Annotated in this window: 94 protein-coding genes, 8 tRNA genes, 1 other RNA gene and 1 other annotated feature (1 of these 104 running past the window's edge); of the genes, 73 read left to right on the forward strand and 30 right to left on the reverse strand. The window is 30.4% G+C overall.

The window, feature by feature from the left end; all coding sequences use genetic code 11:
• The first annotated feature begins 35 nt into the window (after window positions 1-35).
• The 14 genes from JHL18_RS22680 (at window position 36) to addA (ending at window position 16,689) form a co-directional block, all read left to right on the forward strand.
• Window positions 36-111 (forward strand) — tRNA-Ala (locus tag JHL18_RS22680).
• 163 nt (window positions 112-274) lie between these two features.
• Window positions 275-775 (forward strand): HDIG domain-containing metalloprotein, encoded by a 501-nt coding sequence (locus JHL18_RS22685; protein ID WP_200273542.1) that lies wholly within the window; start codon window positions 275-277, stop codon window positions 773-775.
• A gap of 24 nt (window positions 776-799) precedes the next feature.
• A complete protein-coding gene (locus JHL18_RS22690; protein WP_200273544.1) occupies window positions 800-1,318 on the forward strand; it encodes a transcription repressor NadR in 519 nt (172 codons plus the stop codon).
• A gap of 44 nt (window positions 1,319-1,362) precedes the next feature.
• Complete coding sequence (locus tag JHL18_RS22695; RefSeq protein ID WP_200273546.1) at window positions 1,363-4,038, forward strand: UPF0182 family protein; 2,676 nt, start codon at window positions 1,363-1,365, stop codon at window positions 4,036-4,038.
• 82 nt (window positions 4,039-4,120) lie between these two features.
• Complete coding sequence (locus tag JHL18_RS22700) at window positions 4,121-5,515, forward strand: NAD(P)/FAD-dependent oxidoreductase (RefSeq protein ID WP_200273548.1); 1,395 nt, start codon at window positions 4,121-4,123, stop codon at window positions 5,513-5,515.
• Between the two features lie 13 nt (window positions 5,516-5,528).
• Window positions 5,529-5,762: a DUF1667 domain-containing protein gene (locus tag JHL18_RS22705; protein WP_200273550.1), complete on the forward strand. Its 234-nt coding sequence runs from the start codon at window positions 5,529-5,531 to the stop codon at window positions 5,760-5,762.
• A 72-nt stretch (window positions 5,763-5,834) separates the two neighbouring features.
• Window positions 5,835-6,037 (forward strand) — a binding site (T-box leader).
• Between the two features lie 485 nt (window positions 6,038-6,522).
• Window positions 6,523-6,613: transfer RNA gene (locus JHL18_RS22710), tRNA-Ser, on the forward strand.
• Between the two features lie 34 nt (window positions 6,614-6,647).
• A tRNA-Ser gene (locus tag JHL18_RS22715) sits at window positions 6,648-6,738 on the forward strand.
• Between the two features lie 380 nt (window positions 6,739-7,118).
• Window positions 7,119-7,209 (forward strand) — tRNA-Ser (locus JHL18_RS22720).
• Between the two features lie 34 nt (window positions 7,210-7,243).
• A tRNA-Ser gene (locus tag JHL18_RS22725) sits at window positions 7,244-7,334 on the forward strand.
• Window positions 7,335-7,496: 162 nt separating this feature from the next.
• Window positions 7,497-8,387, forward strand: a complete 891-nt coding sequence (locus tag JHL18_RS22730) for a metallophosphoesterase (protein ID WP_200273552.1) — start codon at window positions 7,497-7,499, stop codon at window positions 8,385-8,387.
• 105 nt (window positions 8,388-8,492) lie between these two features.
• On the forward strand, window positions 8,493-9,032 hold the full coding sequence (locus JHL18_RS22735; RefSeq protein WP_200273554.1) for a GNAT family N-acetyltransferase: 540 nt from the start codon (window positions 8,493-8,495) through the stop codon (window positions 9,030-9,032).
• A 371-nt stretch (window positions 9,033-9,403) separates the two neighbouring features.
• Complete coding sequence (gene addB / locus JHL18_RS22740) at window positions 9,404-12,865, forward strand: helicase-exonuclease AddAB subunit AddB (RefSeq protein WP_200273556.1); 3,462 nt, start codon at window positions 9,404-9,406, stop codon at window positions 12,863-12,865.
• The gene (addA, locus tag JHL18_RS22745) at window positions 12,865-16,689 is read left to right on the forward strand and encodes a helicase-exonuclease AddAB subunit AddA (RefSeq protein ID WP_200273558.1); all 3,825 of its coding nucleotides are present in this window, start codon (window positions 12,865-12,867) and stop codon (window positions 16,687-16,689) included. Before addB ends, addA begins: the two co-directional genes overlap by 1 nt.
• Before the next feature lie 253 nt (window positions 16,690-16,942).
• On the opposite strand, the gene JHL18_RS22750 is transcribed toward addA, so the two are convergent.
• Together JHL18_RS22750 and JHL18_RS22755 are read right to left on the reverse strand one after the other, a co-directional pair.
• Window positions 16,943-17,887 (reverse strand): AEC family transporter, encoded by a 945-nt coding sequence (locus JHL18_RS22750; RefSeq protein ID WP_200273560.1) that lies wholly within the window; start codon window positions 17,885-17,887, stop codon window positions 16,943-16,945.
• Window positions 17,888-17,915: 28 nt separating this feature from the next.
• Window positions 17,916-19,253, reverse strand: a complete 1,338-nt coding sequence (locus JHL18_RS22755) for a CCA tRNA nucleotidyltransferase (RefSeq protein ID WP_200273562.1) — start codon at window positions 19,251-19,253, stop codon at window positions 17,916-17,918.
• Window positions 19,254-19,569: 316 nt separating this feature from the next.
• Between JHL18_RS22755 and JHL18_RS22760 the strand changes: the two genes are divergently transcribed.
• Window positions 19,570-20,538 carry a 3'-5' exoribonuclease YhaM family protein gene (locus JHL18_RS22760; RefSeq protein WP_200273564.1) on the forward strand — a complete coding sequence of 323 codons (969 nt, stop codon included), beginning with the start codon at window positions 19,570-19,572 and terminating at the stop codon, window positions 20,536-20,538.
• 63 nt (window positions 20,539-20,601) lie between these two features.
• On the opposite strand, the gene JHL18_RS22765 is transcribed toward JHL18_RS22760, so the two are convergent.
• Window positions 20,602-21,915 (reverse strand): L,D-transpeptidase, encoded by a 1,314-nt coding sequence (locus tag JHL18_RS22765; RefSeq protein WP_200273566.1) that lies wholly within the window; start codon window positions 21,913-21,915, stop codon window positions 20,602-20,604.
• Between the two features lie 116 nt (window positions 21,916-22,031).
• Between JHL18_RS22765 and JHL18_RS22770 the strand changes: the two genes are divergently transcribed.
• The 5 genes from JHL18_RS22770 (at window position 22,032) to JHL18_RS22790 (ending at window position 27,039) form a co-directional block, all read left to right on the forward strand.
• Window positions 22,032-22,817: a DUF1189 domain-containing protein gene (locus tag JHL18_RS22770; protein WP_200273568.1), complete on the forward strand. Its 786-nt coding sequence runs from the start codon at window positions 22,032-22,034 to the stop codon at window positions 22,815-22,817.
• 75 nt (window positions 22,818-22,892) lie between these two features.
• Window positions 22,893-23,693 (forward strand): DUF1189 domain-containing protein, encoded by an 801-nt coding sequence (locus JHL18_RS22775; RefSeq protein WP_200273570.1) that lies wholly within the window; start codon window positions 22,893-22,895, stop codon window positions 23,691-23,693.
• 16 nt (window positions 23,694-23,709) lie between these two features.
• Window positions 23,710-24,933 carry a peptidase T gene (gene pepT / locus JHL18_RS22780; RefSeq protein WP_200273572.1) on the forward strand — a complete coding sequence of 408 codons (1,224 nt, stop codon included), beginning with the start codon at window positions 23,710-23,712 and terminating at the stop codon, window positions 24,931-24,933.
• Window positions 24,934-25,117: 184 nt separating this feature from the next.
• On the forward strand, window positions 25,118-26,446 hold the full coding sequence (gene glnA / locus JHL18_RS22785; protein ID WP_200273574.1) for a type I glutamate--ammonia ligase: 1,329 nt from the start codon (window positions 25,118-25,120) through the stop codon (window positions 26,444-26,446).
• A 20-nt stretch (window positions 26,447-26,466) separates the two neighbouring features.
• Window positions 26,467-27,039, forward strand: a complete 573-nt coding sequence (locus JHL18_RS22790) for an ANTAR domain-containing response regulator (RefSeq protein ID WP_200273576.1) — start codon at window positions 26,467-26,469, stop codon at window positions 27,037-27,039.
• 449 nt (window positions 27,040-27,488) lie between these two features.
• Here the strand turns inward: JHL18_RS22790 and JHL18_RS22795 are convergent, their stop codons facing one another.
• From JHL18_RS22795 to JHL18_RS22805, 3 genes are all read right to left on the reverse strand, one after another.
• The gene (locus JHL18_RS22795) at window positions 27,489-28,451 is read right to left on the reverse strand and encodes a sortase (protein WP_200273578.1); all 963 of its coding nucleotides are present in this window, start codon (window positions 28,449-28,451) and stop codon (window positions 27,489-27,491) included.
• Window positions 28,452-28,454: 3 nt separating this feature from the next.
• Complete coding sequence (locus tag JHL18_RS22800) at window positions 28,455-29,318, reverse strand: class C sortase (protein WP_243278124.1); 864 nt, start codon at window positions 29,316-29,318, stop codon at window positions 28,455-28,457.
• A 303-nt stretch (window positions 29,319-29,621) separates the two neighbouring features.
• A complete protein-coding gene (locus JHL18_RS22805; RefSeq protein WP_200273582.1) occupies window positions 29,622-31,112 on the reverse strand; it encodes a SpaH/EbpB family LPXTG-anchored major pilin in 1,491 nt (496 codons plus the stop codon).
• A 662-nt stretch (window positions 31,113-31,774) separates the two neighbouring features.
• Between JHL18_RS22805 and JHL18_RS22810 the strand changes: the two genes are divergently transcribed.
• On the forward strand, window positions 31,775-32,986 hold the full coding sequence (locus JHL18_RS22810; protein WP_200273584.1) for an exonuclease SbcCD subunit D: 1,212 nt from the start codon (window positions 31,775-31,777) through the stop codon (window positions 32,984-32,986).
• Window position 32,987: 1 nt separating this feature from the next.
• Window positions 32,988-36,128, forward strand: coding sequence for an AAA family ATPase (locus JHL18_RS22815; protein ID WP_200273586.1), 3,141 nt, complete (start codon window positions 32,988-32,990; stop codon window positions 36,126-36,128).
• A 90-nt stretch (window positions 36,129-36,218) separates the two neighbouring features.
• On the opposite strand, the gene JHL18_RS22820 is transcribed toward JHL18_RS22815, so the two are convergent.
• Window positions 36,219-37,094 (reverse strand): DegV family protein, encoded by an 876-nt coding sequence (locus tag JHL18_RS22820; RefSeq protein ID WP_200273588.1) that lies wholly within the window; start codon window positions 37,092-37,094, stop codon window positions 36,219-36,221.
• A 668-nt stretch (window positions 37,095-37,762) separates the two neighbouring features.
• On the opposite strand from JHL18_RS22820, the gene JHL18_RS22825 reads away from it, so the two are divergent.
• From JHL18_RS22825 to JHL18_RS22835, 3 genes are all read left to right on the forward strand, one after another.
• Window positions 37,763-39,022: an Nramp family divalent metal transporter gene (locus JHL18_RS22825; protein WP_200273590.1), complete on the forward strand. Its 1,260-nt coding sequence runs from the start codon at window positions 37,763-37,765 to the stop codon at window positions 39,020-39,022.
• 985 nt (window positions 39,023-40,007) lie between these two features.
• Window positions 40,008-40,976, forward strand: a complete 969-nt coding sequence (locus tag JHL18_RS26540) for a polysaccharide deacetylase family protein (RefSeq protein ID WP_200273592.1) — start codon at window positions 40,008-40,010, stop codon at window positions 40,974-40,976.
• A gap of 157 nt (window positions 40,977-41,133) precedes the next feature.
• Window positions 41,134-41,210, forward strand: a tRNA-Arg gene (locus JHL18_RS22835).
• A 280-nt stretch (window positions 41,211-41,490) separates the two neighbouring features.
• On the opposite strand, the gene JHL18_RS26110 is transcribed toward JHL18_RS22835, so the two are convergent.
• Entirely contained in the window at window positions 41,491-42,516 is a 1,026-nt protein-coding gene (locus JHL18_RS26110; RefSeq protein WP_243278125.1) for a carbohydrate binding domain-containing protein, read from the reverse strand.
• 844 nt (window positions 42,517-43,360) lie between these two features.
• Between JHL18_RS26110 and JHL18_RS22845 the strand changes: the two genes are divergently transcribed.
• A complete protein-coding gene (locus tag JHL18_RS22845) occupies window positions 43,361-43,750 on the forward strand; it encodes a MerR family transcriptional regulator (RefSeq protein ID WP_200273594.1) in 390 nt (129 codons plus the stop codon).
• A gap of 590 nt (window positions 43,751-44,340) precedes the next feature.
• Window positions 44,341-45,522, forward strand: coding sequence for a cation diffusion facilitator family transporter (locus JHL18_RS22850; protein WP_200273596.1), 1,182 nt, complete (start codon window positions 44,341-44,343; stop codon window positions 45,520-45,522).
• A gap of 90 nt (window positions 45,523-45,612) precedes the next feature.
• Here JHL18_RS22850 and JHL18_RS22855 read toward each other — a convergent pair whose 3' ends face one another.
• Window positions 45,613-46,410: a glycoside hydrolase family 16 protein gene (locus tag JHL18_RS22855; protein ID WP_200273598.1), complete on the reverse strand. Its 798-nt coding sequence runs from the start codon at window positions 46,408-46,410 to the stop codon at window positions 45,613-45,615.
• Between the two features lie 470 nt (window positions 46,411-46,880).
• Here JHL18_RS22855 and JHL18_RS22860 point away from each other — a divergent pair, with 470 nt between their 5' ends.
• A complete protein-coding gene (locus JHL18_RS22860) occupies window positions 46,881-49,181 on the forward strand; it encodes a glycosyltransferase family 39 protein (RefSeq protein ID WP_200273600.1) in 2,301 nt (766 codons plus the stop codon).
• A gap of 91 nt (window positions 49,182-49,272) precedes the next feature.
• Here JHL18_RS22860 and JHL18_RS22865 read toward each other — a convergent pair whose 3' ends face one another.
• Window positions 49,273-49,671, reverse strand: a complete 399-nt coding sequence (locus JHL18_RS22865) for a DUF1259 domain-containing protein (RefSeq protein ID WP_200273602.1) — start codon at window positions 49,669-49,671, stop codon at window positions 49,273-49,275.
• 281 nt (window positions 49,672-49,952) lie between these two features.
• On the opposite strand from JHL18_RS22865, the gene JHL18_RS22870 reads away from it, so the two are divergent.
• Window positions 49,953-51,518: an FAD-dependent oxidoreductase gene (locus JHL18_RS22870; protein WP_200273604.1), complete on the forward strand. Its 1,566-nt coding sequence runs from the start codon at window positions 49,953-49,955 to the stop codon at window positions 51,516-51,518.
• A gap of 128 nt (window positions 51,519-51,646) precedes the next feature.
• Here the strand turns inward: JHL18_RS22870 and JHL18_RS22875 are convergent, their stop codons facing one another.
• Window positions 51,647-52,381 (reverse strand): MBL fold metallo-hydrolase, encoded by a 735-nt coding sequence (locus JHL18_RS22875; protein ID WP_200273606.1) that lies wholly within the window; start codon window positions 52,379-52,381, stop codon window positions 51,647-51,649.
• Window positions 52,382-52,817: 436 nt separating this feature from the next.
• On the opposite strand from JHL18_RS22875, the gene JHL18_RS22880 reads away from it, so the two are divergent.
• From JHL18_RS22880 to crcB, 3 genes are all read left to right on the forward strand, one after another.
• Window positions 52,818-53,186 carry a VOC family protein gene (locus tag JHL18_RS22880; protein ID WP_200273608.1) on the forward strand — a complete coding sequence of 123 codons (369 nt, stop codon included), beginning with the start codon at window positions 52,818-52,820 and terminating at the stop codon, window positions 53,184-53,186.
• 130 nt (window positions 53,187-53,316) lie between these two features.
• Window positions 53,317-53,724, forward strand: a complete 408-nt coding sequence (locus tag JHL18_RS22885) for a bacteriohemerythrin (protein WP_200273610.1) — start codon at window positions 53,317-53,319, stop codon at window positions 53,722-53,724.
• 158 nt (window positions 53,725-53,882) lie between these two features.
• Window positions 53,883-54,257, forward strand: a complete 375-nt coding sequence (crcB, locus tag JHL18_RS22890; RefSeq protein ID WP_200273612.1) for a fluoride efflux transporter CrcB — start codon at window positions 53,883-53,885, stop codon at window positions 54,255-54,257.
• A gap of 81 nt (window positions 54,258-54,338) precedes the next feature.
• Here the strand turns inward: crcB and JHL18_RS22895 are convergent, their stop codons facing one another.
• Window positions 54,339-54,572 (reverse strand): DUF1292 domain-containing protein, encoded by a 234-nt coding sequence (locus JHL18_RS22895; protein ID WP_200273614.1) that lies wholly within the window; start codon window positions 54,570-54,572, stop codon window positions 54,339-54,341.
• Between the two features lie 371 nt (window positions 54,573-54,943).
• Between JHL18_RS22895 and JHL18_RS22900 the strand changes: the two genes are divergently transcribed.
• On the forward strand, window positions 54,944-55,228 hold the full coding sequence (locus tag JHL18_RS22900; protein WP_200273616.1) for a hypothetical protein: 285 nt from the start codon (window positions 54,944-54,946) through the stop codon (window positions 55,226-55,228).
• Between the two features lie 232 nt (window positions 55,229-55,460).
• A complete protein-coding gene (locus tag JHL18_RS26545; protein WP_200273618.1) occupies window positions 55,461-56,609 on the forward strand; it encodes a Card1-like endonuclease domain-containing protein in 1,149 nt (382 codons plus the stop codon).
• A 91-nt stretch (window positions 56,610-56,700) separates the two neighbouring features.
• On the opposite strand, the gene JHL18_RS22910 is transcribed toward JHL18_RS26545, so the two are convergent.
• On the reverse strand, window positions 56,701-57,588 hold the full coding sequence (locus JHL18_RS22910) for a phosphatidylserine decarboxylase (protein WP_200273620.1): 888 nt from the start codon (window positions 57,586-57,588) through the stop codon (window positions 56,701-56,703).
• A 353-nt stretch (window positions 57,589-57,941) separates the two neighbouring features.
• Between JHL18_RS22910 and JHL18_RS22915 the strand changes: the two genes are divergently transcribed.
• The 3 genes from JHL18_RS22915 to JHL18_RS22925 all read left to right on the forward strand — a co-directional run bounded on the left by JHL18_RS22915 (window position 57,942) and on the right by JHL18_RS22925 (window position 62,249).
• A complete protein-coding gene (locus tag JHL18_RS22915; protein ID WP_200273622.1) occupies window positions 57,942-58,517 on the forward strand; it encodes a TetR/AcrR family transcriptional regulator in 576 nt (191 codons plus the stop codon).
• Between the two features lie 318 nt (window positions 58,518-58,835).
• Window positions 58,836-62,036 (forward strand): YhgE/Pip domain-containing protein, encoded by a 3,201-nt coding sequence (locus JHL18_RS22920; protein WP_200273624.1) that lies wholly within the window; start codon window positions 58,836-58,838, stop codon window positions 62,034-62,036.
• Between the two features lie 138 nt (window positions 62,037-62,174).
• Window positions 62,175-62,249 (forward strand) — tRNA-Arg (locus JHL18_RS22925).
• A gap of 163 nt (window positions 62,250-62,412) precedes the next feature.
• Here JHL18_RS22925 and JHL18_RS22930 read toward each other — a convergent pair.
• From JHL18_RS22930 to JHL18_RS22945, 4 genes are all read right to left on the reverse strand, one after another.
• Window positions 62,413-62,736 carry a hypothetical protein gene (locus JHL18_RS22930; protein ID WP_200273626.1) on the reverse strand — a complete coding sequence of 108 codons (324 nt, stop codon included), beginning with the start codon at window positions 62,734-62,736 and terminating at the stop codon, window positions 62,413-62,415.
• 346 nt (window positions 62,737-63,082) lie between these two features.
• Window positions 63,083-63,793, reverse strand: coding sequence for a GntR family transcriptional regulator (locus JHL18_RS22935; protein ID WP_200273628.1), 711 nt, complete (start codon window positions 63,791-63,793; stop codon window positions 63,083-63,085).
• A 355-nt stretch (window positions 63,794-64,148) separates the two neighbouring features.
• Window positions 64,149-65,876, reverse strand: a complete 1,728-nt coding sequence (locus JHL18_RS22940) for an MFS transporter (RefSeq protein ID WP_200273630.1) — start codon at window positions 65,874-65,876, stop codon at window positions 64,149-64,151.
• 77 nt (window positions 65,877-65,953) lie between these two features.
• Window positions 65,954-66,484: a TetR/AcrR family transcriptional regulator gene (locus tag JHL18_RS22945; RefSeq protein WP_200273632.1), complete on the reverse strand. Its 531-nt coding sequence runs from the start codon at window positions 66,482-66,484 to the stop codon at window positions 65,954-65,956.
• Window positions 66,485-66,862: 378 nt separating this feature from the next.
• Here JHL18_RS22945 and JHL18_RS22950 point away from each other — a divergent pair, with 378 nt between their 5' ends.
• On the forward strand, window positions 66,863-67,909 hold the full coding sequence (locus JHL18_RS22950; protein WP_200273634.1) for a phosphodiester glycosidase family protein: 1,047 nt from the start codon (window positions 66,863-66,865) through the stop codon (window positions 67,907-67,909).
• A gap of 115 nt (window positions 67,910-68,024) precedes the next feature.
• Complete coding sequence (locus JHL18_RS22955; RefSeq protein ID WP_200273636.1) at window positions 68,025-69,278, forward strand: HlyC/CorC family transporter; 1,254 nt, start codon at window positions 68,025-68,027, stop codon at window positions 69,276-69,278.
• Between the two features lie 144 nt (window positions 69,279-69,422).
• Here the strand turns inward: JHL18_RS22955 and JHL18_RS22960 are convergent, their stop codons facing one another.
• From JHL18_RS22960 to JHL18_RS22975, 4 genes are all read right to left on the reverse strand, one after another.
• Window positions 69,423-70,097 (reverse strand): ABC transporter permease, encoded by a 675-nt coding sequence (locus JHL18_RS22960; RefSeq protein WP_200273638.1) that lies wholly within the window; start codon window positions 70,095-70,097, stop codon window positions 69,423-69,425.
• On the reverse strand, window positions 70,090-71,010 hold the full coding sequence (locus JHL18_RS22965; RefSeq protein WP_200273640.1) for an ATP-binding cassette domain-containing protein: 921 nt from the start codon (window positions 71,008-71,010) through the stop codon (window positions 70,090-70,092). The genes JHL18_RS22960 and JHL18_RS22965 overlap by 8 nt, the downstream gene beginning before the upstream one ends.
• A 186-nt stretch (window positions 71,011-71,196) precedes the next feature.
• Window positions 71,197-72,132: a sensor histidine kinase gene (locus JHL18_RS22970; RefSeq protein WP_200273642.1), complete on the reverse strand. Its 936-nt coding sequence runs from the start codon at window positions 72,130-72,132 to the stop codon at window positions 71,197-71,199.
• A 2-nt stretch (window positions 72,133-72,134) separates the two neighbouring features.
• A complete protein-coding gene (locus JHL18_RS22975) occupies window positions 72,135-72,824 on the reverse strand; it encodes a winged helix-turn-helix domain-containing protein (protein WP_200273750.1) in 690 nt (229 codons plus the stop codon).
• A 273-nt stretch (window positions 72,825-73,097) separates the two neighbouring features.
• On the opposite strand from JHL18_RS22975, the gene JHL18_RS22980 reads away from it, so the two are divergent.
• On the forward strand, window positions 73,098-73,538 hold the full coding sequence (locus JHL18_RS22980; RefSeq protein ID WP_200273644.1) for a nucleoside deaminase: 441 nt from the start codon (window positions 73,098-73,100) through the stop codon (window positions 73,536-73,538).
• Window positions 73,539-73,594: 56 nt separating this feature from the next.
• Here the strand turns inward: JHL18_RS22980 and JHL18_RS22985 are convergent, their stop codons facing one another.
• On the reverse strand, window positions 73,595-74,740 hold the full coding sequence (locus JHL18_RS22985) for an aminotransferase class V-fold PLP-dependent enzyme (RefSeq protein WP_200273646.1): 1,146 nt from the start codon (window positions 74,738-74,740) through the stop codon (window positions 73,595-73,597).
• A 416-nt stretch (window positions 74,741-75,156) separates the two neighbouring features.
• Here JHL18_RS22985 and JHL18_RS22990 point away from each other — a divergent pair, with 416 nt between their 5' ends.
• Window positions 75,157-75,657, forward strand: coding sequence for a hypothetical protein (locus JHL18_RS22990; RefSeq protein ID WP_200273648.1), 501 nt, complete (start codon window positions 75,157-75,159; stop codon window positions 75,655-75,657).
• 503 nt (window positions 75,658-76,160) lie between these two features.
• On the opposite strand, the gene JHL18_RS22995 is transcribed toward JHL18_RS22990, so the two are convergent.
• Window positions 76,161-77,699, reverse strand: coding sequence for a P-loop ATPase, Sll1717 family (locus JHL18_RS22995; RefSeq protein ID WP_200273650.1), 1,539 nt, complete (start codon window positions 77,697-77,699; stop codon window positions 76,161-76,163).
• Window positions 77,700-78,060: 361 nt separating this feature from the next.
• On the opposite strand from JHL18_RS22995, the gene JHL18_RS23000 reads away from it, so the two are divergent.
• The 6 genes from JHL18_RS23000 to galT all read left to right on the forward strand — a co-directional run bounded on the left by JHL18_RS23000 (window position 78,061) and on the right by galT (window position 84,394).
• Entirely contained in the window at window positions 78,061-78,825 is a 765-nt protein-coding gene (locus JHL18_RS23000; protein WP_200273652.1) for a transporter substrate-binding domain-containing protein, read from the forward strand.
• Between the two features lie 13 nt (window positions 78,826-78,838).
• Window positions 78,839-79,483, forward strand: coding sequence for an amino acid ABC transporter permease (locus tag JHL18_RS23005; protein ID WP_200273654.1), 645 nt, complete (start codon window positions 78,839-78,841; stop codon window positions 79,481-79,483).
• A gap of 1 nt (window position 79,484) precedes the next feature.
• Window positions 79,485-80,207: an amino acid ABC transporter ATP-binding protein gene (locus JHL18_RS23010; protein ID WP_200273656.1), complete on the forward strand. Its 723-nt coding sequence runs from the start codon at window positions 79,485-79,487 to the stop codon at window positions 80,205-80,207.
• Window positions 80,208-80,530: 323 nt separating this feature from the next.
• The gene (locus JHL18_RS23015; protein WP_200273658.1) at window positions 80,531-81,691 is read left to right on the forward strand and encodes a galactokinase; all 1,161 of its coding nucleotides are present in this window, start codon (window positions 80,531-80,533) and stop codon (window positions 81,689-81,691) included.
• A gap of 168 nt (window positions 81,692-81,859) precedes the next feature.
• Window positions 81,860-82,849, forward strand: coding sequence for a UDP-glucose 4-epimerase GalE (gene galE / locus JHL18_RS23020; protein WP_200273660.1), 990 nt, complete (start codon window positions 81,860-81,862; stop codon window positions 82,847-82,849).
• A 33-nt stretch (window positions 82,850-82,882) separates the two neighbouring features.
• Window positions 82,883-84,394: a UDP-glucose--hexose-1-phosphate uridylyltransferase gene (gene galT / locus JHL18_RS23025; protein WP_200273662.1), complete on the forward strand. Its 1,512-nt coding sequence runs from the start codon at window positions 82,883-82,885 to the stop codon at window positions 84,392-84,394.
• A gap of 240 nt (window positions 84,395-84,634) precedes the next feature.
• On the opposite strand, the gene JHL18_RS23030 is transcribed toward galT, so the two are convergent.
• Window positions 84,635-86,662: a M4 family metallopeptidase gene (locus tag JHL18_RS23030; RefSeq protein ID WP_200273664.1), complete on the reverse strand. Its 2,028-nt coding sequence runs from the start codon at window positions 86,660-86,662 to the stop codon at window positions 84,635-84,637.
• Between the two features lie 522 nt (window positions 86,663-87,184).
• Here JHL18_RS23030 and JHL18_RS23035 point away from each other — a divergent pair.
• From JHL18_RS23035 to ffs, 8 genes are all read left to right on the forward strand, one after another.
• Window positions 87,185-88,153 carry a CobW family GTP-binding protein gene (locus JHL18_RS23035; RefSeq protein ID WP_200273666.1) on the forward strand — a complete coding sequence of 323 codons (969 nt, stop codon included), beginning with the start codon at window positions 87,185-87,187 and terminating at the stop codon, window positions 88,151-88,153.
• Window positions 88,154-88,177: 24 nt separating this feature from the next.
• A complete protein-coding gene (locus tag JHL18_RS23040) occupies window positions 88,178-88,777 on the forward strand; it encodes a GTP-binding protein (RefSeq protein ID WP_200273668.1) in 600 nt (199 codons plus the stop codon).
• An 11-nt stretch (window positions 88,778-88,788) separates the two neighbouring features.
• Window positions 88,789-89,691, forward strand: coding sequence for a permease (locus JHL18_RS23045; protein WP_207753097.1), 903 nt, complete (start codon window positions 88,789-88,791; stop codon window positions 89,689-89,691).
• An 11-nt stretch (window positions 89,692-89,702) separates the two neighbouring features.
• Window positions 89,703-90,446: a TIGR03943 family putative permease subunit gene (locus tag JHL18_RS23050; protein WP_200273670.1), complete on the forward strand. Its 744-nt coding sequence runs from the start codon at window positions 89,703-89,705 to the stop codon at window positions 90,444-90,446.
• 101 nt (window positions 90,447-90,547) lie between these two features.
• Entirely contained in the window at window positions 90,548-91,021 is a 474-nt protein-coding gene (locus JHL18_RS23055; protein WP_200273672.1) for a hypothetical protein, read from the forward strand.
• A gap of 88 nt (window positions 91,022-91,109) precedes the next feature.
• Window positions 91,110-91,889: a prolipoprotein diacylglyceryl transferase gene (gene lgt, locus JHL18_RS23060; RefSeq protein ID WP_200273674.1), complete on the forward strand. Its 780-nt coding sequence runs from the start codon at window positions 91,110-91,112 to the stop codon at window positions 91,887-91,889.
• 149 nt (window positions 91,890-92,038) lie between these two features.
• A tRNA-Ser gene (locus JHL18_RS23065) sits at window positions 92,039-92,128 on the forward strand.
• Between the two features lie 3 nt (window positions 92,129-92,131).
• An RNA gene (gene ffs, locus JHL18_RS23070) (signal recognition particle sRNA large type) lies at window positions 92,132-92,395 on the forward strand.
• Window positions 92,396-92,518: 123 nt separating this feature from the next.
• Here the strand turns inward: ffs and JHL18_RS23075 are convergent.
• Genes JHL18_RS23075 through JHL18_RS23090 form a run of 4 tightly spaced genes read right to left on the reverse strand, consistent with a single transcriptional unit; the run spans window position 92,519 to window position 95,807 of the window.
• On the reverse strand, window positions 92,519-93,649 hold the full coding sequence (locus tag JHL18_RS23075; protein WP_200273676.1) for an ABC transporter permease: 1,131 nt from the start codon (window positions 93,647-93,649) through the stop codon (window positions 92,519-92,521).
• A gap of 2 nt (window positions 93,650-93,651) precedes the next feature.
• Entirely contained in the window at window positions 93,652-94,437 is a 786-nt protein-coding gene (locus JHL18_RS23080) for an ABC transporter ATP-binding protein (RefSeq protein ID WP_200273678.1), read from the reverse strand.
• Window positions 94,438-94,448: 11 nt separating this feature from the next.
• On the reverse strand, window positions 94,449-95,189 hold the full coding sequence (locus tag JHL18_RS23085) for an efflux RND transporter periplasmic adaptor subunit (RefSeq protein WP_200273680.1): 741 nt from the start codon (window positions 95,187-95,189) through the stop codon (window positions 94,449-94,451).
• Window positions 95,190-95,201: 12 nt separating this feature from the next.
• Entirely contained in the window at window positions 95,202-95,807 is a 606-nt protein-coding gene (locus tag JHL18_RS23090; RefSeq protein ID WP_200273682.1) for a TetR/AcrR family transcriptional regulator, read from the reverse strand.
• Between the two features lie 282 nt (window positions 95,808-96,089).
• Between JHL18_RS23090 and JHL18_RS23095 the strand changes: the two genes are divergently transcribed.
• The 3 genes from JHL18_RS23095 to JHL18_RS23105 all read left to right on the forward strand — a co-directional run bounded on the left by JHL18_RS23095 (window position 96,090) and on the right by JHL18_RS23105 (window position 98,846).
• A complete protein-coding gene (locus JHL18_RS23095; RefSeq protein ID WP_200273684.1) occupies window positions 96,090-96,713 on the forward strand; it encodes a DedA family protein in 624 nt (207 codons plus the stop codon).
• 36 nt (window positions 96,714-96,749) lie between these two features.
• Window positions 96,750-98,033 carry a helix-turn-helix transcriptional regulator gene (locus JHL18_RS23100; protein WP_200273686.1) on the forward strand — a complete coding sequence of 428 codons (1,284 nt, stop codon included), beginning with the start codon at window positions 96,750-96,752 and terminating at the stop codon, window positions 98,031-98,033.
• Between the two features lie 162 nt (window positions 98,034-98,195).
• Window positions 98,196-98,846 carry a superoxide dismutase gene (locus JHL18_RS23105; RefSeq protein ID WP_274600997.1) on the forward strand — a complete coding sequence of 217 codons (651 nt, stop codon included), beginning with the start codon at window positions 98,196-98,198 and terminating at the stop codon, window positions 98,844-98,846.
• A gap of 109 nt (window positions 98,847-98,955) precedes the next feature.
• On the opposite strand, the gene JHL18_RS23110 is transcribed toward JHL18_RS23105, so the two are convergent.
• A complete protein-coding gene (locus JHL18_RS23110; protein ID WP_200273688.1) occupies window positions 98,956-99,450 on the reverse strand; it encodes a dihydrofolate reductase in 495 nt (164 codons plus the stop codon).
• On the reverse strand, window positions 99,450-100,241 hold the full coding sequence (locus tag JHL18_RS23115) for a thymidylate synthase (RefSeq protein ID WP_200273690.1): 792 nt from the start codon (window positions 100,239-100,241) through the stop codon (window positions 99,450-99,452). The genes JHL18_RS23110 and JHL18_RS23115 overlap by 1 nt, the downstream gene beginning before the upstream one ends.
• 265 nt (window positions 100,242-100,506) lie before the next feature.
• Here JHL18_RS23115 and JHL18_RS23120 point away from each other — a divergent pair, with 265 nt between their 5' ends.
• The 15 genes from JHL18_RS23120 to JHL18_RS23190 form a co-directional block, all read left to right on the forward strand.
• The gene (locus tag JHL18_RS23120) at window positions 100,507-101,418 is read left to right on the forward strand and encodes a helix-turn-helix transcriptional regulator (protein WP_200273692.1); all 912 of its coding nucleotides are present in this window, start codon (window positions 100,507-100,509) and stop codon (window positions 101,416-101,418) included.
• A 139-nt stretch (window positions 101,419-101,557) separates the two neighbouring features.
• The gene (gene dnaX, locus JHL18_RS23125; protein ID WP_200273694.1) at window positions 101,558-103,201 is read left to right on the forward strand and encodes a DNA polymerase III subunit gamma/tau; all 1,644 of its coding nucleotides are present in this window, start codon (window positions 101,558-101,560) and stop codon (window positions 103,199-103,201) included.
• Window positions 103,202-103,364: 163 nt separating this feature from the next.
• Complete coding sequence (locus tag JHL18_RS23130) at window positions 103,365-103,709, forward strand: YbaB/EbfC family nucleoid-associated protein (protein WP_200273696.1); 345 nt, start codon at window positions 103,365-103,367, stop codon at window positions 103,707-103,709.
• A 91-nt stretch (window positions 103,710-103,800) separates the two neighbouring features.
• Complete coding sequence (gene recR / locus JHL18_RS23135) at window positions 103,801-104,397, forward strand: recombination mediator RecR (protein ID WP_183279661.1); 597 nt, start codon at window positions 103,801-103,803, stop codon at window positions 104,395-104,397.
• A 1,041-nt stretch (window positions 104,398-105,438) separates the two neighbouring features.
• Window positions 105,439-105,705 carry a DUF2508 family protein gene (locus JHL18_RS23140; RefSeq protein ID WP_200273698.1) on the forward strand — a complete coding sequence of 89 codons (267 nt, stop codon included), beginning with the start codon at window positions 105,439-105,441 and terminating at the stop codon, window positions 105,703-105,705.
• Window positions 105,706-105,766: 61 nt separating this feature from the next.
• The gene (locus JHL18_RS23145) at window positions 105,767-106,024 is read left to right on the forward strand and encodes a pro-sigmaK processing inhibitor BofA family protein (RefSeq protein WP_200273700.1); all 258 of its coding nucleotides are present in this window, start codon (window positions 105,767-105,769) and stop codon (window positions 106,022-106,024) included.
• A 549-nt stretch (window positions 106,025-106,573) separates the two neighbouring features.
• Entirely contained in the window at window positions 106,574-107,569 is a 996-nt protein-coding gene (locus tag JHL18_RS23150) for a hypothetical protein (protein ID WP_200273702.1), read from the forward strand.
• 189 nt (window positions 107,570-107,758) lie between these two features.
• Window positions 107,759-108,670, forward strand: a complete 912-nt coding sequence (locus tag JHL18_RS23155) for an ABC transporter ATP-binding protein (protein ID WP_200273704.1) — start codon at window positions 107,759-107,761, stop codon at window positions 108,668-108,670.
• A 1-nt stretch (window position 108,671) separates the two neighbouring features.
• Complete coding sequence (locus JHL18_RS23160; RefSeq protein WP_200273706.1) at window positions 108,672-109,898, forward strand: ABC transporter permease subunit; 1,227 nt, start codon at window positions 108,672-108,674, stop codon at window positions 109,896-109,898.
• A gap of 248 nt (window positions 109,899-110,146) precedes the next feature.
• Window positions 110,147-110,365: a hypothetical protein gene (locus JHL18_RS23165; protein WP_200273707.1), complete on the forward strand. Its 219-nt coding sequence runs from the start codon at window positions 110,147-110,149 to the stop codon at window positions 110,363-110,365.
• Between the two features lie 83 nt (window positions 110,366-110,448).
• Window positions 110,449-111,954, forward strand: coding sequence for a carboxypeptidase M32 (locus JHL18_RS23170; RefSeq protein WP_200273709.1), 1,506 nt, complete (start codon window positions 110,449-110,451; stop codon window positions 111,952-111,954).
• A 286-nt stretch (window positions 111,955-112,240) separates the two neighbouring features.
• Window positions 112,241-113,050 carry a CsxC family protein gene (locus JHL18_RS23175; protein WP_200273711.1) on the forward strand — a complete coding sequence of 270 codons (810 nt, stop codon included), beginning with the start codon at window positions 112,241-112,243 and terminating at the stop codon, window positions 113,048-113,050.
• 85 nt (window positions 113,051-113,135) lie between these two features.
• Window positions 113,136-114,005, forward strand: coding sequence for a hypothetical protein (locus JHL18_RS23180; RefSeq protein ID WP_200273713.1), 870 nt, complete (start codon window positions 113,136-113,138; stop codon window positions 114,003-114,005).
• Window positions 114,006-114,066: 61 nt separating this feature from the next.
• A complete protein-coding gene (locus tag JHL18_RS23185) occupies window positions 114,067-114,252 on the forward strand; it encodes a hypothetical protein (protein ID WP_200273715.1) in 186 nt (61 codons plus the stop codon).
• Window positions 114,253-114,518: 266 nt separating this feature from the next.
• Window positions 114,519-115,343, forward strand: the 5' portion of a protein-coding gene (locus JHL18_RS23190; protein WP_200273717.1) for a pyridoxal-phosphate-dependent aminotransferase family protein. 252 nt of this gene lie beyond the right edge of the window; only the first 825 of its 1,077 coding nucleotides appear in the window; it begins with the start codon at window positions 114,519-114,521; the stop codon falls past the right edge of the window.

Here is a 115,343-nt window from a genome sequence, read left to right on the forward strand (position 1 = left end):
TCCGGGGTTCGAGTCCCTGAAGGTCCACCATATTTGGGGGTATAGCTCAGTTGGGAGAGCACCTGCCTTGCACGCAGGGGGTCAAGAGTTCGAATCTCTTTATCTCCACCAAAGTAAACCATGAACATTAAGTTCATGGTTTTTTTGTATTTAAACTTAAAATTATATTAAGAAGAAAGACTTATTATATACATATAAAAATTGGCATATTATAATTATTACTGAAGAATACTCAGTAAAAGATGTAATATAAATTATATGATGGAGAAAAATTATGACTTTTTATAGAGTAAAACAATTTTGGTGGGCTATAATTTGTAATTTTAAGCGGTTAGATGAGGACTATATAAATAGGTACCTAGAAGATCATGAAAAGAGGCTTTTCGATAAACTAAAGAATAGTGATAAACACCATTGTGTAAGAGTATCAAGAGATTCATTAGAAATATATGAAGGCATAAAGGGGGATTTAGATCAATATCAATTGGCAAAGGCAGCTTTATTACATGATATTGGTAAGAGTGAGAGACCTTTAAATTTCATAGAAAAGTCTATTGTTGTCTTATTGGATAAGTTTACTAAAGGAAGAATAAGGAAATATAACAATATAAAAATATTAGATATATATTATAATCATCCTAAAAAGGGGGTTGAAATGCTTGAAAATTATGGTTATGATGACGAATTTCTTCAAGTCATAGGAAATCACCACGACAAAGGATATACTAATAATACAATGCTTAATATAGTAAAAGAAAGTGATAATAAAAATTAGTTGAATTGATATAGGAGGATTTATATGCTCACGGCTAAATTAAGGAAACAAATGATAATTAATAAATTGATAGATTGTTCAGAACCTCAAAAAGGATCTGCATTAGCAAAAGAATTAGGTGTTACAAGACAGGTAATTGTTAAAGATATAGCACTACTAAGAGCAGAAGGTAATAATATCATTGCTACCCCAGATGGTTATATAATTGAAAGGAATACAACTAATAGGATTAATAGAGTAATAGCTGTTAATCATCATATACATGAAATGGAGGATGAATTAGCAACTATTATAAGATATGGCGGTGTTATAGAGGATGTAGTTGTAGAGCATCCTTTATATGGTGAAATAAGAGCTATGCTTAAATTAAGAAATTTTAATGATCTTTCAAATTTTATAGATAAGTTTAATAACCTGAAAGCAGCTCCTTTATCATCATTAACTGGAGGTGTACATATACACACAATATCGACAGAAACAGAAGAGAACATGGTATTAATATTAAATGAACTTAAAAATAAAAAATACTTAATAACAGAATAATTATACCTAATTTATAAATTAAAATATTGGAGGCAAAGAAATTTATGAAAAAGATTTATTGGTTGTTAGCATCGGTTATTATAATAGTTATGCTAATGCTGTCCTTCTCAAACTTAATTGTAAATATACAGTGGTTTAAAGAGGTAGGGTACCTTACTGTATATTTCACTAAACTTATAGCGATATTAAAACTTATGGTACCTATATTTGCAGTTTGCTTTATTGTAGTACATTTTTATCTGAAATCTTTAACTAAAAGTTTGCTTACTCAACTTGATGTAAAGAAGAAAAAGTATATAAAGGTATTTAGTATTTTAGGAAACTTAATATTATCTCTTATAATATCTTATTATACTGCATCAACTTATTGGTATACAATTTTGCAATTCACTAATTCAGTTAGTTTCAATGATAAGGATCCTATATTTGGACATGATATATCATTTTATATATTTAAATTACCACTCATACAGTCATTATATAATGTGTTGTTATCATTAATAATAACTATAGTTGCTATTACAGTTGTATATTATCTAATAGTAAAGTTAAAAAGGAATGTTTCTGATAGAGTTAATTGGAGAACAAGTGGAAATGAAGTATTTAAGAGTTTTGCAGGTAAGCAATTTGCTATAATTTCAGCACTATTAATGTTTATGATATCAGGAGGTTATGTGTTAAAATCATATAGCTTATTGTATAGTGCTAGAGGTACTGTTTTTGGAGCGGGATATGCTGATATAAGGATAACCTTATTATTTTATAGAGCTATAGCTGTAGTTAGTTTAATATCATCAATAATAGTGTTTATTAGTATTCTAAGAGCTAAAATTAAGCCTATTATTACTGTTGCAGCTCTCATATTTGTAATGATTGTTTCTGAACCTATAGTGGCGTCTGTATTTCAGCAGTTTATTGTAAAATCAAATGAAATGGATTTTGAAAAGAAATATATAAGTAATAATATAAATGCTACTAGAAAGGCTTTCAATATAGATAAGATTAAGGAAAATGAATTTGAACCAAAACAGAATTTGAGTGATAAAGTTTTACAAAATAACACAGATATAATAGAAAATTTAAAGGTAAATTCTATAAGTCCTGTGTTAAACTTTTATAATCAAGTTCAAGTAATGAAAAATTATTATAAGTTTAATGACGGTGATACAGATAGATATGATATAAAAGGAAAGTATACTCAAGTATTTGTAGCTCCTAGAGAATTAGATTATAGCAATATAAACACCTGGCAGAATATGCACTTAAGGTATACCCATGGATACGGTATTGCTATGAGCAAGGTAAATTCAGTTACTTCTGAAGGACAGCCAGATTTTGTAATGAAAGATATACCAACAGAAAACTTAACTGATATAAAGTTAGATAATCCTAGAATTTATTTTGGAGAAGGCTCAAATGAATATGTTGTAGTGAATACTGATATAGACGAATTCGATTACCCAAAGGCTGGAGAAACACAAACCAATAGATATAACGGAAGTGCTGGAATTAAAATGAACTTTTTAAATAAGGTGTTATTTTCAGTTAACCAGGGTAATGTTAGAATTCTAATGTCTGGCGATATAAAAGGTGATAGTAAGATAATTCTTAATAGAAATATAATGGATAGAGTTAAGAAAATAGCTCCATTTCTAAGTTACGATAGCGACGCTTATAGTGTTATAAAGGATGGAAGGATATTTTGGGTAGTTGATGCTTATACTACCTCAAATAAGTATCCATATTCTCAGCCTTATAATGGGTTTAATTATATTCGTAATTCAGTAAAGGTTGTAATAGATGCGTATAATGGAGATACAAACTTTTATATTGTTGACAAGAATGATCCGATAGCTGCAAGTTATTCTAAGATATTTAAAGGGTTATTTAAGGATGGAGACACTCTTCCAAAAGAAATAAGAGATCATTTAAGATATCCAAACGATATATTTAATATTCAGTGCGGAGTACTTGGTAAATATCATGTTACTGATCCAACTGTATTTTTTACACAAGATGACTTATGGGAAGTTTCATCAAATATATTGAGTGTTGAAGGAAAAGAAGATGTAAATGAATCGCTATATCTTATGACTAGATTACCTGGAGAAAAAAATCTTGAGATGGTTATGTTTGAATACTTCAATATGAAAGGTAAACAAAACATGGTATCACTTTTAGGGGCTAGAATGGATGGAGATAACTATGGAAAATTAGTAATGTATAAATTCCCTCCACAAAAAACTATATTGAGTCCATCATTATTAAAAAATAAGATATTAGCAGATCCAGATATATCTAAGGAAATAAGTTTGTGGGAAGGAAAAGGTTCAAAAGTAGAATATGGAGATACAGTTATAATACCTATTAATGACTCATTATTCTATTTAGAAACATTATACTTAAAGGCTGATGTACAAAAGTCACTGCCAGAAGTAAGAAAGATAATTTTATCTGACGGAGAAAAAATAGTTGGAGATGAAACTGTAGAAAAAGCTTTGGGAAAATTATTTAATTATACAAATCAATCAAATAAACCAGTAGAAAATAATACAAATAATAATGTTGGAAGTGACAACAATAATATAAGCAAAGATGATATTACTAAGGCAAATGAGTTGTATCAAAAGGCTTTAGAGGCTCAGAAGGCAGGAGATTGGTCTGCTTATGGAGAATATATAAAGCAATTAGGGGATATTCTTAAGAACATGAAAAAGTAATATATGGTGTAAAGTAGATTTATTGATGAATTACTACAACAAGTAGTAATTCATCAATAACATAAGCACTTAGGAGGATAATATGGATTATGATGTTTTGATATTAGGCGGTGGGATAATAGGATGTGCCGTTGCCTATGAGTTATCAAAATACAATTTAAATATAGCAGTTATTGAAAAGGATTATGATGTAGCTGATGATATATCATTTGCTAATACAGCGGTAATATATGATGGATCAGAAACTAAAGATGATCTTATGAGTAGCCTTGAGCATATGGGAAATTCAATACTTGCTGAAATAACTAAGAAGTTTGATGTTCCATTTAAACGGATCGGATCATTGAGAATAGCAGATACTGATGAGTGTGTAAAGATTATTGAAGATATGTATAAGACTGCAAAGAGTAGAGGTATTGATAATATTTATCTAATAGATGATCAAGGGGTCTACGACATAGAACCAAATCTTAGGGTTGGATTTAAAAAAGCATTATACTCTGAAAACACTGCAGTAATATGTCCTTATGATTTAGCTATTGCATATGCAGAGGTTGCTTTTGATAATGGAGTTAACTTTAGATTAGAAGAGGTTGTACAAGATATTCAAAAAATGGCTAGGGGATTTAAGGTAACTACAAATAAGAATAAGTTTACTTGTAAAGTAGTTATCAATACAATTCCAGGAGATAATTATACAATTGATTTAAATAGAACAGTAATTAATGATAGTGAAGGTAAGATGCATTATTTAGTGTTAGATGAAACCTTTGAACATAACTTATCTAACTTAGTTATGAAGATTAATTCGGAAGATAAATTCATATTTCAGACACCGACATTAAGTGGGAGTACACTAGTTGGTATAAACTCAGAAAGATTGTTGGATTTTGATGAAATACTAAGAGAAGCATCTGAAATACTCCCATCTGTCACTAAAGATAATGTGAATAGTATATTTTATGAAGACTATAGAAAAGATGTAATGTTTATTGATGATGATCAATTAATGAAAGGTTATATAAAGGTTACTGGAGATCATTATGCTCATATAACTATTGCGCCTTCTATAGCTAAAATGATTTGTGAAACTATTGTAGATAATCTAAATTCAACATTAAAAAGAAACTTTGTAGATAAAAGAAGAGAATTTTATAGATTTAGAGATATGAGTAAAGAAGAAAGAAATGAAATTATATCATTAGATAAAAGATATGGGAAAATAGTATGTCTATGCAATCAAGTTTCAGAAGGCGAGATAATTGATTCAATAAGAAGACCTTTAGGTGCAAGAACTGTAGAAGGTGTTAAGAGAAGAACTGGAGCAACCTTTGGAAATTGTCAGGGTGCATACTGCATAGATAAAATAATAGATATAATAGCAAGAGAAACAGATAAAAAACTAACGGAAATAGTTGAAGACTCTAAAAATTCTAAGGTTCTTGTATCAAGGATAAAGGAATTTGAAGGTATTTAGTGGAGGATTTATTTTGGAAAATCAAGAGATATTTACTAGTGTAGTTAGAGTTAAGGGGTCGAGTAAATATAATTTAGTCTCAGTTAAGAGTAGTGAGCCTATAGATAAAAGTATATGGTTAGAACTATCGAAGGTTTTATCAAGAATATATGTTGGAGCACCGATGTATATGGGAGATATAGTATGTAAGAATATATTAAATACTGGAATAGATATAATAAGTACAACAAATATAACAAAAGATTAATAAATTTAATATTTATAGCAATAAATGTTGACAATATATCAATAGGTGGAATATAATAAATTAAATTATATAAATAAACTGCTGATAAGGCTAGTAATAATTATCAAATTTTTAGAGAGTCGATGGTTGGTGTAAATCGATATTTTGTAATTATGAATCCACCTTTGAGGGACTACGATGAGTAGTACGGGTATACCGTTATATAAATTGAGAGGATAAAAAGATTATATCTTTTTATCAACTAGGGTGGCAACGCGGAGCTTTTCGTCCCTATATGGGATGATAGCTCTTTTTTATTTTGTTTAAATATGCCCATGTGTTAAGTAAAGAGCTACTAAAGAGTATCACATACTAAAAATAGTTTGTATTAATTAAGAAAGTCAAAGCCCAAGATATTTCTTATAATCAATTTAGTTTTATATGTAGGTTACTTATATTCAAGTTAAAAATCAATTTATATAAATTTAAAATCACTAAGCCCAGTGTATTAAAAAACTATAAGTTGCTTTAAACATGAAAATGCTAGTAGCTCGTTACTATCAAATATATTATACAAGAAAGATACAGTTAAATGTAGAGTTATTTCGTATTTAGCTGTATCTTTCTTGTATGCTTTAAAAATTGTCAAAAATATGCTGTTAAATTAATTACTTTTGCAATGAAGATCACCTTTATAGAAATGTTTATAAAAATATTTAAATTAAGTTGTATTTTATGTTGACATAATATATATAGCTTGATATAATATCAAATGTAGCACGGAGAGATGGTCGAGTTGGTTTAAGGCACCGGTCTTGAAAACCGGCGTACGGGTGACCGTACCGTGGGTTCGAATCCCACTTTCTCCGCCATTTTTTTTATAAAAAATTAATTTGTAGGACACATGGAGAAATACTCAAGTGGCCGAAGAGGCGCCCCTGCTAAGGGCGTAGGTCGGGTAACCGGCGCGAGGGTTCAAATCCCTCTTTCTCCGCCAGAAGCATTTAGTTTTTACTAAATGTTTTTTTTATTACCTAAAAATCAGTGGTGGAAGCAAAACATAATGTAAAAGAGCTCGTTTTTTTGTAGGTAAGTATGAGAATTTTAGTTGGATAGAATATATATTTCAACGGGTTTAGAAGTTTTTTATGGGTATACAATAAAGAGACAAAACTTATAGATAATCAAATTTTATTATATTTTGGTACATAGATTTTATAAATTTGATTATACTATTATAATGTTGAGACAATATGATTAATAAAATTAAGTAATTGTGGTTCTACTAATATATTTCATAAAAAGTTCCAATAAAAATTCAAATACTATGTTGACATAATATTTCTTAGTTGATATAATAAAAATTGTCGTTGACATGGAGAGATGGTCGAGTTGGTTTAAGGCACCGGTCTTGAAAACCGGCGTACGGGTGACCGTACCGTGGGTTCGAATCCCACTTTCTCCGCCATTTAAATAAGTAAATGTTAATTTGTAGGGCATTTGGAGAAATACTCAAGTGGCCGAAGAGGCGCCCCTGCTAAGGGCGTAGGTCGGGTAACCGGCGCGAGGGTTCAAATCCCTCTTTCTCCGCCAGCAACACTCAGTTGAAAGACTGAGTGTTTTTTTGTTATATATAATAATACCTAAAGGTTATAAATAGTAAGTTATAAATTTTAGGTATTATTATTAAAGTATCCATTTCATTACTGAAGCATATAATGATAAAGCATAATAATATTACATGAAGATTTTAGTATGAAGAAAGATATATTAACAAAGATAATGATTAAGTCTCCAGAAGTTTACTTTGATAAAGACAGTAGAATTGCATTTATTAGTGATTGTCATAGAGGGGATGGGACTTATAAAGATGATCTTATGCCAAATGCTAATATATATATGACTGCATTAAACTATTACTATAGAAACAATTTTACTTATATTGAAATTGGAGACGGAGATGAATTGTGGAAAGTTAAAAATATAGAAGACATATATAATACTTATCCAGACATATTCAAGCTTCTTTTAAAGTTTAAGTATGACAATAGATTATATATGTTATATGGAAATCATGATGAGATAAAGGCTACTAAAAAGTTCAAGCATATGATAGATAGAATAGATAGGAATGAAGAAGAGAGTGATGTCTATAATCTATTTCATGATTTGCCAATATACGAAGGGTTAATATTAAATTATGAAAACTTAAAAAAGCTATTTGTAATACACGGTCACCAAGTTGATAAGATAAGTAATAATCTCGAACCATTTGCTTCATTTTTAGTTAGATATGTTTGGTCGTTTTTAGAAGGTCACTTAGGATTTAAAAATGGTACCAGTCCTGCAAGAAGTAATACTAAGAGAAAAAAAGTAGATAAAAAGCTTCAACAATGGGTAAAGTTAAACAACCAACCAATAGTAGCAGGCCACACGCATAGATCAAGACTACCTCAGCCTGATGAAATACCATATTTTAATGATGGATGTTGTATTCATCCATATTCAGTAAGTTCCATTGAAATAGAAAGAGGGAAGATATCTCTAATTAAGTGGAGTATAAAGTCTTTAGAAAATGGTGTTCTTACAGTTAGGAGAGAAATAATTGGGGGGCCAGAATCATTAGTTAATTATAAAATAATATAAGTGATTACAAAACTTTTTATAGACTAAACAAGTGTATATATTGAACCAAATATTTACAGGGTATATAATAAAAGAGTATCATTGCTTGCTTAAGAAGGTGTAAGTTTGTTAAAAGGAAAGAAGATATATTTAAGGTCAGTGGAAAAAAGAGATGTAAATATATTTTATAATTATTCTACTGATAAAGAGATTCGAAAGTTTGATGGTGGAAACATGATTCTCCCTTCAATAGAATCTGTTATGCAACATTTTGATGAGATAATGAATATATCTAGAAAAACATTAAGCATAATAAATGAAAAAGGGGTATTAGTAGGATATCTCACGTACAAAGAGTTTGAAGATACAAATAATATATACTCCATTGGAATTACTATTGGAAGTCAATTCTGGGGAAGAGGATATGGACAGGATTCTATAAAGGTTTTATTGGAATACCTATTCATGTATAGAGGGGCACAAAGAGTTGAACTAGAGGTTGTTGATTATAATACTAGAGCCATAAGTTGCTATGAAAAGTGTGGGTTTATAGTTGAAGGAAAGAAAAGAAAAAGATATTTTGCGCAAGGCCAATATCATGATACTTTAATAATGGGAATATTAAAAGAAGAATTTGATAATATAAAGAGCGATGATACAAAATAATATTAAAATATAAAGAAATTTATTAACATGGATAATGAAAATTATCCATGTTTTTGTCATAGATAGAATTAGTTAATTAAACTAAAAGTTTCATATATGGGTTATAATTATAATAGAACTTAGGTTTGGTATGTGTATTCATAGTGATAGTCTATTTATACTATTAAAGATACGCATAAATAATCAGGTTGACTATTAATGGTGTCTTTATTACGTAAATAGATCTTATTTTGGAACTGATATATTTGAAACAGTTTTAAATAAAATCTAGAGGTTACTATTAATAGTTAAGGTCGGAACTCTATATAAGTGTTATTGGTAACAAATATTATAGATAATTAAACTATATGGATAAAGTCAGGAGAAAATCTATGGGAATAAAGTTTATATACGGAAGAGCCGGTAGTGGTAAAAGTTATTATTGCATAGAACAAATTAAAAATAAAATTGAACAAGGAAAAGAAAATAAATTAATACTTTTAGTTCCAGAGCAAATTACATTTCAAACAGAAACAAGGTTGTTAAAGCATATTGGAGAAAAAAGTGTGCTTAAAGCTGAGGTATTAAGTTTTAAAAGAATGGCTCATAGAGTATTTAATTTTTGTGGAGGGATAACACATAAGCGCATGAATGAGGCTGGAAGGAATATGCTTATTTTTAAGGTGCTAGAAGAAGTTAGTGATAAACTAAGCGTATTTTATAGAGCTTCGAAACAGCAAGGGTTCATAGATATAGTTTCTAAAACTATAACAGAATTTAAGAAATATAATATTACCTCGGAAATATTGAGGGCTACAATGCAGGCTATAAGAGAAGATGATGATGAATTAAAAATGAAATTAAATGATTTATCAATTATATTTGATAAGTTTAATGAAGTTCTTCACAAGAATTACATAGACTCAGAAGACGAATTGAATATGTTATCGGGTAAACTTGATAATTGTAATATTTTTGATGGTTCAGATATATGGGTTGATGAATTTACTACTTTTACTCCTCAACAATTAAAGGTTCTTGGCAAGCTTATGCAAAAAGCAAATAACTTATATTTTGCTTTAACTTTAGATGAAACTCATGGTGTAGATGAAACTGATATATTTAATGTAATTAAGAATACAGAAAAGAAGCTTATGAGAATAGCAGCAGAAAATAGAATTCCTTATGACGGATATTTAGATTTAAATAGTAGAGAAAACTTTAGATTTAAGGAGAGCAGGGAATTAAATCATTTAGAAAAACACTTTTTTACATACCCGTTTATACCCTATAAGTGGTCTAACGGAGATATAAGAATATATAAGGCAAATAATAACTATGATGAAGTAGAAGTTGTAGCAAAAGACATATTAAGATTGGTAAGAGACGAAGGTTATAGGTATAAAGATATATCTGTAGTATGCAGAAACCTAGATGAATATGAAAAAATAACCTCAGTGATTTTTAATCAGTATGATATTCCATACTTTTTAGATAAAAAGAGAGATATAGTTAGCAATCCTCTTATAGTACTTATAACCTCAGTATTTGAAATATCGTCAAGAAACTGGTCTTATGAAAGTGTATTTAAGTATCTAAAGACAGGACTTACAGGCCTTAATAGTGATTATATAGATATTTTGGAGAATTATGTTTTATCCAATGGCATAAGAGGCAAGAAGTGGCTTGAAGATTGGTGGGAGTATCCTGTTGATAGATATCATTCAAATAAAGATGAGATATCGAATGAAGAAAAACAAAGATTAGCTCTTATTAATGATGTAAAAGATGAGGTTAGGCAGCCTTTAATAGACTTCTACACTAATATCAAAGGAAAACGTACGGTAAGAGATATTTGTATAGCTTTATATGACTTTATGACATCACTTGGTATTATTGAAAGAATGGAGAACTTATCTAGAATATTTGAAGAAAAGAATATTGGGGATAAAGCAAAGGAGTATGAGCAGGTAGTAGAGATAATTATGGAAGTATTAGATCAAGCTGTAGATGTAATGGGAGAAGAATTTATTGATCCTAATGATTTTATTAAGATACTTAATGTAGGTTTTGAAAAGTATGAGATTGGTCTCATTCCAGTTGCTTTAGATCAGGTTAATATAGGGGAGATATCAAGAATTAGAAGTAGAGAGTTAAAAGCCTTGTACATAGTAGGTACTAATGACGGTGTGTTTCCAGCTTCTAATAAGGATGAAGGTATACTTTCAGATACAGATAGAGAACTTTTAAGAAATCAAGGTGTAGAACTTGCATCAGATACTAAAACAAAAGCCTTTGAAGAGCAGTTTTTAATTTATTCAACCTTGACTATGTGTAGTAACTATCTGATGATAACTTATCCTTTAGCGGATTTTGAGGGGAAATCCTTAAGACCATCTATTATAATACCTAGACTTAAAAAGATATTTCCAAGGATTAAAGAAGAAAGTGATATCTTTAGAGAAAATAATGATGCTTTAGAAAAGGTAGTTGCACCTGTTCCAACCTTTAATGAGCTTATTGGTGCTTTAAGAAGAGATTTTGATAAAAAGGAAATTGAAGCATACTGGTCAGAAGTTTATTCCTGGTATAAGAGTAAACCTCAATGGAAGGAAAAAGCAGATAATATATTTAAAGGGCTAAAATATACTAATCAAGAACAGGATATATCTAGAGATAAGATAAAAAAGATATATGCTAGTAATGATAAACTTTTGTTTAATGTATCTAGAATAGAAAAATATGCTCAGTGTCCTTTTGCTTATTATGTTCAGTATGGATTAAAAGCAAAGGATAGAAAGGTATATGAGTTTACTCCACCTGACCTTGGAAGTTTTATGCATAATGTTCTAGATGAATTTACTAATTACGTAAGAGATAAGGAAATACAGTGGAGTGATCTAGATAGAGAAAGTTGTAAAGGTATAATCTCAGAAATAGTAGATAAGCAAGTTGGAGAAAGTTCTGCTTCTATATTAAATAGTTCAAAAAGATATAAGTATTTTACAGATAGATTTAAAAATATATTAACTAAGTCGGTTACGGTAATATCTGAACATATGAGAAGGAGTAATTTTGATATATTTAGAAATGAGTTTGAATTTGGTAGCTATAAAGATAGTGAACCAATAAAACTTAAGCTTATATCAGGTGATGAGGTTTATTTAACAGGTAGGATAGATAGAGTAGACACAGTTGAACTTGAAGGGGAAACTTATATTAGAATAATAGATTATAAGTCTGGAAGTAAAGAATTTGATCTTAATCAGCTTTATTATGGTCTCCAGATTCAGCTATTAGTTTATTTAGATGCATTGATTAAAAACTCAAAGTATTTTTTAGATAAGCAAGTAGTACCTGGTGCTATACTATATTTTAGGATTGATGATCCTATAATAAAGTCCAAAAGAGATCTAAGTGATGATGAAATAAAGGAACAGATTCTTAAGAAGCTAAAGATGGATGGACTTATGCTTAAGGACATAAAGTTAGTTAAAGCTATGGATAAAACTATGGAAACTTATTCTTTAATTATCCCGGCAGCTTTTAAGAAAGATGGAGATTTTACAAAGCAAAGTGCTGTGGTGACAGAAGAACAGTTTAACATATTAAGAAAATATGTTAATGAAAAAATGATAGAGCTATGTGAGGAAATGCTAAGTGGACGTATAAAGATAGAGCCATCAAAGGATGGTAGATTTACGTATTGTAATTTTTGTAATTACTCTTCAATATGTCAATTTGATATAAGTTTAAAAGACAATACTCATAAACTTATAAGAAAACATAGTGATGAAGAGTTATGGAAGGAAATATCAAGTACAGTAGAAGAGCATCAAAGGGGTGAAAGGTAATGGGAGAAACTAAATGGACTGCAGAACAACTTAGTGCTATAACAACCAGAAAACGAAATTTACTAGTGGCAGCTGCAGCAGGATCAGGTAAAACTGCAGTACTGGTTGAGAGAATAATAAGAATGATAACTGAAGGCGAAGAGCCTGTAGATATAGATAGTCTTTTAGTAGTTACCTTTACTTCAGCTGCAGCGGCAGAGATGAGAGAAAGAATAGGAGATGCTATATCGAAAGCTTTAGAACATTCTCCTAATTCAAAAGTTTTACAAAGGCAGTTAGCATTGCTCAATAGAGCAAATATAACTACTATGCACTCTTTTTGTTTAGATGTTATAAAAAATAATTTTCACCACATAGACCTAGATCCTAACTTTAGAATAGGTGATGATACAGAATGTACATTAATAAGAAACGAGGTAGTAAGTGAACTATTCGAAGACAGGTATGATCAAGATGATGATAGCTTTAAAAAACTAGTTGATTCATATGGTCAAGGAAAAGATGATAGTAAGCTCCAACAGATGGTTTTAGACCTGTATCAGTTTTCTATGAGCGAACCGTGGCCAGAAGCTTGGCTTAAAGAAAAGTGTGAAGATTTAAATATATGTAGTGAAGAAGAGCTTAATAATAGCCATTGGGCTAAGATATTAATTAATAATGTAGAAATAGAGTTAGAAACTTTTGAGAGGTTGCTAAATGGAGCTAAGGAACTTTGTGAAACAACAGAGGGGTTAGAACCATACTTGACTAATATTGATGATGATATAAATCAAATTGTAAGCATTAGGGAAGGAATTCCTGGTGGATTAAGCTCTGTGTATAACAAGATAGAAGGGTTAAGTTTCTCAAAACTGAAGTCTGTAAAGAAGAATCAAGTATCGGACGAAGAGGCCCAACAGAGGGTTAAGGATATAAGAGATGATGTTAAGAAAAAGCTAAATAAGATGAAAGAAGATATATTCTCCATATCACCCGAAGAAGCTGTTAAAGATTTTAAAATATTATATTTTCTTATAAATGAACTAGTAGGTCTAGTGTTAGAATTTGATAAAAGATATAAGGGTAAGAAGAGGGATAGAGGTATTTTAGATTTCAATGATCTGGAGCATTTATGTCTTAAGGTACTTACTGAACAAGGCGAAGCTGGACAAATAATTTCATCCTCAGTAGCTAAAGAATTTAAAAATAAGTTTAGTGAAGTATTGGTTGATGAGTACCAAGATACAAATAACATACAAGAAACTATAATAAGTATGGTTTCTAGAAAAGAAGAAGAAGATCCTAATGTATTTATGGTTGGTGATGTTAAACAAAGTATATATAGATTTAGACATGCAAAGCCAGAGTTATTTTTAAATAAATATAATAGCTATCCTACAGATGGAAGTCATGACATGAAGATAATGCTTTATAAGAACTTCAGAAGTAGAAAAGAAGTTATTGATGGAGTAAATTATATATTCAATATGCTTATGTCAAAATCAGTTGGAGAACTTGAGTATGATGAGAATGAGGCTTTGAATCTTGGTGCTGATTATAAAGATTTAGATATAGAAAATGTATATGATATAGAAGATGAAGTTAATACACAGGATATAGAGATAGCTGGAGATATAGAAGTACATATCTTAGATAAATCAGCTAAAAAAGAGGAAAGTGAAGAAACTGAAGTACTAGAAACTGACGTGCAAGAAGATACCCAAAACGAAGAAGCAGAAGAAGACCTAGATTCTATACAGATTGAAGCAAGAATAGTTGCTAAAAGGATACATGAACTAATGAATGCTTCTAATGGTAAGAAGTATTTGGTTTGGGATAGAGGATTAGATAAGTATAGAAGACTTAAATATAAAGACGTAGTAATACTTTTAAGAGCAACAAAGAACTGGTCAGAAGTCTTCGTGGATGAACTTGGACAAAGTGGGATACCTGTTTATGCTGATACTGGTACAGGATATTTTGATACTATTGAAATTAGAACAATAATGTCTCTTCTTCAAGTAATAGATAATCCTATGCAAGATATTCACATACTATCTGTTTTAAGATCACCTATATTTTTATTTTCCTCTGAAGAGTTAGGAGATTTAAGATTACTAGATAAAGAAAAGTATTTTTATGAAGTATTAAAAACTATAAGTGAAGGTAACTTAAATAGTGAAGCTTCTGATATTAATATAAGTGATGAACTTAAGAGAAAATGCACCTATTTTACTGAAAAGCTTAAGTTATGGAGAGAAAAAGCTCTTTATATGCCAATCGATGAGTTTATATGGTATTTATATATGGACACTTCATATTATGGGTATGCAGGGGCTATGCCTAATGGAGTGCAAAGACAGGCTAACTTAAGAATATTATTTCAAAGAGCTAAACAATATGAAAAGACAAGTTTTAAAGGTTTATTTAATTTCATAAACTTCATAAATAAGCTGAGAAAGTCTTCGGGAGATATGGGAAGTGCTAAGATACTTGGGGAGAACGAGGATGTAGTAAGGATTATGAGTATCCATAAGAGTAAGGGGTTAGAATTCCCGGTAGTATTCTTATCAGGATGCGGAAAACAATTTAATCTCATGGATTTAAATAAAGAAATATTATTCCATGATGAATTAGGTTTTGGCCCGGAATATATTGATGTGGATAGAAGAATAAGTTATACCTCTTTGCCAAAACATGCGATAAAGATGAGATTCAAACTTGAAGCTCTTTCTGAAGAGATGAGAGTACTATATGTTGCTTTCACAAGAGCAAAAGAAAAACTTATAATAACTGGAGCTGTTTCAAATCTTGAGAAAGTAACTAAACGATGGTGTTCTGCAGCTGCATTAAGTGATGATAAGATACTATCTTCAGAAGTTTTAAAGGGTAAGAGTTATATGGACTGGATAGGTATGGCTCTTGCTAAACATAAAAATGGTGAAGAGTTAAGGAAGAGTAGCAATACAATTGTGGATTATATTAAAAGTGACTTCTCTGCATGGGATATAAAATATTGGTCAAAGAATGATGTGATTGTGGATGAAAAATTAGAAGCTGTGGATGAAATTGAAGATGAATCACAGGAAAGAAGACTCTTTATATATAAAGATACTGGTGAAATAAATGAAGATATAGAGAGAAGATTAGACTTTCAATATAAGTTCAAGAGTTCTACCAGTATCACGGCAAATATATCAGTATCAGATTTAAAACGTGCATCTTATGAGGAAGATCAGAATGAGATAGAGACTATATATAAAGGCGATAGAATGATTAAACCTCAGTTCTTACAAGAAGAAAAAGGATTATCTGCCGCTGAACGAGGTACAATAGTACATTTTGTTATGCAGCATATAGAACTTGGAAAGGTAAGAAGCAGAGAAGAGGTTAAAGATCAACTTGAAGAAATGGTGCAAGGAGAATTTTTAACTAAAGAACAAGCTAAAGTAGTTAACGTAAGTAAGGTTTTTAAGTTTTTCCAAAGTGATATAGGAAAAAGAATTATTGAAGCGTATGAAAATGGTAGCATGCTTTATAGGGAGCTGCCTTTCTTTACAGAGATACCAGCATACCTTGTGGATAAATCTTTATCTAAGGAAGAAACAAAAGATGAACTAGTAAGACTGCAAGGAGTTGTTGACTGCTTCTTTGAGGAAGAGGATGGGTTGGTTTTAGTTGATTACAAGACTGATTATGTTGAGGAAGGTAATGAACAATCAATAAAGGATAGATATGAAGTGCAGCTAAGTTATTATTCTGATACTCTAGAAAAGATAACAGGAAAGAAAGTTAAAGAAAAATATCTTTACTTATTTGGCTTAGATAAAGAAGTTAAATACTAAATAAAGATGTACCAATTTAATCTGAAGAATATTTTCAACATATCTCTGGTTTGTGGAATAATACTTTGAAAATATAATTTAAAAATGAGATAGTATTTCTAAAGTATACAAAGATAAGAATATATAAGTTTGCACAATGTAAATTTATATATTCTTTTTTGTATGGAAAATATAGTGATTATATAGCGTTGAATATAAATTTCATTTATATTATTGCCTTCTAGGGCAAGGAGGAAAGTTCATAACAAATAATCTACAAAATATATCTAAATAAAAAAACATATATAGGGATGAAAACGAAGCTTGCTATAAGTGAGGTTGCATTTAATATTGAAGCAAATTTGTAATCTCCATCATATTCTCTGGCAACAATAGCAACTGTATTCATAACAGGCATAGCAGACATTACTATAAATACCTGTTTCATTAATAAAGGAAATGAAGTGAAGCTTAGAAGTACGAAAGCGGCTACAGGAGATATTATGAATCTTCCTATAAGGATAAAAATAGAATCTTTGTCCACTTTCATTTCACTATAGTTCATACTGGAGAGTATAGAACCTATAAATATTGTAGATAAAGGAGTTGTTAAGTTTCCTAGATACTTACAGCTATCTAAAATAAAGATAGGCAACTTAATTTGTAGAAGTATCAGTATAGCTGAAAATATAAAAGCTACTAAAGGAGCAGATATAATATTTCTTAAATTTTCTTTTGAAAAGAATTTATTATTAATATTTCTACCATCTTGTCTTATATCATAGGCAGCTATAGACCAAAAGAACAAGGTATTTATTATATAATATATTAATATATAAGGAAGAGCTTGTTCTCCAAAGATAGATATATTTACTGGCAGCCCTACAAATATAGTATTGGATAAACCAAATAAGGCCCTAAAAACTCCCTTTCTATTAATAGAAAGGCAAAAGGCCTTATATATGATAGATCCAACTAAATAAGTTAAAGTTATACATAAAAATGCAACTATATATCCACCTAGGGATCCTATGAATTGTTCTCTAGTAAAGCTACTATTTAAGTTGGCTATCATAAATGCAGGGAGTGATATATTAATTACTAATTTAGACATTAAGTTGTCTGCATTTTCATTGAACCATCCTTTTTTACCTAAGAAAAATCCAACTCCTATTAGAATTACAAGGGTAAGTACTCCGTTAAAGGCACTAATAATCATAATAAAATCTCCTCTGCAATTACTAAGATTACTTGTTATAAACTATATATTGTTTTGCTAAGTTAAGTAAAATTTCCCTAGTATTTAAGTTTGGATCTTTAAGAACCTTTTCTAATAGATGGCTTAATAAGTTACCTAGCTCTTTTCCAGGCTTTAAGTTTAGTTCATTAATTAAGTCATTTCCGTTTATAGCTAAGTCTTTTGAAGCTAGTGGTGCTTTTGAGTTTAAAATTTCTGTAATTCTACTCTCCATTTTATCAACATGTTCAAGGTATAAAAATGGAGGAGCAGAGGATAATATATCAGCTCTTTGAAGTTTAAATAAGTCATAAACTAAATCTTTACCAACTCTATTTATCATCCTCTTTAAAGCGACGTCTTTAGCGTTTACTAGTACATTCATATGTTCCTTTATTAATGTACATGACATGTTAGAAGTTGCATTATCCATTCTAAGACGTCTAAATATCTTTCTTGAAAGATGCTCGCCTTTATTATTATGTCCGTAAAAATGCCCAATGTTATTTTCATCTAGAGTAAAACATATTGGTTTTGCAATATCGTGAAATAAGGCGGCAAGTCTTAAATGAACTACTTTTGGCACCTTTTCTACAACTGAGAGTGTATGATTGAATATATCTTTATCATGATAAGGAGTATGCTGATCAAAGCCAATACAAGTATCTAGTTCGGGAATTATATGTTTAAGTATTTTTGTATCAGCTAAAAGCTTAAGGCCTATACTAGGGTTATCTGACATTATTATTTTAATAAACTCATCGCGTATTCTTTCAAAACTTATATTTTTTATAAGGTGGTTATTTTTTATAATTGATGAAAAAGTATTTTCTTCTATATCAAAACTAAGCTGAGAAGCGAATCTAATTGCTCTCATCATTCTTAAAGCATCTTCATTGAATCTCTTATCAGGATCTCCAACTGCTTTTATTAGTTTATTACTTATATCATCCTTACCACCAAAATAATCTATTAAGCCTAAGTTATTATTATAGGCCATTGCATTTATAGTAAAGTCTCTTCTAGATAAATCTTCTCTTATATCAGATACAAACTGAACTGACTCAGGTCTTCTATTATCTATATATTCGCCATCAATTCTATAAGTAGTTACTTCAAAGCTATTACCCTGAACAATAACGGTTATAGTTCCATGCTGTATTCCTGTAGGGATTGTTTTATCAAATAAACCTTGGATTTTCTCTGGAAGAGCGTTTGTAGTTATATCGTAATCATTAGGTGTAACACCTCTTATATTATCTCTAACACATCCACCAACAATAAAGGCTTCAAAACCATTTTCATAAAATCTATCTATTATGAACTGTACTTCCTTTGGTATATTCATACTAAGACCTCCTGTAAAATTTTATAAGACTATAAGAATTATTGGTTTACAAATTATTAAGAATAAACATTTTCTATATCAAAACTTGATTTATACTTAAGGTTTTATTTTTTTACTCTACTGCCAGAACCAAGAAGAGTTTAAGAAATAAATTTTGCAGTGAAGTGTTTCATCTTTAATATAGCCATTATATGCTAATTTAAGTATATAATATATTATAAGCATTTAAATAAAATATTTTACTTGTTTATGTTTATGATTAGTAAACTAAAGATATAATTATTAATAGTATATTGACGAAAGGATGTAAAGCGTATTGGGTATAGAGTTAAGAAAGATAAGTGAATTTGAACAAAATGAAAGAGTAGAAGGATTCTTTTTGATTAAGTCGGTAAGTTTAAAGACAGCAAATGCCAATGGTAAAAAGTACTTGGATTTTGCATTAGGAGATAGTACTGGTGAGATAGCAGGAAAGCTATGGGAAGTTAATAATGAAAATGAAAGTTTATTTAAGGAAAATACCATTGTTAAAATAAGAGGAATGGTGTCTGCTTGGCAAGGAAATCTTCAACTTAAGATTGAAAAGATAAGAAACATAGATCAAGGAGATAATGTAAATATTCAAGACTATGTTCAAAGTGCTCCATTTGATAGTGAATACATGTTTGACAAGGTAAAAGAATATATTGAAAGAATCAAGAATCAAGATATAAAGAATATTGTTGGATATTTATTTAACGATTCTAAAGATAAATTAATGTATTATCCAGCTGCGAAAAAGAATCATCATGCCATAAGAGGTGGATTACTTTATCATATAATGACAATGCTTAACGTAGCTGAAAACTTAAGCTCAATATATACATTTTTGAATAAGGATTTACTTTATGCTGGAGTAATACTTCATGATCTTGCAAAGATGAAAGAAATGAACTCTAATGAACTTGGCATAGTAGGTGAGTATAGTTTAGAGGGTACATTGCTTGGACATATAACGCAAGGTATAAAGGATGTTGAAGTTGTAGGGGAGAGGTTTAAAGCTGATAGAGAAGTGATAGTATTACTGCAACACATGATACTTTCACATCATTATGAGCCAGAGTATGGAAGCCCAGTAAAACCTATGATAGCAGAAGCTGAGATGCTCCATTATATAGATATAATTGATGCTAGAATGTATGATATAAGAAGAGTTACAGGTGAAACAGAAGAAAAACAATTCTCTGAGAGACTATGGTCACTTGAAAACAGAAGAATATATAATCATAACTTGGATAAACAATAAAGATAAACTAGATAATATTTAAAATGCTCTCTATCGAAATTGACAGGGAGCATTTCATTTTATCTAGTTTATTATTACTTTTGACCCTCTTGTGATATTATCATATATCCATTTAGCGTCTTCTACCTTAAGTCTTACACAGCCATGAGAAGCAGCTTTGCCTAATGTATAGTCTGTTATCTTTGTTTTTGTTTCGTTATAAGGTAATGAATGAAATAAATAGTTGCCATCAAATTGAACCCAGTACTTAGCCCCTTCTTTGTAATCAGTTGAATAGAACCAATCACCTTTCTCTTTTACAGTATATACACCTGAAGGAGTCTCACTTCCTTTTATTCCAGTGGAACAAGAATAATTTTTTAATAAACTCCAATCATTTTTTTTACCCTTAAAAACATAAGTTTTTTGAGCTGATAGGTTTACATAAACTAAATAAGATGTATCAGAAGTAAGATTAAGTGAGTTTATTGTATTTGAATTAATTGTCATTGCTGCAACAGAAGTTGTTTTTGTGGTAGAGTCTGTATTGCTATTCGAATTTGTAGTGCTCTTTGAAGAATCATTTGATGAATTGTTGTTTTTTGATTCATTAGAATTTGAGCTTGTATTCTTAGAGGAATCAGAAGTTAAATTCTTGCTTGTTGAATCTTTATTAAGAAAATTATTTTTTTCATCTTTATACTCATTAATTTTGCTTAATATATCTTTATCATTAGAATAAAATTTAGTGTTATCCTCTAATAAGGTAATAGCTTTAGAAAAATAATTTTCAGAAACTAGTTTCTCAGCTGAGCTTAGGGTTTCTTCTTTTATTGAGTTAATTACGTCTTTTTTATATTCCTCTGCTTTTAGAAAGTTATCATCAAAATTACTAACTTTGTCAAAAGCATTATAAGCTTCTACATAGTTTTTATCTTTATATAGCTTCATGCCTAATGAAAAATTATTAGCGGAGTCATTAAGGAGTGGAATGTTCTTTTTGGCTTCGCTTATCGTATCATTAACTATACCATATCTTTCTACTTCACTTAAAGCAGCTAGTGTAGCTTCATCTGATAAACTATTGTTCTTGTAATTAGACATTAGATCAGATATATATGTTGAGAAATAGTTTTTTAAATCAGTATATAATAATAGCTTTTTTGCAGGATTAAAGTTTCCTTTTGATACCATAAGAGAATTTGCTGTGGAATAATCCTTTTTATCGAAATTAATTTTAAAATCAGTAATTATATCATTATAAGCATAAAAAGAATAAGACATTGCTATGCAAAAAAAAGCTAATAAAAGCATGGTAATAGTTTTTGATAAAGAAAATTTCATTTTTTTCTTTTCCTGTTTTTTTTCTCTTTCTTCTTTTTCTTCTTTTTCCTTCAAACTTCATCCTCCTTACTATTTTAGTTAAATTATTTCCAACTTTACATGAATATAAACAACATTAAGTACTAAAAATTTTTTCAATGGCTAAAATACAAGAAGGAGGGATCAATCGTATGGATAAGAATGTACCTTTTTTAAGTAAGATATATAATTCAATAGCGAAACCTAAGTTTTATATAAAGTTTAATGAACTAAGTTTATCCAGTGCAATAATTTACCTATTTACAGTATCAATAATTTTTGGATTTATAAGCTATATAAGGCCTACATATAATTATTATAAGTTCATGGATACAATACATAATGAAGTAGTATATGAATTTCCAGAGTTTACTTTCAATAAAGGGATTTTGCAGGTAGATGGAAAACAACCTATATTACTAAAAAGAAATGATTATAATATAGTAATAGATACTACAGGGAGAACTGATTTGTCAAAAATAGAAAACTACAATAAAGCTGTATTGATACTTAAAGACAAAGCTTATATAAAGGATGGATCTGGCAGTATAGATGAGACTAGATATAGTATAATAAAGTTTTTAAAGTTTAATAAAACTGAATTTATTCAAACTATATATGATTTTAAGGCTGGAGCTTTCATTATGCTTATATCTGCACCAGTACTATTTTTTCTTTCAAATTTATTTATGGCTTTTATGGTGTCTGCTGTCGGTACGCTGATAAACTCAGTGCTTAAGGCTGGAATTAAATATAGAAACTTGTATAAGCTCAGCTCATATGCCGTTACAACAGCTGTAATTATAAGCTGCATAAGAAGAGTATTAGGAGTTAATATTATGTTTATAAATTATATTTATTTAATTATAAGTTCAATATATATGTTTTTAGCTATAAGAAATATATTAATAACTAATGCTAAAAATATAGAAGAGTAGGTTAGTCTGCTCTTCTTTTTAATTAATTATTATAGTATAATTGCTATATAATGGTATAAGGTGGAGGAGTAGTTAATGCAAAAAAAAGATAATTTTTTTAAAAAATTCTTAAAAGCTATAGTAGATGTAAAGTATTATATTAACTTCAACAGAGAAACTTTAGGAAGAGCTTTTCTATATCTTTTAATAATGTCGATACTTTTAGGCGGCATCAATAGTATAAAAACAGTTTACAGTGTTACAAAAGCAATAAGTTCTGCAGTAAGTGAATTGAATAATAATGATATAGACTTTAGATTAGAAGATGGAGTAATGAACATATCCTCAAGTCCATTTACTTACAAAGATAATGATACTTTAATTATTGTTGATACAACTAAAAACGCTAGTGAGTTTGATAAGTCTATAATCAAAGATAAGAGTCCCAATATGATGTATGTATTTAAAGATAAATTTATAATGAATCAACAGAATGGTCAAAATCAAGATGTAAAGTATTCAGATTTTGGGGCAATCACAGTAACTAAAGAAGGCGTTATTAATTTTATTGGAACCCTAAAATGGCTTTCAATATTGTTAGTGCCATTATTTATGATAGGAATGTTCATAGGACATATGTTCTCAGCTTTAGTAGTGGCTGTAATAGGTATACTTATAAATATAGTTATTAAAGCTAAAGTTGAATTCGGAAATTTATATAAGCTTGCAATTTATGCACTAACCTTGCCAACTGTGATAGATATCGTAAGAGGAGCCTTCAGTCTTCAAGTTCCTCATTTTTATAAGATATATATATTAGTTGCATTAATATATATAGGAATTGTATTGAAGACAATAAAAAATGATGAGATTAATATGGAATTATCCGAACTATAAGAAAAGAGGCGGTAATATGTCACAAGTAATAGATAGATTTTTAAGATATGTAAAAGTAGACACAAAGTCAGATACTACAACAGGTACTACACCAAGCAGTAAGGGACAATTAGAATTAGCTAAATTAATAGTAAGTGAATTAAAAGAGATAGGATTAGAGGATGTCGTGTTAAGTGATACTGGTTATATTTATGCGACTATACCTTCAAATATAGAAAAGCAAGTTCCAACCATAGGATTTGTAGCACATATGGATACATCTCCTGATATGACAGGTAAAGATGTTAAGCCTAAGTTTGTAGAAAATTATGATGGTGGAGATATAGTATTAAATGCTGAAAACAATATAATACTTTCACCAAAAGAATTTCCTGATTTATTAGAGTATAAAGGAAAGACTTTGATAACAACAGATGGAACTACCCTTCTAGGTGCTGATGATAAGGCTGGTCTTGCTGAGATAGTAACTGCAGCAGAATATCTTATAAATCATCCAGAGGTAAAGCATGGAAAGGTAAGAATAGGCTTCACCCCAGATGAGGAAATAGGTGAAGGTGCTGATCACTTTGATGTAGAACTTTTTGGAGCTGACCTTGCATACACAATGGATGGTGGAGCTATAGGCGAATTAGAATATGAAAACTTTAATGCAGCTGGAGCTAAGGTTACGATTAAAGGAAGAAATGTTCATCCAGGTAGTGCTAAAAATAAGATGATAAACTCAATGCTTATTGCAAATGAATTTATAAACTTGCTTCCATCTGATGAAGTTCCAGAAAAAACAGAAGGCTATGAAGGATTTATTCATCTTACAGATATCAAAGGTGAAGTTGAAGAAACTCACTTAGGATTTATAATAAGAGATTTCTTTAAAGATGGCTATGAATCTAAAAAGAATAAATTAAGACAGATAGAAAAATGTTTAAATGATAAGTATGGTCAAGGAACTATTAATGTAGAAATCAAAGATCAATATAAAAATATGAAAGAAAAAATAGAACCTGTTATGTATATAGTTGAAAATGCTATAAAGGCTATGGAAACTGCAGGTATAAAGCCAAATGTAAGACCTATAAGAGGTGGTACAGATGGTGCTAGATTATCCTTTATGGGACTTCCTACACCGAATATATTTGCTGGTGGTGAGAATTTCCACGGAAAGTATGAATATGCAGTAGTAGAATCAATAGAAAAAGCTGTTGAGGTTATTTTAAATCTAGTAGAGATATATTCAAAATAAATTCAATTACAGCTATTTACATTTTAATGTTAATAAATGTTGACAACTCTATTGGTACAGAATATTATTAGTAGTATGATATAACTAAGGAATAATACGATGAACAAAGGCGTTCTATATATGAGTCGATTAGACTCTATGTAGGCGTCTTTATTATTATCAAGGTTAAAGGAGAGAGATTTTTATGTCTTATTCAAAAGAAGATATAGTCAGGCTTGTTGAAGAAAATGATGTTAGATTTATTAGACTACAATTCACAGACATATTCGGTACTATGAAGAATGTAGCTATAACTTCTAGACAGCTAAGCAAAGCTCTTAACAATGAATGTTTCTTTGATGGGTCATCAATTGAAGGGTTTGTTAGGATGGAAGAAGCAGATATGTACTTAGCACCAGACTTGGACACCTTTGAATTAATGCCGTGGTCAACACCTGATGGAAATATAGCAAGACTTATTTGTGATGTTTACACAGGCGATGGAAAACCATTTGAAGGGGATCCAAGGTATATCCTAAAAAAGGTATTAAATGAAGCAAAGGAATTGGGGTATACCTTTAATGTAGGACCTGAATGTGAGTTTTTCTTGTTCCATACAAACGATGATGGTTCACCAACTACTAATACTCATGATAATGCAAGTTATTTTGATTTAGGACATATAGATCTTGGTGAAGAAGCTAGAAGAGATATGTGTATAGCCCTAGAACAAATGGGGTTTGAAATAGAAGCATCTCATCATGAAGTTGCAAGAGGCCAACATGAAATTGATTTTAAATATGACAATGCTTTAAAGACTGCTGACAATATAATGACTTTTAAGTCAGTAGTTAAAACTATAGCACAATCACATGGATTACATGCAACTTTTATGCCTAAGCCTATATTTGGCATAAACGGTTCAGGTATGCATATGAATATGTCATTATCAAAGGATGGAGTTAATGCGTTTTTTGATGAAAAGGATGATTTTGGTATAAGTGAAGATGCATATAGTTTCATAGCTGGTCTATTAAATCATATTAAAGGAATAGTTGCAGTTACTAATCCACTTGTTAATTCTTATAAAAGATTAGTTCCAGATTATGAAGCACCTATATATGTTTCATGGTCTCCTAAAAATAGAAGTCCTTTAGTTAGAATACCAATATCAAGAGGAAAATCAACTAGAGTTGAGCTTAGATGTCCAGATCCATCTTGTAATCCATATCTAGCACTTGCACTTTGTTTAGCAGCTGGGTTAGAAGGGATAAAGAAAAAGCTTACGCCACCAAGAAGCATCGAGGCTAATATATTTGCTATGACTGAGGAACAAAGAAAAGAGCAAGGTATAGATAGACTTCCTGATAATCTTTATGATGCAATTTTAGAATTTAGTAAAGATGGCTTAGTAAAAGATATTTTAGGGGAGCATGCCTTCCAGGTATATAAGGAAGCGAAAAACCTAGAGTGGGATGATTATAGAGCAAAGGTACATCAATGGGAGATAGATCAATATTTGAGTAAATTCTAGTAGTAAATGGGGGGAAGTGCATGCTTAACAGTTATAAGATTGTATTAGGAACAAGCACTTTAAAAGCAGGTGGACAGATAAAAAGCCTTCTCCTTCAAAAAGGTTTTAATGTTGATGGCATCTGCACTTCCGGAAGTATGCTCATAAGAAAGTCACGACTTACAAAGCCAGATATAGTTATAATAAATTATGAGCTTACAGATACAAATGGGGCAGAGGTTGCAAAGATTATTTCAGGGGAAGCAATAAGCAAAGTAATACTTCTATGTACTTCGCAGCAGTATAATATAATATCTAAATGGACATCACAATTGGGCATAGTATGCATGCAAAAGCCAATTAAACCTAGTGGCTTTTTACATACTATAAGTGATATATTAGATGAGATATCTAAAGAGAAACACGGAAAGGCTGAAGGAAGTACTAGACCAGTGGGGGATAAACTTATAATAGATAAAGCAAAACAACTATTAATGAAAAAAGAAAACATTGAGGAAAACGAAGCCTATAGACGAATTCAAAAAGAGAGCATGAATAGCAAAAGGCCTATGCTTGATGTTGCAAAGAGAATAATAAATTCCAATAAGGGATAAGCAATGGCGCTTGATTCATATACAGATGAATTTGAGCGTCATTTTTTATATAGAAGTTTGGGTATGTTTAAAATTAGATATTTTTAAATAATCTTATGTAAATAGAAAGATATATAGTATTTCATATGGATTATATTTTTAGGTTAAGAGGGCATTAATTATATAGATAAAAAAAGATAGATACACAGATAAATAAAGAAATAATAGTAGTTATAGTACTTAGTTAAATCATATAGCAGGTAGTATTGGTTAAGTTTTAGTAATGGGTGTATCTATAATATGTTTAAATTTCACTAATACTATAATCATATATTTAAAGACAATACAATAAATAGCCTCCAATTTAATATTATTTATAAATGACAAATTAAAAGGAAAAGAACTTGTATCTATATGTTTTTAGATTCAAGTTCTTTTCTTCTGCTTAACTAAGATATATAAACTCTTTGCTAATCTTTCTTTTTACTAACAAAAGTATATATAAAGACACAAACCAGTAGTAATGCGACGCCACTTGCAAATGTTTGAGGTTTTTCATACCAAGGTTTTATCTTTAACTCCACTTCAGTTAGGTAGGGATGTAAGCTTGAGTCTATTTTGTCTTCTATTTTTTCTTTAGTTCCTTGGGAGTACCTTTTAGCGAATACTAAAAGACGATCGTTTTTAGAAGTAATACTATAACAAGTAAGAAGAGTTATCATATCAACTCCATTAACTATACTCAAGTATTCTTGCTGATCAGGCAAGATTATTTTATTTCCCGTAACTTTATAGTAAAGGGTTTGCCAATGATTTGTGATTTCAATATCGTCCCCAGGCTCCAGCTCTGGTAAGTCAGTAAAAAATTTTTGTACCTGCCCAGTATGTGCTGCAATTACTGAGTTGGTGTTTTCTCCTCCAATAGGGATACTAGTTCCTTGAATCACAGCAGCACCTTTGCTGAGATGGTCATCTGTGGCTCCAAGATATAATGGAAGTGTCTGATGAATCTTATCTATTTTAATATAAGCAAAGACTGAAGCTTTATCCTCAGTTTTTATATTACCTTTAATAGAGACGCCTAGTTCTTTTCTGAAAGGATCTGAGGTATATGCCGATAGATTCCATAATCTCTTATTATATTCTTTGATATAGGCTTCATCTTTGTCTAGAAGTAGTTTCATTACAGGGTCAGACTGAATCTCTTCAAATTCTTTATCACTTATTTGTATTTTTTTGATTTTATTTTCATATTCTTCCTGATTATTTGAAGACTGATATGCTGTGTCTGGAGGAGATACTGGATTATTTGTACTCTTCATTATTTTGTAATTATAATAAGTATTAGAGAAAGTAGGATACATAAACACCATAATACCTAGAATAAAAAGAAAAGTATATTTCTTTTGACCTACAAATTTATTTGATTTCACTTTTTAGTCTATCCCCTTTTCTTTCTCAGAAAATACTACTTCAATGTTAGCTTGTGCTCTTAATCTCTTTCTAGTTTTTAAGTGTTTTAACAAGATGTACAGCAACAAAGCAATCAGCGTAGCCAAGGTGCCCCAAAATAAGTTTCTATACATATTATTTGTCTTGCTATCAGTAATTTCTTTCTCCATAACTGCTTCAACATAATCGATTCGATGCCCACGAACTAAAAGTCTATGAGAATTGATCATATATGGAGTACAAGTTAAAAGTGTGCAGTAATCATGCCCGGGAACAATAGAAAGGTCATTAAGTTCTGTTGGTTCAACTACTTTTATCTGATCTATCTCATAGGCTATAGTGCCGCCGATATTTTTTATATAGAATTTATCGCCTACCTCTAATTTATCTAAGTCAGTAAAAAGTTTAGCTGTGGGTAGTCCTCTATGTCCAGTTAGGACCGTATGTGTGTAGTTACCTCCTACTGGAAGAGAAGTTCCTTCCATGTGGCCAATGCCTTTTTGAAGTACTTTCTCTGATGTTCCTACATATATTGGGGCGTTCAGGGGGATTTTAGGAATAACAATGTGACCGATCTGTTCATTTACCTCAAGCATCTTAGCGTATTCTTCTACTCCTGCATGCATTTGTTCTTTTGTATATGGATCCTTTAATGTTTCAGAATTCTTAATACCTGACAAATAATCATTATATGCATGTGCACGGTCCATCTTATCCTTTACTACACTATCCTCGATTTTTGTAACAGCCGTATCAAAATCCTGATTAACTCTCCTAGCAGCTCTTTCATAGATTATGTTAGTGATAATTGGATAAGAGAATATTCCGAGTCCAACAATAAAAACCATAACAATAATTAGTGTTTTCCAGATGTTATGTTTAGAATTACTTGTAGATTTTTTTGAATTTTCGGTTGTTTTTCTATTTTTTTTCATTATTCTAGTCCTCTATTCTTCTATATAATTGGTCTCAGTAATTCATAAGCTTAAAATTTAATGCTCTTTTATTAGAAAGTATTTTAATGTAATGTCTTTGTAGTATTATTTAATAATTTAATATCGTTATAGCTTATATATACATCTTGTTTTTTGTTTATTGCTTAAAATAAAAGAGCGAGAATTATCCCGCCCTTTTGTTCAGTTCAAATAATATTAAGCCCGAGCTTTCCTCTTCAAGGCTACTAATGATGATCCCATAATTATAAGACCAGCAGCTAAGAATATGATTGTGCCGATTCCACCGGTTTGAGGAATGATTGGTCTCTTAACATTAATAACCTTTGTATTATCGCTAGTATTAGTCTTGCTTCCGTATGAATTTGCATCAATTGTGAAACTTAAATCATTCATCCTCACATATTTATCAGGTACATCTACTTCTTGCAATTGATAAGTAACTGCTGCTCCATTATCTCCATAAGCAAGTCCCGTAACTTCAAATATACCATTATTAGGATTGACATTAATCTTTGTCGCATCCTTTATATCATCTTTCCAGTTTATTTTACCTTGGGAATCCTTACTCATATACTTATTAGCGGTATTCTTCACAACAAAGCTTGCAGTGGATAATGCACTAATGTAAGTCTGAGTTGTATTATCTACCTTTACGAACTGACGTCCACCAGTATGAACTTCTGGTCTATTACTGTTAGGAACATCAGTGCATTTATCCCCTGTATATCCATTGTTGTATGTCAACGTAGCGTTATTATAGATATTAGTACCCATTAAGGCAGTGTTGTTTATTCTTGCGCCAAATTTGATTTCTAGATTTTTAGCTCCATTTAAATCAGTTCCTAATTTTTGCAATCCCTTAGTTGTAAAGTTTACAGTTAATTTGCCACCTGCAGTATTCTCAGCAGATGATGTCAAGGTATAATATCCGTCAGATGGTTTTAGGACTTCTGTGTTGTAGGTAACCACAACATTCCCTAGGTAGTCTAATGTTGATGACAATGTATCTTCCACTTTAAAGGCTTTGTAATCTTGAATTCCTAAAGGAACTTTTGGGTAAATAAGATAATTAAATGATTGCCCTATATCATAGCTGGCGTGATCTTGTCCTTTTGTTTCTACATCTTTATCTATTGTTGGAGTATCATTTACAATTACATTCTTAGGATAAATGTGTAACTCTGTAAGATATCCAGTACCAGCAACATTTAGTGCAGGAAGTTCCAGGATAAATGGAACACCACTTGCATCTACAAGAGTTGCTGGATGCTTAGTTTCTCTCACATAATAAAGTCCATTCTCAAATGTTCGTGGTTGGCCTGCTGTTACTATAACTTTATATTGAGAACAATTATCTACATAGGAGTCAGGTTTGTCTGCAAAATCACTTGCTGCATAAGGAGCTTTTAGCTTCCATGCTGTGAATTCTACTCCTGTATTATTTTCAACTGCATCTCCATTTGGTTGTAATTTAGATATTTGATCAGCTGATAGTTTTCCGCCGTTATGATCAGTTAACGTAAAAGCTTGTGTACCAACAATTTTATGAATGGTAACACTGGTACCAGAAGGTACACATTGTGTAGATGCCGTTTCAGATGTAGTTGCATGTACTGGTATTGCTGATGTTGCCAATAACATAAGGGTTGGCACTATAAGTCCTAATAATTTTTTAAATACTTTCATATTCTCTCTCCTTAAATTTATTCTCTTTATTTTATTAACTGCTGTTAATTACTTTTCATCTCAAGTGTTATGGTGGAAAGCGATAATGCTTGTCCACTTATGAACAATGGCGTTACCCGAATTTCTTCCTTTAGTAGAAGTTTATCTTGTATCGTTAAAACTTATTTACCTATAGGTTTTAATAATTAGCAGAATATTTTATTGTGTCATAGACTAAGAGGCTTATATTATCTGCATTTGATTAAACTGAATTAAGTAACGCAGAAATCATTTATATAGTATAGGTATTATTGATATACGAATTTTATTCTAATAATTTAAAAATCATATTAATTTTGAAAATAATAATATTTTTTGAATAAATACCTTAAATTGTATTAAAATTAATAAAATTGATAATAAATTATTGGGACTTAATGTACATAGTAGATTTGAAGAAAATTAGTCAATAGATTGACCTTTAGAGAATTAGCTTATACTTAAATATAACAATTAGACCTTTATTTACATAACAATACTTCAGCTACGTTAGAAGGAATAAGAAAATTCATATAGAAATTAAAGACTGATAAGCTATTAAGCTTTGGCTTGTATAGTGTTAAGATATGATAATAAAGCTTTGATATAATTTGATAATAGAAGATAACTTTGAGGTGGAATATATGAAATTTATACATACAGGAGATTGGCATATCGGCAAGATAGTAAATGAAATAAGCATGATAGAGGATCAAGAATTTGTTTTGGAACAGCTTGTAAAGATAATAGAGGAAGAAAAACCAGATGCGTTAGTTATAGCTGGAGATATATATGATAGATCAGTACCTTCAGTGGAAGCTGTATCTTTATTAGATAAAATTTTTTCTAGGATACTATTAGAACTTAATACTCCTATAATAGCTATAGCAGGAAATCATGATAGTGCAGAAAGAGTGTCATTTGCATCAGGAATTTTAACTAAAAACAGACTTTATATACAAGGTAATTTTAATGAGGGAATAAAAAAAGTAGAGCTTGAAGATAGCCATGGCAAGGTTAATTTCTTTTTGATACCTTATGCAGAGCCAGTAGTTATAAGGGAATTGTATAAGGATACAACTGTTAGAACTCATGAAGATGCTATGAAAAAGCTGATAGAAGAGATAAGAAAGCAAGTTAGTGGAAGAGAGAGAAATGTTATTGTTGCTCATGGGTATGTTTCTTTTATGGGTGACATAGAAGAAGTGGCAGTGGATGACTTAGGAGAAGAGAAACGAAAGAGAGCAGGGCTTGAAGTTTCTGATTCAGAAAGACCATTAAATATAGGCGGAACAGATCTTATAGGTGGTGAGGTATTTGATGGATTTACCTATACGGCTTTAGGACATCTTCATGGACCACAAAAGGTAGGGTCGGATAGGATAAGATATTCTGGATCCTTACTTAAATATTCATTCTCTGAAGCTCGTCAGAGAAAAGGAGTAACCTTAGTAGAGATAAATAATGATGGTGAAGTTAAGGTTGATATAAAGGACTTCAAACCTAGAAGAGATATGAGAACTATAAAGGGACCTCTAAAGGAATTAATAAATCCAGAGGTTTATAAAGATACAAATACTGAAGATTATATATTTGCTGTGCTTACAGATGAGGGGGAGTTAGTAGATCCTATATCTAAGCTTAGAGCAGTGTATCCAAATATAATGGGGCTTAGTAGAGAAAATTCAACTCAAAGAGAAGGAAGTAAAACCTCTGCATCCTTAGGATATAAAACTAAGGGTAAGGATGAACTTTTTAAGGAGTTCTATAAGGCAATTGCAGGTAAAGAAGTAGATGAAGATAAGTTTGACATAATGGCTGACATCATAAGGGATGTTGAAAGGGAGGTAAAGTAGTATGAGACCTATAAAATTAACTATATGTGCCTTTGGCCCTTATGCAGATGAGCAGACTATAGACTTTGAGGCATTAAAGGATAAAAATATATTTCTCATAACTGGCCCAACTGGAGCAGGAAAAACAACTATATTTGATGCTATAAGCTTTGCTCTTTATGGAGAAGCTTCTGGAAGCAGCAGAGATAAAGACAGTCTTAGAAGTGACTTTGCTTTAGATGATAATGTAACCTTTGTGGAATTAGAATTTGAACTTAGAGGTAAGATTTATAGGATAAAAAGATATCCTCAACAACTAAAAAGAAAGGCTAGGGGAGAAGGATATACATTAAAAGGTGCTGAAGCAGAATTTATTTTGCCTAATGGAAATGTAATAACTAAAGTAAATAATGTAGATGAAAAGATAAGTGAAGTACTTGGAATAAGTAAACAGCAATTTAAACAGATTGTGATGCTGCCACAAGGGGAGTTTAGAAAACTTTTAGAGGCTGAAAGTGTAGAGAGAGAGGCTATATTTAGAAAGATATTTGGTACAGAAGCTTTTCTAGAAATTCAAAATAGGTTAGATATTCAAAGAAAGAAGCTCTACGGAGAGATAATGAATGTAAGTAATGAAAGAAAAACTTACATAAAAAATATAGATTGTGGTGACGATGAAAGGCTTGTTACTTTAATAAATGCTGAAGATTTAAATATTACAGAGATATTATCTGAAAGTAAGATAAATATAGAACAGGATGAAAATAAAGCAGCTGAAGTAAGACTGCACTTAGAAGAAGCAATAAAAGAACAAGATAAACTACAGAAAGAGATATTTCAAGGTCAAGAGATAAACAAAAAACTTGATAATAATAAAACACTTAAAGAAATACTTAATATTGAATTAGAAAAAAAGGACTTATATATAAGTAAGGAATCATCACTTGTGTCAGCTAGAAGTGCAATTGAAGTTAGGCAGGTTGAACAAGTGCTTGAAGATAAGATAGTAGATAAAAGATCAAAAGATATTGTAATAAAGCAAAATATAGTGAACCTAGAGAACATTACGAAGGTAATGGAAGAAGCTAAGTTAAAACTTGAAAATGCAGCTAAAAGAGAAGAAGAGAAGAATAAACTTTTAAGTGATATATCAATTCTTAAAAGCTATGAAATAAAGGTTAAAGATTATGAAGGTAAAAAGAAGAACTTAATTGAACTAAATAATTCTATTAAGCTTAAAGATAAACTAAGATCTGATTTAAAGAAAAAATTGATTATTTTGAAGAATACTATAGAAGAAAAAAGTCTTTTAGTTAGACAACTTCAAAAAGAGCAGACTGAGTTATCTTCTAAAGAAATTGATTTAGCAAATAAAAAGATACAGATTGACGAACTTAGAAATCTTTATAAATATTATCAGGAATATAGTAAAGCATTTTCAATATATGCCACTGAAAAAAAGGATTATGCAAGCATAGAATCAAAGTTTAAGAAAGAAAAACAGGAATATGAGCATTTAGATGAACTATTTAAGAAAGGTCAAGCAGGCCTTTTATCTAAGGAACTTGTGCAAGGGATGTCTTGTCCTGTTTGCGGTTCAAAGGAACATCCAAGTCCTGCTACAGTAGTTAAAGAGGTTCCTACTGAAGGCGAACTTAAAATATTAAAAGAAAGCTTTGATAAGATAAATCAAGAATATCAAAATAAGCTTCAAAAGTTATCAGCCTTAAATGCTTCATTGGTAGAATTGGAGAAAAGATATAAGGAACAGGAAGAAAAACTTCAAGGAGTTTTAGCAGAAGAGTTCTTAAATCTAGATATAAATAGCAAACTTAAAAATATAGCTGAGGCTGGAAAAACTTTAGCATCTGAATATGACATTCTAAATAAGCAAGTAGAAAGGTTAAAAAACAATCTATCGCTAAAAGAAAAAATTGAGATTGAGATTGATAAGTTAAATAAAGAACATGAGATAGAAGCAAGTAATCAAGAGAAACTTGATGATGAATATACAGAGTTATTTGGTAAGGTAAAGGCTGAACAAGAACTGTTAACTAGTATTGAGAACGAAATACCAGAAAGTATAAGATCTTTAAATGCTCTTCAAAGTAGAATAAATAGTAATGAAAAGTTGATAGAAGACATTGTAAATGCATTGAATAAAGCACAACAGGACTTCAACAAAGCAACTACTAATAAAGCTTCTGCTGAAGCAGAGTTAAAAACTCAAGAGGATAATCTTAAAGAGATAGAAAATCAAATAATAGTAATAAAAGAAAGATTAAATGCTAAGATAATTGAATGCGGGTTTAGGGATTTTGATCACTATAAATCAGCTTTCTTGACTATGGAAGATATAAAGAGTTTAGAAAAGCAGCTCAAGGATTATAATGAGAATATTAAATCGTTACAAGATAGGTATGATGCCTCAGCAAAAGATATCGAAAATCTAAATTATATTAAATTATATGATATAAATAATGATTTAGCTGCGTTAAAAGATAGAGAAAAGTTAATTCGAGAAAGTGAGAAAAAGATATCTTTTAGAATTAATACTAATATCAAGGCATTGAATAAAATAGAAGAGCTTACTAATTTGATTAGTGATCAAGAAGAAAGGTATTCTAAGGTAGCAGAACTTGCTAGGGTTGTAAATGGCGATAATGCAGAAAGAGTAACCTTTGAAAGATATGTATTGGCTGCATATTTTGATGAAATAATAGAAGCAGCTAACTCAAGATTGTACAAAATGGCCGGTGGAAGGTTTATATTAAGAAGAAAAGAAGAAAAAGGTAAGGGAAGAAAGCAAGAAGGCCTAGAACTTGAGGTATTTGATAATTATACAGGTAAAGCAAGACATGTGAAGACTCTGTCTGGAGGAGAAGGTTTTAAAGCTTCCTTATGTTTAGCTTTAGGACTTGCAGATGTAATTCAAGCTTATGCTGGTGGAATAAATCTAGATACAATGTTTGTAGATGAAGGGTTTGGTACATTAGACCCAGAGTCTTTAGATAATGCTATACAGTGTTTAATTGATTTACAGCAAGGGGGAAGACTTGTTGGCATAATTTCACATGTGCCTGAATTAAAGGAAAGAATAGATGCTAGACTAGAAATTACTCCAGCACGAGAAGGAAGTAAGGCGAAGTTTAATTTCATCTAAGATATACAGAAAGACTAGCTAAAAGTAAGAGTATGCTTACAAATAGCTAGTCTTTTATGTCTTTTTAAGTTTTATGGATAAGTTAAAATTCTAAGGTTCTCTATGATCACCTAAGAAGAATAACGCAATTGTTCCAACTCCAGTATGGCTGCCTATTACAGTGCCTATATAATTGAAAACTACTTCTTTTACATTATATTTTTCTTTTATCATTTCAGCTAAGTTTTCAGCTCCATCTATATAATCGCTGTGAGATATAAATATAGTTTGATCTTCGGGATTTACAACATGTTGTTCAAACTTTTCGAAAAGCATTTTTATAGCTCTTTTACTTCCTTTAGCTTTTGAAAAATTCTTAAGCTCACCACTATCATTTACATAGAGAATAGGCTTTATATTTAGGAGACTTCCTATGGCAGCTGCTGTAGGAGATATTCTTCCACCTCTTTTTAAGTGATTAAGATCATCAACTGTAAATAAACTGCATAGGTTTAACTTGTTTTCTTCAAGCCATTGTACAACCTCTTCTTTTGATTTTCCTTGTTCTTTAAGTTTTGCAGCATAATATACTAAAAGGCCATGTCCCATAGAAGCTGCTTTTGTGTCAACTACAGATATATCTGCACTAGGATATTTTTCAAGTATTTCATTTCTGGCTATCAATCCGCTGTTAAAAGTACCACTTAGAGCAGATGAGAAACCGATGTATAATACAGGAATATCATCTTTAACGAATTTTTCAAATTGCTCATAAAATCTATAACTGTTTACCTGGCTAGTAGTAGGCATAGAACCGTTTCTTATATTATCATAGAACTCTTTATATGTAAGAGTTTTTCCAAAGTCCTCAACAAATTCTTGTCCGTTTAAGTTGCAAACTAGGCCTATATAATTAAGACTAAATTTATTTATGATTTCTGCTGATAGATCGCATCCAGAGTCAGTGAGTATAACGAAATCTTTCATATTAAAACCGCTCCTTTATAAAGGGTGAATCTCATAAAACCTTATATTTAGAGGTATGAAAATAATTTGAAAATAAAATATATGAATAAATTTAATAATATAAGGTAAGGATCTCATCCATATTTAATATTAATTTTAGTGTAAAAAATAAATCATTACAATGATTATTGGGAAAATATAACTGAGTCTCAATAGAAGGAGACATAAATTATATTGATTAATATACATTATACACAAAAATTAATTGGTTTTCTAAGAGTGAGTGGGAATTTTACTCTAATATTCTATTTATTAATAGTATGATTACAATTTGCATATTATATTGCATTTATTGATAACTATATTAAAAAAGTGTATTTGAGTATGATAATTAGTATAATCAATGAGATTTTTAAGTTTATATAGCACTGTTTTAAAATATGATATCATTAATATATGAATAACTGCATAATCAAATTTATATTTTCTGGATTTTCTCTCACAATTCAGAGAAGTTTTGAAAATAAATTTTGGAGTGAGGTGTTTCATATTTACATATAATTGCATATAAATAACAGTAAGACTTAAAAATTACAAATTTTAATACAATGTGGACTAAAAAGATAAAGTGTGATATTGTGTTATTATATAATAATTATTATTAGTTAGCGATTGTAAGGAGGGATTAGATGAGAATTTTAGATTTTTTTAAGAAAGAAGATAATAAGCCTAAGCATATGGCACTAGATTTTTTAAAATATATTGGACCAGGAATGTTAGTAACAGTGGGATTTATAGACCCAGGAAATTGGGCTTCAAATATAGCAGCAGGCTCTTCTTATGGATATAAGCTTTTATGGATGGTTACTTTATCTACGATTATGTTAATAGTACTTCAACATAATGCAGCTCATCTAGGTATAGTTACAGGACTTTGTATATCAGAAGCTATAAATAAGCATATAAGACCTTTATTAGCTAGAGCGATAACTAGTACAGCAGTACTTGCAGCAGTTGGAACAGCCATGGCAGAAATACTTGGTGCGTCTATAGCTTTGAATATGCTATTTCATATACCACTTAAGATTGGAGCTATTATATCAACCGTGGTGATATTGTGGATGTTGTTCTCCAATTCTTATAAGAAGATTGAGAAAATTATAATTGCATTTGTTTCTATAATAGGACTTGCTTTTATAATTGAAGTATATCTTGTAGATGTAAGCTGGGGAGAAGCTATAAAAGGATGGGTTACACCATCATTCCCAACAGGATCTCTTCCTATAATAATGAGTGTTCTTGGAGCAGTAGTAATGCCTCACAATTTATTTCTACATTCGGAAGTAATACAAAGCAGGCAGTGGAATCTTAAAGATAAATCTATAATGGAAAAACAATTGAAGTATGAATTTATGGATACATTGTTTTCAATGATAGTGGGATGGGCTATAAATAGTGCTATGATACTTGTTGCAGTATCATTCTTTGTGAATAATATACAAGTTACTGAGTTAGAACAGGCGCAATTGATGTTAAAACCATTACTAGGAAATGCTGCAGCTATTATATTTGCAATAGCATTACTTTTTGCAGGAATATCCTCAAGTGTAACAGCAGGGATGGCTGGAGCTTCTATATTTACAGGATTATTTGATGAACCATATAATATTCATGATAAGCATACAAAGGCAGGGATATTAGTAACTATAATTCCAGCGCTTATAATAATATTTTTTGTCTCAAATCCATTTAAAGGACTGGTATATTCACAAATGTTATTAAGTGTACAGCTACCAATAACAATATTTACTCAAATATACCTAACATCTTCAAAGAAGGTTATGGGAGAATATAAAAATACTAGATGGGAAAATATGGTTCTGTGGGTAATAGGTGCAATAGTTGCATTGTTAAATATAGCACTTTTAATAGATACAATAATTCATTAAAGTAAAAGGTTGTTTGTATTGAGAAGTTTTAAACTCATCTGCAGACAATCTTTTTTATCTATATATTGTCATTTAGATTTATGTGAATAAGAATAAATTACTAAATAATAAATCGAAACCTAAGAAGAGATTTAATATATGTAAATACATTTTAACTATATCACAATCTGTAGTTAACATCACTAATATAAAATTTTAAGTGTAGTAAGTTTGTATTATTAGTTACTGGTTTAAAGGGTATGCCAGAAGAATTACTTGAGAGTTTAGCTATAGATATACGTTAGTTAGGTGTAATATATAAGAATAATAAAAGTGACAGTAAGTATAAGACAGCTTGGGAATCGGAGTTTTTTTATTTATGCCTTCATATTGATGAGGTTGTTCGGTTTGAAAGATAAATGACTAAGACTCTTTTTAACAACCCAAAAGAGCTTAGATCAAAATTCAAGCTACACATACTCATCTTAAAATGCAATACTTCTAATTTAGAGAGACTATCAAACCCCTTCGCGAGATCCCTCTGGAGTTTTGATTTTATATTTTGAAGGTTAGAAGCAGTGAGTATATATGTTCCATGAAAGTCATACTACATTACAGAGAGTTGATAGTGCAAAATATTGATTCTCTAATTTTTTTTGTAAAATTCAATGAAAAATAAATGAGTGTTTATGCTTTGTAACTATATTATTATTTTTTATATGTATTTTTTCTGTGTTTACAGCTTCTGTAACTGTTATTATACCTTCTTTTTTAGTGTTTCCAGAAGACAAGATTATTTAGAATAAGGAATTGCAGCTTTAGGGGAAAAGGATTAATTTTATGTTCATGAATAGAAATGAAGAAAGTCTCATATTTATGTATAAGAATATTAGTGGATTTTTAAAAGCTATGATGCTAATAAATAAAGATTAAATCTTCAGCTTAGGTCGTTAATAATTCTAATTATTTTTCTTGTTTTAATGGTTATTTGGGGGGGGGATAATAAGTGAAGAAAAAACGAAAATCAAATAAAAGAAAAAGTAGGACAAGGCAAATAACCTTAATTTGCATAGTAATATTATCTTTACTATACACCTTTATATATAAGCAAAATAACTCACAGAATGTAGAGATTGTAAAAGTATCTACAGTGAGTCAACATCTAGATGCTAATAAGACTGATAATAATGTTGGTGGCAATGAAGTAAACGAGTCTCAAGAAATAGACAAAAGTAAGCCTGATAATATAGATGATGAAAGTATAAACCCAAGAGCAAATAGAAAGCAAATAGAAGTTGATAAGAATAGTTTTGATGCTGGAAAAATACAAGGTTTTCTATCTAAAAATATTAAGATAAACGATGGAAAGAAAATCGCGTTTTTAACCTTTGATGATGGACCTTCTACAACTGTAACACCTAAGGTTCTTGAGATATTAAAGAGAAATGATATAAAGGCAACTTTCTTTATAGTTGGAAAGCAAGTAGAAGAAAATCCAGGTGCTAAGAATCTACTACTGGAGATATATAAAGATGGACATGCTGTAGGTAATCACACATATTCTCATAACTACTCAAAGCTCTATCCAGCAGGGAAAGTTGATACAAATGCATTTATGGAAGAGATAATAAAAACAAGTGAAATAATGAGAGCTGTGTTGGGACAAGATTTTGATACAAAAGTGATAAGATTTCCGGGAGGTCACCCATCTTGGAAGGGAACTGAACAAATAGATAGCCAGTTAGAAGCTACTGGTTACAAGTATATAGACTGGAATGCACTTGTAGGTGATTCTGAAGGTGGTACGAGGACAAAAAATCAAATTATAAACAGATATAAACAAACATTTGTAGGCCAAGAGAAAGTTGTAATACTAATGCATGATACATATGGAAAAAACAGCACTGCTGAAGCATTACAATATATAATTGATGACCTAAAAGGTAAAGGGTATGAGTTTAAAACTTTGAAATAGAAATATACAAGATTGATAAGGGTGGAGAAGCAATATGAGCTTCTATATTTTTTACTGCAAAGGGAAGTATAAAATTACATGTTATTCAACAAAATAGGTTAGTATTGATTTATGTAATCCTTTGTGATAATATTATAGTGTTGTTTAAAAAGAATATGCGGCGGTAGCTCAGTTGGATAGAGTAGCTGGCTACGAACCAGTTGGTCGGGGGTTCGAATCCTCTCCGCCGCACCAGATATAAGGACCCTCCACATTCTGTGGAGGGTCTTTTTGTTTCAAATAATACAATTAATCTTAATTAAGTAAAATTAATTTTTTACACTTATATTTATTTTAGAATCTTGTTTAATTTATGAACTGACTGTTTTTAAAAAGATGGCTAAGGACATAAGTATAATCCTTATGAACTTCAAAAAACTAGGGCATAGCATTAACGGTTTTTTAACCGTAAACGCTATAGCCCTTTCATAATTTTATAAACATATTATATTGGTAGAATTATAAAGCAGTATTATTATTTAGATCCGCCATAGCTTTTGTAAGTAGCATAAACCGCATTGGCATATTGGTCAGCTAAGATTGGACGACCGTAAGAGTCTGTTGCACCTGGATACCAATTTGGTCCTCCGTTATAGTGTAGTAGACCGTTATATACTCCGCCAAATTGTATGATGTTTTCATTAAGAATTAGCCCACCCATACATACTTGGTCTTGAGGACTATTGTTATCGTAAGTACGTCCAAAGGTTGATGCAAACTTAGATGCGTAAGCGCTTCTTGTATTTGGTTCTACTTGCATCAATCCGTCACCAGCTGATGGGCTTCCTGATAAACCTGCTCCAAAGTTACTTTCTTTTTTAATAACTGCACATAATAGTAAAGCAAAGTCTCCACCTTTACCAAACTTTGTATCAACATTAGATGCATATCTCCATATATCACTTGGAACTTCTGCAGGTTTAGATACTGATGGATTAGTAGATGAACTTACAGCTTGTAAAGAAACATTATCAAAATATACTTCGTGAACTGGTAAAGTACCACTTACGTTACCTGTTCCAAATAAAACTATTGCAGAGCTATCATTTGTGTTCATTTTGAATTGATAACTATAAGTAGTCATTGTTCCTGTAGTATTAACATTAACATCAAAATACTCAGCATAAGTTTGACTATTTTCCACAACAACTTTAATAGCTCTATTTACAGAAGAGCGAGCTCTAAAGCTTAACTTATAAGTTTTTCCTGAAGTCAGAGAGAAAGTATTAGATTTTAATTGTGTTGCCCACCAAGTATTTCCTACAGTTCTTACATATTCTTTATATTCGCCATTTTTTACTGCGGTAGAAGTATCGGCTCCTTCTCCATACCATAAGGTCCAGCTTGTACTACCATTAGAAAAGTCACCATTTTGTACAAGATTTGATTCAGCAGCGGAAGCATTGCGACTATTAAAGCCGACGAATAAGGACATTGTAAGTAATGCGCTTATCATAAGTGATACTGGCTTAGAAAAGCTTTTGTTTCTTAATTTGATCATTTTTATTTCCTCCTTTTATAATCAAGTTGTAATATTTGATATAAAGCTAAGCATCTTTCTATTAAACATTACATCTTTTATTAACTTAAACATTTTTATTTATTACTTGAGTACCCCCTTTTTTGTTTAAAGTATTTCTTGGTTAAATTCTTTATTGAAAGTTTTATTCTATTTTTAAACTTTAATTTAAAAAGATATATATTATCTAAATATGTAGTAGGAATTAATATTTTATATGATATAATAGTCGAAATTCATGGTAATGTTTACAAGGAGTCATTAAGATAAGATTTATGCTAGTGGTTTTAAACACTTAATTAATGAAATAAAAACGTGGAAAAAGAGTTTGATATGAAAAGCATCATTTTCATATAGTTATCTGAGATGTGTCACTTATATGCTTTCTAGTGTCTTAATAAACATGTTGATAACACATTTATTATAAATATGTTTATTATCAATTATAACATATTTGTATTTTTAAGGTAAAGGAAAAATAAAAATATGTTTATTGAATTGTAAGTTATGTTTCATAGCCTCAGTTAACAATTGCAGTTTTGCCTTTTAAGTCTAAATCTCCTATAACTTCTTTTGCAGTTGAGCTAAATCCATAGCCTGAATGTATTGGCATTTGTGCAGTATTCATAATAAATTTCTCCTTTTATATAAAAAATTAATTTAGGTAAGGAAAAACAAATTCCTTAAGATGTATTTAGTATATTTTTTAGAGCGCGCTCTAAGTCAATGGTGATTTTTGTAAGGTTGATTTTTTATTATATTAACCTATATAATGTTAAGCATCTCAGCATATAATTAAAAAGCAAAATGTAAAGGGGAGTTTATCATGGGTTACTCCATAAAAGAGGTATCGGAGAAACTTAATATATCACAATATACCTTGAGATATTATGAAAAAGAAGGGTTAATACCATATGTACACCGTAATTATAGTGGAAGAAGAGTTTATTCAGATGATGATTTGATTTGGATTCAGCTTATAGGATGTATGAGAGCAACTGGAATGTCCATTGCATATATAAAAAACTATGTAGAACTAACTATTCAAGGAAAGGGAACCTTGTTAAAACGACGTGAAATTATACTTGAACAAAAAGAAATAATTGAGACAGAAATAAAAAGATATAATGATTTGTTAGAGGTTGTAAATATAAAACTACAGCGGTACGATCAATTAATTAAGGATGAGATTGAAGAGAATAATAGCGAAGAGTAGCTTGGGGGAAAAACTAAAGTATCACTTGAAGAGGTGAATATGTTTGAGATAGTTAAAAAATATATTTACTTTGGCATACCTAGTGTTATTGCAATAATAATATCTTATTTATTCATGTTATAAAGTTATATAGATAAACTACTTCATATTGAAATCTATCCAAATAAAGATTCGTAGAACCATCGAAATCTTTATTTGGAGTTTAATGACTGAAGTAGTTTATCAGTTCAGCGGAATATATAATCCAGCTCAATTTAATAAAACTAAGTGATACTTCTGTTAATTAATAATTGTAATAGGATTATTAAATATAGATTCTATTTGGAACTGGTTTATCTATAGCAACTAAAAATTTTCTTATTATATATTAAATAGGCCTCTGCTAGGGTTTAAGCAGAGGCTTAAAAGGTTTAATTGAACTATTGGGTTATCTATCTATATAGCTTGCTAAGAGGTTCATTTATGTTCATTAGTATGGTTTTTTATGGTATAATAGTTACGCATATTTTGCTTAGAAAAACATATTTTATTGAGTTAAGTGTAAAGAAACACAAGATATAACAATACAATAATAATGGGGGTGAGTCTTTATGAAGTTTATCTTTGATTTCTTAATTAAAAGATTTGTAAAGGACTATGAAAATGTTAATTCACAAAAGGTCAGACAATCCTATGGGTCACTTGGAGGAAAAGTAGGTATAATAATCAATTCTTCAATTCTTATTTTGGAACTTGTTATTGGAATTTTTCTTAATAGTATAGCTATTACAGCTGATGCATTTCATAATCTAACAGATGCATTATCTTCATTAATAACTATAATTAGCTTTAAGTTATCAAACCGTCCTGCAGATGATAAACATCCTTTTGGATATGGAAGAATAGAATATCTTACAGCACTTTTATTTGCAGCAGCTATTCTTGTAGTTGGAGTTGAGTTTATAAGAAGTTCAGTTTTACGTATACTTCATCCGGTAGAGGTGCCTTTTAATTTAATAAGCTTTATTTGTATGGCATGCTCATTGCCGCTTCAGATATTTCTTAATAGATTTACTAACTATATAGGTAATAAGATCAATTCATCAGCTTTAAAAGCTTCAGCTTTAGAATCTTTTACTGATATTCTGGTTTTATCAATGGTTACATTGTCACTACTAATAACTAGATTTACATCTTTCCCTATAGATGGATATGTAGGGGTGATAGTATCATTATTTATTCTTCATTCAGGGTTTGAGCTTGGAAAAGAAATGCTTAATACGATAATAGGAGCAGCACCTGAAAAAGAATTTGTAGATGATTTGATAAATAGTGTAGTGAGCTATAAACCTATTACAGGAGTTCATGACTTAGTTATCCATAATTATGGTCCAGGTAGGTATATAGCTTCTCTACATGCAGAAGTTCCTCATGACGTACCTATCATGGAGATTCATGATGTTATAGATAAGGTTGAGAAAGAGATAGGGCACAAAATGAATGTATATCTTTCAATACACATGGACCCAATCAAGATAGATAGTCCAGAGGTTATAAACCTAAAGAGGAAAGTCTTTGAACACATAAGTGAAATAGATGGTGTATTATCTATGCATGACTTTAGAGTTGTTGGAGATTGCGAAGAAAAAACACTTATATTCGATGTTGTGTTGGATAAGCCGTATTTTAGTGAAGAGAAGGAAAAAGAAGTTAAAGGTAAGATAGAGGAGTCTATAGAAAACCTATATCCATCATATAGAAGTATAATTAATTTTGATAGAGAGTTTTATTAAGAAAAAAAGTACTTAGAATGGTAAGCTTAAAAACAAAGGCTACCTTCTAGGTACTTTTTATTTTTGTTATTTTTGTTATTTAGTTAAAGATTATTGATATACTCTAACGTAATCAACAAGCATTTGTGCAGGGAAAGCAGTTGATGAATTTGGGTTACCTGGCCAAGTTCCGCCAACAGCTAAGTTTAATATGATAAAGAATGGTTTGTGGAACTCTTCAGTACCATTTATATTGTTAGCTATATTTGCTTCGTTGAATTGAACTCCATCAACAAACCATTTTATTGAGCTAGCATCCCATTGTATTGAATAAGTGTGATATTGAGTTACATCGATATTTCCTGATTGATTTCCATAGTATGCATGACCATTGGTATCCCAATGGATAGTACCGTGAATAACACTTTCAAGGTTTACATGTTCCATAATGTCTATTTCTCCACATTTAGGCCATCCGATACCAGATTGAGTTATATTTTGACCAAGCATCCAGAATGCAGGCCATAGACCTTGTCCTTGAGGTAGCTTCATTCTAGCTTCTATTCTTCCGTAAGTCCAGTTCTTAAGACCTTGAGTTTTTAATCTAGCTGAAGTATAAGCCGCTCCACCATAATTTTCTTTTCTAGCTTCTATAACTAAGTTTCCGTTTGATACCCTAGCATTCTCAGATCTGTTTGTATAATATTGAAGCTCGTTGTTTCCCCAACCGCCTGCACCTGTATCAAAGGCCCAGTTTGAGGTGTTAATAGAAGTTCCGTTAAATTCATCGCTCCAAACTAAGGTTGAAGCAGTAGCAGCTTTCGCTGTTGTTGTATTAGTACAAGGTATGAATGATGCTGTAAGCGCAAGTATAGCAGGTATAGCAAGAAATTTTCCTATTTTAGACATGGTAATCCCCCTAAATTTTTATTTTTTTATTAGATTAGCTTTGAAAATTTGATTTAATGATTAGTTTGTAGAGTACCCATTATTTATAAGGTTTTAGTAAAGGTTAAATCTCCCCTTTCTGCTAAGATTTTGAGAAAAGTATAAAAGATAAGTTGGATTGATTTGATAAAGTATAAAGTACTTTATATGATGAGTGATCAATATTAGATATATTGTTACGAATATTTAGAATAGAAATAGAATGTGTCTGAATATTTTGAATTTTATAAACTTATTATACCATAACTTGTTAATAAATCCATAGTTTAAACTAAAATTATTAAAAAATAATTACATAATCTAAGAATGTGTGAAGTCTAATCACACAAACTTCACATTTTTTTTTGATATTGGTTAGATTATTGGAAGATATACTTGAGCATATAGAACTGTGATATGAGATTTGCTATGAATTGTAGGGGGGATTAATGATGAAAAATATGAAAGCTACTAAAGAGAATATTGCTTTAGTTTTAATTACAATATTATCTGCAGTACTTAACTTTGGTAATTTAGGAATTGAAGGTACTGCGAATGCTTATTATGCAGCGGCTGCAAAAAGTATGACGATGAGTTTTAAAAACTTCTTCTTTGTATCTTTTGATCCAGCAGGATTTGTAAGTATAGATAAACCACCTTTAGGATTTTGGCTTCAGGCTATTTCAGCAAAGATTTTTGGCTTTAGTGGATGGAGTATAATACTTCCTCAGGCCTTAGCGGGAGTGGTATCTGTTGTAATAATATATCATTTGGTTAAGAGAGCTTTTGGAAGTGTTGCTGGTCTTATTTCAGCGTTAACTTTAGCTATAACACCGGTTTTCGTAGCAGTAAGTAGAAATAATTCAGTTGATAATACACTAGTTATGGTGCTTTTACTTGCATGCTGGGCATTAACGATTGCAGCGGAGAATGGTAAGCTTAAGTATCTTATACTAAGCATGGTTTTAGTAGGCGTAGGATTTAATGTAAAGATGCTACAAGCATATATGATAGCTCCTGCTTTATATATAACATATATTCTTTCAACTGCAACTTCAGTTAAGAATAGAATACTAAATTTAATAATAGGTACTTTTGTACTAATGACAGTTTCCTTATCATGGGCAGTTATTGTAGATCTAGTACCAGCTAGTAGCAGGCCATATGTTGATAGTAGTACAAACAACACGGTTATGGAACTTATAGTAGGACATAATGGATTAGAAAGAGTTAGCTTAAGTAGTAATAATAATGGTAATGGCGCCGCTGGAGCGCCTGGAGGAAATGGTCAACGTCCATCAAGACAGCAAGATGGAACTAGCTCTGCTTCTGACACAATACAAAATAATAAAAATACATCAAATAACACAAGCAGTAATACACAAGATGGAAATGATAAAATGGCTCCTGGAAGAGATGACCAAACTCCACCAAGTGGACATGGACAGTTTGATCCACCAGGTAACAGGCAAGGTAATGGTGTTCAAATGAGCGGAGGAAGTTTAGGACTTGCAGGCAGCTTTGGAGCTCAAACACCATCTAGTATTACAAGACTATTTTCAAAGAATATACTGTCAGACCAAATAGTTTGGTTCATACCACTTGCTATATTTGGATTTATAGCAGCAGCAATTAAAGAAAGGTTAAAGTTACGTTTAGACAATACTAAAAAACAGGCTTTAGTATTATGGGGAATGTGGTTCTTACCGGTATTTGTGTATTTTAGTTTTAATACAGGTACATTTCATTCATACTACTTAACAATGTTAGCTCCACCAACTGCGGCTTTAGCTGGAATTGGAATAACAATTATGTGGCAGCTTTATAAAGAAGGTGGATGGAAGTCATGGTTTTTCCCAGTTGCTTTAATATCTAATGGGTTAGTTCAAATGTTAATGTTATCTTACTTTGTTGACACATCAAATATTATAAAAATACTAGCAGTTTTAGTAATTATATTATGTTTAGGGTCATCTGTAATTCTGTTAATGTTAAACCTTATGAATATTGGTAAAAAAGGATTGGAAAATGAATCTAATAATAAAAGACATGGTATAACACTTAGATTTAAAAACATAATAGTAAGTTTAGCTGTAGTAGGACTTATGATAACGCCTTTTGTAGGATCAGCAGCAGCTTTAGTTTATCCTTTAAATAGTTCGTTCCCGGCAGCAGGTTTAGAGCTTTTATCAGGAAGTTCTACAGGTGAAGGCAATTTGGATGGAAGCATGGGGAATAGTAGAGATTCGGCATTAGTAAGTTTTCTAGAAAAAAATAAAACCGCTAATCAAAAGTACCTACTTGTTGTATCAAATGCTAATTCAGCATCAGATATAATAATAAGCACTGGAGATCCTGTAATGGCTATAGGAGGATTCCTTGGAAACGACAAGTCAATAACTTTAGATCAATTTAAACAATTAGTTGCTAAGGGTGAAGTAAGGTATGTTATGACTGGTGGAATGGGTGGAGGAAACTCATCAAGCAGTGAGATAATGAATTGGGTAAAGCAAAATGGTAAGTTGGTTTCCTCGAGTGAATACAGCGATTCTACTCAAGTAAATGTCACAGATAATGCAACTATATCCGACACATCAGCAAGTACTAAGGCTGTAGGTGATAATAATTCACCTAATAGTAATAATACATCGAATCAAGATGATCAATCAAAACAAAATGGTAGAGGGTTTGGGGGAAACTCAGGTTCATTATATGATTTAAAATCCTATACAGATAGCGTATCATCAAAATAAAATATATTTACTGGGAAATAAATAAAATACACCTCCAACAGAGATATTGCCTCTGTTGGAGGTGTTATCTTTTATAACTTGATATAGCTATTTATTTTCTTAAAACCTTTAGAGCATCTGCTACTTTTCTTGCAAAAGCTAGTGGATTATCTATAGATTCAAAGTGAATATACATAAGTCTTGGATCATCAAAAAGCCAATGATTATGAAGAGCTGTAATAGTAATTCCGTGATGTCTAAGAATACTAATAAAATCATTTATCTCTCTTTGTAGAATCACTGTTTCGCCTAAATTAAGAGCTCTACCTGGATTATCTACAGATTCAAAAGAAAACAATGCTGATAGAGCTAATGGAGAATGAGTTGGTCTACCTAATATTTCTGCGTGTATATCTCTCATGAAAGTTACAGCGCATACTCTATTATTACAGGTAAGAATTTCTGCACCAAGTATCTTGGCAAATTCACTGCAAACGTTACGTTTTTCCATAACTAATTAAATCCTCCTATATATTTAGAAATCAAATTATTTGTTTGTTAATGCTACATAGGAAGTTCTGATTTCCTATGTAATACAATAGGAGGCTATATAGTTTATAGTATGAACATATCATAGGAAATGTGTACAAACTATTGATTGAATTAAAAATAATTATAATCAAGGAATTAATAGGAAAATTTATGATTATGTACATAATAATTCATGTTGAGTGAAAAATAATAATTGTTTATTAAAAACATATTTTTAAAGTTACTTTTAGGAGGATATAAATGGAGAATATAAATGTTAACAATCTTGATGTATTTTCAAGTAATCATGAGCCATATTGGATAGCATCAACAAATAAAACTGATTATCCTAAGTTAGAAAATGATATAACAGTAGATGTAGCAATAATAGGAGGAGGTATTGTTGGGATAACTTCTGCCTTTCTTCTAAAAAGACAGGGACTTAAGGTTGCTATCTTAGAAGCTAACAGTATTGCGCATGGTACTACTGGACATACAACTGCAAAGATAACTTCTCAGCATGGATTAATCTACGATAAAATCACTAAGAATTTTGCAGAAGAAAAAGCAAGAAAGTACGCAGAAGCTAATGAATCAGCAATTCAGTTTATCTACAATCTAACTAAAGAGAAAAATATCGATTGTGATTTTCAGTGGAAGCCTTCTTACATATACACTCAATCAGATGAGTATATAGAAAAAATTCAAAATGAGGCAAAAGCAGCATCTAAGTTAGGTATAAAAGCAAACTATCTTGATACAGTGCCTTTACCTTTCAGTGTAAAGGCTGCTGTAAGATTTGATGATCAAGCACAATTTCATCCGTTAAAATATCTTCTTGCATTAGCTAATGATATACCTGGAGATGGAAGTAATATATTTGAACATACAAGAGTAGTTGATGTTGACGATAATGAAAAGTGTGTGGTAAAAACAGATGATGGTAAAAAAATTACTGCATCCAAGATTATAGTAGCATCACATTTTCCTTGCTATGATGGATTAGGCTTATATTTTGCAAGGATGCATGCAGAGAAATCATACATAATAGGGGTTAAGGCTAAGGACCCATTCCCAGAAGGTATGTTTATAAGTGCAGAAAAGCCGTTAAGATCTCTTCGTTCCCAAAAATATGAGGGTGGTGAGCTTGTACTTATAGGTGGAGAGCATCATAAAACTGGAAGTGAGAAAAAAACTAATGTTCATTATGAAAACTTAGGAAAGTTTGCAATGGAAAACTTTAATTTAGAAAGTATTTTATATAGATGGTCCACCCAAGATTGTGTAACTGTAGATAGTCTTCCATACGTTGGTTATATAAATTCAAGAACTTCAAATGTTCTAGTCGCTACAGGCTTTGGAAAATGGGGGATGACTAATGGTACTGTTTCAGCCATGATTTTAACGGATTTAATTACAAAAGGTGAAAATCAATGGGCATCAGTGTATAATCCATCAAGATTTGATATAAGCTCTGTCCCTAAACTTATATCGGAAAATTTAGATGTGGCCAAAAGTCTTATATCAGGTAAACTTTCACCAGTACCTCACGACATAGATATTAAGAATGGTGAGGCGGAGGTTATAGAGATAGATGGTCAAAAGATGGGGGCATATAGAGATGAAAACGGAGTACTGCATGTAGTTGATACAACATGTACACACTTAGGCTGCGAGCTGCAATGGAATGAGGCAGAGAAAACTTGGGATTGCCCTTGCCATGGTTCAAGATTTAATTATGATGGTGGAAATGTTGAAGGGCCTGCATTTAAAAGATTAAATTACCAAGGATATGGACCTAACAAACCAGATCCAAATATATTTTAATTAGATTTAATATAAATTATTTCAATCTGAAAGTTATTTTTACAAAATCTCTATAGCAATTGTCCAAAAGGGAAGCATATAGAAATAACCTATTAATAAAAAATATTATAGGTTATTTCTATACAGTATTATAGCTGCAATTCTTGACCTCTATACTTTATTTCTTTAACTTCTACAGGTAGTGATGCAACCTTTTCTTTAAACTTAGTTGTAGTTCCATAATCCTCACCAAAATGCATTGGTATAAATATTTTTGGAGAGAGTTCTTTTATGAAGTATTCTCCGCCAACACAATAATTGTGTTCAAGTCTTGGATCTACAGGGAATAAGGCTATATCTATAGCATTTCCTTTTATTTTTGATATCTCATCTTTAAACATTCTTTCAGCTTCTTTAATATCAGATTCTTCATCATCCCACCAGTACCACCAGTTTAAATCTCCTGAGTGAAATATGTTGGTGTCGTCGACCTTAACTAAAAAAGATACTCCAAGATCTGTTGAACCAAAGGCTTTGATTTCTGCACCTTGTATATTTAAGGTTTCATAAGCTGATATTATATTTATGTTTTTACTATTACTATTAGGTTGTATATCACTGCTTAAAATATAACTAATATCTGGTCTAACACCCTCCCATTCAAGAATAACTGGGTTGAAGTGATCTGCGTGGCTGTGAGAGGAAAATACTATTAGCTTCTTAGGGGTATTTAGGTCGTCTTCGCTTATAGAGCCAGTTGTTCTGTTTTTTATCTCACTATCGACAGTATCTTTAAAATAATCGAAGATTAGAAGATAGTTTTCAGTTTCTACTGAAAATCCGCTATTATAAAGATAATTTATTTTTACATTAAATTTGTTCATTTATATCACCCATTCCATTATTTTATTAAAAATCAGTTTACAATTATTACAAATTATAGACCTTATTATAAAATACTTCAATAATCATATTTTTTATTTTGTATATACAACTCTTTTAATGGTTATATAAATATTATTATACTTAAGTTGAGAATATATGACGGAAATAAAATTTCATGTATTTAATAAATATATTGAAATAAATAAGCATTATTTTCATATTATGATGTTCATTAAATATAAGTTTTATAATATAATTATAACCAAGAAAATAATTTTAAAGATGAGGGCTGTAAGTCTTATTATTGGTTAACCATTTGATTTAAACATGGTTTCTAAACGTTCATTATTGTTAAATATTGAATATTTATACTATAAGAAATGATAATTGATTAAAAGATATTTTTTTAAATATATATTTTAAGGAGGTTCAGAGATGAATTTTAGATTTGATCATAATAACATAAATGTTTTAGATCTTGAAAAGAGTTTGGCTTTTTATGAGAAAGCTTTAGGATTAAAAGAAGTTAGAAGAAAAGTTGCTGGGGATGGAAGCTTTATATTGGTTTATTTAGGTGACGGTGTATCAAAGCATACTTTGGAGCTTACTTGGCTTAAAGATTGGAAGGAGCCGTATAACCTAGGAGACAATGAGTTCCATCTTGCACTAAAAGTTGATGATTTTGATGCAGCTCATGCTCTTCATGAGGAGATGGGATGTATTTGTTTTGAAAATAAATCAATGGGGATATATTTTATTAATGACCCTGATGAATATTGGATTGAGATCATTCCTACAAGATAGTTACAAGACTTCAGGCTTAGTTCAGTAAACCTGAAGTCTTATTATATTACATAGAAATTAAACTATGATACAAGGGGAATACTTATTATTATAATTTAATTTTAGGTAAAACTTAAAAGGGGGAAGATTAATGTTTGAGCTTACAAAAGAGTATGAAACTGGAATAGATAAGATAGATAGAGAGCATAGAAGATTATTTGAACTTGCCGATGAGTGCTATAATCTTCTGAAAGATGATGCTTGCGATAACAAGTATGAAAAGGTAAGAAAGGTCATAAAAGAATTGAAAAATTATGCTAAGTTTCATTTTAGTGAGGAAGAAAAGCTAATGGAAAGTGTAAAACATAAGCAAATATTTACACATAAACTACAACATGATTATTTTATTGAGAAAATTGATGCTATAGATATTGATGATATAGAGTCCAATCAAGACCAGTATATAATTGATATATTAACATTTATAGTTGCTTGGATAAGACAACACATACTTAGTAAGGATGCTCAATATGTGAGGGATGTAATTAAAAATCCGTAATATATGAGATTTTAGGGGATTTATCTTAAAAATAAGATAATGTATATAAAAAATCCTTATTGTATTAAAAAGAATTATTGAGAAGCTTTTGTTTTTTGTTTAAGATAATATAGTACTTATTTTATTTACTAGATTATATTATTTTTAGAGGTGAGAATATGCAAAAAATATTATACGTAGGAATAGGTGGATTTATAGGAGCTTCCTTAAGATATATTATATCAATTCATTCTCCAAAGCTATTTGGTACTACATTACCTTATGGAACACTCATTGTAAATGTAGTGGGAGGAATACTTATAGGTTTTATAACACAACTCAGTATTAGTACACAAATGATTTCTCCGAATCTAAAATTATTCTTAACTACTGGTATAATGGGTGGCTTAACAACATTCTCTACCTTTAGTTATGAGACAATTAATTTGTTTTCTGAGGGTTCGTATATATTGGCTATGATTAATATATGTTTAAATCTTTTCTTAAGTCTTATTGGAGTAATACTAGGAAAAGGAATAGCGCAAAACATATAAAGTTATCATGTTATAAATATATGGTTTATAGAAAGCTTAGTTTATTAGCCCAGATTACTTTTAATCTGGGCTAATAAACTATTATAGATGAGCAGTTTGCTTTACTTGATTAATTATATCTTGGTTTTCTACTTCTTCTAAGGACTCATTCCAGTGTTTATCAAACTTTATCTTATATATTTCTACACTACTCTCATCATCAACAGGACACATAAGTACGTATTCAGCAGAATTGACTAAAACTTGGTCTAAGATTTTATAATCTATTTTGTTTCCGTTTTCATCTCTAAAACTCATTATTTTATGTTGAGCCATAATAAATATCTCCTTTCCATTTGATTTACTATTTTATTATTTACATAAATAAAAATTATATGAGAGTTGAAAAATAAAATAAGATAGTTATAAAAGATTTTTATGACTTAAATTTTAATATTTAGGGAATCCTTATATTGAAACTTTTAATAAATTGGTCAATAAATTTGAAAGGAGTTGAAAGACCGTTGATTTAGACTAATTTTTGCATAAAATTATGTCTCATGTAGGGTGGATACATCCGAAATTACGCCTACGGAGTGTTAGACCAGACGAATCTATATATTTATAAATATATAAATCGTGCACGATGATATAGGAAGTAAACATAAACTTGTATAAGGTTTGTTAGTTTACAAATAACGGGATATATGAATAGAAGTGTAGGAGTAAACCTTAATAAAGAATTTAGACATCTTATGAAGTATAAAAGATCACCTTTTCCAAAGGAAGATTTAGAATCAGCTTATATGGAATATGATCACTGTGAACAAAAAGAATATGATCATCACCATAATAACGATAAACAACATGAAATGTTTGAAGATTGGGGAATGAAGGAATGTATATATGCTAGTGTTGGATTAGTGGTTTCAGTAGCTTCTTTAGCTTATGTACTAACAAGACCTCATGGAAAAAAATTTAGCATGTTTTAATAAATAACCGAAAGTTAACTGCTATAGGGTTTATTCACTATAATAGTAGCTTATATAGACTAATAATTTTTATAATCAATAGTCTTATAACTACAATTAGTGATGAACCCTATAAATTTTATATTAATAGTATAGAACTAAATATGGGTTTCAGCCTCAATTAATAGGTGTGTATATAAGCATGATTGTATTCACAAGATATATAATAAAAAGATAATTTAGAGGTGATTAAGTGGAATTTAATACTTTAGTAAACTTATTAGACACCCATAACGAGGCTAATATAATAGCTACTGAGAGATTTAAACCTAAAGAAGTTATATATATATATAAGCAAGTTAAAGAGCAGCAGCTTCAATTAGATAGTTTGAAAAAATATTATAATAGTAAGTTTCAAAATATTAAATTTATTGGTGAACCAATAGAGAAGCTTGATGTTGAAACCATTAAGGGATTAGTTGATAAATATAAAGATAAAGGTTTATTAATAAACGTAACAAGAGGAGAAAGAATTTACTCACTAACCTTGCTCTATCTTGCACAAAAATATAATATAAAATGTATTTACTTAGATGTTGAAGACAAAAAACTCATTAGTTTTAATGATGATAGTATAGATATAACTGATGAAAATTTCTATGATTTAAATATAGAAGAGATTATTGAAAGTGCAGGAGGGTCTATAATAATAGATTCTACTGAAAGTAACAGCGAAGCAATAATTGATCAGATAACAGACTTAATATCAAATAATTTAGATGTGTGGGAACGCTTGAAATATAGGTTATATGACCCCAAGGTATTTATCCATAATCAATTGGATCCTATGACAATAAGGTTGGATATGAAGTATCTTACTAGAGAAGAAATGGATATATATAATTCTATGCTTCATTTATTGAAAAAAAACAATCAAATACAATATACTTCAGAGAAGCAGGACTATATCACAATAAAGTTTTTAAATAATAACATAAAAAGCTTTATTTTTAAAAGTGGTTCTTGGTTAGAAGCATACACAAAACGAGTAGTAGATAGCATAAGGCAGGTAGATGATGTTAAAAGTGGAATGTTATTTTTGTGGGACAGTGAAAAGAATAGAGTAAAAAATGAGTTAGATGTAGTTGCTATAAAGAATTCAACTCTAATATGCATATCCTGTAAAGATACATCAAAATATGATGAGGTTGCTCTTAATGAACTTAATGTATATGCACAGCAATTAGGCGGAGAAAATGTAGTGAAGATTCTAGTAGCAACAAAGATGCCCTTAAAACATTCTGTAGAAGAGAGAGCTAAGGAAATGAATATTGATTTAGTTATATATGATGGAAATAAAAATGTATTTGAAGAAAAGTTAAGAAATATAATACTAAAGTAGTTATTTATATACTAAAGGCCCCTTCTGATAATTAAGAAGAGGCCTTTAGTACTATGTTAACTTTTTATATAATTATTAAAAATTATATCATTTAAAGTTTTGTCCCAATGGTTTCTCCCATTGTTATCTTGGTTTCATATCCAAGGGAGGTTTGGTGGATAATATCTTGATGTATTTTAGCTACGCCTTTTTTAAAGAATAATATAGTAGTTGATCCGCCAAACTTAAAATAACCTTTTTCAGAACCTTTTTCAACTTTTTTATTAGGAGTGTAACTTTGAATTATAGTTCCAACACAAGTGGCACCAACTTCAATATGAAGTATATCGCCAAAATTTTCAGATTTAAATAATGACCATTCTCTTTTGTTCTGGCAGAAAAGTTTTGGAACTTTTTCTAAAGCTATTGGATTTACTGAGTAGTACTTACCATCTATCTTTTTAGTTTCACTACATGTTCCATAGTCGATAAAGTGGAATCTGTGATAATCGGTAGGACATAGACGAAGGAGTATACAAGTTCCACCTTCATATTCATTTGCTACATTATCATCACTTATCAGTTCTTTTAATGAGTAAGTAAGTCCTTTAACTTGAACTATATTATTTAAGTCTATATTTTCAAACACAGAAAGTCTTCCATCTCCAGGAGAAACTAAAGCATTCTTATCCATGTCTATAGGACGTGCTTCATCTGTTAATTTTCTATAGAAAAAGTCATTAAAGCTTGTAAACTCAGTTTGTTTTTTTATTGATAAATTAGTATCTATATTGAATTCCTCTATAAATTCATTTACTTTACCTTTACTCAAGGGTGAATCACAATAATAACCATATACCTTTGAAAAAAGTTTTCTTTTAATAAATAGTTCAGTTATACTCTTTCCAACAGGTGATTCATAACACCATTTTAAATAATTTAATCCAGCAACTTGCTCTTCTTCATAGGTTTTTGTTTTCCTATTGTATATTTTAATCATTGAGTACCTCACCTTTTTAAATATATAATTTTGTATTGAGATTTAATGTTTATAAGTTTAAGTAGCAGTTTATATATTTTTTGCAAAGTTTTTGATGCTGTTATTGTGCATGCAACAAACTTTGTTAAATATAATAAAGTTAGATTTATTGTCATCTAATTGTATCACATCCAATTTTTCGGTCAATAATTTGAATTATAATATTTGAAATAAATATTGTTAATCATAGCTAAGTATTGTATATTTAACTTAAATAAGCTTAAGATATCTTGAATTCATATTCAAATATTATTAGTTTACCTAATTTATATATTTTTATTGGCTGGTCAATAAAAATTACGGAGTGATTTAACATGAATAAAACCAAAAGAGCAATCTTTGAAGCTGCAATAAGTATCTTTTCAAAGGCTGGTTATAACGGTGCTACAATGGATGAAATAGCCTTAAAAGCAGGAGTGGCTAAAGGAACTTTGTATTATCATTTTAAGAGTAAGGAAGAGATATTTAATTTTATAATAACAGAAGGCATCAATCTTATGCATGATGAAATAAATCAGGTTAAGAATATGGATGATGATGCATTGGTTAAGTTGAAAGAGGTTTGTAAGATACAGCTTTCTTTTTTGTATAGAAATAAAGAGTTTTTTAAAGTTATAATGAGTCAATTATGGGGTCAAGAACTTAGACAATTAGAACTTAGAAACCAGATTCAACGATATATTTATGGTATAGAGGTATATATAAAAGAAGCAGCAGATACTGGTTTAATAAGAAAAGGTGATGTCTCTTTTATGGCTTATGCGTTTTTTGGAAGTTTAATATCTGCGGCCGTATATGAAATAATAAACATAGATAAGATAAATTTAGAAAGTATTATTGATAATCTAATAGATTATAACTTTAGAGGATTACAAACAAGTAAACTGTAAAATGATTTTTCAGAAGTCTATATTGGCTTTTAGAATAGAGGGTAAGAAATTATTTACCCTCTATTTTTTTGCGTTAAAGATTATTTATTGATTAGTAGGTTAGGGGCTTTATCTCTAGGAGTAGAGAGTATTAATTAACACAAGTATGTAAAAGGCGGAATAAAAGTAAGGATAATAGAGATAATTAAATATATTTTCAATAATTAGTTGATTTTATTACATAAAATGCCACAAACCGCTTTTGCAAAAGATAATTAAAAATAGTATAAATAAAACTGACCAGTCAGTACAAAAACTTATGAAAAGCGGGGTGAATGTATGAAATTTGCTAAAATTGCTTGGAAGGATATTTCTAGCATATTTAGAAACAGATTGATAAGAGTTTCTGTAATAGCAATTATCATAGTGCCTTTGTTATACAGCTTACTTTATCTAGCTGCATTTTGGGATCCTTATTCAAGATTGGATAAGCTTCCGGTAGCAGTAGTAAATCTAGATAAAGGTTCTGAAAATGATGGAAAGGCTGTAAATTATGGCAATGATATTGTAAAGGATCTGAAGGAAAACAAAGAAGTTGGGTGGCAGTTTACCACTTTACAAGAAGCTAAAGATGGATTAGAAGGAAGCAAATATTATTCAATGTTTGTGATTCCTGAGGATTTTTCTGGTAAAATAATCAGTTCAAAGGATCACAAGCCTGAATCACCAGAGATTAAGTTTGTGCCTAACGACAAAAAGAATTTTCTTGCTTCACAAATAGGAGGAAAAGTTGAACTAGCTATTCAGCAAAAAATTACATCAAATATATCAAAAGAATTTACTAAAGTTACTTTTGATAATATGTACGAACTAAAAGATGGAATGCAAGCAGCAGCAGATGGAAGTAAGAAACTTTATGATGGTATAGATACCTTAGGTAGTAATGTACCAACTATGGCAAATGGTGTTTCACAACTTAAAGATGGATCAAATAAGTTGAGTGATGGGTTAAGTCAACTAAAGGACAAGACATCAGCTATGCCAAGTGGAGTTTCACAGCTTTATAGTGGATCAAATCAAATAACAGGGGGATTAGGTCAGTTAAAGGCGTCAACAGGTATCCCTGCATTGCTTGATGGGTCTAATCAGATAACTAATGGTTTAGGAATGCTCAATGATAAAGCTAAACAAGGACAAGAAACAGTTATAAATTTAGGACTTAATAAGATTGATCCAAATAAGGTTTTAAATGTTGAAAACCTTCAAAAAATCAAATCAGTAATAGCTGCAGGTAAAAAGTTATCTGATGCAGATCTTTCAGTACTTAATTCTTTAAATGGTTCTAGTGTTAAGCTAGTAGAAAGTACAATGAGTGATATAAAGCAGTTAACTAGTGATGAAGGAATAAAGGTATTAATGAGTAAACCATCAATACAGCTAGTTTTATCACAGATGGACTTCTCAAAGCCTGAAAATCAACAGGCTTTAGCAACAAGAGTTCAAAACGTAGATAAATTAGTTAGTGATGCGAACTCTATACAAGCAGCTTTGCTAAAATTAAAGAATAATGAACCACAACTATTTACTCAATTGCAAAGTATGGATATAAATAATGAACTAAAAACAATGCCTGTAATAATAAGTTCATTAAATAATCTAAGCTCTGCAAGCAAACTAATTACAAAAAGCGATGTAGCACTTGTACAAGGAATATTAAATGACCCTACACAGTTAAGTAATCAGTTAGCTGCAATGGATAAAACCAAAAGTGATTTAAATGGTTTAATGAATCAGATAGGTAATATGCAAAGTAATGAGAGTCTAAATAATCAATTAAAAACCATAGCAGTTAAACTTGGAACTTCAAAGGCACAAGGAGAACAAAGTGTTCAATTATCTGCAGCAGAGAGAGATGCTATGCTTCAGTACATGAGTTCAGTAAGTAATTTGACTAATGGATTTGCACAGTACAAGCCAGAACTTGATGGAATGATGAAACAGCTAAACTCTTATGAGCAAATGGCTAAAGATAAGATGGCAGTTGTTCAAGCAAATCCACAATCGGCAAGGGCTCTAGGTAATTTGCTTACAAACTATGATGCAACAATGGGCTTGGTTAATTCTAAATTACCTCTACTAAATGCAGTTGGTGCAGCATTACAAAAGCCTGATAATGTTTCAGCATTATCAACTTTAATTAGTGGTATAAATAGCATACAAACAGATTTAGCAAAGAATCAAGATAACTTAGCTTTAATAAACGACTTAATTACAAGTACTAAGGACCCTAAGGTTCAAGCTTTACTTCCTAAGGTTGCAAAGATTAAGAGTGATATTGATTCTGCTAAGCCACTTATAGACAAACTAAGCACTCCTGAAACTTTGATGATGCTTGAAAAAGCACCAGAATTAGCAGGTCAAGTTAAGGGACTTCAACAAGATATAAAAAATAATGCTGATATTTTAGCAATAGCGGATAGAACCTTAACAGAAGGAAACCTTGAAACTGCTCAAAACTTATTAGCATCTATCCCAGAGCTAACAAATGGAGTTCAAAAGTTATATGATGGATCAACTAAAGTTACTGGAGGACTTAATACAGTAAATGGAGCAGTAAACCAGCTATATGATGGATCAACTCAAGTTGCTGGAGGATTAGGACAACTAAATGGATCAGTACCATCATTAATAAGTGGAGTAAATCAATTAAATGATGGAGCAAGTAAGTTAAATAGCGGACTTGGAGAGTTAAATGGAAAGATGCCTGAACTTAAAGATGGTGTTGTAAAACTTACAGATGGTTCAAAAGAATTGTCAGATAAACTATCTGATGGTTCAGATAAACTAAATAATAATCTAAAGAATTCAAGTGAAGAGATGGGAACTTTCATATCAGAGCCAGTTAAAGTTACTACAGAAGCTGTAAATACAGTTAAGGATTATGGTACTGGATTTACCCCTTACTTTATCCCATTATCATTATGGGTTGGTGCAATCATGATGTTCTTCGTAATATCACCAAAGGTTGCTGATGGAATGAATGCAGGTTCTGCTTCAAGAGTATTGGGTAAATACTTCTCATATACCTTCATAGGATTACTTCAAGCAGTATTAGTAAGTATAGTTGTTTTATTCTTAGGATTAAAACCAAATAATATTATAGCTTACTTTGGATTTAATATATTATTATCCTTTACTTTTATAGCGATAATACAAGCGCTGATATCTCTACTTGGAGATGCTGGAAGACTTCTAGCAATAGTGTTGCTTATATTTAACTTAACTACTTGTGCAGGTACCTTCCCACTAGAATTAGTACCTAAATTCTTCACAGTTTTAAATCCATATCTTCCATTTACTTATGCAATAGCAGGATTAAGAGAATCTATAGCAGGTTCAGACTTCTCAGTTATAGTAAGTAGTTCTTTATTCCTATTAGCATATCTAGTAGTATTTATAGTAATAGCTGTTGTATTTATAGACAGAGGAGAAAAATTTGTAAGACTTATAGAAGGTAAAAAGGAAGAATTAGCAGCATAGTTTTTATTGCACTATCAAGTAATATTAAACTGTTGGTGGAATTTATCCATCAACAGTTTTTCTTACAAAAATTTCATATCTTGACTTTAAGTTTATAAAGGTTTAAAATAGGAATGTATTTTTCATACAATTAAATATGTCCTCATAGTTAAATGGATAGAACAGTCCCCTCCTAAGGGACAGATGTAGGTTCGATTCCTACTGGGGATACCATGTATGATGAGAGAATGGCTTAACTGTTAAGGTTAAGCCGTTTTTATTAGTCTTTGAAAGATTAATTAAGATAATAACAAAAAACAGTAGTTAGATAATTTCTTACTACTGTTTTTATGTTATTATTAAAAAAATTACTCATATTTGAAAAACTTCTAAAATCTTAGTCTTTAGTACGTAACCTTGTGTGGACAACATTGGTACGATATGTTTTTCCTGTTTTCCATGTGGCACCGCAGTTAGCACATACTTGGTCATCTCTTAGAATAGTATAACTTATCATGCATTCATGCTCAGAATCATAATGTGACGATACGGAGCAACTTTCAACTACGTCGTCAACATCTATTGTTCTAGTAACTACTCTTGGGTTGTCACAACACCCTATTGGTTTAGCGTTTGCTACTGTTGCTGATTGTGAAGGAATTGATGCAAAGATTCCTAGAACCGCAATTGCTAAAGCTGTTTTTTTGAATTTGTTTTTCATATTATCACCCCTCGATACAAATATTAACATAATATACATTAATTATAAAACTATATTGTTGATGGTTTTTCTGCATATTAGCGTATTTGATAAAAATAGATGTAGTATACTTAGTTTTTCAAAAGATATCAAAAAATAATAATAAGTGTTAAAAAATACATATACAACACAATGTGAAGTCACAAGTAATATATTTTATTGTGTATTAACGTAGGTTCGCTTAAAGTCTTTTTGATTTTAATAATCATGCAAATTCCTTTGGTAAGATAAAAAAGGATAGCAAGCAAGATTTACTCTTGTTTGCTATCCTAATAGTAGTACTTTATTTATATGATGATTAAGATTTTTAGCGTACAATTACTGTTTCAAAAGCAAAACGATCATATCTGTGGATAGATATAGAATACTCAAATGCGCTGCCATTTTCAAAATAGGCAACTTGCTCTACTACGGCAACAGGATCATTAGGCTCTAACTGTAAGTGTTCCTGCTCTAATTCGTTAGATTTTCTAACCCTTATAGTTCTATGTGAACTTTGAACTTTTAATCCTAAATCATTTTCTATGTAAGAGTAAATAGAATCTAAAGCGTGTTGTTTTTTTAATCCTGGTATTAAACCTATAGGCATATAGGTGTTTTCCATAACGAAAGGATTGTTATCTAAGTATCTAACACGAAGTATGCTATAAACAAACTCTTCATTTTCTAAGTTAAGTTTTGATTTAATTTCTTCATTACTTGCTATAACTTCAAATTTTAGTAGTTCACTTGTAACTTTCCTAGTACTATATAGCGCAGTTAAGCCTCTAAACTGGTTTGAAACAAGTAGTTTATTCATGTCAGTGCTGCTTATACTCTTTACAAAGGTACCAGAGCCTCGTCTTTTTACTATCAATCCTTCTGATACTAGGATATCTAAAGCTTTTTTTACAGTCATCTTACTAGCATCATATTTTTCACAAAGGTCTTTTTCAAACGGCAATTGCTCATTTGCTTGCAGAGTGCCTTGAACTATTTGATTTCTTATATCATTTGCTATTTGCATATATTTAGTCATAGTGTTCTCCCAAATTCAAAAAATAGGTATATACTTATATTATAGCATTTTATACCTGCATAATATATAGTTGTTTAATAAAACTTAAAAAGACCTTAATTCTAGTATTTATAGTGGTTTGACTCTGTCGCTAACTAATTATATACAACATGAAGACTATACTTTTAGTTTGTATAAGTACACAATACATAGATATCAATAAGAATCTTAAATAAACTTAAAGTTGATTAAGAAAAAAACAAGCAAGTCTACTAAACTATTTATCTCTAAATATTTAGTAGACTTGCTTGTTTTATTTTAGCTAAGAAAGTCATTTTATCAAGAAAGAGTTTTTGATTTAATTTTATTACAGTTCTTAGTTAGAACTTGCAAGCTTGTTCTTCTTTGATAATAAAAGCGTGAATATCAATCCTAGTAGTGCTATTACAGCTGCACCAATGAATAATTTTGAAAACCCTTCATTTAAAGTACTTTGAAAGACATTTTCTATTGAAGACCTAAGTGATTCTATTTGAGAGAGATAATCTGATTTCCATTGAGAAACCAAGGTGTCTACAGTGACTCCTTTTGGAAGCTTAATGTTTTGTAATTGTTGCTTTAACATTGGGGAAAATTTATCTATCATTGAACTGCTAAATTGTTTTAATACATCAGTTATTGTTGTAACATCAGCATTTTGAAGAGCAGCTAGTTGATCAGGAGAAACAGCTGATGAGTTTCCTTGAGTCATAGAAACCGCGGTGCTGCTTCCTGGTATAGCTACCTTTGGAAGTATAGCCATTAATTTAGGCGATATATTTTTTCCAGCCTCAGAAATAAAGCCTATAAGTATATTAGGAGATATTGCAACACCTATAGATCTTATTAGAGATAGTGTGGATTGAGCTGATGCTGTTTCACTAGGATCAACATTTGTTTGCATTAGATAATTAAGTGGTGTTCCCATGCAGAATCCCATACCAAGCCCTATGAAAGCTAATCCAAATAGTAAAGAAACAAAAGATGGATTTTTGGCCACGATGAAAGCTAAGGTTGAAGTTCCTATAAATGTGGAAGCAAACCCCATACTAAGTACTAATTTAGGCGAATACTTATCTACAAGCCTTCCACCCAGTGGTGCTGAAACACCTGAGAATATAGCCATAAGAGTTACTAGATATCCCCCAGAACCAGTTTTTAACTTCAATGCATTTTCTCCAAACTGAGGCACAAATACTATTCCCATCATACCTGCTCCTGTTATAAAGGAAATCAAAAGCGTAAGAGCAATCTCTCTGTTTGTAAAGTATTTAAGATTTAATATAGGATCTAAAGATCTTTTTTCAACTATTATAAATATGGGAAGTAGGATTATAAATGTTAGCAAGTAAGGCCAAACTTTTGTTGAAGCTATACTGTTTTTAAAGTCATGAAATTGTAAGTTTGTAAGTGCATACATTAATGAGAGTATTAATACCGTTACTATAATACTGCCTAACACATCCATTTTTTTAGGCTCTTTTAATATACCTTCATCTTTTATGATTACTGCAGCTATTATTACTCCAATACATATTGGAACATTTATTAAGAATAATACGCCCCAGTTAGAATTGCCTACTAAGTTAAGTAGTGCAGAACCAACTGTTGGTCCTAATGTAGTTGATACGCCGTACATAGCGCCTACAAGTCCAAGAGCTGAACCTCTTTTTTCAATGGGAAAACTTTCGCCTATATAGGCAGTGGCTACTGGCATTATTCCTCCACCACCTAAGGCTTGAATAACTCTTGCTGCTAGTAGGAAGGAAAAGCTACCTGCATAATTAGAAATACCACAAAGCAGTGATCCTATTCCAAACAAAGTAATGCTTAAGGTGAAAACTTTCTTTTTGCCATACCTATCAGAAAATTTACCAGCTATAGGCATAGAAACTGCATATGCAAGCGTATATATAGTTACTATCCATATACTACTGCTAGAGGATATTGATAGCTGAGAAGCTATTACAGTTCTAGCTGGAGAAACAATACCAGTATCTAGAGCTCCAATAAAGACACCTAATAAGAAGATTATAAGTAGTAAGGTTCGATTATTTTTTGCCATGAAAAACTCCTTTCTGAACTATGTTCATTTAAAATTAAAATAAAATCATTTAGTTTAGTTTAACTAAATGATATAAATTACATCTTGATTGAGTAGTATATTTCATCGAAGGATATGTCCTTTTGTTTTACTGCAAAAGTCATAGAGTTTATTATAAGTTTAGCTAATTTTTTAGCATTTATTAAAGGTTTGATCTCTCCTTTTTCAGTTGCTATATTAATTGATTTTTCTAAAGCCTCATAAATTTGATCAAATATATATTGATGAGGGCATCCTTTAGAGCCATCTGCCGTCATCATCATAAAGGTATCTATATAAGTAGATAAAAATTTATCTATATCAGAATAAATGAGAAATAATTTATCTTTTATGTGGATATTTTTATAAATAAGTGAATTAGAAAGTTCAATTACTTTATCCCAGTCGTTAGTTATAATCTCGATAATTAAAGCGTCTTTATTAGAGAAGTAATTATAAAAGGTTCCTATACCTATATTGCAGGATTTAGCAATGTCTCTTATATTGAAATTATTATAACCACTATTAGTAAGAACTAATCTACCTTCTTCGATAAGTTTATCTTTTATATTAAGTAATATCTTAGGCATTTAAAGCCTCCTTTGTTTTATGAACGATGTTCACTAATAATATTATTATATTGCAAATACTTTAAAATGCAACCAGCAAATTAAAATTTATAAAGATTTAATTTCAAATAGTAAGAAAATAGTTTATATTTAATGTAAGTTAATGACATAAGAATTTTTATTCTTTATATCTTTTATAATTTAATTATATTCATTGATATATATGAGTGACACTTAGAACATAATGTTATTTAAAGAATAAAAAATACGAATGTGTCGCCTGCCAGATTTTCCTCATATACATTCGGAAAGGCAGATGCGCAAAAAAATCACTAAAGAAAGTCGTTTCAGTGATTTTTTCAATATATAAATTAAATTATTGTGAAGAGAGGGATAAGTATGAGAAAGACTCGTACGGAAAGAAGTAAGGATTTAAAGAAGAAAAGGATATTAAAAGTGGCAAAACACGGATTAGTTCTTTTTTCTGCTAATATTGTAATAGGACTAGCGTTATCAATACCCTTAGTTTACTACGGACCTTTTGTAAATATAAAAGAGTTTATAGTTACAACTGCAATGACAACTCTTAGACACCAATACATAGCAACACTCTTTCTAAGCAATGAAGAAATAAATAAAATAATGGATAAACAAAAAATAGAGGATGACGTCAATAGTGACATCTCTCAGATCGCAGTACAAACAATTGCACCAGCTATAAATGAGTTAAGTAGTGGACAAGAGCAAGATACTAAGGATCCTTACAATGGAATAAAGCTAATTGATATAAGCAATGATAGATATAAAGGATATGTATTAGTAGTTGATGACCCTAAGAGAATAACGGTGGCTTCTTCTAATAAACTTGGAAACAGTGGTATGAAGCTAGATGACATAATGAAAGAAGAAAAAGCTTTAGTTGGTATAAACGCAGGTGGGTTTGAAGATGAAAATGGTAAGGGTAACGGTGGAAAACCTCTAGGTGTAGTAGTACATGAAGGAAATGTAGTATACGGAAAAGAAGGAGTAGAATACTCCGTAATAGGTTTCAATAATGATGGTGTTCTAGTCCTTGGGAGATACACTTTAAATCAAATAAAACAGAGTAATATTAAAGAAGCTGTTTCTTTTTCACCCTTCTTAATAGTAAATGGTGAGCCTACAATAAAAAGTGGAAATGGTGGATGGGGAATTGCTCCTAGAACTGCTATTGGACAAAGAAAAGATGGGTCTGTAGTTATGATTGTCATAGATGGACGTCAAGTATCAAGTGTGGGAGCGACATTAAGAGATGTTCAAGATATATTGCTTCAATATGATGTTTATAATGCAGCTAATTTAGATGGGGGAGCATCCACTACGATGTACTACAAAGATAAAATAATAAATAAACCATCATCTCTAGCTGGTCCAAGAACTTTACCTACAGCCTTTATAGTTAAGTAAATATAAATTTTATTACGAAGTAATACATCTATAGGTATCCAATAATAAAATAATATCTAATATGATATAATAAGCTGTATGGAATTTTTTGTACTATATGGGAGTGTGATGATTTTTGAGCTCGAGCCTTACGTGGGACTTTATAATATTAGTGGTTTTATTAGTTCTTTCTAGTTTTTTTTCAGCAGCAGAGACTGCTTTGATGTCTTTAAGTAAGATAAGAATAAGGCATTTAGTAGAAGAAAACATAAAAGGGGCTAAGCTAGTGAAAAAGCTAACAGAGGAACCTAATAAACTCTTAGGAAGTATTTTAATTGGCAATAATGTTGTGAATATAGGAGCTTCTGCTCTTGCCACAACTGTCACTGCAAGACTTGTAAAAAGTGATTGGGGTGTTGCTATAGCTACTGCAGTGATGACTATTTTAATATTAATATTTGGTGAGATTACTCCAAAGTCATTAGCTAAGCAGAAGTCTGAAGCTGTATCATTACGTGTAATAGGACCTATAAGTTTAGTAGTTAGTATATTAAAACCCTTTGTATTTATATTTAATAAAATCTCTCTAATTTTTATAAAAATGCTAGGTGGAGAGACTACTATAAGTCAACAGTTCATAACGGAAGAAGAACTTAAAACAATTGTAAACGTAAGTGAGGAAGAAGGCGTACTAGAAATTGAAGAAAAGCAGATGATATACAATGTATTTGAATTTGGAGACCTTCAAGTAAAAGATGTAATGGTGCAAAGGATTGATATTATTGCAGCAAGTGTAGAAGTTACCTATGAAGAAATAATTCAAATAATAAAAGATGAACAGTTTTCTAGAATACCAGTGTATGGTGAGACTATAGATGATATATTAGGAGTTTTAAATGTTAAAGATTTGATTCTAGCGGAAGATGTAAAAAATAATTTTTTAGTTAAGGACTATATGAGAACTCCTCTTTATACCTTTGAATTTAAGAAGATAACTGAACTTTTTAGTGAAATGAAAAAAACAAGAAACCATATGGCTGTAGTTTTAGATGAATATGGCGGAACTGTTGGAATTGTAACTATAGAAGATTTAGTTGAAGAAATTGTTGGCGAGATTGAAGATGAATATGATGATGAGACTGATAAGCATATTGAAGTGGTAAAAGAGGATGAGTATATTGTAGACGGAAGCATGAGGATTAATGATCTAAATGAATTAATAGGAATAAAGATAGAATCAGAGGAGTTTGATTCTATTGGCGGATTTATAATAGGGCAGATAGGTAAGATGCCGGAAGAAAAAGAGGAAGTATCCTATATTAACACAAGATTTGTAGTTGAAGAAGTGGAAAGAAATAGAATAAAGAAAGTTAGAATATTTACATTATAAACAATTAATTAGTAAAAGGCTTATGAATATGTCAGTGGTAAAAAAAGACCATATATTTAAGGAAATAACCTTCCTTAAATATATGGTCTTTAATTTTTATATATGAACTATATAAGGTTTATAATAGGTTGCTTTGTTCATAAACTACACTACATCTTTAATGTTTAAGTGTCTTATTATAGGAAAAAGTAGAGCACTTGATATCATTACTATGGCAAGAGGTATTAGTGCATAAGGTGAAAGTTCTGTTATGTCGTTATTTGAAGTTGCATTTAATATTAGAATGCAAGATACAACCATGAGCGGAATAGATATTTTAACAGTTGAGAAAAATGAGTATACTATGGAAACGAATGAGTTAAATATTGAATAGAATACTGCTAATACTAATATTTTTATGATCATTTCCTTAGTAAAGCTATCAGTAAGGGCTGGATGTATATAATTTGCTATATTAGCAACAGATAAAAATATAACTGCACCTACTATAGAAATTATTAAGCAGTATAGGCTCATAACTAAAAGCTTAGAGAAGTATATCTTGGTTCTGCTTATTGGATAGGTGAACATTATATTTATTGTCTTAGTCCTATATTCTTCCATGAAAAGTTCTCCTGAAAGGATACAGGTAAATACATTTGTTATTAGACTTATCAAAGCAAAGGAAAGTAAGATTACAGCATTCCAGGAGGTAAGTTTTTCATCACTATAAAGTACTGGAAGAATAATTAATGAGGATAGAATTAACGTTACTAGTATTCCTATGAACTTAGATCTTCTTTTTAGTTTTAAAAGTTCTATTCTTATTAAATTAAGCATTTTTAGTACCTCCTATAAGTGAAATAAAGTGATCTTCTAAAGAATCCTTTCGAGTGGTCAATGATATCACTTCTACATCATTGCTGATTAAAACTTTATTTATAATGGAGCTATTATCTAGTCTTTCATATATTCTTATCTTATCTATACCATCAACTACGAAGTTATTAATATGAAGTTTTTCTGTAAGCAAGAAAGCAGCTTTTTTCACGTCATTTACTGTTATCTCGATAGAATGTTTGTTTTTAGATTGGATGGTTGCATAGTCAATTTCTTCAAGTAGTTTACCTTTATGGATTATTCCGATAGTATCAGCAAGTTGTTCAATCTCACTTAGGATATGGCTTGATATAAGTATAGTAATTCCATGTTTTTTTGAAAGTGTTATTAGTAAATCTCTTATATGCTTTATACCTATAGGATCTAGACCATTTATAGGTTCATCTAACATCAAAAATTCAGGTTTTGTAAGGATTGCTCTTGCAATGCCAAGTCTCTGCTTCATCCCTAATGAAAATTCTTTTACGAGCTTGCCTTCAAAGTTATCTAGCTTAACCATATCTAATGCGTTTTGGATACAATCTTTATCTTCATATCCCATTAAGGTCTTATGAATTTCTAGGTTTTCTCTTGCAGTAAGAGTCTCATAAAATGCAGGGGTTTCAATGACACTACCAATTCTTTTGAATACTTCAAATCTATTTAAGTTTATAGGTTCACCGAAGAATTCTATGGAACCTGAAGTTGGTTTCAAAAGATTTACTATTAATTTTATTGTAGTAGTTTTCCCAGAACCGTTTTCTCCAAGGAAACCATAAATCTCACCTTTTTTTATATTAATACTTAAGTTATCTACGATTGTTTTATTCTTAAATTCTTTTGTAAGGTTAAAGGTTCTTAATGCATATACCATTATTAAATCCTCCTAATATTTTTAAGTAATTTAGTTAATATCAAAATTTCTTTGTTATAGACATTTCTACTAAGCACTTAAATGCAAATTCTTTATTTAAAGCTTAATCTTTAATAACAGTATATTTAAAATACCTTTAAAATTTTTAAAATAAACCTTACAAATTTCTTAAATAAATTAATAAACTTATCTTGAATTTTTATTTAAGTAGAATTTAAAGGAAGTCTTCTTGTAAGGAGAGCTCTCTAAGAAAATCTCTCCATCCATCTTTTTTACTAAGGTTTTAACGATAGTCAGACCTAATCCGCTTCCAGAATAATCTTTGTTACGGGAATCTTCTATTGTATACAATCTTTGGAAGACCTTATCTTTCTCTAATGAGTTGATACCTTTACCATTATCCCACTCTTCGATCCATACTAAATTATCTTCTTCGTATAGTGAAACACCAATTGAGGTTCCCTCATAACCATATTTTAAAGAATTGCTTATAAGATTGTTTAATATTCTTCCTACAGCTTCTTTGTTAGCATAGCAGTAGATGTTTGTATCTGGTATGGTTATTTCCATGGAGAGATTTTTTTCAGTAATTATACTGTAAAAGTTTAAAACTATTTCTCGGAGAGTTTCCGATATATTTATTTTCTCTAAAACTATTTCGTTGTCGCCAGATTCGAGTTTAGCTAAGGAGAAAAACTTATTAATAAGTTCTATAACTTCATTAGTTTTAGTGCCGAGCTTTAGTAAGTAGTCGTTTTTACCACTATCTGAAATATTCTTGTTATAATTTATTTGATCAATATAGCCAAGCATTACAGTCAATGGTGTTCTTAAATCATGAGAAACATTTGACAGCATCTTTTTCATTGATTCTCTAGATTCATAATCACTGATTTGAAGCTTGTGAAATTCATTAATTAAATGATTTATAGATTGGCATAAATTCTTTACTTCTTTATTTGAAAAGTTTACTCTAATTCTAAGATTAGTATTATTAGATGAAATATCTTCACAGATTGAGGAAATGTATTTTATATCTTTTTTTATCTTTAAATCTTTTACAAATAATAATAGGATTATTATTAATAGTATAAGAATTATTAACAGCAAAAGCTCTATCATAGCTATATATCTCCTAACTTATAACCGATTCCCCAGATAGTCTTTATATATTTAGGGTCAGAGGGATTATCCTCTATTTTTTCCCTAACTCTTCTAATATGAACCATAACAGTATTTTCATCCTTCATGAAATCGTCATGCCAAATAGATGAGAACAGTTGAGTCTTTGTGAATACTCTCTTAGGGTTTTCTAATAGTAATTTTATGATTTCAAATTCTTTTGCAGTTAGATCTATAGGGATTCCATTCTTTATCAACTGATAGTTGTCTAAGTCCAGTGTAAGTTCACCTCTTTGGATTTTAGATTCTTTTGGAAGAGAATTTTTAAAGTAGCCAATTCGCCTAAGTGATGCATTTATTCTGGCATTTAACTCATTTAATGAAAAAGGTTTAGTGATGTAATCATCAGCGCCTAATTCCAATCCTAGTATTTTATCTAATTCACTGTCTTTAGCTGAGATTATAATAACAGGTATGGTACTACTTTCTCTTACTTTTTTCAACACTTCTTTTCCATTAAGTTTAGGCAGCATAATATCTAGTATTATTAAATCAAAGTTATTGCTGTGAAATTCCTGCAGTGCCGATTCACCATCTTTAACTGAAGTGATAGAAAAGCCTTCATGTCTCAGATGATCATATACTAATTGATTAATTTCAATATCATCTTCTACTAATAATAAGTTGTAAATAACAAGTCACTCCTAACTAAAGATGAAACACTTCAATCCGAAATCTATTTTCAAAACTCCTCTGGGTTCTGAGAGGAGAATTTGAAAATATAAATTTAATTATGAAGTGGTTCATCTATATATAATTCTATAAATAAGTTATTATTTGAAATAAGATATCGGATATATTTATTATAAGTTTAAACAAGTATTATCATAGTATTGCTAAAAAATCTGATATATACTATATTTTACAGCAATAATCATATTCTTTAAAGATAGGAATGATAATGTATGAATTTTATGGAGGAAGCTCTTAAAGAAGCTCTCATTGCTAAAAGTTTAGATGAGGTACCGGTAGGAGCTGTAGTTGTTAAGGATGGAGTTATAATAGGAAGAGGACATAATTTAAGAGAAACAAGGAAATCTCCTTTAGCCCATGCTGAGATAGTTGCTATTGAAGAGGCTTCTAAGCATCTTGGATCCTGGAGACTAAGTGGATGTGAAATGTTTGTGACCTTGGAGCCCTGTGTTATGTGTGCAGGAGCAATAATACAAAGCAGATTATCAAAACTACATATAGGAACCTTTGACCCAAATGGAGGGGCTTGCGGATCTGTTATAAATCTAACTCAAAATACAAATCTAAGCTTTTTTGTACAGGTTAATTGGTGCTATGATGAGAGATGTAGCTTAATAATCAGTGATTTTTTTAAGGAGAGAAGAAAGAAGTGACCTAGATAAATAGAGGGTTAGTAGCTATTCTATCTATCTAGGTCATTTAATATTAATTATTGATATTTAATTTTTCGCATAATATTATTAAGTTTATCTACAGTAAGAATAACATCTTCTAGTGTATTGAAGTAGTTAAAGCTTAATCTAAGAAGTCCATTAGGAAAAGTATTTATTAATTTATTATAAGAACAGTTAGAAAACAGGCCTACTCCGGTATAAACTCCGTCTTCTAAAAGTTTTTCATGAACAGTAATAGGGTTTAGAGAGTCTAGTTTTAATGATACTATGCAGCTTCTATCGATGTTATTAGGTTTGCCTATAATTTGAAGGGCGTCTATATTCAATAATTCATTTATAAGTAAAGAAGTCAATTCATCAGTTTTAAATTTAATATTATCTATACCAATATTAAGTAGGAATTTTAGTGCAAGATTTAAGCCATATATACCTATATAATTTAGAGTTCCAAGTTCAAGCTTTTCATTAACAGCACTCATACTATTAGGAGGAACTTGACTATTCACACTACTTAATGAAGACATATTATCAATAAGTTTATCACTTCCAATAAAACCGCCTATGCCTTCTGGACCGAGTAAATACTTATTTCCACTAAAGATTATTGCATCTGCATGAATTTCTTCATTGTCTATGTTAATAGTTCCAAGACTTTGAGATGCATCAACTATAAAAAACAAGTTGTATTTAGCACAAATGTCTCCAATTTGTCTTAGTGGTAGGATTGTCCCAGATACGTTGGAAACATGGGATAACACAACTGCTTTTGTATGCCTGTTAATTAATCTAGGGATTATTGTAGTGTCCAGTTCGCCTGATTCAGTACAAGGGATTTTTGAAATGTCTAGACCGTTATATATCATAGAGTTTATGGGTTTCATAATAACATCATTTTCAACAGATGAAACAATAACATGATCATTTTTATTGAGTATGCCATTAAGGATCATATTAATTGCAAGTGTGGAATTTGAGGTAAATACTACATTGCCGTCATTCTTAAAGTTTACCAATCTACATAAAAGGCCTCTTGTTTCCTCTATCATGGACTTAATTTCTTCTATATATCCTATAAAGTTTCTATTTGATTCTAGCATTCTAAAATATTTAAAGATATTTTCATATAGATTAGGCACTTTTGGGTAAGAAGCGAAGGCATTATTTAAATAAATCGTTCTCATTTCATACCTCCAAATTTTATAAAGCTACTTTCATATTAAATATATTATTGAATATGACGTTTTATGAGATATAGATATGTAGTACTGAATAAAATTTATTTATCAGGTAAAAGACCATTAACAATTAAAGTGTACAAACTGTATGGATATAAGTGGTATAATTAAAGGGGACTAGTTAAATTATAGATAAACTACTTCGTATTAGAATGTATCCTAGGAGTTTATCAGTTCAGCGGAATAGATAATCCAGTTCTAGCTAATAAAACTAAGAGATAATCCTACTAAACTATTAATGTAATAGGATTATGAAATATATATTTAATTTGGAACTAGTTTATCTATAGAAAAACATTTTTAAAAAGTAAGTTTAGATAAATTTATAATTATTCATTTAGGTATATGGAGGGAGAAGAGAAATGGAAAAGATAGAAATGTTAGTGGGTTATGATATGAATCTATTTGCCCAAAGGTTTGAAGAGAATTCTAATAAGGTTTCGGGTTTTATGTATAATTACTTTAAATCTACTATAGGGGATAAGGTAGCTGGAATGAACTTGGAAGAAAATGTTCTTTTTGCATGGTCATATTATTTCGTTCAAATCGCCAATGAAAATTCTGAAGTTGGAGAAAAGATAATGCAGGGGATGCTAGCTCATTTTGATTATTTGATTAATTCAAAAGATGAAGTTGAGATAAGAAGTGCAGATACCAATAAACCAGATGAAAACAGACCTAAATACCTTCTTTTAGATGAAAGTTTTTGTTCAATTTGGTTTAAGTCTAGTATATGTTCAATGTTATCATATATATATGGACAAGATAGCCTTGAAAAAGCACATAAATTTTTAGAAGAGAATTATTACAGTAAAAATGAGAGATATAGAAGTATGATGCTGAAAACTGAAGACGAAGCATAACTTCATAAAGTATTTAGTGATAAAGCTGCTATATTGATTTTAGGTATAGCAGCTTTAATTTTATACTCTGATAAATTATAATAAAGAAAAATATAGATAACTAAAGTTTAGTATAAGAAAAAAGCTACCATTACAAATATAAAATATTCATATTATTGTACTTTTTATAATATAAATGTAGAGTTGTGAGTTATAGAGTCCTTAGTAAAATTATTAGTTTACACATAATTAAAGTAAAAAAATGTAAATATATATTGAATAAGTTCATGGTTCAGTGATATAATTTAAATTGGTTTGAAGCTGAGCTTGAAGCATTTTCTAGAGTACAACGTAATAATTTTTAAAATTGGTAACAATATAAAATGTACGAGAGTATATTGTATATAGATAAAACACTGAAGGATAATAACAATTATCCTGGGACGAATGAGCCCGTTAAAATTGGGACGAAAGAGCCCGTGAAAAAGGCACCTGCCAAGGTGCCTTTTGTTATATGCGTTATTCTAGATACCGAAGTTTTTCCTCAAAGCATAATGAACTATAAATTTTTCTGAGAAATTAGGATTGGATGAACCTCCATCTCCATAACACCAAGTTATCTTATATTTAGGTTTTTTGATATTTCTACTTATGTTTTTTGTATTACCTATAACACCAAACTTATATAAAAAATTTAGGCAGTTATCTATGCTAGTTATGCTTGGATAATTGGTTGAATTTTCATTATAGAAATTCTTTATGGTGGCATAGTCAAAGGTTTGATATTTAAGATCTCTTATTATGTTTAGAGATTCTTGTACTACTTTTGGGCTATTATGAATAGATAATTCATTCTCTAATTCATTTAAAAACTTACTTGAATAGGTTGCCTTACAACTAGTAAAAAGTTGAGATCCAAAGTATTTTGCATTTGGATAGGTATTCTTTATAATGTTTAGATAATTTATTATATCTCTTGGTCGCCCGAAGCTATAATCCATAAGATAATCAGAGGCCTCTTGATGATTAATTTTTTCAGGAAACAGTCTTCTATAAAGACCTTCTTTGCTCATGTTGGAAAAGTCATTTACAGAAACAGAAATTTTAGATAATACCATATCCATTAAGGGATTTTCCCAAGGATCCTTATAATTATTTTTTGGCCAATTCAGGTTCACTTCTGAGTCAACAATAAGTCTATTAAGATTAGCTGAATATAAATGAAGCATATTTAGAATATCATCTCGAAGCAATATGAGTATACGACTATTGGAGGAATTAGTATTTACAAGCTTTAAGTTTATGTCATTGCTTACAGCAATTAATGAAAGTAATAAATCTATATATGAAAAATCATCTTGCATATTTCGTTGAAATTCATCTAAATCATCATATATCAATACTAAGTTATAATTTGGCAAGCATTTGTTTAGTAAACCATCTAATTTATTAAGTAGATTATAATACTTGTTTTTTTGAAAGTTTTTAGTTATGTTATAAGCTATTTCAGCAGAAGTATTTATTTCATTTAAGGCAGTAGGGATTTTCACTATTCCACCAAGTTTATTATTACTACTTTTACTATAGGAATTTACAGTAAAAATACTATCTGAATAAAGATTACAATAAAAACGTTTTAACCTATTATGATAAAACACTGTTTTTATATTTTGAGGGTTTGGTTTGCCGGACAATATTAATTTACATATCTCCAAAAGGATTGTCCATTTCCAAAACACTGAAAGTTCGCTTTTAGGAAGTATTGTTTCGTTTAGATCAATTAAGCTTTGGAGATTAAAATCATTTATTTTTCTAGTGGTGCATAGATATCCAGTGTTTGCATAGTTTTTTTCAATATATTTAGCTAATATTGTTTTTCCAGTGCCTTTTCGTCCTGAAATTATGAATTTGTTTTTATTTGATATTATCTCATCATAATTACTATTTATATAAAATAAGTCCAAAAAATTTTTTTCATTGGATTCACTTTCACCATTGGCGTAACCGATAAATATATCTTTAAGCTTAATATTATCATTAAAAAGAGTAATGTTTTTAGACAATAAAATCACCCACTAAGTTTTAATATAAATATTAATAATATTATAATACAATTTCAAAAAAATTCCAATGAATTGTTACTGACAAAATATTATGTTGTTACTATACTTTAATATATATATAAAATAAGAAAAACATTCTAAATAAATATATAAATATTTAAAGTAATTGGATTTATACATATATGAAAATATTGTTATAAGAAAAAATGAATAATTTGCTTGACCAACTTGCATTTTGTAAATATAATATTATTATGTTAAGTGAAAAATTATAAATTATTATAAAGAACAATGGCGTTCTTTGAGGGGTATACTATACCCTTTAAAGGGCGTCTTTTAAATTATTGAGGGGGAAAGAATAATGTTAAAAAAAGCATTAGCGCTGCTTACTGCAGTTACAATTTTAGGGGCTACTTTTGTAGGATGTTCAAAGAAGGATGAAGGAACAAATAAAAAATATGTCATAGCTACGGATGCTACATATGCACCATTTGAATACGAAAAGGACGGAAAATACATAGGGATAGACATGGATTTACTTGATGCAATTGCAAAGAGTGAAAACTTCCAATATGAATTAAAGCCAATGAACTTTAAAGGAATAATTCCTGGAATGACTTCAAATCAAATTGATGCAGCTATAGCTGGTATGAGTATAACTGATGAAAGAAAGAAGTCTTTAGATTTCTCAGAAGGATACTTTGATGCAGGTATATCAATAGTAGTTAAAGCTGAAAATGATAAAATAAAATCAGCAGACGATTTAAAAGGAAAGATATTTGCTGTTAAGAAGGGTACAGCTGGTTCTAAATTTGCAGAAGATAACAAAGACAAATATGGTGCTACTATAAGATACTTTGATGATTCTCCATCAATGTTCCAAGAAGTTATAAATGGAAACGCAGACGTTACTTTTGAAGATTATCCAGTTATAGCATATAAGATTTCAACTGATTCTACACCTACATTAAAAGTTGTTGGTGATAGATTAACTAAAGACCAATACGGATTTGCAGTAGTTAAGGGAAAGAACAAAGAATTACTTGATAAATTCAATACTGGATTAAAGAAGCTTAAAGAAAATGGCGAATATGATAAAATACTTTCAAAATATATTAAGAAGTAATAGGAGGTTCTAAATGGATAGTTTTTCTATAATTAAAGATAGCCTCCCAAGTTTATTAAGCGGATTAACGGTAACTATGAAGCTTACTGTTATATCTCTATTTTTTGCATCTATACTTGGATTAGTATTTGGACTATTAAACATATCTAAGAATAAGGTTCTAAAGTCAATTGCAGTTATTTACGTTGACATAATAAGAGGAACACCTCTTATTGTACAAGCGTTTTTTATTTACTTTGCTATTCCTAGTGCTATGGATATAAAAATTGGAGCTGAATTTGCTGGCTGTTTGGCATTAAGTCTAAATGCAGGTGCTTATATGGCAGAAATATTCAGAGCTGGTATACAGTCGCTGGATAAAGGTCAGATGGAAGCTGCAAGAAGTTTAGGTCTTCCGTACTCCAAGGCTATGACTAAGGTAATATTGCCGCAGGCCATAAAGAGAATGACTCCTGCGATAATAAATCAATTTATAATATCCTTAAAGGATACTTCAATATTATCAGTAATAGGTATAAGGGAACTTACACAAAGTGGTGAAATAGTAATTGCATCTAACTTTAAATCAACTGAGATATGGGGTACAGTAGCAGTAATGTATTTCGTAATTATAACATTGCTTTCAATCATCTCTAAGAGACTAGAAAGGAGCATGTAAAATGATAAAAGTTAATGGATTAAAGAAACATTTTGGAAAGCTGGAAGTATTGAAAGGTATTGATTTATATGTAAGTCAAGGTGAAGTGCTTTGCCTTATAGGTCCATCTGGATCTGGTAAGAGTACACTGCTTAGATGTTTAAACAGACTAGAAGATATAGATGGCGGAAGCGTACTTATAGACGGAGAAGCTATAAATGATTCAAGGATTGATATAAATAAAGTAAGAGAAAAGATAGGGATGGTTTTTCAATCATTTAACTTATTTCCTCACTTAAATGTAATTGATAATATTACATTGTCTCCAGTTGAATTAAAAAAGATGAGTAAGGCAGATGCTAAGAAGAAGGCTTTAGAACTTTTGGAGAAAGTAGGTCTTTCTAGTAAAGCAAATGAATATCCGGACAATTTATCTGGTGGACAGAAACAAAGAGTTGCTATAGCTAGAGCTTTAGCTATGAATCCAGAGATAATGCTTTTCGATGAACCTACATCTGCCCTAGATCCAGAAATGGTTGGGGAAGTATTGCAGGTTATGAAAGAGCTAGCTAATGAAGGAATGACTATGATAGTAGTAACTCATGAAATGGGGTTTGCTAGAGAAGTTGCTGATAGGGTTATCTTCATGGATGGTGGATATATTGTTGAACAAGGTGATCCTAAGGATATTTTCTCCAATCCTCAAAATGATAGAACTAAAGATTTCTTAAATAAGGTTTTATAAAATAAATTTAAATTTGTAATGTTTAAGATTTATATTTAAAGTGATTTAATACTGAAGTAAGCTTCAGGGTTAAATCACTTTTTTACTTTAAAGAAAGAAATAAAGTTTTTGAGTTAGCTAAACCTAGATATTTCAATTGTTTTAGAAGTTTTTTATAGGAATAAAATAAATAAACAAAATCAGTAAAAAACAAGTAAAAAAGTATTGAAGTTTTACTAAAAAAGATATACAATTTGATTATGATAACCTTTTCTGTTTAGTGTTTATAAAATAAAACTAATGCGAATTTATATATTTTTAAATTATTTTGGGAGGTATTTATAATGGTAGAAAGTTTAAAACATGACTTTAAAGCTATTTTTGAAACTGAAGGGGATGGAGTTTATTTTGCTCCAGGAAGAGTGAATCTTATTGGTGAGCATACTGATTACAATGGAGGTAATGTATTTCCTTGTGCATTAACTTTTGGTACCTATGCTGTTGCAAAGAAAAGAACAGATAAAAAAGTAAGAATGTACTCAAAAAACTTTGAGGACCTTGGAGTTATAGAGTTTGAATTAGATGAGTTAACTTATAAGAAAGAGCATGATTGGGTTAATTATCCTAAGGGTGTTCTATGGGCATTTAGTGAGAATGGATATAAGTTGGATGATGGAGTAGATGTACTTTTTTATGGAAATATACCTAACGGAGCAGGTTTGTCTTCATCAGCATCAATTGAGCTTGCTACTGCTGTAATATTAAAAGATTTATTTTCATTTGATCTAGATATGATAGAAATGGTGAAGTTAGGGAAGCAAGCTGAAAACAGCTTCATTGGAGTAAACTGTGGCATAATGGATCAATTTGCTATAGGAATGGGCAAAGAAGGTTGTGCTATTCTATTGGATACAAATACTCTAGAATATGATTATGCTAAGTTAGATATAGACGGTTCATCAATAGTAATTGCGAATACAAATAAGAGAAGAGGACTGGCTGATTCGAAATATAATGAGAGAAGAAGCCAATGTGAAGAAGCGCTAAAGGATTTACAAGTGGAACTAGATATAAAATCCCTAGGTGAACTTAAGGAAGAGAAATTCGAAACGTATAAACACCTAATTAAAGATGAAGTTAATGTAAGAAGAGCTAAGCATGCAGTCTATGAAAATCAAAGAACTTTAAGAGCTGTTGAGGCTTTAAACAATAAGGATATAGAGCTATTTGGGAAATTGATGAATGATTCACATATATCATTAAGAGATGATTATGAAGTTACTGGAATAGAGCTTGATACTTTAGTAGAACTTGCATGGGCGCAAAATGGAGTTATAGGATCAAGAATGACTGGAGCAGGTTTTGGTGGGTGTACAGTAAGTATAGTAAACAATGAAGCGGTAGAAGAGTTTATTAAAAATGTAGGCTCTAGTTATAAAGATAAGATAGGGTATGAAGCAACTTTTTATGTAGCTCAAATAGGTGATGGTGCTAGAAAGTTGTAAGCGCAACTGTTAAACTATTATAGAAGTAGTAAAAATTTAACTACAGATGTACCATTTCGAACCGACATATATTTTTAAAACTCTCACGGGTTCTGGTGAGAGAATTTAAAAATAATAAATTTTATTACGAAGGTGGTACATCAGTATAATATGTAGGAGATGATTGTTGTGAGTATTTTAGTATGTGGCGGAGCAGGTTATATAGGATCTCATTGTGTTTATGAGCTTATTGAAAGAGGGGAAGAAGTTGTAGTTGTAGATAATCTCCAAACTGGACATAAAGAGGCTTTACATCCAGAAGCAAAGTTCTATGAGGGGGATATAAGAGAGTACGATTTCCTTGATAAGGTTTTTAAGGATAACAAAATAGAAGGAGTAATTCACTTTGCAGCTAACTCACTTGTTGGTGAAAGTATGCAATTACCGTTAAAGTATTACAATAATAATGTTCATGGTACTGAGGTATTACTTCAAGCAATGGTTGATAATAATATAAAAAAGATAGTGTTTTCATCTACTGCAGCAGTTTATGGTGAGCCAGAAAGAGTTCCTATAACTGAAACAGATAAGACAGAACCTACTAACACTTATGGTGAGACAAAACTTGCTATGGAAAAGATGATGAAGTGGGCTGACAAGGCACATGGCTTAAGATATATAGCTCTTAGATATTTTAATGTTGCAGGAGCTCATCCAAATGGATTAATAGGGGAAGCTCATAATCCTGAAACTCATTTAATTCCACTTATATTGCAAGTTCCTTTAAATAAGAGAGAAAAGATAAGTATTTATGGCGAGGATTATGACACTAAGGATGGAACATGTATAAGAGACTATATACATGTAAAAGATCTTATTGATGCACATATATTAGCCTTTAATAAATTAAGAGATGGATGGCAAAGTGATGTTTTTAATTTAGGAAATGGCAGTGGTTTTACTGTTAAAGAAATGATAGATGCAGCTAGAAAGGTTACATCACATGCAATACCAGCAGAAGTATGTCCAAGAAGGGCTGGAGATCCAGCTGTTCTTATAGCATCAAGTGAGAAAGCTAAAAATATCTTAGGTTGGGAGCCTAAATATAATAATGTAGAAGAGATAATAGCGGCTGCTTGGAAGTTCCATGAAAGTCATGTAAATGGATTTGAGGAATAAAGGGCTACTTTAAATTATAGGGGATATGAAGAAATGGATATAAATATTTCAAAAGAAATAGAAAAACTATTAGAATATGCTATAAATAAGGAATTAATAGATCCACTAGATAGGATATATACCAGAAATAGGTTGATGGAAGTATTGCAGTTGCAAGAACTTGAGTGTATTGAAGCAGGCGAAGAATTTGAAGAGTTAGAGCCTATATTAGATAACATACTCGCTTGGGCGTTGGACAATGATATCCTAAATGATAGTGGGTTTGTTTCTAGGGATTTATTTGATACTAAGATCATGGGATGCCTTATAGGTAGACCTTCTGAGGTAATACAAAAATTCTATTCTTTATATGATTCAGATAAGAAAAAAGCTACTAAGTTTTTTTATAACTTGAGTATAGATTCTAATTACGTAAGGATGAATAGAATCAAAAAGAACTTGAATTGGAAGGTAAATACTGAATATGGAGATATAGACATAACCATAAATTTATCTAAACCAGAGAAAGATCCTAAGGAAATAGCAAAAGCTAAAAGTATTCCATCAAGCTTATATCCCAAATGTCTTTTATGTAAAGAAAATGAAGGCTATGAAGGAACATTGAATCATCCGGCTAGACAAAATCACAGAATAGTTCCATTAGAGCTTAATAAAGAAACTTGGTATCTGCAATACTCACCGTATATTTATTATAATGAGCATTGTATTGTATTAAAAGATAAGCATGAGGAAATGAAGTTAACAAAGAGTACATTTTTAAGATTACTACAATTTGTTGAAAAATTCCCTCACTACTTTATAGGCTCTAATGCAGACCTACCTATCGTAGGAGGATCCATCTTGACACATGACCATTTTCAAGGTGGAAACTATGAGTTTGCAATGGCTGCAGCTCCTATTGAAAAAAGTTATATCGTTAAAGGCTTTGAGGAAATATCAATAGGAAGAGTAAAGTGGCCTATGAGTGTTATTAGGTTGCAAGCTAATAGCGTAGAGAAGCTTATGGAGTTTTCTGATTATATCTTTACTAAGTGGAAAAGTTATTCTGATGAGTCGGTAGACATCATTGCATTTACAGAAAATGTGCCTCATAACACAATAACTCCTATTGCTAGAAGACGAGGAGAGTTATTTGAGATTGATTTAGTTCTTAGAAATAATAGGACTTCTAAGGAACACCCATTTGGAATCTTTCATCCACACCAAGAACTTCATCATATAAAGAAGGAAAATATAGGTCTTATAGAAGTGATGGGACTCGCAGTACTTCCACCTAGACTGAAAGGTGAGCTGAAGGAATTAGAGGAATATTTAGTTGATAAACATAAAATACAAAGTATTAAAGAAGATTCTAATATATTTAAGCATAAAAAGTGGGCAGAGGATATAGTTTGCAAATATAATAATATAGACGAGTCTAATGTTTATGAAATAATTAAACAAGAGGTTGGATTAAAGTTTATAAAGGTTCTTGAACATGCAGGTGTATTTAAGAGAAATGAAACAGGTATAAAGGCTTTTGATGACTTTATAATGAGTTTATAGTATAGGGTTCCATTACGAAAACTTAAGTTATGCATGTTCGAAAAACTCGGCTTCTGGTGAGAAAATTTGGGAATATAAATTTTATTACGAAGTAATATATCTATCAAAGAGAAAATACAAGTTATTTGCCTAACTAATTCTTGCACTCATATAAAGAAGCGCAAGTAGGCAAAAAAGCCGCTAATGAAAATACATTAGCGGTTTTTTACTGTTAAGAGACCTTTTTATTATATTTACAACTTAAAAAGTAGCTTTTAAATTGTATTTAGTAGCAGTGCTATAAGCACTGTTATATCCAAAGACTAGTACATAGTATGTGCCGGAAGTGGATGGTGTGTAGCTTATACTTTCAGAAGTTGTAGAGCCATTAGTTGATTTGGCAACTAATGTACCACTGCTATTATATAGATATAAGTCATAATCCTTTGGTAAGTTAGTTAAACTTATGCTTATAGCCTTTCCGCCAGTAGCGCTTAACTTATAGTAATCTTTATCAGTAGATGTGCCTATATATGAACTATAAGTTGTACCAGAAGTGATAGCATAAGCTTGACTTGTAGAATCATTTGGTTCATATGGATCGCTTACAGATGTAGCACCTATTCCAACAGTAGTAAATGCATTATTTACTGCTGTTACTTCTGCACTAGAAGCACCATATAAGTCTGTTGCAGCTTTTACTAGAGCATTTCTAGCGCCAAGGAAGTCTGTTGATGCAGTCATATAGGTGGTTAATCCTCTGTAGTATATCTTAGAGGTTTTTTCACAACCAAGAGACTGAGCCACAAGGTATGCTGCTTTATTAGTTATACCACTGTTGGTATGAACTCCGCCGTAATCGCTAGTAGTATGAACATAATTACTATAGGTAGCTGGTTGACCATACAATGTAGGGTTAGCTAAGCTTCTTAATGCATCACCAGGAGTTCCTGGAGTATAAACATCATCTCCAACTACCCAATCTGATGAATTAAACTGCCATGTTCCACCACCTTTAACATTATATCTGTCATAAGTTTGTATTAATACTCCCATCACGTCAGACATTGACTCGTTTAAAGCACCTGGTTCATCTTGATAATTAAGATTAGCTGAGTATTCAGTTACTCCATGAGTTAGTTCGTGACCGACAACGTCTAAATCTCCACTAAGATATGTGAAGGTAGTACCATCGCCATCACCATAAACCATTTGAGTGCCATCCCAGTAAGCATTATTATAAGCATTGTCATAATGAGCTGTTGAGATTATTGACATACCGTTATTATCTATACTATTTCTTCCAAGAAGGTTTTTATAGAAGTCATAAACAACTCCTGCAAAGTAATGAGCACTTACAGATGCTTTAAAGGCTGTTGTGTTAAAAGTAGAAGATGTATTTGATACTATAGTACCAGGCTGTACTTGTTTGTTGTTTGCGGTATAAGTCTTTATTTGACCAGTCATTGGTTTAGTAGTATCAATCATTTGATAAGATGATCCAGAAAGATATAAGTTTAATGGCTTAGAGCTTCCATCTACTGCAGTTCCTGTTCCAGTAGTAGCTCCATCAAATCTTATCTTACTTTGCTTATCAATTACACTTCCTGAGTTTGTGTCAACAAATACATCCCAGTTGGCTATCTCAGGATTTGTATAGTAGATATTAACTTTATATGTGTCATAAGCTTTTCCCTCTAATACTATTACTTGTTTTTCTACAGTTGGTTCTTTCTTTAAAGTATCAAATTTGAATTGTTTTTTTGCAATATCTATAGCTTGTTTATCTGTAATAGTGCTGTTAGCTAATGTTTTTGGAGCTTCTATATCATTAGCAACTGAACCAGATATGTTAGATACAACACCATCTTTATTAAATTGAACTAAGATTTCTGCTCCTCTCACTGGTGTGCCATTCATTAATTGAACAGCTTTTACATTGGTAAAACCGAGTTCATCTTTTTTTAGAGAAAGAATCTTAAAGTTGTTAGAATTACCTTTTACAGAAAGTAAGTCTTTATTCTCTTCAAGGAAGGTTAAAGCAGACTTCTCATCAATATTCTGCTTTTCTGAAAGTTTTCCAGAAACAAAGACTTGAAGCTTTCCATTCTTTTCATTGCTTTTATGAAGATCAGTTTTTATCTTTCCTTCACTTAATTTTGAAAGCTTGTCCATTATTTCTGCTTTTTTATCATTAGTATTAATACTTGGTTCTAACGCTTTAGCTTGTACTGCGTATGTGGTAACTACTGATAAAGCTATTAGAGATGATATGATTTTTTTCTTCATTTTAGTTCCCCCTTTTTATATGTTTGTTTATAACCCTAAATAAATGCCCCTTAAACCAGAATTATTGCCCCAAAATTCTTGGCCAGAGAATATTTAAACCACAGTAATGCAATGGTTTAAGTTAACAGATTAAAGAGTTTAATTTATATTATATCTTTCAAACAAATATATAAAGTTCCATTTTAATGAGAAATTGGTTAAAAAATGAAAATATCTTTATGGATTTAGCAAAAGCTTTATTTATCTTATGTTTACAAAAAGTAATTATATTTGTTAACATTATGATGTGCAAAACAGAAAACAAGAGATTTATATAAATAATTAGGTTACATAATGTTTTTGTATAAACTTTAGATTTAATAATATATGTAATTTAAAATCCATTAGATTAGTATAAATAATTACATAAGATGAATATAATTATTAAGGTAATAAAATGGTAATTATAGATATATAAATTTTAAGCTTAATTTATATTTAAGCCTTCTATTTCCTAAGAAATATATAAGGGGGACATTATAAATGAAGATTGACATAATTTCAGGCTTCTTAGGGTCAGGTAAGACTACTTTGATAAAAAAACTCATTAGCGAACAGTTATATAAGGAAAAAGTAGTAATTATAGAAAATGAATATGGTGAAGTGGGTATAGATGGTGCTTTACTTTGTGAAAATGATATAAAAGTAAAAGAACTTGTATCCGGTTGTATATGTTGTAGTATAGCTGATGATTTTGTTAAAAGTATTGGTAGCATATTAAAAGAATACAATCCGGATAGATTAATTATAGAACCATCAGGTGTAGCTAAGTTATCAAAAGTGGTTTCGCTTATTAGGACATGTAGTGCCTTAGCTAATAAGAAAATAAATATCCAGGCTGTGGTAGTTGATATAAAAAACTTTGATATGTATATAACTAACTTCGGAGAGTTTTATACAAATCAAATAGTTAATGCGAGAACTGTAATACTTAGTAGAACCCAAAATACTAGTGATCAGGAATTTACTCATGTAGTGATGGCGATAAGAAAGATAAATCCACGATGTTCTATAATAACAACTCCGTGGGAGCGATTATCTTCTCAAAGAATACTCACTGTTTGTGAACAAAGATTAGAAGATTTAATGAGAGACTCTAATCAGGCAAGAAAAACTTTAAATATTACTCATGTCATAAGAGATTCTAGAATATCTACAAATAGTGATGCAAAGGATGTATTTGAAGTTTGGTCTAAAGAAATTACAGATAGATTTACAGTTGATGAAATTAAAATTGTATTAGAAAAATTGAAGGATGAAAGAGTTGTTGGACTTATTATAAGGGCTAAAGGAATTGTTGAATTGACTGATGAGAATTGGATTCAATTTGATTACATTAATGACTATATAAATATAAATTATATAAAAGCTAAAGATTCAAGAAGGATATCTGTAATAGGTATAGATCTAAATAGACCAATGATAGAAGAACTATTTTCTTCTCATCTATAAAATCAATCGTTTTAGGAGGGAATAATGCTAAAGAAAATTGAAGTAGAACTTATTACTGGTTTTTTGAGTGCTGGAAAAACATCGTTTCTCCAGTCCTTTATAGATATATCAAAAAAAGAGGGAACTGAAATACTAATAATACAATGTGAAAACGGCAGAGCCCAACTGTCTGATGAATTATTAAACAAGAAAAAGGTTGTACTAAGGAAATATAAAAATAATCAAGATCTAGATTATAAAAGTCTTTTAAATAATATAAACTTTCACGCACCAAAGAGAATTGTAATTGAATGTAATGGAGTTTGTAATCTAGATGAATTTTTAAGTTTCTTAAATTCAGAAAGTTTAAGAAAAAGGATAAAGGTTACAGGGATAATCACAGTAGTTGATTGTATGACAATGAATATGTTTTTAAAGAACATGTCATCTCTTATACTTCCAAATCTTAGAGCTGCTGATTTAATAGTATTAAATAATTGTGATTCTGTAGGATTAAAGAAAACAGAAGAATTAGAACAGATATTAAAAGATATAAATCTTCATGCACATATATTGAGATGTCATAGCTCCATTAATCTTGATGAAGATGTAAGAAACTGCTCTATAATTAAAAAATTTGTTTAAAGAGGATTAAAATGAATAATATTATTGGAATAGTTCAATATTTTTCGCTTATTTTTGCTAGCATATTTTTAGAAGCATTGCCATTCATAATAATAGGTGCACTAGTATCTGCCTTTATACAAACATTCTTAGATGAACAGCTTATAAAAAAAGTAATACCTAAGAATAAAATATTGGGTGGAGTAATAGCTGCTTTAGTAGGAATGATATTTCCAGTATGTGAATGTGCAACAGTACCAATTGGAAGAGGTTTAATAAAAAAAGGAGTGCCGTTAAATGTTGCTGTAACATATATGCTTGCAACTCCTATAATAAATCCTGTTGTTTTGATGTCTACTTATTATGCCTTTAATGGGAGTATAAAAGTATTACTTTATAGAGCTGGATTTGGTCTTATAATAGCAATTGCAGTGGGATATATAATAGACATATTAAACGGCGATTCAAATGTTCTATCTGAAAGAGGTTTTTTTGTAGAAGATAAATGTAATTGCGGATGTAGTGGATATCAAAGCAATAAATCAAAGTTGTTAACCATTCTAAATCATTCATCCAAAGAATTATATGATATAGGAAAGTACTTCATAATTGGTGCTGCATTAGCTGCATTATGTCAAGTACTCATCCCGAGGGACAAGCTAACTATGGTTGGACAAAATATCCCCCTATCTATAATAGTAATGATGCTTTTTGCATTTTTATCATCATTATGTTCAGAAGCTGATGCATTCGTTGCAAGTACATTTTTAGGTAGTTTTAGCTTAGGAGCAGTTATGTCATTTTTGATTCTTGGTCCAATGATAGATTTAAAAAATACAGTAATGCTATTTTCAACATTTAAGAAAAGTTTTGTATTTAAGCTGCTATTCTGCATATTTTCACTTTGTTTTATAGCTGCCTGTTTAATATATTAGGGGGGGAAGCTATGAAGAAATTTAACATAAATGAACTGATATGGTTTTTAATTTTGGTGCTTAGCTCCATACTGTTAATGTATCTTTTAAGAACATCTAATATAGCTAATTTTGTGCATCCTAAGATGAATAAATATTTGGCCTTCGCAGTAGGAGTACTTTTAGTTATAGCATGTATACAATTTTTTAAGATATTTACGGTGCCTGATAGAGGCGGAATAAGAAGAGACTACTTTATATTTATGGCTGCTATTATTGCAATAGGATTGGCTACAAACAAAGATATGGGAACTGAAGGTATAAATTTAAAGGGGATAAAGCTTTCAACCAGAAGCTATTGGGATGTAACCGGAGATAATCATCATCATTTTGATAAGATTCCTGAGGGAGTAATACAATTAATTGGTGAAAATTATTATTGCTATTTAGAAGATATAGAAAAAAATATAAATAAGTTTAAGGGGCGTCAAGTTATAACAGAAGGACTTGTTTATAAGAATAAGAGTATGAATAAAAATGAGTTTATAATAGCTAGGAGTGTAATGAGTTGCTGTGCGGCAGATTCTCAAATTATTGGTATAAAAGTTATATCTCAATTTGATAAAATATATGATGGGCAATGGGTTCAGATTAAAGGTACATTAAGTAGTACCACAGTTTATGAAGGTAATAAGCTTATTGAAGTTCCTATTATCAAAGCTGATAGCTTTGAAGTTACCAAAAAACCTGCTAATCAATATATATATCAAAATTAGAATTAAATATGTAATTAGAGGTTAATCTCAGTAATTTAATTACGATATTAAAGTAATTAGAATAAATTGATTATTATCAGCGGAAACATGATGAGGTTAAGATGAAAAAAATAAAATTTGTATGGATAGTTTTTTGTCTATTTATAATATCTTTAATATCTATAAGTGTTTATCCTGTTATACCTAAGCCAGATCAAATAGTCGTTCATAAAATGAAGAAGTCAATAACTGTATCTAGACAAGATAAGCGATATAAGGAGATATTATCATTAACAAATAAAAGATTCACTATAAGGAATGCTCAATCCGCTATAAGTAATAGTGAAAAAGAAGCTTTTATAAAAAATAGTTCTGAGTCTTTAGAGTTTGTATATAACCGACCGCAGTCGTACAGATCTAAGAAAGGATTCATGCATGCTATAACTTACGATAGATTACTGTTTCCTATTGAGTCTTCAGATAAAATCGAATCAACATATGTATTTTTTGGTTCAACAGAAGGATATTACAATATTACAGTAAAGGATTTATTAAAAGCGGATAAGCTTATAGATACCCTAAAAGATATAAATTAGTTCATAAAATAATAGTTAACAGTTTTATTGATTTTATGATAAAATTAATATAAACTTTGGCTATGTATTTTAAAGAGGAGGGGTTATAGTGAATCCAGTTGCATTTAATATATTTGGACTTGACATAAGATGGTATGGTATTTTAATTTCATTTGGAGTTCTTTCGGCATTAGCATTAGCTTACTTCACATGCAGACTAAAAGGAACAGACTTCGATAAACTTATGGATATTTTTATCATAGCTTTCCCAATGGCTATAATAGGAGCAAGATTGTACTATGTAATATTTGAATTTGATTATTATAAAAACAACTTAAATCAGATAATAAACACTAGGCAAGGTGGTCTTGCAATTCACGGAGGGGTAATCTTTGCCCTAGTTACTGCACTTATATATACAAAGATAAAAAAGCTTGATTTTTTTGAGTTCGCAGATATTGCTGCGCCTTCAATAATATTAGCTCAAGCTATAGGAAGATGGGGCAATTTCTTTAATGGTGAAGCCCACGGTGGAGAGGTTACTAAGGAATTTATAAGCAAGTTTCCTGCTTTTATACAAAAGGGTATGTTTATAGATGGAGCTTATTATCATCCAACCTTCTTATATGAATCTTTATGGAATATTTTAGTTTGCTTGATTTTACTATTTATACTTTATAAGAGAAAGAACAATCATAAAGGTATAGTACTTGGTAGTTATATGATTTTATATTCTTTAGGAAGATTTTTTATAGAAGGATTAAGAACAGATAGTCTTTATATGGCTTTTGGACTAAGAACTGCTCAAGTAGTTAGTGGGCTATGCGTAATTTTTGGTATAATTATGATAACTGCAATAGTGAGAAGAAAAAAGGGAATATTTTATTAGTAGATAATGGGGCATTATCTATATGCCTCATTTTTAAACAACGTATACTAATAAAGGATAAAATTTGTCTGTTGACGAATTTTATATAAACAGATATAATAAAAATCGTGACAACTAAATAATATAGATTCAGATTACATCAATAGTATGGAGAGATGTCCGAGTGGTTGAAGGAGCACGCCTGGAAAGCGTGTGTAGGGGAAACTCTACCGGGGGTTCGAATCCCCCTCTGTCCGCCATAGTCGTGCTAGACGGGGAGTTAGCGGTGCCCTGTACCTGCAATCCGCTACAGCAGGGTTGAATTCCTCATCGAGGCCTTAATCTGTGAGGCCTGCCCCATGTAAGTGGTGTTGATGGCTGGGTCCCACGCAACGGCAGCCCGTGAACCTCGTCAGGTCCGGAAGGAAGCAGCGATAAGCGGTTCCTGTCGTGTGCCGTGGAGCAGCCTGGCCTGAGCTAACTGCATGGGTAACGCTCATAGATTATTGTCGACATGAGGTGCACGACTTTTAATCTGAATGTAAAAGCCTTTCAGTATTTATATACTGAAAGGCTTTTTTGACTTTTTAGAAAATTATAACGCAATTAAATTTGTGGATAATTATCTTTTATTGTGAGAAAAAAATAAGCTAATCTAATTTTTTTCTGAATCTTACTATGCTAAGTGTTAGTAGAGCTAAACCAAGTATAAATAATAACGTTACATCTTGAATTAAATAATTTATGGCTAAGCCTTTTAAAACAATGCCTCTTATTATATTTAAGAAATAAGTTAATGGAATAACATTGCCTATATACTGTATTACCTTAGGCATAGCCTCTCTTGGAAAGACAAATCCAGATAGTAGGACACTTGGAAGAAGCGCAAGGAATGCCATTTGCATAGCCTGAAGCTGCGTCTTAGCTATAGTGGATATCAATATGCCTATTGCTAAAGCACAGATAACAAAGCCGAAACCTAAGAATATTAGTAGTGGAATACTTCCTGCAACAGGTACGTTAAACCAGTATATACCTAAAGCTAATGCATATATAAAGTCTGCAAATCCAATAACTATATATGGAACAAGTTTGCCTAAAATTATTTCAGGAGATTTCAAAGGAGAAACTATGAGTTGCTCTATGGTACCTCTTTCTTTTTCTCTAACTAAAGCGAAAGCAGTCAGTATTATAGTTATATTTTGCATTATAAGTCCTATAAGCCCAGGGATAGTATAGTTCTGATTTCTCAGTGTTGGATTAAAGAGAACTTTAGTACTTATGGCTATACCAGATGTATTATTAGTGAGAAGTGTTTTAGAGGTTACCTTTTCTATCAACTTAGAACTTTGATTTTGCGCTGCCATCACACCACTGCTAAAAGCTGTTCTTGCTGTGGTTGGATCAGATCCATCTACGATAAATTGAACAGTAGGCTTCTCATGCTTAGCAATTTTATCTGAATAGTCTGGAGGTATTATTAGAGCTGAATGTGCAGTTCCATTATTAATAGAATCATCAATGATATCTACATTTTGAACTTTTCCTACTACCTTAAAGTAAGAAGTATTCTCAAAGCTTTTTATCAATTCTCTGCTTTCTGCAGTGTTGCTTTGATCCAGTACAAGCATAGAAATATCCTCTAGTTGAGTAACTACAGCATAACCAAATAATAATATCATCATAAGAGGCATCATTATTGCTATAGCAAAGCTTGCTTTATCTCTTTTTATTTGTATGAACTCTTTTTTTACTATGGATAAAAATCTCTGCATATTCATAGTTAAGACCTCTCTTCACCAGTTAAGAATTTTAAATCTTCGAAAGATGATTGAACTTTTTGATTAGTTGATTTCTCCACATATTTAATAAATACATCTTCTAAATTAGAGGCGTTTTCTTGTTTTATAAGTTCTTCAGGAGTACCTAAAGCTATGAGTTTACTATTAAATATAAAGGCTATATTATCACAGCTTTGAGCTTCATCCATATAATGAGTTGTGACTAGCACTGTTATACCTTGTTTAGCTAGGGTAAATATCATTTGCCAGAATATTCTTCTAGATACTGGATCAACCCCAGCAGTAGGCTCATCCAAGATCAATATTTTAGGCTTGTGAATTAAAGCGCATCCCAAAGCAAGTCTTTGTTTCCAGCCACCTGATAGATTCCTAGTTAGTACATTTTCTCTTCCGGTCAAGCCAGCCATAGAGATTATACCTTTTTTCCGCTCATTTCTCTGTTTACTTGTAAGTCCGTAGATACCTGCGTAAAAGTCTAGATTTTCGTTAACGGTCAGGTCTTCATATAGGCTAAATTTTTGAGACATATAGCCTATATTCTGTTTTACTTTCGCAACATTTTTCGTAACATCATAATTTAGTATTCGAGCAGATCCATCAGTAGGAGTAAGCACCCCACAAAGCATTCTTATTGTAGTTGATTTGCCAGAACCATTTGGCCCTAAAAATCCAAATATCTTTCCTTCTGGTACCTCAAAGCTTATATTGTCAACAGCAGTGTAGTTTCCGAATTTTTTAGTTAAACCAGTAACTTCAATAGCATTCATATATATCACCTCTATTCTAGAATAACATCGGCTATAAGTCCTGGAGTAGCTGTACTGTTATCATCGAGTTTTAGTTTTACCTCAAATAATGTCTTTTCTTTATCATCTTTAGTTTCAACATTTTTTGGAGTGAATTCAGATTGTTCTGATATATAAGTTATCTTACCTTTTTCTGTTTTATCATTAAATTTTATGATTAGGGAGTTATTTAGTTTTATCTTATTTCTCTTAGATTCTTCTATATATATTTTTATATATTTATTTTTTAAATCAGTAACTTTTGCAACATTTGTTCCTGGAGTAACTAGGTCACCCTTATGGACCAATATGGCAGTTATAGTACCATCGATAGAAGAAGTTATAGATGTTTTTTCAATTTGCAGTTTTGCTAAATCCACAGATGCTTGAGCTTGATCTATTGCGCCTTGGGCTTCATCCTTAATAGAAGCTTTTGCGGTGTCAGGTATACCGGATTCCTTTGCCTTAGCAATTTTTAGTGCTGCTTCAGCTTGTTGTTTTTGAATTTCATAAGATTTTGAATCTACTTGGACGATCTTATCACCAGATTTTATTAGAGAACCCTCTGATAGGGTAATCTCATTTATCTTTCCAGTTACTTCTGAGGATATATTAAAGTCCTCTGATTCTACGGTGCCTGTATAAATATTGTTATTGGAAGTTTTATTTGTGCTACATCCTGCTAGACCCAGTGTTGTTAATAATAAAATAAAAGAAATAGCTTTTTTAATCATTTTACAATCCTCCTATTTTTTATTTAAGCCGTTTAAAAACAGATCTATAATGATATCAATTTGCTCATCATCATCCATATTTACGATGCTTGGAATCAGCTGTCTTTGAACGATGTAAATGCCAAGAGTGCCTACTAATGCTCGTGCGGCTATTGTAGGATTAATATCTCTAAATACACCGTTAGATATACCTGATTTTATAAAGTGCTCCAATAGTAGTTTTCCTTTTGAAGCCATATTCTCTAAAAATGAATCTCTTAAATCCCCATGAAACTGCAATTCTGTAATAACTACTTTAATTAAGTCCCAGTGTTTATCTATTATATCTAATCTATCTTTAGCAATAGCTTTTAATGTAATTTTTGGATCCATTCCTTCATGATCTTTAAGAATTTTGTTAATCCTCGAGGTTATAAACATTTCGCTAAAAACTGTAACAAGTTTTACCATAGCGCCAGATAATAAATCTTTTTTTGTTTTGAAGTATCTAAATATAGTACCTTCAGCCACTCCTGCACTTTTAGCTATTTCACTAGTTGTTGCAGCACTAAAACCTTTTTCTGAAAAAATCTTTATAGCAGCTTCCAAAATTATTTGTTCTTTATTTTCTCGAACCATAATACCCTCCTTTAAAATGAGTGATTACTCACTTTTATATTATTCCTTTTTATTAATTTTGTAAACAGCAATTATATAGTTGTTTTACAAAAATTTAATTTATATTTGTTTGTAAGTCTAGGAATTTAAGAATTTTATGGTATATAATGGGTAATAATTGAAAATAGAGGTATCTAATAATAAAATTTATACATAATCATCCTATATTCTTTGATTAAAACTAAAGTTTGTGGCATAATATTTCTAGAATATTTGTTAAATTTGAGCATAAGGAGATAATAGATGATAGAATTCATAGTAAATTGGGCTATATATGTTTTGGGCAAACTTGGGTATTTTGGTGTTTTTTCGTTGATGGCATTAGAAAGTGCATGTATTCCTATACCAAGTGAAGCTATATTGCCTTTTGGAGGATACCTAGCTTCAAGTGCCTATACTGGCGAAAAGCTAAACCTTATCTTAGTTATAATAGCTGGAACTTTAGGTGGAACCTTTGGATCAGTATTTATTTATTATATTGGGGCTAAAGGGGGAAGGCCTTTAGTAGAAAAATATGCAGAAAAGTTAAGGTTATCAAAATCTCATTTAGAGATGAGTGATAATTATTTTAATAAATACGGAGAGAAGATAGCATTTTTTTCGAGGCTTTTGCCTATAATAAGAACTTTTATATCCTTACCAGCAGGAATAAGCAAAATGAATTTTAAGAAATTCGTATTTTATACTTTTGTTGGGTCCTTAATATGGAGTGTAATTTTAGGTTATGCTGGATATATGATGGGGGAAAATTGGACTAAGATTCGTTCATGGTTACATATTGCAGATTATATAGTGGTGGTTGTAGTTGTAGGTTTGATTGGATATTGGATTATAAATAGAAGAAGGAAAACCGTTACAGAAGAATAATAAATATATTTATTTAACATATACGAGGTGATTAATTTGAATTTCTACGATCCTGGTGCAAAGATAAGGCTTATGAGAAAGAGATTTCATATGAATCAAGCAGAACTAGAAGATAGTAATATGACTAGGGCATTCATAAGTATGATGGAAAGCGGTAAAAGAAGAGTAAGTAGATCAAGCTCAAAGATACTAGCTGAGAAGTTTAATGAAAAGGGAAGAGAGTTAGGGTTAGAACTAAAATTAGATGATGACTATTTTTCTAGAGAGCCCTATGAAGATGCTAGGGTCTATTGTAGTAACGAATTAATGAAAGATAATAATAGACATGGGCAATTTGAAGAATTATTGCTTATATCTAGCGAATTTAATTTAGACGATATAACTGCTGAAATATATAAAAAAGATGCAGATAAGTATTTTGAAGAAGTGGATTATTCAAAAGCATTTATAAATTATTCAAATTCATTAGGAAAACTTAAAGAACTAAAGATAAAGGATTTACAGACATATGTCTATAAGCAGATGGGTGTTTGTAAGTTGAAAAGAAATGAATATGATGATGCTATATTTTATTTTAATCAAGCTTTATATTACGCTAAAGAGTTAGGTGATGAAGATTGCTTTGTTAATACTAGCTATAATCTTGCTCTCACATATTTTGATATGCAGAAATATAACGAGAGTATAGAAATTTTGGACAAGTACGTTATGTTTAATGATAACATTGACCGTAGCTTGAAGATAGATTCAAGAGTTTTGAAAGCAAATTCATTCTATAAACAAGGTAAAAGAAAAGAAGCTATAGCAGATTATTTTTTAATAATAGAAGAACTTGCAGAAGAAGATCAATATTTGCTAGCTATGTTGTATAGCAATCTGGGAGAATATTATTACGAGAATGATGAACTACAGGAAAGTATAAAATACATAAATTTAGCTCAAAAAATAAAAAATAGAACAGATAAGAGTACTCTTCCTTATGTATTAAATATAAAAGGTAAAGTGTTTTTTAAACAAGGACTTGTAGATGAAAGTATGATGATAATGGAATTAGCTATGAATATGGCTGAAGAATACAGCAATTATTCAATTCTTTTTGATACATATAAGGACTTGATTAATATATATGAATCTATAGAAGATATTGAAAAGATAAAAGATACATCTCTAACTTTCTTAAGTGTATTAGATAAAAATAGTATAGATGATGGTAGAAAGTATGCATTAACGAAATTAGTTGAGGTTGAATTAAGAAGAGGGAATACCGAAGAGGCTATAAAGCTTTTAGCTCAGCTAGGTAGCTCTATTGAAAATCATTAAGATATTAAAATAAGGTTTGTTTAATTTCCAACGCTTTATTTCATATATTTGGAGAATATCACATATTTAAATAATAAAACACCACTTGTAGGAGAATACTACTCTCATAAACAGGAGGTGTTTTTTTTGAAAAAAATTATATCTGTAACTTTATTAATTGTAATGATTTTTTCTATTAGTGCTAGCGCGTTTGAGCAAAATATGAAAAAATTTGAGGTGCCGCCATTAAAATATGATTATAAGGCACTTGAACCATATATAGATGAGCAGACTATGAGGATACATCATGACAAGCATCATCAGGCTTATGTAGATAATCTTAATAAAGCACTAGATAAGTATCCAGAGCTATATGGTAAGTCCTTAGAGCAACTATTGTCTTCTCTTAATGCACTACCAAGTGATATTAGAGAGGCTGTAAAAAATAATGCTGGGGGACACTACAATCACACGTTTTTTTGGAACATAATGGCGCCTAACAAAGGTGGTAATCCAAAAGGAAATGTAATGAAAGCTATAGACAGGGACTTTGGATCTTTTGCTAACTTTAAGAAGGAATTTAAACAAGCTGCTTTGGATAGGTTTGGTTCAGGCTGGGCATGGTTATTGAAGGATAGTAATGGAAAACTATCTATAGTTTCTACACCAAATCAAGATACTCCGATACCTTTAGGTCTTAAGCCAATTATAGCATTAGATGTATGGGAACATGCTTACTATCTAAAATATCAGAATAAGAGAGCAGATTACATAGATGCTTGGTGGAATGTAGTTAACTGGGATAAAGCTGAAGAATTATATAATCAAAGTTAAAAGTCAGGTTATCTATTGGTGAAATGAAAAATAGCTGTATCAATATAAATAATCTTATATTGATACAGCTAAGTTTTTACTGCCTAAGAAGTTATGAAATTTTAACTTCTTATCTTTTTCTAATTAAAGAAATAAATTCATAAGGTATTGTATTCCTTTCATCTTCAACGCCAATTTCCTGCTCTATAATGTTCCAATCCGAATAATTTATATTTGGAAAAAAGGTATCGCCATCAAAGTGTTTTTTTACTTTAGTTATATAAAGTTTATTTGTATAAGGAAGAAGCTGTGAATATATTTCCCCTCCGCCAATTATGAAAACCTCATCCTCGGTGTTAGAAAATCTAGTAATAATTTCGTCAAGTGAATTAACCACTTCTACATTTTCGTCTTCAATAAAGAAGTTTTTATCTTTTGTTATAATAATATGATATCTGTTTGGAAGAACACCTGGAAGAGATTGAAAGGTTTTTCGTCCCAAAATAACCGTATGTCCAGAAGTTATTCTTTTAAATCTCTTAAGATCGGCAGGAAGATGCCAGATCAGGTCATTATCATTTCCTATTACTCCATTCTCTGATATAGCTGCTATTATAGAAAGCATTAAATTGCCACCTCCATATTTATTTTTGAATGATGTTTATAATCTATTAATTTAATGTCATCTGCTGTGAAATCATAAAAATTATTAATTTCAGGATTTATCCAAAGTGTAGGTGCAGCATAAGAAGAATCTTTTCTTAAAAGTTGTTCTTTTAGCCCGTTAACGTGGTTTTCATATATGTGAGCATTATTTATAACATGTGTAAATAAACCGGGTTTTAGATTTGTAGCTTGTGCTATAAGGTGTACTAATACAGCATATTGGCTAGAATTAAAGGGAACTCCAAGTCCCATATCTCCACTTCTTTGCACTAGCATGCAGTTAAGTTTTCCATCAGTGACATCCCACATAGTTAAAAAGCAGCATGGATGAAGGGGTGCTCCATTTAGGTATGGGATCTGCCATAGGTTTATCATCATTCTCCTATCTTGAGGATTATCTTTTAAGGTTTCAATAAGATTATCTATCTGATCAAACTTCTTTACAACCCAACCATAGGAAGTACCAATGGTTCCATCATCCAGCATCCATTCATCCCATATATGAACATTCTCAGCCTGAAGCTTTCTTACATCATTGGAACCGTCTTTGAATATCCACAATAATTCCTTAACCGCAGTTTTAAAGGCTACAAACTTTGTTGTTAGGATAGGAAATTCTTTTTCTAAATTAAATTGCATTATTTGGTGAGGGAGTTTATATGTTTTTACACCAGTTCTGTTATTATCAAGATAGCCATTTTCCAGAATATCTTCTACAATAGAAAGATATTTTTTATCATAAATACTCATATTTTCCTCCTGTGATTTAGATATAACTTATATTTCAAATTCTCCTCTCAGAACCAGTAGGAGTTTTGAAAATAGATTTAATATAGAAGTAGTTAATCTTTATATATATTTTACTCTTTTAATATGAGCTTTAAAAATGATAAATAATCCTATAATATGGAACTATTGAAGAATGTATAGGTTTTTAATTTATGATGTTACCATATACATACTTATTGTTAAATATATAAAATTTAAAAGGCTAGTTAGTAAAGGGGATGAAGATTTGAAGATTGAGAGATTAATTACAATAATTATGATGCTTATAAATAAAAAAAGAGTTACAGCTAAAGAATTAGCAGAATTTTTTGAGGTGTCAGTGAGAACTGTTCAAAGAGATATAGATGCAATAAATATTGCAGGCATACCTATAGTTTCATATAAGGGATATGAAGGTGGATATGAAATATTAGAAGGTTATAAGATAGATAATAATTTTGTAACTGAAAAGGAATATGATTTACTATTAAAGTTACTTAAGGGGTTAGAAAATGTCTATGATGATCCTGTGGTGAAAGGTATGACTGAAAAATTAAAAGCTGTTAAGGTTAATGAAAATATTAATATAGACAAGAATTTTATAATGGATTTTTCTCATTGGGGAAACTCAAAAAGAGTTAAAACAAAGGTATCATTAATAAGAGATGCAATAGATATGAAGTGTACCATAAAGTTTTACTATGTAGATCTAAATGGTAAAGGAACAGACAGAGAAATTGAACCTCATACCTTGATATTAAAAGTTAATACTTGGTACGTTTATGGATTTTGTAAATTGAGAGAAGATTTTAGGTTATTTAAGCTTACAAGGATAGGTGAGCTAGAAAAGACTGAAAATGCGTTTGTGCCGAAGAATATCGAAAATCATAATGTTCTTACAGAAAAGGAAAGTAATTATATTGATTTGAAACTAAAGTTTCATCCTTCATGTATGAATAGATTGGATGATTATTTTGAGATTGAAGAAATGAGTTTACAAGAAGATGGAGATATACTGGTTGCGGTTAGCTATCCAGAAGATGAGTGGGTTTATAGTATGCTTTTAAGCTTTGGAGATAAAGTTGAAATAATAGAGCCAAGCCATATTAAAGAAATAATTCTAGAAAGAGTGAGAAATATTTTAAATAAGTATAAGTAATAAAATAAACATATGTATTACTAATATATATATATAATTTATATATTCCTAAATAGGAAATAAACAATGGTTGGTTTAATCGCTATCATTGATGTATAATATTAAGTAGGATTTAGGAATGATAGTGAGGTGGTTAACCTTGGCATATACAGCTTTATATAGAGAATGGAGACCTAAGAAGTTCGAAGATGTTGTAGGTCAGGAACATATAACAACAACTTTAAGAAATCAAATAATAAATAATAGAATAGCACATGCATACCTGTTTTGTGGAACTAGGGGTACTGGTAAGACTTCAAGTGCAAAGGTGTTTGCTAAGGCTTTAAATTGCTTGGATTTACATGATGGAGAACCTTGCAATAAATGTGAGATGTGTAATAAGATCAATAGTGGTCTTGCTATAGATATAACAGAGTTAGATGCAGCTTCTAATAATGGTGTAGATAAAATAAGAGATATAATAGATGATGTTCAGTATCCTCCGCAGGAAGCTAGATTCAAAGTTTATATAATGGATGAGGTTCATATGCTTTCTCAAGGTGCAGTAAATGCATTTCTTAAGACTCTTGAGGAACCCCCTAAAAATGTTATATTTATTCTGGCTACTACAGATCCTCAGAAACTGCCTATAACTATTTTATCAAGATGTCAAAGATTTGACTTTAAAAGAATAGGTAAAGATGACATAGCAGGGCATTTAAGACGAATAGTAAAAGATCAAGGGGTTTATGCTGATGATAAGAGTTTAGATTTAATATCAAGGGTTTCAGATGGAGCACTTAGAGATTCACTTAGTATATTAGATCAAGCAATTTCAATGGGAAATGGTAAGATTGCATATGAAGGTCTTGTATCAATGCTAGGACTTGTAACTAACGAGTACTTATTTAATATAACTGATGCTATAGTCGAGAGAAACATTGAGAAAACCATGAATATAATAGAGGAAATAGTTTTTTCTGGTAAAGATGTACATTTGTTTATAAAAGATTTAATAGCTCATTATAGAAACCTACTTATGGTGAAGGTTACAAATACTCCAGAGGAAGTATTAGACATGTCTGTTGAAAATATTACTTTCCTTAAGCAACAGGCTACAAGGATGAGAGTAGAAGAGGTAATGAGAGCAATAAGAATACTTCAAGAAGCTGAGGAGAGCTCTAAACAAAGTAAGCAGGCTAGAATATATCTAGAGTTAGCTTCAATTAAGTTATGTAAAATAGAATATGATACTTCAAAGGAAGTTTTGTTATCAAGAATAAACAAGCTTGAAGAAATCATAAAGAGCGGAAAGATAAGAGTAGCTTCATCTGCGTCTACCGGTGCAGTAAGTAATGAAAAGAATCAAGGAATATCTGCAGATAAAAGCAAGTTAAAACCGTCTAAAGTGCAGCAAGAAATACATCATAGTGAAGAAGATTCTAATCATAATGAGCATTCGTCAGTTACTATAGATGATGTAAAGCGAGCATGGAAGGATATCATGGAAGGCTTCAAAGCAAGAAGAGCTATGGTAATGTATGCTTCGTTACTAACAGGAAAACCAGTGGATGTAACTAATGGTATTATAACCATAGAATATGAAGAACAGTATTCATTTAATAAGGTTAGATTGGAAAAAATGGAGGTAAGAAGCACTGTAGACGAGGTGTTTTCTGAGATATTAAAGGATAAAGTGAGGGTTAAATATAAGGTTAATAAAGGTGAAGAAGACACTAAAGATACAGAAGAAATATTAGTAGATATATTAGGAGAAGATATTCTAGAGATATTAGATGAATAATATAATTGATAGTATCTTGGCATCTAAAGGATTATAAATAAAATTAATTTGTATACCTATAAACAATTAGAGATTTTACACATAATATTAACTATGAGGATATAGTATTGAATAAAAAAATACTATATAATATATACAGACTAAATGTAAGGAGGAATATCAAATGGCAAAAGGTGGATTTCCAGGAGGCTTCGGCGGAGGAAATATGAATAATCTTATGAAGCAAGCACAAAAGCTTCAAAAAGACATGGAAGATATGCAAAAAGATCTTGAAAACAAAGAATTCGAAGCTTCAGTAGGCGGCGGAGCAGTAGTTGTAAAGGTTAATGGAAAGAAAGAAATAAAGAGCATAAATATAAAACCAGAAGTTGTTGATCCAGATGATGTTGAAATGCTTGAAGATCTAGTGTTATCAGCAGTAAATGAAGCTTTAAGAAAGGCAGAAGATGAAACTGCTAATAAGATGGGTAAACTAACTGGTGGATTAAATATGCCAGGATTATTTTAGTAGATAGTTTACGAAAGATATAATAAAGCTTATTTAGGCATACAAGGGATGCAGTCCCCTGTATGCCTAAAATATTAGAGGAGGAAAGAAAATGGATTTTTACCCAGTTGCCATAGAGAAACTCATTGAAGAATTTGCAAAGTTACCAAGTATAGGACATAAAACTGCTCAAAGATTGACTTTACATATACTTAATTTACCTAAGGATGAGGTAGAAGAATTTGCGAAAGCGCTTGTAAAGGCTAGAGGAACGATAAAATATTGCTCTGTCTGTGGAAATTATACAGACAAAGATCCTTGTGCTATATGTTCTAATCCAAATAGAGAAAAGAATATGATTTGTGTTGTAGAACAACCTAAAGATATTATGACTATGGAAAAGGTAAAAGAATTTAATGGAGTATATCATGTACTTCACGGCAATATATCACCAATGCAAGGAAGAGGCCCACAGGATATAAGAATAAGAGAATTAGTGTCTAGAATGACGGGAGATATAAAAGAGGTAATAGTTGCAACCAATCCTACTATAGAGGGAGAAGCCACAGCAATGTATATCTCTAAAATATTAAAGCCTCTAGATATTAAAGTTACAAGAATAGCAGCAGGTATTCCAGTAGGTGGAGACTTAGAGTATGCTGATGAAGTTACTCTTTCAAAAGCATTGGAAGGAAGAAAAGAAATTTAATATAGATATTTAGTTATCCCCCACAAATAAACCTTGCTCACGAAAAATAAAGTCTGCTCACGCAGTGATAAGGATCAAGGGGGAAGGACTAAGGCTTTAACCCTGTACAAGTTCAGGAAGATAGAATTTTGAATAGATTTTAGAATAGAAATTCAAATAGATTCAGTACCAGCGACAACTGAAATAGTTGTCAGCAGCACACTCAAAGATTCTATACGAAAATCCGATTTAAGGGTTGTAATGAGGCTATTTTAGAGGGTATATGACATTAGAGCCGTAGGCTGAGGTTACAGATAAAGTAGCAGCCTACGGCTTTTATATTGATTTTAAATAGATTTTGGAATAGAATTATGAATAGAAAATTAAAGAGAAATAGACTTTGAACCTTGGCCCTTCCGACTATGCGTGAGCATACTTTATTTACTTTTTCACTTGATTTTTGTATAAGAAATTGAAAACTGGACAAAGTTATAGAGGATAATTGGCATATAATTGGAGTTATCCAGAAAATAACTGTGTAGATTTTTCAAGGGTTTGAAGGGCATCAGTGTGCAAACTTTATTTGATTTTTGTGCAGAAAATATTTTATGGATATATTAGTGATTAAATAGGTGCTGGAGTTGAGATGATTGTTTATCTAAATCTTACTTCAGCATCTTTTTTACTATTTATGGAATTATAAAAATTTCAAGTTATTTAAAGCTACATACTTCAATATCTTCAGAAGCCTTTTATAGCTATCAAGTGGAAGATAAGGCTTACTTGCTTTTCAAATTTCTCTTATATATCCAGAAAGGAAGATGCATAAAAAGTAAATCTTAAGGTAAAATTAAGTTGTATAAATCTATTTGAAGTTGTAAAATATGGAATAATATCACTATTTTAAAACTATAATGATAATCTCTAGTATCTTTATAAAATACGAAGATAAATAAATTGATATATTGTAATAAAAATTTCAACAAGCTAACAAATATATGAATACATAATCCATAATATGTAAATAATTTAGATAAAATATAAGCATATTTGGAGGAGTGTATGAATAAAAATTTTATATTAGAGTATGTTAAAAAAAAGATTGACTCTTCAAAGGAAAAAAATGATTTATTAAGGCAGATTGAAGATGCTAGGTTAGAATTGGAATGGGCTTGGGAAGTATTTAATTATGTAAGTGACCCTAAGCTTATAGAAGTTGCTATATTTTCTGAACAAGCAGCTAGAACACGATATGAGTTTCTTATAAGCGAAGCTAAAAAGTTTGGAATAAAATCAGACACTACATTAAATTTAAGAGTATGTAAATAAGTGTATTTATAAAGGCTTATACTAATTTTAAATTATGTATATAAATTAAGGGGTTGGGAGCATGGATGCATTAATATTTGGTGCTATAGGTTTAATCTTATTGGTTGTTTTAGTTAGATTTTTTTCATGGCCATTAAAAATACTGATGAAGCTGCTTATAAACGGAGTATTAGGAGTTATTTTGCTTCTAATAACCAACTATGTTGGACAACAGTTTTTTCATTTCACTATAGGTATAAATGTCATAACTGCATTAATCGCAGGCTTTTTTGGAATACCAGGAGTTATATTTTTAGTAATATTTAAGTTATTCCTTTAAAGAAAAAAACAGGTGAGGTTAAATACACCTGTTTTTTAGTGCATATATATGTGGAGAGGAAGATGCGCAAAAAAATCGCCAATGAAAAACACATTAGCGATTTTTTATTATTAATAGATGGGAGCGGTAATTTCAATATTATAGTTATAGGGATGTATTAAAACTTACTCAGATTCATAAAATGTTATATAGAATCTGAAAAAATCTTCTTTATAGAATTATTATATGTGGTAACAATAAAAGTGTTACAGATTAAAAAAAGTTTTTTTGTATTTTAGTAAAAAGTTTTAAATATACTAGTAAAGGGTTTCGCAGTAAAGGTTTAAAGATAAACTAATTTGAATGCAAATCTATTTTCAAAACTACTCTGAGTTCTAAGAATAGAATTTGAAAATATAAATGTTATTACGAAGTGGTACATCATAAAATCATAATATTGCGAGATATAAATAAAAGAATAAATTTAAGGAGGGAGTTATAACGGTTAGTATAAAAAGGTTATTTAAGGAAGAATGGAAAGGAATAAGTATAGTAGCAGGTATTATATTCTTGAGCTTATTCTTTTTAACTAATACACATCAGATGATATCTTATGTTAGAAAACCTCCAGAACCTGTGGATTGGCTCACTGGTGAAGAGCTTATAAATAGTTTTTTATCACTAGGAATCTTAAAATCAATTATTATATATTTGATTTGTGGAATATTAATATCAGTATATTTTAGAGATAAAAAAGAGTACTTTTCTTTTAAAGAAGGAGAAGAAAAAACTAAGAAGTATTTTGAAAAAAATATGTTTTTTACTATAGCTAGTTTTATGGCTATATTTACTTTATTTATAGTGAAGTTAATATTGTTTGTTGCTGGAAACAGACTGTTTTCATTATATGGAAAATTGACAGTAGGACAAGTTGTTTTGTTCTTCTTCATATATTTTTCAATGTTGTTGATGATTAATAGTATAATAATGCTTACAAACATGTTTTTTGAAGAGAAGGCATTGGCTATGTTAAGTCCACTTTTTCTTATTGAAACAGTTATAGTTGTTTTTGGTATAACTAGCATGTTTATAAGTGAGAAATTAAGTTGGCTTACTGATTTTTTAAATTTTATAAATTATAGTACTATAGATAAGTTAATTTATAGTTATGTATATGGATATAGAGTTGAGAATTTAGATATAGGGGCTCAAGTTCTTTATATAGTAGTGACTTTAGCTTTTACGGTTATATTCACTATCTTGTCTTATCTAGCATATAAAAACATAAGTATAAAAGGTAGTAAAGATTTATATTATTATAAAGGTGCTAGAGCATTTTGGTATGTAATTTTTGCTACTATAACTTGCTATCTTATAGCATTTACCATATCGGCAGTATTAGCTCTTTTTCAAAAAGATACTTCTATTGAGAAGGGTAAATATATATTTAACATAGCTTTTATGGTGGCTACGCCGATATTTATAATATTAGAATATACTATATATAAGCTAAGAAGTAAAAAGGTAGCTCTTACAGTAGAAGAAAGTGAAGAGATTACGGTATAAAGTTTATTAAATATTTTAAGTGGAAATTAATAAGATTGTATAACAATTTTATTGATTTCTTATTTTTTTACTACAAAAGAGGCTATAAAACCTTAATTGGCTTTATAAATTAAGAAAAACTTAAGATAATATTAATTTTATTGTTAGAAATTTTTGGTATTATTAAGAATGTTAAAAGGAGGTTGTACTATGAATGTATTAGAAGTAAGAGATGTTAAAAAAACACTAGGTAAAAGACAAATTATAAAAGGCATTTCTCTTGATGTTGAAGAAGGAGAAATATTTGGATTCCTAGGACCTAATGGAGCAGGAAAAACGACAACTATAAGAATGCTTGTTGGACTTATAAAACCTAATGAGGGAAGTATAAAGATAGCAGGATATGATATACAAAAGGATAGAGAAAATGCGTTGGCCAATTTAGGTGCGGTAGTAGAAAATCCAGAGCTTTATGGTTATCTTTCTGGTAGAGAAAACTTAATGCAGATAGCTAGAATAAGAAAGCTTTCAAAGGTTGATGTTGATGAAATAATAGAACTAATAGGTCTTCATGATAGAATAGATGATAAAGTTAAAAAGTATTCACTGGGTATGAAACAAAGATTAGGTCTTGGGGCTGCTCTTTTAGGAAACCCAAAGCTTATGATATTGGATGAACCTACTAATGGACTTGACCCTTCAGGAATTCTGGATTTCAGAGAGATAGTGAAAAAAGCAGCAAAGGAAAGAGGAATGTCGGTATTTGTATCATCTCATATACTTAGTGAGGTTCAACATTTATGCGATAGAGTTGCTTTTATTAATGGAGGAGAAATTAAATCTGTAGAAAGTGTAAATGAAGAAGGAATGGCTACAGAGAAAGATACTATGGTGGTTTCAACAACAGAAGATGTTAAGGCTTTAGAAGTAATAAAGTTTTTCGATTTTGTTCATACTGCAAATTTAACTGATGGACAGATGATAGTTTCTATAAAGAGTGGATATAGTCCAAAACTTGTAGAGGAACTTGTAAAAAACAATGTGGGAATAGTAGAAATATACAAGCGGCATAAGGGATTGGAACAAAGATATATGGAACTTGTTGAAGGAGGAGTAAGATAATATGTTATTTACTTTAACTAAAAATGAATTGAAAAAAACCTTTAAAAGACCAAAAACATATGTTGTTTCACTTCTATTTGTGGCACTTATTGCTTTGCTTTACATAGGTTTTTATGTAGAGGAAAGAAGAATGGTTAAAATGAATTCTCCTCAAGGGAGACTTGAGCAGTATCAACAACAACTGACATCTATGGATCAAGATATAAAAGAGCTGGAATCAAGAAAAAGTACAGATGAATCTTTGCAACTTACAATTAAGCAAACAAAAGAAAATAGAGAAGCGCTTCAGAAAAACACTGATAAGCTTCAGGAACAGATAAAGTCAGGAAAAGTAGTAGATGATTGGAAGGCTCAGGTAGATAGTAAAATTGAAGAGTTAAATAAAAGAAAAAGTAATGAGGCAATCGCTGATAGATACAAAACTGATATTGATAGTAGCATAGCTGAATTACGTTATTATAAAGATAATAATATTAAACCAATAGATTCATGGACGGTTACTGGATTTTCTTATTTGCAGAAAACACTTCAGATTTTAGGAACCTTATTCCTAGGGGTTGGAATTGCTGTGTTTATGAGTGATATAGTTTCAGGAGAATGTACTCCTGCGACCTTAAAGTTTTTATTAATTCAGCCAGTTTCAAGAGGGAAAGTATTATTGTCAAAGTTTTTATCAGTTGTTATCAGTACTTCAGCATTAATTCTATCAATTGAAGCTATAGCATTTGTTCTAATTGGGCTATTTAAAGGGTTTGGATATGCATCTGTTCCTACTGTAATTGGAACAAAGTATCAATTTGATATGAGTAAGCTTCAAGATGGAGTACATCCTCTTATACAGGTTGCTGGATCTGGTTCAAATATACCACTTTGGGACTTTACTTTAAGAACAATAATTCTACAAGTATTATTTATATTAGTGTGTTGCAGCTTTATATTCTTTATATCTTCAGTAGTAAAAAGCAGTATGATATCTATGGCTATAAGTGCTATATTAACTATACTTATACCAATACTTACACAAGTTCTTAACCCTATGAAGAAGATAGCACACTTTTTATTTTTAACTTATGGAGATACTAGCAGTGTTTTAAGTGGGTCTCTTGCAATGCAATATAATAATCCTAATTTAAATATTACCTGGGCAATTGCAGTTATGGTTGTATCATCAATAGTATTTTATGCTATTTCTCATTTTGTGTTCACTAAGAGGGATATATTAATATAAATTCTAATATAAAGTAGTTCATCTTTATATAGGATAATTGTAAGTTTGTAAAAGGTAAAATTATATTAAAATGATTATTTAAGTGAGTCTCTCCATTAAGCTTTGGAGAGGCTTTTTTACTGTGTAAGAAAATATGAAAATTTTAAGTTAGCTAAGTCTAGATGTTTCAACGGTTTTAGAAGTTTTTTATGACTATTAAATATTAAAGTGATATAATATGCTATATAAAATTAGTACGGAGGTTTATTATGCCTATAGGAACAAAGTTTAATTGCGGGTATTGTCCAGATTTTAAAAATGGTAATTGTGATGGTGAAGATATGAATTGTCTGTGTAGAGAATGCCCTAGGAATTTAGGACAATGTATATGTGTTAAATACTGTAGAGAGACTGAATCCATATTGACTTTTGATGAGGAAGTAAGTGAGATTAGGGCAGAAGATCCAAGAAAAATGTATGAGGACTAAGGGGTATTACATAAATATATAAATAGATATAAATTTAAATATATAAATATTTAAAAATTTAAGAATTTAAAGGGGCGTATATTGTGGATTTAAATGAGAAGCTTAAAGAGGTAAAAGAATATATTAAGACAAAGGAACTTCTAGAGCAAGCAACTGGGTTAGTGTACTGGGATATGAGAGTTGGTATGCCTAAAAAGGCCGTGGAGCAGAGATCTGAAGTTGTAGGATATCTTTCTAGTGAAGGATATAAGTTTACTACATCAGATAAAGTTAAAGGGTTTATAGAGTTCTTTGAACCGCATCTAGATGAGCTGAATGTTATAGATAAAGCTATGATAGAAGAGATGAAGAGACAATATGATGAAATAAAAAAGATACCTGAAGATAAGTATAAAGAGTATGTAATACTATGCTCAAAGTCAGAAGCTGCGTGGGAAGAAGCCAAAGAAAAAAATGACTTTAGTATATTTAAACCATATCTAGGAAAGGTCATCGAGTTTCAAAAACAATTTTTAGAGTATACTGGATATACAGGAACTAAATACGATAGTTTACTAGATAAGTATGAAAGAGGAATAACAGTAAAGAAGCTTGATGAAGTATTTGGAGAACTAAGAGATGCTATAGTAGATTTATTGAATAGAATAAAGAATAGTGGAACACAAATAGATGACTCATTCTTTAAAGATAAATTTACTAAAGAAGAACAAGAAGAGTTTGGGTTATTTGTGTTAAAGAAAATGGGATATGACTTTGATGCAGGAAGACTAGATGAAAGTGTGCATCCTTTTACAATTAATTTTGGAAATAAAGATGTGAGAATAACTACAAACTACCACGAAAATGAATTTAGAAGTGCCTTGTTTAGTACTATTCATGAAGGTGGGCATGCTTTATACGAGCAAGATATTCCTGATGAATTGATGGGAACAGGGTTAGGAACTGGCGTATCCATGGGGATACATGAATCTCAATCAAGGTTTTATGAAAATATTTTAGGAAGAAGCAAGTCATTTTGGAAGTATTTCTTTCCAGAAGCAAAGAAGAGATTTAATCAGTTAAAAGACGTAAGCTTCGGGGAGTTTTATAAGGCTATAAATATAGTTGAACCTTCACTTATAAGAACAGAGGCAGATGAGTTGACTTATAGTCTTCATGTAATTATAAGATATGAAATAGAAAAGTTAATATTTAATGGCGAAGTTGACCTAGAGGAGTTACCTAGTATTTGGAATGAAAAATACAAGGAATATCTAGGGGTTGAGCCATCAAATGATGCAGAGGGAATACTGCAAGATATGCACTGGTCTGACGGTTCTTTTGGATATTTTCCTAGTTATGCATTAGGCAATCTCTATGGTGCCCAAATGCTAAAAAAAATGCTTAGTGATAGTCCAGAAGTTTTTGATGAGGTTGAGAATGGAAATCTTGACACTATACATCAATGGCTTAAAGAAAAAGTTCATAAGCATGGAGCAGTATATAAACCTGCGGATCTTATTAAGTTAATTTCTGGTGAAGAATTAAATGCAAAGTATTTTATAAAATACTTAAATGACAAGTATAAGGAAGTCTATAATTTAAAATAGAGAATTAGGGATTCCATAAGGTAACTCATTGCAATAAGTGAGTTGCCTTTTTTCTTTATAGTAAGGTATACAATTATTGAATTAATATGAGAATTCCGATTGAAATATGTATATTAATATCACACATATAAATTAATGATGATCAGTAAATTACATTAAGTTAATAGTATTTACAAAATAATAGAATTAGAGGCAAATAAAAGCAAAAAAAATTAAAAATACAGTCACATATTTTCGACAAGATTAGTATTATATATTAAGTTCATACTCAAATGGAGGTATTAATATGGCAGAGAATAATAAATATGATTGTGGATGTGCAAAGTCAGAAACTTTGGTTCAAGCACATGGTTCTAATAGTTGCGTAAAAGGAATAAAACCACCATTCTTTAGCAGACTTCCTGTAGTTATAGCTGCAAAAGAAGTAGAAATAGGTATTGAATCTTGTATAAACCTACCTTATGCTGAAAAATATTATGAAATTAAGAGAACAAAAAAGAACTTATTTGTAACTCAGGCTAGAGTAGTAAGCTTAAACGACAAATGCGGAAAGTTATTCTTACAAGGTTATATTGAAAAAAATATAGAATATGCTACTGCAGATTGTGTAAGCAAAGATAAAGGTGTAATAAATGGTGATATAAGACATCATACTGTAAAGGTTCCATTCCATGTTATAACTGATATTGACTTCTTATTAAAACCAATAAATAAGGATAGAACAAGCTTAAGTGAATCTGATCTTTATTGTGATGCATCTGAATACGATAGCTGTAACTGCTCTTGTGATGGAGTAAAAGGAAAAGCTTATTGCGAATCAGATTTTAAAGAAGCAACAGTTTACAATAGTAGACCTTTCATAAAACTTGATGGATTCAAGATAATCGAATTAGATATGTACAAAGATCCATCTCCATTAGGCTGCGAATATGATGGTTGGGAAGACAATAAAGATGGTAAGAAACCAGAACATGAAGAAAGATGTAATTGTACTCCTGAATATGAAGGTACTTTATATTCAAAGATAGTTGAAAAAATGGTGCTTTTCTTAGACTTAAAGGTACTTCAAGAACAATATGTATTAGTAGAATGCTAATAACTTAATGCTTTGAGTGCAAAACTGTATCAGTTTTGCACTCTTAGCTTATAATAATATATAACAATTTTTAGGATATGTTACTGTGAATGAATATATAAACGAGGATCTATTATTTAAGATATTTTCATCCTTTTTATTAATACATTATTATAGTCAAGAGGATGGATTAGAGGACTTTGATGAAATACATAAAGATGAAAAAACAGTATATTTACATAAGAAAGTTATTAATTCAACTGAAGGTGAATTATTTGATAGAAGAGATAGTAAATTATATAAATATTACAGCGATAATAATTGTACAAACAATATAAAACCTCGAATAAGTAGTGAAGTTCTTAAGACAAGAACAATTGAAAATAATATATATAAATTATATAAGTCTAATGGTGTGGAAGACGAGAAATCAATCAGCAATGATAATAAAGAAGTAGTTAAAGTGGCTGATGTAGATTTATTAATAGCAATACTAAAGATACCTATATCCATAAATAAGATGGTTAATCTAAAAAATGAGAAGATTTATAAGGTAGAAAATATAAGCTGTAACATAAAGAAGATATCTGGAAATCTCCTTTTGCTTAATAAGGCTCATGAACAAACTAAGGTAAAGCTGTTTTATGAAGGTGTAATCAGAATACAAGCAAAAGTAATTTGTGTCGATTATATAAATAAAGGGGTTTTATATTGTAATACAAAAGATTTAGTTTTTTATTGTGATTTTAGTGGAACAATTAATACTTATATAGAGACGAGATTTGTAGAAGATATAGATAGTGTGAATATACCTATAAAGATTGATTTAGTAAGCAATGAATTTAGTGTAAGAACTATATTAGAAGAGCCTGTAGTTATCTTTGATTTAGAGGAAGAGTATTATAAATCACTTGCAGTTATAGGTAATGTAGATTCAGAGATTACACTTTTAAGTAAGAGATATGCAGATATTTAGCTTGAATATAATAACGCGCCTAAACAAATAATAAAAATATTATTGTTTAGGAGTAATGAGTATGGAATATAGCGAGTTAATAGGAATAATAGGAACAAATTGCAATGAGCATACGCCCAAAGATGATATATTAATGATGAGCATGAGATTATCATCTGTAAGCTGTGATAATTGTTTACATTATGTGGGAGGCTCCTGCAATAAGGATTCATTTAAGAGACTTAAGCAAATGGTACAAAGCAATTAATAGATAGATATAATTGTGTGTATATGTTTTAACTACTTTAAAACTTCTGCTTTTATAGCAGAAGTTTTTATCATACCAAAAGCAAATTTTTAACAAATAATAAAAAAGTTTATATTTGTAGACATTTTCATTAACATTAAGCGAATTTTTTAATAGATTATTATATAAACAGTTGTTTTTTTGAAAGATTATTGTATAAATATTTTGAAAATGATAGAATTTATAATAACACATGGGAGTATATAATTTATTTTGGGGGTGTCTTTATGCACAAAAAATTATTTATTCCCGGCCCTGTAGAGGTAAGACAGGAAGTATTAGAACAAATGGCAAGACCTTTAATTGGTCATAGAGGAAAGGAAGCTTCAGAGCTTCAAAAAAGGATAAGCAACAATCTTAAGAAACTTTTTTATACAGAAAGTGAGATTTTACTTTCTACTAGTTCAGGCAGTGGGCTTATGGAGGGCGCCATAAGATCATGCACATTAAAGAAAGCTGCGGTCTTCTCCTGTGGGGCTTTTGGAGATAGATGGTATGAAATGGCTTTACACAATAATGTACCTGCAGATAAATTTCAAGTTGAGTGGGGCAAAGCTATAAAAGCAGAAGTTGTAGAGAAAGTACTTTCTACAGGTGAATATGACTTAATAGCTATTACTCACAATGAAACATCAACTGGATTAATGAATAATCTAGAAGAAATTTCAAAGGTAGTGAAGAAATACCCAGATGTTGTTTTCTGTGTAGATACAGTTAGTTCAGCTGGTGGTACTAAAATAGAAGTTGATAAGTTAGGTATAGATATTTGCATAACTTCAAGTCAAAAGGCATTGGGCTTGCCTCCTGGACTCGCAGTATGCACATTCTCAAACAAAGCTAAGGAAAGAGCTGAAAAAGTTCCTTTTAGAGGCACGTATCTAGATTTATTAGCAATTTATAAGTATATACAAAAAAAGGATTATCAATATCCATCAACACCATCATTATCTCACATGTTTGCTTTAGATTATGAACTAAATTATATAGTAAATGAAGAAGGTATTGAAAATAGATTTAGTAGACATTTAGATATGGCAAATGTAGTTAGAGAG

The organism is Clostridium yunnanense (assembly GCF_016595795.1).
GTDB lineage: Bacteria > Bacillota > Clostridia > Clostridiales > Clostridiaceae > Clostridium_AR > Clostridium_AR yunnanense.

Bases quoted from the DNA above. Each gene is read 5' to 3' on its own strand.
- JHL18_RS23040 (WP_200273668.1), top strand. From the start codon at position 88,178: ATGCTAAAGAAAATTGAAGTAGAACTTATTACTGGTTTTTTGAGTGCT.
- JHL18_RS22960 (WP_200273638.1), bottom strand. From the start codon at position 70,097: ATGCTTAATTTAATAAGAATAGAACTTTTAAAACTAAAAAGAAGATCT.
- crcB (WP_200273612.1), top strand. From the start codon at position 53,883: ATGCAAAAAATATTATACGTAGGAATAGGTGGATTTATAGGAGCTTCC.
- JHL18_RS23045 (WP_207753097.1), top strand. From the start codon at position 88,789: ATGAATAATATTATTGGAATAGTTCAATATTTTTCGCTTATTTTTGCT.
- JHL18_RS23010 (WP_200273656.1), top strand. From the start codon at position 79,485: ATGATAAAAGTTAATGGATTAAAGAAACATTTTGGAAAGCTGGAAGTA.
- JHL18_RS22800 (WP_243278124.1), bottom strand. From the start codon at position 29,318: ATGGTTTTTATTGTTGGACTCGGAATATTCTCTTATCCAATTATCACT.
- JHL18_RS22895 (WP_200273614.1), bottom strand. From the start codon at position 54,572: ATGGCTCAACATAAAATAATGAGTTTTAGAGATGAAAACGGAAACAAA.
- JHL18_RS23090 (WP_200273682.1), bottom strand. From the start codon at position 95,807: ATGGTTCGAGAAAATAAAGAACAAATAATTTTGGAAGCTGCTATAAAG.
- JHL18_RS23145 (WP_200273700.1), top strand. From the start codon at position 105,767: ATGGATGCATTAATATTTGGTGCTATAGGTTTAATCTTATTGGTTGTT.
- JHL18_RS22950 (WP_200273634.1), top strand. From the start codon at position 66,863: ATGAGAAAGACTCGTACGGAAAGAAGTAAGGATTTAAAGAAGAAAAGG.
- JHL18_RS23160 (WP_200273706.1), top strand. From the start codon at position 108,672: ATGTTATTTACTTTAACTAAAAATGAATTGAAAAAAACCTTTAAAAGA.
- JHL18_RS23030 (WP_200273664.1), bottom strand. From the start codon at position 86,662: ATGAAGAAAAAAATCATATCATCTCTAATAGCTTTATCAGTAGTTACC.
- JHL18_RS22990 (WP_200273648.1), top strand. From the start codon at position 75,157: ATGGAAAAGATAGAAATGTTAGTGGGTTATGATATGAATCTATTTGCC.
- JHL18_RS23175 (WP_200273711.1), top strand. From the start codon at position 112,241: ATGGCAGAGAATAATAAATATGATTGTGGATGTGCAAAGTCAGAAACT.
- JHL18_RS23110 (WP_200273688.1), bottom strand. From the start codon at position 99,450: ATGCTTTCTATAATAGCAGCTATATCAGAGAATGGAGTAATAGGAAAT.
- JHL18_RS23075 (WP_200273676.1), bottom strand. From the start codon at position 93,649: ATGAATATGCAGAGATTTTTATCCATAGTAAAAAAAGAGTTCATACAA.
- JHL18_RS26110 (WP_243278125.1), bottom strand. From the start codon at position 42,516: ATGATCAAATTAAGAAACAAAAGCTTTTCTAAGCCAGTATCACTTATG.
- JHL18_RS22810 (WP_200273584.1), top strand. From the start codon at position 31,775: ATGAAATTTATACATACAGGAGATTGGCATATCGGCAAGATAGTAAAT.
- JHL18_RS23085 (WP_200273680.1), bottom strand. From the start codon at position 95,189: ATGATTAAAAAAGCTATTTCTTTTATTTTATTATTAACAACACTGGGT.
- JHL18_RS22775 (WP_200273570.1), top strand. From the start codon at position 22,893: ATGCAAAAAAAAGATAATTTTTTTAAAAAATTCTTAAAAGCTATAGTA.
- JHL18_RS22770 (WP_200273568.1), top strand. From the start codon at position 22,032: ATGGATAAGAATGTACCTTTTTTAAGTAAGATATATAATTCAATAGCG.
- JHL18_RS22985 (WP_200273646.1), bottom strand. From the start codon at position 74,740: ATGAGAACGATTTATTTAAATAATGCCTTCGCTTCTTACCCAAAAGTG.
- JHL18_RS22685 (WP_200273542.1), top strand. From the start codon at position 275: ATGACTTTTTATAGAGTAAAACAATTTTGGTGGGCTATAATTTGTAAT.
- JHL18_RS22945 (WP_200273632.1), bottom strand. From the start codon at position 66,484: ATGCCTAAGATATTACTTAATATAAAAGATAAACTTATCGAAGAAGGT.
- JHL18_RS22845 (WP_200273594.1), top strand. From the start codon at position 43,361: ATGGGTTACTCCATAAAAGAGGTATCGGAGAAACTTAATATATCACAA.
- JHL18_RS22860 (WP_200273600.1), top strand. From the start codon at position 46,881: ATGAAAAATATGAAAGCTACTAAAGAGAATATTGCTTTAGTTTTAATT.
- JHL18_RS23000 (WP_200273652.1), top strand. From the start codon at position 78,061: ATGTTAAAAAAAGCATTAGCGCTGCTTACTGCAGTTACAATTTTAGGG.
- JHL18_RS23140 (WP_200273698.1), top strand. From the start codon at position 105,439: ATGAATAAAAATTTTATATTAGAGTATGTTAAAAAAAAGATTGACTCT.
- JHL18_RS23080 (WP_200273678.1), bottom strand. From the start codon at position 94,437: ATGAATGCTATTGAAGTTACTGGTTTAACTAAAAAATTCGGAAACTAC.
- JHL18_RS22730 (WP_200273552.1), top strand. From the start codon at position 7,497: ATGAAGAAAGATATATTAACAAAGATAATGATTAAGTCTCCAGAAGTT.
- JHL18_RS23035 (WP_200273666.1), top strand. From the start codon at position 87,185: ATGAAGATTGACATAATTTCAGGCTTCTTAGGGTCAGGTAAGACTACT.
- JHL18_RS22965 (WP_200273640.1), bottom strand. From the start codon at position 71,010: ATGGTATATGCATTAAGAACCTTTAACCTTACAAAAGAATTTAAGAAT.
- JHL18_RS22690 (WP_200273544.1), top strand. From the start codon at position 800: ATGCTCACGGCTAAATTAAGGAAACAAATGATAATTAATAAATTGATA.
- JHL18_RS23015 (WP_200273658.1), top strand. From the start codon at position 80,531: ATGGTAGAAAGTTTAAAACATGACTTTAAAGCTATTTTTGAAACTGAA.
- JHL18_RS23055 (WP_200273672.1), top strand. From the start codon at position 90,548: ATGAAAAAAATAAAATTTGTATGGATAGTTTTTTGTCTATTTATAATA.
- JHL18_RS23095 (WP_200273684.1), top strand. From the start codon at position 96,090: ATGATAGAATTCATAGTAAATTGGGCTATATATGTTTTGGGCAAACTT.
- JHL18_RS22915 (WP_200273622.1), top strand. From the start codon at position 57,942: ATGAATAAAACCAAAAGAGCAATCTTTGAAGCTGCAATAAGTATCTTT.
- JHL18_RS22920 (WP_200273624.1), top strand. From the start codon at position 58,836: ATGAAATTTGCTAAAATTGCTTGGAAGGATATTTCTAGCATATTTAGA.
- JHL18_RS23155 (WP_200273704.1), top strand. From the start codon at position 107,759: ATGAATGTATTAGAAGTAAGAGATGTTAAAAAAACACTAGGTAAAAGA.
- JHL18_RS22850 (WP_200273596.1), top strand. From the start codon at position 44,341: ATGAAGTTTATCTTTGATTTCTTAATTAAAAGATTTGTAAAGGACTAT.
- JHL18_RS22820 (WP_200273588.1), bottom strand. From the start codon at position 37,094: ATGAAAGATTTCGTTATACTCACTGACTCTGGATGCGATCTATCAGCA.
- JHL18_RS22790 (WP_200273576.1), top strand. From the start codon at position 26,467: ATGCTTAACAGTTATAAGATTGTATTAGGAACAAGCACTTTAAAAGCA.
- JHL18_RS22815 (WP_200273586.1), top strand. From the start codon at position 32,988: ATGAGACCTATAAAATTAACTATATGTGCCTTTGGCCCTTATGCAGAT.
- addB (WP_200273556.1), top strand. From the start codon at position 9,404: ATGGGAATAAAGTTTATATACGGAAGAGCCGGTAGTGGTAAAAGTTAT.
- JHL18_RS22980 (WP_200273644.1), top strand. From the start codon at position 73,098: ATGAATTTTATGGAGGAAGCTCTTAAAGAAGCTCTCATTGCTAAAAGT.
- JHL18_RS22870 (WP_200273604.1), top strand. From the start codon at position 49,953: ATGGAGAATATAAATGTTAACAATCTTGATGTATTTTCAAGTAATCAT.
- JHL18_RS22755 (WP_200273562.1), bottom strand. From the start codon at position 19,253: ATGAATATACCAAAGGAAGTACAGTTCATAATAGATAGATTTTATGAA.
- JHL18_RS22940 (WP_200273630.1), bottom strand. From the start codon at position 65,876: ATGGCAAAAAATAATCGAACCTTACTACTTATAATCTTCTTATTAGGT.
- JHL18_RS22885 (WP_200273610.1), top strand. From the start codon at position 53,317: ATGTTTGAGCTTACAAAAGAGTATGAAACTGGAATAGATAAGATAGAT.
- JHL18_RS22875 (WP_200273606.1), bottom strand. From the start codon at position 52,381: ATGAACAAATTTAATGTAAAAATAAATTATCTTTATAATAGCGGATTT.
- JHL18_RS22865 (WP_200273602.1), bottom strand. From the start codon at position 49,671: ATGGAAAAACGTAACGTTTGCAGTGAATTTGCCAAGATACTTGGTGCA.
- JHL18_RS22700 (WP_200273548.1), top strand. From the start codon at position 4,121: ATGGATTATGATGTTTTGATATTAGGCGGTGGGATAATAGGATGTGCC.
- JHL18_RS23185 (WP_200273715.1), top strand. From the start codon at position 114,067: ATGGAATATAGCGAGTTAATAGGAATAATAGGAACAAATTGCAATGAG.
- JHL18_RS22750 (WP_200273560.1), bottom strand. From the start codon at position 17,887: ATGATTATTAGTGCCTTTAACGGAGTACTTACCCTTGTAATTCTAATA.
- JHL18_RS22930 (WP_200273626.1), bottom strand. From the start codon at position 62,736: ATGAAAAACAAATTCAAAAAAACAGCTTTAGCAATTGCGGTTCTAGGA.
- addA (WP_200273558.1), top strand. From the start codon at position 12,865: ATGGGAGAAACTAAATGGACTGCAGAACAACTTAGTGCTATAACAACC.
- JHL18_RS22855 (WP_200273598.1), bottom strand. From the start codon at position 46,410: ATGTCTAAAATAGGAAAATTTCTTGCTATACCTGCTATACTTGCGCTT.
- pepT (WP_200273572.1), top strand. From the start codon at position 23,710: ATGTCACAAGTAATAGATAGATTTTTAAGATATGTAAAAGTAGACACA.
- JHL18_RS22880 (WP_200273608.1), top strand. From the start codon at position 52,818: ATGAATTTTAGATTTGATCATAATAACATAAATGTTTTAGATCTTGAA.
- recR (WP_183279661.1), top strand. From the start codon at position 103,801: ATGGATTTTTACCCAGTTGCCATAGAGAAACTCATTGAAGAATTTGCA.
- JHL18_RS22910 (WP_200273620.1), bottom strand. From the start codon at position 57,588: ATGATTAAAATATACAATAGGAAAACAAAAACCTATGAAGAAGAGCAA.
- JHL18_RS22695 (WP_200273546.1), top strand. From the start codon at position 1,363: ATGAAAAAGATTTATTGGTTGTTAGCATCGGTTATTATAATAGTTATG.
- JHL18_RS22935 (WP_200273628.1), bottom strand. From the start codon at position 63,793: ATGACTAAATATATGCAAATAGCAAATGATATAAGAAATCAAATAGTT.
- JHL18_RS22970 (WP_200273642.1), bottom strand. From the start codon at position 72,132: ATGATAGAGCTTTTGCTGTTAATAATTCTTATACTATTAATAATAATC.
- JHL18_RS23165 (WP_200273707.1), top strand. From the start codon at position 110,147: ATGCCTATAGGAACAAAGTTTAATTGCGGGTATTGTCCAGATTTTAAA.
- JHL18_RS23130 (WP_200273696.1), top strand. From the start codon at position 103,365: ATGGCAAAAGGTGGATTTCCAGGAGGCTTCGGCGGAGGAAATATGAAT.
- glnA (WP_200273574.1), top strand. From the start codon at position 25,118: ATGTCTTATTCAAAAGAAGATATAGTCAGGCTTGTTGAAGAAAATGAT.
- JHL18_RS22900 (WP_200273616.1), top strand. From the start codon at position 54,944: ATGAATAGAAGTGTAGGAGTAAACCTTAATAAAGAATTTAGACATCTT.
- galT (WP_200273662.1), top strand. From the start codon at position 82,883: ATGGATATAAATATTTCAAAAGAAATAGAAAAACTATTAGAATATGCT.
- JHL18_RS23105 (WP_274600997.1), top strand. From the start codon at position 98,196: ATGATTTTTTCTATTAGTGCTAGCGCGTTTGAGCAAAATATGAAAAAA.
- JHL18_RS23050 (WP_200273670.1), top strand. From the start codon at position 89,703: ATGAAGAAATTTAACATAAATGAACTGATATGGTTTTTAATTTTGGTG.
- JHL18_RS23115 (WP_200273690.1), bottom strand. From the start codon at position 100,241: ATGAGTATTTATGATAAAAAATATCTTTCTATTGTAGAAGATATTCTG.
- JHL18_RS22825 (WP_200273590.1), top strand. From the start codon at position 37,763: ATGAGAATTTTAGATTTTTTTAAGAAAGAAGATAATAAGCCTAAGCAT.
- JHL18_RS23005 (WP_200273654.1), top strand. From the start codon at position 78,839: ATGGATAGTTTTTCTATAATTAAAGATAGCCTCCCAAGTTTATTAAGC.
- JHL18_RS22805 (WP_200273582.1), bottom strand. From the start codon at position 31,112: ATGAAAGTATTTAAAAAATTATTAGGACTTATAGTGCCAACCCTTATG.